This window comes from Streptomyces sp. NPDC107522 (genome assembly GCF_055657525.1).
The window spans coordinates 171766-284296 of record NZ_JBVKAU010000003.1 but is presented as its reverse complement, the minus strand read 5'-3'; the positions used below and the strand labels follow the sequence as shown (position 1 = coordinate 284296).

At 70.1% G+C, this 112531-nt stretch carries 103 protein-coding genes, 2 tRNA genes, 1 pseudogene and 1 riboswitch (1 of these 107 cut by a window edge); of the genes and pseudogenes, 62 read left to right on the top strand and 44 right to left on the bottom strand.

Annotated elements, in window-relative coordinates:
* The 4 genes from ACZ7L6_RS11315 to nudC all read left to right on the top strand — a co-directional run.
* Positions 1-2408: the 3' portion of an ATP-dependent helicase gene (locus ACZ7L6_RS11315; protein WP_471922308.1), read on the top strand. It extends 988 nt beyond the left edge of the window; only the last 2408 of its 3396 coding nucleotides appear in the window; its start codon lies off the left edge, out of view; it ends in the stop codon at positions 2406-2408.
* Positions 2409-2556: 148 nt separating this feature from the next.
* Positions 2557-6147 carry an ATP-dependent helicase gene (locus ACZ7L6_RS11310; RefSeq protein WP_471922306.1) on the top strand — a complete coding sequence of 1197 codons (3591 nt, stop codon included), beginning with the start codon at positions 2557-2559 and terminating at the stop codon, positions 6145-6147.
* A 10-nt stretch (positions 6148-6157) separates the two neighbouring features.
* Positions 6158-7570, top strand: coding sequence for a dipeptidase (locus tag ACZ7L6_RS11305; protein WP_471922305.1), 1413 nt, complete (start codon positions 6158-6160; stop codon positions 7568-7570).
* A 156-nt stretch (positions 7571-7726) separates the two neighbouring features.
* Positions 7727-8668: an NAD(+) diphosphatase gene (nudC, locus tag ACZ7L6_RS11300; RefSeq protein WP_471922303.1), complete on the top strand. Its 942-nt coding sequence runs from the start codon at positions 7727-7729 to the stop codon at positions 8666-8668.
* Positions 8669-8728: 60 nt separating this feature from the next.
* Here nudC and ACZ7L6_RS11295 read toward each other — a convergent pair whose 3' ends face one another.
* Positions 8729-8971, bottom strand: coding sequence for a mycoredoxin (locus ACZ7L6_RS11295; RefSeq protein WP_471922302.1), 243 nt, complete (start codon positions 8969-8971; stop codon positions 8729-8731).
* Positions 8972-9155: 184 nt separating this feature from the next.
* On the opposite strand from ACZ7L6_RS11295, the gene ACZ7L6_RS11290 reads away from it, so the two are divergent.
* From ACZ7L6_RS11290 to ACZ7L6_RS11270, 5 genes are all read left to right on the top strand, one after another.
* Positions 9156-11351: an ATP-dependent DNA helicase UvrD2 gene (locus tag ACZ7L6_RS11290; protein ID WP_471922300.1), complete on the top strand. Its 2196-nt coding sequence runs from the start codon at positions 9156-9158 to the stop codon at positions 11349-11351.
* Positions 11352-11516: 165 nt separating this feature from the next.
* Positions 11517-11843 carry a hypothetical protein gene (locus tag ACZ7L6_RS11285; protein ID WP_398814798.1) on the top strand — a complete coding sequence of 109 codons (327 nt, stop codon included), beginning with the start codon at positions 11517-11519 and terminating at the stop codon, positions 11841-11843.
* A 177-nt stretch (positions 11844-12020) separates the two neighbouring features.
* Positions 12021-12389, top strand: a complete 369-nt coding sequence (locus ACZ7L6_RS11280) for a WhiB family transcriptional regulator (RefSeq protein ID WP_194041041.1) — start codon at positions 12021-12023, stop codon at positions 12387-12389.
* Positions 12386-12709: a hypothetical protein gene (locus ACZ7L6_RS11275; protein WP_471922297.1), complete on the top strand. Its 324-nt coding sequence runs from the start codon at positions 12386-12388 to the stop codon at positions 12707-12709. Before ACZ7L6_RS11280 ends, ACZ7L6_RS11275 begins: the two co-directional genes overlap by 4 nt.
* A 137-nt stretch (positions 12710-12846) precedes the next feature.
* The gene (locus ACZ7L6_RS11270) at positions 12847-13056 is read left to right on the top strand and encodes a hypothetical protein (RefSeq protein WP_471922295.1); all 210 of its coding nucleotides are present in this window, start codon (positions 12847-12849) and stop codon (positions 13054-13056) included.
* Positions 13057-13062: 6 nt separating this feature from the next.
* Here the strand turns inward: ACZ7L6_RS11270 and ACZ7L6_RS11265 are convergent, their stop codons facing one another.
* Entirely contained in the window at positions 13063-14433 is a 1371-nt protein-coding gene (locus ACZ7L6_RS11265) for an ABC1 kinase family protein (protein WP_471922293.1), read from the bottom strand.
* Positions 14426-15580: a TOMM precursor leader peptide-binding protein gene (locus ACZ7L6_RS11260; protein WP_471922291.1), complete on the bottom strand. Its 1155-nt coding sequence runs from the start codon at positions 15578-15580 to the stop codon at positions 14426-14428. Before ACZ7L6_RS11260 ends, ACZ7L6_RS11265 begins: the two co-directional genes overlap by 8 nt.
* A 377-nt stretch (positions 15581-15957) precedes the next feature.
* Between ACZ7L6_RS11260 and ACZ7L6_RS11255 the strand changes: the two genes are divergently transcribed.
* The 4 genes from ACZ7L6_RS11255 to ACZ7L6_RS11240 all read left to right on the top strand — a co-directional run bounded on the left by ACZ7L6_RS11255 (position 15958) and on the right by ACZ7L6_RS11240 (position 19940).
* A complete protein-coding gene (locus ACZ7L6_RS11255) occupies positions 15958-16554 on the top strand; it encodes a M48 metallopeptidase family protein (RefSeq protein WP_471922289.1) in 597 nt (198 codons plus the stop codon).
* Positions 16555-16715: 161 nt separating this feature from the next.
* Complete coding sequence (locus tag ACZ7L6_RS11250; RefSeq protein WP_471922287.1) at positions 16716-18473, top strand: TerD family protein; 1758 nt, start codon at positions 16716-16718, stop codon at positions 18471-18473.
* A 13-nt stretch (positions 18474-18486) separates the two neighbouring features.
* Positions 18487-19167, top strand: coding sequence for an AIM24 family protein (locus ACZ7L6_RS11245; protein WP_471922285.1), 681 nt, complete (start codon positions 18487-18489; stop codon positions 19165-19167).
* Between the two features lie 17 nt (positions 19168-19184).
* Positions 19185-19940, top strand: coding sequence for an AIM24 family protein (locus ACZ7L6_RS11240; protein ID WP_471922283.1), 756 nt, complete (start codon positions 19185-19187; stop codon positions 19938-19940).
* Between the two features lie 213 nt (positions 19941-20153).
* Here the strand turns inward: ACZ7L6_RS11240 and ACZ7L6_RS11235 are convergent, their stop codons facing one another.
* Positions 20154-20681: an NUDIX hydrolase gene (locus ACZ7L6_RS11235; RefSeq protein ID WP_471922281.1), complete on the bottom strand. Its 528-nt coding sequence runs from the start codon at positions 20679-20681 to the stop codon at positions 20154-20156.
* The gene (locus tag ACZ7L6_RS11230) at positions 20678-22126 is read right to left on the bottom strand and encodes a zinc-dependent metalloprotease (RefSeq protein ID WP_471922279.1); all 1449 of its coding nucleotides are present in this window, start codon (positions 22124-22126) and stop codon (positions 20678-20680) included. The genes ACZ7L6_RS11235 and ACZ7L6_RS11230 overlap by 4 nt, the downstream gene beginning before the upstream one ends.
* Before the next feature lie 192 nt (positions 22127-22318).
* Here ACZ7L6_RS11230 and ACZ7L6_RS11225 point away from each other — a divergent pair, with 192 nt between their 5' ends.
* The 4 genes from ACZ7L6_RS11225 to ACZ7L6_RS11210 all read left to right on the top strand — a co-directional run bounded on the left by ACZ7L6_RS11225 (position 22319) and on the right by ACZ7L6_RS11210 (position 26022).
* Complete coding sequence (locus ACZ7L6_RS11225; protein WP_471922277.1) at positions 22319-23431, top strand: SDR family oxidoreductase; 1113 nt, start codon at positions 22319-22321, stop codon at positions 23429-23431.
* 498 nt (positions 23432-23929) lie between these two features.
* Complete coding sequence (locus ACZ7L6_RS11220; RefSeq protein WP_433047294.1) at positions 23930-24391, top strand: molybdenum cofactor biosynthesis protein MoaE; 462 nt, start codon at positions 23930-23932, stop codon at positions 24389-24391.
* A gap of 291 nt (positions 24392-24682) precedes the next feature.
* Complete coding sequence (locus ACZ7L6_RS11215) at positions 24683-24814, top strand: hypothetical protein (RefSeq protein ID WP_471923417.1); 132 nt, start codon at positions 24683-24685, stop codon at positions 24812-24814.
* 110 nt (positions 24815-24924) lie between these two features.
* The gene (locus ACZ7L6_RS11210) at positions 24925-26022 is read left to right on the top strand and encodes a YlbL family protein (protein ID WP_471922275.1); all 1098 of its coding nucleotides are present in this window, start codon (positions 24925-24927) and stop codon (positions 26020-26022) included.
* Between the two features lie 76 nt (positions 26023-26098).
* On the opposite strand, the gene ACZ7L6_RS11205 is transcribed toward ACZ7L6_RS11210, so the two are convergent.
* Positions 26099-26641: a PPA1309 family protein gene (locus ACZ7L6_RS11205; protein ID WP_471922273.1), complete on the bottom strand. Its 543-nt coding sequence runs from the start codon at positions 26639-26641 to the stop codon at positions 26099-26101.
* Positions 26642-26805: 164 nt separating this feature from the next.
* On the opposite strand from ACZ7L6_RS11205, the gene ACZ7L6_RS11200 reads away from it, so the two are divergent.
* The 4 genes from ACZ7L6_RS11200 (at position 26806) to ACZ7L6_RS11185 (ending at position 32510) form a co-directional block, all read left to right on the top strand.
* Positions 26806-29751 carry a UPF0182 family membrane protein gene (locus ACZ7L6_RS11200; protein ID WP_471923365.1) on the top strand — a complete coding sequence of 982 codons (2946 nt, stop codon included), beginning with the start codon at positions 26806-26808 and terminating at the stop codon, positions 29749-29751.
* Between the two features lie 57 nt (positions 29752-29808).
* Positions 29809-29882: transfer RNA gene (locus ACZ7L6_RS11195), tRNA-Met, on the top strand.
* 238 nt (positions 29883-30120) lie between these two features.
* Entirely contained in the window at positions 30121-32031 is a 1911-nt protein-coding gene (locus ACZ7L6_RS11190) for a tetratricopeptide repeat protein (protein WP_471922270.1), read from the top strand.
* A gap of 405 nt (positions 32032-32436) precedes the next feature.
* Positions 32437-32510: transfer RNA gene (locus ACZ7L6_RS11185), tRNA-Met, on the top strand.
* Between the two features lie 59 nt (positions 32511-32569).
* Here the strand turns inward: ACZ7L6_RS11185 and ACZ7L6_RS11180 are convergent.
* The 6 genes from ACZ7L6_RS11180 to ACZ7L6_RS11155 all read right to left on the bottom strand — a co-directional run bounded on the left by ACZ7L6_RS11180 (position 32570) and on the right by ACZ7L6_RS11155 (position 38588).
* Positions 32570-33718: an ABC transporter substrate-binding protein gene (locus ACZ7L6_RS11180; RefSeq protein WP_471922268.1), complete on the bottom strand. Its 1149-nt coding sequence runs from the start codon at positions 33716-33718 to the stop codon at positions 32570-32572.
* A gap of 13 nt (positions 33719-33731) precedes the next feature.
* The gene (locus tag ACZ7L6_RS11175) at positions 33732-34595 is read right to left on the bottom strand and encodes an ABC transporter permease (protein WP_471922266.1); all 864 of its coding nucleotides are present in this window, start codon (positions 34593-34595) and stop codon (positions 33732-33734) included.
* Positions 34592-35380, bottom strand: a complete 789-nt coding sequence (locus ACZ7L6_RS11170) for an ABC transporter ATP-binding protein (protein WP_471922264.1) — start codon at positions 35378-35380, stop codon at positions 34592-34594. Before ACZ7L6_RS11170 ends, ACZ7L6_RS11175 begins: the two co-directional genes overlap by 4 nt.
* Positions 35381-35566: 186 nt before the next feature.
* Positions 35567-35983: a Fur family transcriptional regulator gene (locus ACZ7L6_RS11165; protein ID WP_433047318.1), complete on the bottom strand. Its 417-nt coding sequence runs from the start codon at positions 35981-35983 to the stop codon at positions 35567-35569.
* 259 nt (positions 35984-36242) lie between these two features.
* Positions 36243-36635 (bottom strand): CBS domain-containing protein, encoded by a 393-nt coding sequence (locus ACZ7L6_RS11160; protein ID WP_433047321.1) that lies wholly within the window; start codon positions 36633-36635, stop codon positions 36243-36245.
* Between the two features lie 630 nt (positions 36636-37265).
* On the bottom strand, positions 37266-38588 hold the full coding sequence (locus tag ACZ7L6_RS11155; RefSeq protein ID WP_471922262.1) for a hypothetical protein: 1323 nt from the start codon (positions 38586-38588) through the stop codon (positions 37266-37268).
* Between the two features lie 493 nt (positions 38589-39081).
* On the opposite strand from ACZ7L6_RS11155, the gene ACZ7L6_RS11150 reads away from it, so the two are divergent.
* Positions 39082-39441: a tyrosine-type recombinase/integrase gene (locus tag ACZ7L6_RS11150; protein ID WP_471922260.1), complete on the top strand. Its 360-nt coding sequence runs from the start codon at positions 39082-39084 to the stop codon at positions 39439-39441.
* Here the strand turns inward: ACZ7L6_RS11150 and hisN are convergent.
* The gene (gene hisN / locus ACZ7L6_RS11145) at positions 39435-40235 is read right to left on the bottom strand and encodes a histidinol-phosphatase (protein ID WP_471922258.1); all 801 of its coding nucleotides are present in this window, start codon (positions 40233-40235) and stop codon (positions 39435-39437) included. The genes ACZ7L6_RS11150 and hisN overlap by 7 nt on opposite strands.
* Positions 40236-40768: 533 nt before the next feature.
* On the opposite strand from hisN, the gene ACZ7L6_RS11140 reads away from it, so the two are divergent.
* Complete coding sequence (locus ACZ7L6_RS11140) at positions 40769-41380, top strand: TetR/AcrR family transcriptional regulator (RefSeq protein WP_471922256.1); 612 nt, start codon at positions 40769-40771, stop codon at positions 41378-41380.
* 9 nt (positions 41381-41389) lie between these two features.
* Here the strand turns inward: ACZ7L6_RS11140 and ACZ7L6_RS11135 are convergent, their stop codons facing one another.
* The 4 genes from ACZ7L6_RS11135 to ACZ7L6_RS11120 form a co-directional block, all read right to left on the bottom strand.
* Entirely contained in the window at positions 41390-41713 is a 324-nt protein-coding gene (locus ACZ7L6_RS11135) for a DMT family transporter (RefSeq protein ID WP_471922254.1), read from the bottom strand.
* 211 nt (positions 41714-41924) lie between these two features.
* Positions 41925-42935 (bottom strand): ribosome small subunit-dependent GTPase A, encoded by a 1011-nt coding sequence (rsgA, locus tag ACZ7L6_RS11130; protein ID WP_471922252.1) that lies wholly within the window; start codon positions 42933-42935, stop codon positions 41925-41927.
* Positions 42936-42947: 12 nt separating this feature from the next.
* Positions 42948-44267 carry a 3-phosphoshikimate 1-carboxyvinyltransferase gene (aroA, locus tag ACZ7L6_RS11125; protein ID WP_471922250.1) on the bottom strand — a complete coding sequence of 440 codons (1320 nt, stop codon included), beginning with the start codon at positions 44265-44267 and terminating at the stop codon, positions 42948-42950.
* Positions 44268-44391: 124 nt separating this feature from the next.
* Positions 44392-45114, bottom strand: coding sequence for a M50 family metallopeptidase (locus tag ACZ7L6_RS11120; RefSeq protein ID WP_471922248.1), 723 nt, complete (start codon positions 45112-45114; stop codon positions 44392-44394).
* A gap of 104 nt (positions 45115-45218) precedes the next feature.
* Here ACZ7L6_RS11120 and ACZ7L6_RS11115 point away from each other — a divergent pair, with 104 nt between their 5' ends.
* The 10 genes from ACZ7L6_RS11115 to ACZ7L6_RS11070 all read left to right on the top strand — a co-directional run bounded on the left by ACZ7L6_RS11115 (position 45219) and on the right by ACZ7L6_RS11070 (position 55326).
* Positions 45219-46034, top strand: coding sequence for an SOS response-associated peptidase (locus tag ACZ7L6_RS11115; RefSeq protein ID WP_471922246.1), 816 nt, complete (start codon positions 45219-45221; stop codon positions 46032-46034).
* Between the two features lie 19 nt (positions 46035-46053).
* The gene (locus tag ACZ7L6_RS11110) at positions 46054-46683 is read left to right on the top strand and encodes an alpha/beta hydrolase family protein (protein ID WP_471923363.1); all 630 of its coding nucleotides are present in this window, start codon (positions 46054-46056) and stop codon (positions 46681-46683) included.
* A gap of 306 nt (positions 46684-46989) precedes the next feature.
* A complete protein-coding gene (gene sigR / locus ACZ7L6_RS11105) occupies positions 46990-47685 on the top strand; it encodes an RNA polymerase sigma factor SigR (RefSeq protein ID WP_128434547.1) in 696 nt (231 codons plus the stop codon).
* A complete protein-coding gene (gene rsrA / locus ACZ7L6_RS11100; protein WP_093906706.1) occupies positions 47682-47984 on the top strand; it encodes a mycothiol system anti-sigma-R factor in 303 nt (100 codons plus the stop codon). The genes sigR and rsrA overlap by 4 nt, the downstream gene beginning before the upstream one ends.
* A gap of 140 nt (positions 47985-48124) precedes the next feature.
* Positions 48125-49417: an HD-GYP domain-containing protein gene (locus tag ACZ7L6_RS11095; protein ID WP_471922241.1), complete on the top strand. Its 1293-nt coding sequence runs from the start codon at positions 48125-48127 to the stop codon at positions 49415-49417.
* On the top strand, positions 49414-50655 hold the full coding sequence (locus tag ACZ7L6_RS11090; protein ID WP_471922239.1) for an HD-GYP domain-containing protein: 1242 nt from the start codon (positions 49414-49416) through the stop codon (positions 50653-50655). Before ACZ7L6_RS11095 ends, ACZ7L6_RS11090 begins: the two co-directional genes overlap by 4 nt.
* A gap of 109 nt (positions 50656-50764) precedes the next feature.
* The gene (locus tag ACZ7L6_RS11085; protein ID WP_471922237.1) at positions 50765-51745 is read left to right on the top strand and encodes a tetratricopeptide repeat protein; all 981 of its coding nucleotides are present in this window, start codon (positions 50765-50767) and stop codon (positions 51743-51745) included.
* Between the two features lie 166 nt (positions 51746-51911).
* Positions 51912-52562 carry a peptide deformylase gene (def, locus tag ACZ7L6_RS11080; RefSeq protein ID WP_471922235.1) on the top strand — a complete coding sequence of 217 codons (651 nt, stop codon included), beginning with the start codon at positions 51912-51914 and terminating at the stop codon, positions 52560-52562.
* A 302-nt stretch (positions 52563-52864) separates the two neighbouring features.
* Positions 52865-53950, top strand: a complete 1086-nt coding sequence (gene cyc1, locus ACZ7L6_RS11075) for an epi-isozizaene synthase (protein ID WP_471922233.1) — start codon at positions 52865-52867, stop codon at positions 53948-53950.
* Positions 53947-55326 (top strand): bifunctional albaflavenone monooxygenase/terpene synthase, encoded by a 1380-nt coding sequence (locus ACZ7L6_RS11070; RefSeq protein WP_471922230.1) that lies wholly within the window; start codon positions 53947-53949, stop codon positions 55324-55326. The genes cyc1 and ACZ7L6_RS11070 overlap by 4 nt, the downstream gene beginning before the upstream one ends.
* Positions 55327-55341: 15 nt before the next feature.
* On the opposite strand, the gene ACZ7L6_RS11065 is transcribed toward ACZ7L6_RS11070, so the two are convergent.
* Positions 55342-56307: a helix-turn-helix domain-containing protein gene (locus ACZ7L6_RS11065; RefSeq protein WP_471922228.1), complete on the bottom strand. Its 966-nt coding sequence runs from the start codon at positions 56305-56307 to the stop codon at positions 55342-55344.
* 93 nt (positions 56308-56400) lie between these two features.
* Between ACZ7L6_RS11065 and ACZ7L6_RS11060 the strand changes: the two genes are divergently transcribed.
* Positions 56401-56574 (top strand): hypothetical protein, encoded by a 174-nt coding sequence (locus ACZ7L6_RS11060; RefSeq protein WP_471922226.1) that lies wholly within the window; start codon positions 56401-56403, stop codon positions 56572-56574.
* A gap of 27 nt (positions 56575-56601) precedes the next feature.
* Positions 56602-57378, top strand: coding sequence for a hypothetical protein (locus ACZ7L6_RS11055; protein ID WP_471922224.1), 777 nt, complete (start codon positions 56602-56604; stop codon positions 57376-57378).
* Positions 57379-57385: 7 nt separating this feature from the next.
* On the opposite strand, the gene ACZ7L6_RS11050 is transcribed toward ACZ7L6_RS11055, so the two are convergent.
* The 3 genes from ACZ7L6_RS11050 to ACZ7L6_RS11040 form a co-directional block, all read right to left on the bottom strand.
* A complete protein-coding gene (locus ACZ7L6_RS11050; RefSeq protein ID WP_471922222.1) occupies positions 57386-58393 on the bottom strand; it encodes a ribonucleotide-diphosphate reductase subunit beta in 1008 nt (335 codons plus the stop codon).
* The gene (locus ACZ7L6_RS11045) at positions 58393-60774 is read right to left on the bottom strand and encodes a ribonucleoside-diphosphate reductase subunit alpha (RefSeq protein WP_471922220.1); all 2382 of its coding nucleotides are present in this window, start codon (positions 60772-60774) and stop codon (positions 58393-58395) included. Before ACZ7L6_RS11045 ends, ACZ7L6_RS11050 begins: the two co-directional genes overlap by 1 nt.
* A 126-nt stretch (positions 60775-60900) precedes the next feature.
* A riboswitch (cobalamin riboswitch) is annotated at positions 60901-61075 on the bottom strand.
* Positions 61076-61092: 17 nt separating this feature from the next.
* Complete coding sequence (locus tag ACZ7L6_RS11040) at positions 61093-61599, bottom strand: GNAT family N-acetyltransferase (RefSeq protein WP_471922218.1); 507 nt, start codon at positions 61597-61599, stop codon at positions 61093-61095.
* Positions 61600-61742: 143 nt separating this feature from the next.
* Between ACZ7L6_RS11040 and ACZ7L6_RS11035 the strand changes: the two genes are divergently transcribed.
* The gene (locus ACZ7L6_RS11035) at positions 61743-65360 is read left to right on the top strand and encodes an NACHT domain-containing protein (RefSeq protein WP_471922216.1); all 3618 of its coding nucleotides are present in this window, start codon (positions 61743-61745) and stop codon (positions 65358-65360) included.
* Positions 65361-65433: 73 nt separating this feature from the next.
* Here the strand turns inward: ACZ7L6_RS11035 and mctP are convergent, their stop codons facing one another.
* The 5 genes from mctP to ACZ7L6_RS11010 form a co-directional block, all read right to left on the bottom strand.
* Entirely contained in the window at positions 65434-67044 is a 1611-nt protein-coding gene (gene mctP / locus ACZ7L6_RS11030) for a monocarboxylate uptake permease MctP (RefSeq protein WP_471922214.1), read from the bottom strand.
* Complete coding sequence (locus ACZ7L6_RS11025) at positions 67041-67304, bottom strand: DUF3311 domain-containing protein (RefSeq protein ID WP_471922212.1); 264 nt, start codon at positions 67302-67304, stop codon at positions 67041-67043. Before ACZ7L6_RS11025 ends, mctP begins: the two co-directional genes overlap by 4 nt.
* 138 nt (positions 67305-67442) lie before the next feature.
* Positions 67443-67640, bottom strand: a complete 198-nt coding sequence (locus ACZ7L6_RS11020) for a YbdD/YjiX family protein (RefSeq protein WP_398814924.1) — start codon at positions 67638-67640, stop codon at positions 67443-67445.
* Entirely contained in the window at positions 67615-69750 is a 2136-nt protein-coding gene (locus ACZ7L6_RS11015; RefSeq protein ID WP_471922210.1) for a carbon starvation CstA family protein, read from the bottom strand. The genes ACZ7L6_RS11020 and ACZ7L6_RS11015 overlap by 26 nt, the downstream gene beginning before the upstream one ends.
* An 88-nt stretch (positions 69751-69838) precedes the next feature.
* On the bottom strand, positions 69839-70603 hold the full coding sequence (locus ACZ7L6_RS11010) for a GntR family transcriptional regulator (protein ID WP_031479454.1): 765 nt from the start codon (positions 70601-70603) through the stop codon (positions 69839-69841).
* A gap of 358 nt (positions 70604-70961) precedes the next feature.
* Between ACZ7L6_RS11010 and ACZ7L6_RS11005 the strand changes: the two genes are divergently transcribed.
* The 4 genes from ACZ7L6_RS11005 (at position 70962) to ACZ7L6_RS10990 (ending at position 75668) form a co-directional block, all read left to right on the top strand.
* Positions 70962-72239, top strand: coding sequence for an extracellular solute-binding protein (locus ACZ7L6_RS11005; protein WP_471922207.1), 1278 nt, complete (start codon positions 70962-70964; stop codon positions 72237-72239).
* A gap of 115 nt (positions 72240-72354) precedes the next feature.
* A complete protein-coding gene (locus ACZ7L6_RS11000; RefSeq protein WP_471922205.1) occupies positions 72355-73347 on the top strand; it encodes a carbohydrate ABC transporter permease in 993 nt (330 codons plus the stop codon).
* On the top strand, positions 73344-74174 hold the full coding sequence (locus ACZ7L6_RS10995; protein ID WP_471922203.1) for a carbohydrate ABC transporter permease: 831 nt from the start codon (positions 73344-73346) through the stop codon (positions 74172-74174). Before ACZ7L6_RS11000 ends, ACZ7L6_RS10995 begins: the two co-directional genes overlap by 4 nt.
* A gap of 9 nt (positions 74175-74183) precedes the next feature.
* A complete protein-coding gene (locus tag ACZ7L6_RS10990; protein ID WP_471922202.1) occupies positions 74184-75668 on the top strand; it encodes a glycoside hydrolase family 3 protein in 1485 nt (494 codons plus the stop codon).
* A 140-nt stretch (positions 75669-75808) separates the two neighbouring features.
* On the opposite strand, the gene nagB is transcribed toward ACZ7L6_RS10990, so the two are convergent.
* A complete protein-coding gene (gene nagB, locus ACZ7L6_RS10985) occupies positions 75809-76594 on the bottom strand; it encodes a glucosamine-6-phosphate deaminase (protein ID WP_471922200.1) in 786 nt (261 codons plus the stop codon).
* A gap of 221 nt (positions 76595-76815) precedes the next feature.
* Between nagB and ACZ7L6_RS10980 the strand changes: the two genes are divergently transcribed.
* Complete coding sequence (locus tag ACZ7L6_RS10980) at positions 76816-77904, top strand: SIS domain-containing protein (protein ID WP_471922198.1); 1089 nt, start codon at positions 76816-76818, stop codon at positions 77902-77904.
* Between the two features lie 75 nt (positions 77905-77979).
* Here ACZ7L6_RS10980 and ACZ7L6_RS10975 read toward each other — a convergent pair whose 3' ends face one another.
* Entirely contained in the window at positions 77980-78732 is a 753-nt protein-coding gene (locus tag ACZ7L6_RS10975) for an SDR family oxidoreductase (RefSeq protein ID WP_471922196.1), read from the bottom strand.
* A gap of 97 nt (positions 78733-78829) precedes the next feature.
* Here ACZ7L6_RS10975 and ACZ7L6_RS10970 point away from each other — a divergent pair, with 97 nt between their 5' ends.
* Positions 78830-79534, top strand: a complete 705-nt coding sequence (locus ACZ7L6_RS10970) for a TetR/AcrR family transcriptional regulator (protein ID WP_471922194.1) — start codon at positions 78830-78832, stop codon at positions 79532-79534.
* Positions 79535-79979: 445 nt separating this feature from the next.
* Positions 79980-81446: a sensor histidine kinase gene (locus tag ACZ7L6_RS10965; protein WP_471923361.1), complete on the top strand. Its 1467-nt coding sequence runs from the start codon at positions 79980-79982 to the stop codon at positions 81444-81446.
* Positions 81447-81740: 294 nt separating this feature from the next.
* On the opposite strand, the gene ACZ7L6_RS10960 is transcribed toward ACZ7L6_RS10965, so the two are convergent.
* Together ACZ7L6_RS10960 and ACZ7L6_RS10955 are read right to left on the bottom strand one after the other, a co-directional pair.
* Positions 81741-81998 (bottom strand): WhiB family transcriptional regulator, encoded by a 258-nt coding sequence (locus ACZ7L6_RS10960; RefSeq protein WP_003992873.1) that lies wholly within the window; start codon positions 81996-81998, stop codon positions 81741-81743.
* 319 nt (positions 81999-82317) lie between these two features.
* The gene (locus tag ACZ7L6_RS10955) at positions 82318-83286 is read right to left on the bottom strand and encodes a diacylglycerol/lipid kinase family protein (protein WP_471922192.1); all 969 of its coding nucleotides are present in this window, start codon (positions 83284-83286) and stop codon (positions 82318-82320) included.
* A 730-nt stretch (positions 83287-84016) separates the two neighbouring features.
* Between ACZ7L6_RS10955 and ACZ7L6_RS10950 the strand changes: the two genes are divergently transcribed.
* Complete coding sequence (locus tag ACZ7L6_RS10950; protein WP_471922190.1) at positions 84017-84463, top strand: hypothetical protein; 447 nt, start codon at positions 84017-84019, stop codon at positions 84461-84463.
* Positions 84464-84484: 21 nt separating this feature from the next.
* On the opposite strand, the gene ACZ7L6_RS10945 is transcribed toward ACZ7L6_RS10950, so the two are convergent.
* The 3 genes from ACZ7L6_RS10945 to ACZ7L6_RS10935 form a co-directional block, all read right to left on the bottom strand.
* Positions 84485-85615, bottom strand: a complete 1131-nt coding sequence (locus tag ACZ7L6_RS10945; RefSeq protein ID WP_471922188.1) for an RNA polymerase sigma factor SigF — start codon at positions 85613-85615, stop codon at positions 84485-84487.
* A 17-nt stretch (positions 85616-85632) separates the two neighbouring features.
* Positions 85633-86046, bottom strand: coding sequence for an ATP-binding protein (locus ACZ7L6_RS10940; protein ID WP_004925829.1), 414 nt, complete (start codon positions 86044-86046; stop codon positions 85633-85635).
* Between the two features lie 270 nt (positions 86047-86316).
* The gene (locus tag ACZ7L6_RS10935) at positions 86317-86577 is read right to left on the bottom strand and encodes a UBP-type zinc finger domain-containing protein (RefSeq protein ID WP_433047438.1); all 261 of its coding nucleotides are present in this window, start codon (positions 86575-86577) and stop codon (positions 86317-86319) included.
* Between the two features lie 150 nt (positions 86578-86727).
* Here ACZ7L6_RS10935 and ACZ7L6_RS10930 point away from each other — a divergent pair, with 150 nt between their 5' ends.
* Positions 86728-88323: a Na+/H+ antiporter gene (locus ACZ7L6_RS10930; RefSeq protein WP_471922185.1), complete on the top strand. Its 1596-nt coding sequence runs from the start codon at positions 86728-86730 to the stop codon at positions 88321-88323.
* Positions 88324-88362: 39 nt separating this feature from the next.
* On the opposite strand, the gene ACZ7L6_RS10925 is transcribed toward ACZ7L6_RS10930, so the two are convergent.
* On the bottom strand, positions 88363-89280 hold the full coding sequence (locus ACZ7L6_RS10925) for a 1-aminocyclopropane-1-carboxylate deaminase/D-cysteine desulfhydrase (RefSeq protein WP_471922182.1): 918 nt from the start codon (positions 89278-89280) through the stop codon (positions 88363-88365).
* A 713-nt stretch (positions 89281-89993) separates the two neighbouring features.
* Positions 89994-90584: an N-acetylmuramoyl-L-alanine amidase gene (locus ACZ7L6_RS10920; RefSeq protein WP_471922179.1), complete on the bottom strand. Its 591-nt coding sequence runs from the start codon at positions 90582-90584 to the stop codon at positions 89994-89996.
* 225 nt (positions 90585-90809) lie between these two features.
* Here ACZ7L6_RS10920 and ACZ7L6_RS10915 point away from each other — a divergent pair, with 225 nt between their 5' ends.
* The 3 genes from ACZ7L6_RS10915 (at position 90810) to ACZ7L6_RS10905 (ending at position 94549) form a co-directional block, all read left to right on the top strand.
* On the top strand, positions 90810-92216 hold the full coding sequence (locus ACZ7L6_RS10915; protein WP_471922177.1) for a family 2B encapsulin nanocompartment shell protein: 1407 nt from the start codon (positions 90810-90812) through the stop codon (positions 92214-92216).
* Positions 92217-92329: 113 nt separating this feature from the next.
* Positions 92330-93415: a family 2 encapsulin nanocompartment cargo protein polyprenyl transferase gene (locus ACZ7L6_RS10910; protein WP_471922175.1), complete on the top strand. Its 1086-nt coding sequence runs from the start codon at positions 92330-92332 to the stop codon at positions 93413-93415.
* Positions 93416-93940: 525 nt separating this feature from the next.
* Positions 93941-94549, top strand: coding sequence for a GNAT family N-acetyltransferase (locus ACZ7L6_RS10905; protein ID WP_471922173.1), 609 nt, complete (start codon positions 93941-93943; stop codon positions 94547-94549).
* A gap of 112 nt (positions 94550-94661) precedes the next feature.
* Here the strand turns inward: ACZ7L6_RS10905 and ACZ7L6_RS10900 are convergent, their stop codons facing one another.
* On the bottom strand, positions 94662-95252 hold the full coding sequence (locus tag ACZ7L6_RS10900; protein WP_471922171.1) for a TetR/AcrR family transcriptional regulator: 591 nt from the start codon (positions 95250-95252) through the stop codon (positions 94662-94664).
* A 125-nt stretch (positions 95253-95377) separates the two neighbouring features.
* Here ACZ7L6_RS10900 and ACZ7L6_RS10895 point away from each other — a divergent pair, with 125 nt between their 5' ends.
* The 6 genes from ACZ7L6_RS10895 (at position 95378) to ACZ7L6_RS10870 (ending at position 98562) form a co-directional block, all read left to right on the top strand.
* On the top strand, positions 95378-95962 hold the full coding sequence (locus tag ACZ7L6_RS10895) for a dihydrofolate reductase family protein (RefSeq protein ID WP_471922170.1): 585 nt from the start codon (positions 95378-95380) through the stop codon (positions 95960-95962).
* Positions 95963-95988: 26 nt separating this feature from the next.
* Positions 95989-96192 (top strand): hypothetical protein, encoded by a 204-nt coding sequence (locus ACZ7L6_RS10890; protein ID WP_471922168.1) that lies wholly within the window; start codon positions 95989-95991, stop codon positions 96190-96192.
* Between the two features lie 109 nt (positions 96193-96301).
* Positions 96302-96715 carry a YciI family protein gene (locus ACZ7L6_RS10885; RefSeq protein ID WP_471922166.1) on the top strand — a complete coding sequence of 138 codons (414 nt, stop codon included), beginning with the start codon at positions 96302-96304 and terminating at the stop codon, positions 96713-96715.
* Positions 96716-96745: 30 nt separating this feature from the next.
* Positions 96746-97972, top strand: coding sequence for an RNA polymerase sigma factor (locus tag ACZ7L6_RS10880; RefSeq protein WP_471922165.1), 1227 nt, complete (start codon positions 96746-96748; stop codon positions 97970-97972).
* A 24-nt stretch (positions 97973-97996) separates the two neighbouring features.
* The gene (locus ACZ7L6_RS10875; protein ID WP_471922163.1) at positions 97997-98329 is read left to right on the top strand and encodes a DUF952 domain-containing protein; all 333 of its coding nucleotides are present in this window, start codon (positions 97997-97999) and stop codon (positions 98327-98329) included.
* Entirely contained in the window at positions 98320-98562 is a 243-nt protein-coding gene (locus ACZ7L6_RS10870; protein ID WP_471922161.1) for a hypothetical protein, read from the top strand. The genes ACZ7L6_RS10875 and ACZ7L6_RS10870 overlap by 10 nt, the downstream gene beginning before the upstream one ends.
* On the opposite strand, the gene ACZ7L6_RS10865 is transcribed toward ACZ7L6_RS10870, so the two are convergent.
* Positions 98546-99352, bottom strand: coding sequence for a VOC family protein (locus tag ACZ7L6_RS10865; protein WP_471922160.1), 807 nt, complete (start codon positions 99350-99352; stop codon positions 98546-98548). The genes ACZ7L6_RS10870 and ACZ7L6_RS10865 overlap by 17 nt on opposite strands.
* Positions 99353-99470: 118 nt before the next feature.
* Here ACZ7L6_RS10865 and ACZ7L6_RS10860 point away from each other — a divergent pair, with 118 nt between their 5' ends.
* Entirely contained in the window at positions 99471-100625 is a 1155-nt protein-coding gene (locus tag ACZ7L6_RS10860; protein WP_471922157.1) for an inorganic phosphate transporter, read from the top strand.
* 15 nt (positions 100626-100640) lie between these two features.
* Positions 100641-100874, top strand: coding sequence for a hypothetical protein (locus tag ACZ7L6_RS10855; RefSeq protein ID WP_471922154.1), 234 nt, complete (start codon positions 100641-100643; stop codon positions 100872-100874).
* A 54-nt stretch (positions 100875-100928) separates the two neighbouring features.
* Here the strand turns inward: ACZ7L6_RS10855 and ACZ7L6_RS10850 are convergent, their stop codons facing one another.
* The 3 genes and pseudogenes from ACZ7L6_RS10850 to sodN all read right to left on the bottom strand — a co-directional run bounded on the left by ACZ7L6_RS10850 (position 100929) and on the right by sodN (position 103638).
* The gene (locus tag ACZ7L6_RS10850; RefSeq protein ID WP_471922151.1) at positions 100929-102374 is read right to left on the bottom strand and encodes a glycosyltransferase family 39 protein; all 1446 of its coding nucleotides are present in this window, start codon (positions 102372-102374) and stop codon (positions 100929-100931) included.
* A 291-nt stretch (positions 102375-102665) separates the two neighbouring features.
* Positions 102666-102961 (bottom strand): annotated as a pseudogene (locus ACZ7L6_RS10845) (GNAT family N-acetyltransferase); the annotation flags it as partial.
* Positions 102962-103242: 281 nt separating this feature from the next.
* Positions 103243-103638 carry a superoxide dismutase, Ni gene (sodN, locus tag ACZ7L6_RS10840; protein ID WP_020123534.1) on the bottom strand — a complete coding sequence of 132 codons (396 nt, stop codon included), beginning with the start codon at positions 103636-103638 and terminating at the stop codon, positions 103243-103245.
* Positions 103639-103783: 145 nt separating this feature from the next.
* On the opposite strand from sodN, the gene sodX reads away from it, so the two are divergent.
* Entirely contained in the window at positions 103784-104218 is a 435-nt protein-coding gene (gene sodX / locus ACZ7L6_RS10835) for a nickel-type superoxide dismutase maturation protease (RefSeq protein WP_471923359.1), read from the top strand.
* On the opposite strand, the gene ACZ7L6_RS10830 is transcribed toward sodX, so the two are convergent.
* Positions 104122-104751 carry a CGNR zinc finger domain-containing protein gene (locus tag ACZ7L6_RS10830; protein ID WP_126395015.1) on the bottom strand — a complete coding sequence of 210 codons (630 nt, stop codon included), beginning with the start codon at positions 104749-104751 and terminating at the stop codon, positions 104122-104124. The two genes, sodX and ACZ7L6_RS10830, sit on opposite strands and share 97 nt — an antisense overlap.
* Before the next feature lie 100 nt (positions 104752-104851).
* Between ACZ7L6_RS10830 and ACZ7L6_RS10825 the strand changes: the two genes are divergently transcribed.
* On the top strand, positions 104852-105622 hold the full coding sequence (locus ACZ7L6_RS10825) for a class I SAM-dependent methyltransferase (protein WP_471922145.1): 771 nt from the start codon (positions 104852-104854) through the stop codon (positions 105620-105622).
* A gap of 83 nt (positions 105623-105705) precedes the next feature.
* Here the strand turns inward: ACZ7L6_RS10825 and ACZ7L6_RS10820 are convergent, their stop codons facing one another.
* Genes ACZ7L6_RS10820 through ACZ7L6_RS10810 form a run of 3 tightly spaced genes read right to left on the bottom strand, consistent with a single transcriptional unit; the run spans position 105706 to position 108404 of the window.
* Positions 105706-106467, bottom strand: a complete 762-nt coding sequence (locus tag ACZ7L6_RS10820; RefSeq protein ID WP_471922143.1) for an amino acid ABC transporter ATP-binding protein — start codon at positions 106465-106467, stop codon at positions 105706-105708.
* Positions 106464-107408: an amino acid ABC transporter permease gene (locus ACZ7L6_RS10815; RefSeq protein WP_471922140.1), complete on the bottom strand. Its 945-nt coding sequence runs from the start codon at positions 107406-107408 to the stop codon at positions 106464-106466. The genes ACZ7L6_RS10820 and ACZ7L6_RS10815 overlap by 4 nt, the downstream gene beginning before the upstream one ends.
* Positions 107409-107444: 36 nt before the next feature.
* Complete coding sequence (locus ACZ7L6_RS10810; protein WP_471922136.1) at positions 107445-108404, bottom strand: ABC transporter substrate-binding protein; 960 nt, start codon at positions 108402-108404, stop codon at positions 107445-107447.
* Positions 108405-109052: 648 nt separating this feature from the next.
* Here ACZ7L6_RS10810 and ACZ7L6_RS10805 point away from each other — a divergent pair.
* The 4 genes from ACZ7L6_RS10805 (at position 109053) to ACZ7L6_RS10790 (ending at position 112420) form a co-directional block, all read left to right on the top strand.
* Positions 109053-110276 carry an NAD(P)-dependent malic enzyme gene (locus ACZ7L6_RS10805; protein ID WP_471922132.1) on the top strand — a complete coding sequence of 408 codons (1224 nt, stop codon included), beginning with the start codon at positions 109053-109055 and terminating at the stop codon, positions 110274-110276.
* A gap of 291 nt (positions 110277-110567) precedes the next feature.
* Complete coding sequence (locus ACZ7L6_RS10800; RefSeq protein WP_471922128.1) at positions 110568-111530, top strand: zinc-binding dehydrogenase; 963 nt, start codon at positions 110568-110570, stop codon at positions 111528-111530.
* A gap of 108 nt (positions 111531-111638) precedes the next feature.
* The gene (locus tag ACZ7L6_RS10795; protein WP_030952466.1) at positions 111639-111848 is read left to right on the top strand and encodes a helix-turn-helix domain-containing protein; all 210 of its coding nucleotides are present in this window, start codon (positions 111639-111641) and stop codon (positions 111846-111848) included.
* The gene (locus ACZ7L6_RS10790; protein ID WP_471922124.1) at positions 111848-112420 is read left to right on the top strand and encodes a Clp protease N-terminal domain-containing protein; all 573 of its coding nucleotides are present in this window, start codon (positions 111848-111850) and stop codon (positions 112418-112420) included. Before ACZ7L6_RS10795 ends, ACZ7L6_RS10790 begins: the two co-directional genes overlap by 1 nt.
* Positions 112421-112531: the final 111 nt, after the last annotated feature.

The window sequence follows — 112531 nt, the reverse complement described above, 5'->3', positions numbered from 1 at the left end:
TCCTGCGCACCTCCCGCCGCTCCGGCGCCGCCCTCCTGGCCGCGACCCGGCTGCTGACGCAGCGCATGCCGCTGACCCGGCTCCCGGCGGAGAAGGTGCGCGCCCATCGAGAGCTCGCCCCGGCCCGCGAGGGCGGCCGCGTCGAGGTCTTCACGTACCCGACGCCCGGCACCGAGTTGGACAACATCGCCGACATCCTGCGCAGGGCACACCTGGAGGACGGCGTGCCCTGGGGTGACATGGCCGTCCTGGTGCGCGCCGGGTCGCGCACGATCCCGACGGTGCGCCGTGCGCTCACGGCCGCCGGGGTGCCCCTCGACATCGACGGCGACGATCTGCCGCTCAGGCACGAGCCCGCGGTGGCGCCCCTGCTGACGGCGCTGCGTGCGGTGGCTGCGGCGGAGGCGGCCGACGGGGGCCAACGGCGTGAGCGCGACGGTGACGTCGTACGCCCGCAGGAGGCCGACGTACAACCGCGGCAGGGCGACTCTGCCGACGACAACTTGACGGACGAACCCGCCACCTGCTGGCTCGACACCGAGACCGCCCTCACCCTGCTCACCTCCCCCCTCGCCGGCATGGATGCCGCCGACCTGCGGCGCCTCGGACGTGCCCTGCGCGACGAGGAGCGGGCGGCGGGCAACCCCTTGCCGCCGCCCTCGGACGAACTGCTCGCGCGGGCGCTGGCCGAGCCGGAGCGGCTGGCGGTGCACGACCCCACGTACGCGCGTGGCGCCCAGCGCCTGGGCGCGCTGCTCCGCAAGGCCCGTGAGCGCCTCGCCGGCGGCGGTACGGCCGAGGAGGCGCTGTGGGACCTGTGGGAGGGCACGCCGTGGCCCGCGCGCCTGGAGCGGACCGCCCGCCGCGGCGGCGCGGCCGGCCGCAACGCCGACCGCGACCTGGACGCCGTGTGCGCCCTCTTCGCGACCGCGGCCCGCGCGGAGGAGCGCACCGGCGGCCGGGGCGCCCTGAACTTCCTGGAGGAGATCGAGGCCGAGGACATCGCCGCCGACACCCTCACGCGGCGTGCCGTACGCCCCGACGCCGTACGCCTGATGACCGCGCACCGCTCCAAGGGCCTCGAATGGCGCCTGGTCGTCGTCGCGGGCGTCCAGGAGGGCCTGTGGCCGGACCTGCGCCGCCGCGGCTCGCTCCTGGAGGCCGACCGCATCGGCCGCGACGGACTCGCCGAACCGCTCACCCCGGGCGCGCTGCTGGCGGAGGAACGCCGCCTGTTCTACGTCGCCGCCACGCGCGCGCGTGAACGCCTCGTCGTCACGGCCGTGAAGGCCGCGGCCGACGACGGCGACCAGCCCTCCCGATTCCTGACCGAACTCGGCGTCGAACCGAAGGACGTCACGGGCCGACCGCGCCGCCCGCTGTCCGTCGCCGCACTCGTCGCCGAACTCCGGGCGACGACCGTCGACCCGCGAGCGTCGGACGCGCTCAGGGAGGCCGCCGCCCGCCGGCTGGCCCGCCTCGCCGCGCTCGCCGACGAGGACGGCCGCCCGCTGGTGCCGTCCGCTCACCCCTACCGCTGGTGGGGCATGTTCGAGCCGACCGAGTCCAAGGTGCCGCTGCGCAACCGCGACCAGCCCGTCGTGCTCTCCGGGAGCGCCCTCGACCAGCTCGCCAACACCTGTGCCCTGCAGTGGTTCCTGGGCCGCGAGGTGAAGGCCGACGCGCCTGCGACCGCCGCCCAGGGCTTCGGCAACGTGGTGCACGTCCTCGCCGACGAGGTCGCCTCCGGACACACCCCGGCCGACCTCGCCGTCCTCATGGAGCGCCTCGACTCCGTGTGGAACGCGCTCGCCTTCGACGCACCGTGGAAGTCCGCGCAGGAGAAGGACAACGCGCGCGTGGCGCTCGAACGCTTCCTGAAGTGGCACGTGATGGACCGTGCGGGGCGTACGCCGGTGGCGAGCGAGCACGACTTCGACGTGACCCTGGAGGCCGGCGACTTCGAGGTGCGCATTCGCGGCCAGATGGACCGCGTCGAGGCCGACGGCGAGGGCCGCGCCTACGTCGTCGACTTCAAGACGGGCAAGCAGGCACCCAGCGCGGCCGAGGTGGCACGCCACCCGCAGCTCGCCGTCTACCAGCTGGCCGTCCGCGAAGGCGCGGTCGACGAGGCCTTCGACGGCGTACGCCCCGAGCCGGGCGGCGCCGAACTCGTCCAGCTGCGCCAGGGCGCGGCCAAGCGGGACGGCGGCGAGACGCTGCCCAAGGTGCAGGGGCAGGAGCCCCTGGAAGGCGCCGAGGGGGAGTGGGTCGGCGACCTCCTCGCCACGGCGGCGGGCAAGGTCCTCGACGAGCGGTTCACGCCCACCGCGGGTCAGCACTGCACCCACTGCGCGTTCCGGGCGTCGTGCAGCGCGCGGCCCGAGGGGCGGCACGTGGTCGAGTAGGCCGGACGCCATGGGGCCTGCCAGGCCGGACAGCCGGTGGTCGAGCAACCGGAGTGATGGAACGCACCACGCGTGCTGACCTGCGCTTCTTCCAGCCCGAGAGGCGATCCGGCATCCGCTGTCAGTGCCCGCCGCTAGCCTCTCCGATGTGTCCGCCCGTATCACCGATCCCGAGCAGCTCAAGGAGCTCCTCGGCATCCCGTTCACTCCGGAGCAGACGGCCTGCATCACCGCGCCGCCCGCCCCGCAGGTGATCGTGGCCGGAGCCGGTTCGGGCAAGACGACGGTGATGGCGGCACGCGTGGTGTGGCTGGTCGGCACCGGCCAGGTCGCCCCGGAGCAGGTCCTCGGCCTCACCTTCACCAACAAGGCCGCCGGTGAACTCGCCGAACGCGTCCGCAAGGCGCTGATCAAGGCCGGCGTCACCGACCCCGACGTCATCGACCCGGACAACCCTCCGGGCGAGCCGGTGATCTCGACGTATCACGCCTTCGCGGGCCGTCTGCTGACCGACCACGGCCTGCGCATCGGCCTCGAACCGACCTCCCGCCTGCTCGCCGACGCCACCCGCTACCAGCTCGCCGCGCGCGTGCTGCGCGAGGCGCCGGGCCCGTACCCGGCCCTCACCCGTTCGTTCGCCGACCTGGTCAGCGACCTCCTCGCCCTCGACGCCGAACTCGCCGAGCACCTCGTGCGGCCCGAGGCCCTGCGCGCGTACGACGCCGAGCTGCTGCTCACCCTTCAGGGCGCCAAGCTCAGCAACGCCGATCTGCGCAAGGTCCCCGAGACGGCCGCGGCCCGCCGCGAGCTCGCCGAGCTGGTGGTCCGCTACCGGGCCGCCAAGCGCGAGCGCGACCTGCTCGACTTCGGCGACCAGATCGCCCTGTCGGCACAGCTCGCCGGGATCCCCGAAGTGGGCCGCATCCTGCGCGACGAGTTCCGAGTGGTCCTCCTGGACGAGTACCAGGACACGTCCGTCGCCCAACGCGTCCTCCTGGCGGGCCTGTTCGGCGGTGGCACCGGCCACCCCGTGACCGCCGTGGGCGACCCCTGCCAGGCGATCTACGGCTGGCGCGGCGCCTCCGTCGCCAACCTCGACGACTTCCCCGACCACTTCGCCCACGCCGACGGCCGCCCCGCCGGCCGCCAGGCGCTCAGCGAGAACCGCCGCAGCGGCGGCCGCCTCCTCGACCTCGCCAACGGCCTCGCGGAGCCCCTGCGCGCCATGCACGCGGGCGTGGAGGCCCTCCGCCCGGCCCCCGGAGCCGAACGTGACGGCACGGTCCGCTGTGCGCTGCTGCCCACCCACGCCGAGGAGATGGACTGGCTCGCCGACTCCATCGCCCACCTCGTGAACACAGGGAAGGCGCCCGGCGAGATCGCCGTCCTGTGCCGGACGGCGACCGACTTCGCCGAGATCCAGGGCGCGCTCGTCGCCCGGGACGTCCCCGTCGAGGTCGTCGGCCTGTCCGGGCTGCTCCACCTGCCCGAGGTCGCCGACCTGGTCGCCGTCTGCGAGGTCCTCCAGGACCCCGGCGCCAACGCCTCCCTGGTCCGCCTCCTCACCGGCCCGCGCTGGCGCATCGGCCCGCGCGACCTCGCCCTCCTGGGGCGCCGCGCACGGCTGCTGGTGTCCCACGCGCGCGTGGACGGCGACGACGACCCGGACCGTCGGCTCGCCGAGGCCGTCGAGGGGGTCGACCCCGCCGAGGTGATCTCGCTCGCGGACGCCCTCGACACGTTCCTGGAGACGCCGCTCGACGGTGACGGGGACGACGACGGCCTGCCCTTCTCGCCGGACGCGCGCGTGCGCTTCGCCCGCCTGGCCACCGAACTGCGCGACCTGCGCCGCTCCCTGTCCGACCCGCTGATGGACGTCCTGCACCGCGTCCTCGCCGTCACCGGCCTGGAAGTGGAGCTGTCGGCGTCCCCGCACGCCCTGGCCGCCCGCCGCCGTGAGACCCTGTCCAACTTCCTCGACATCGCCGCCTCCTTCGCGGCCGGCGACAACGAGGCGACCCTGCTCGCCTTCCTCGGCTTCCTGCGTACCGCCGCCCAGTATGAGAAGGGCCTCGACAACGCCCTCCCCGGCGGCGAGAACACCGTCAAGGTGCTCACCGCACACAAGTCCAAGGGCCTGGAGTGGGACGTCGTGGCCGTCCCCGGCCTGGTCACCGGCGCGTTCCCCAGCAGCAAGGGACGTGAGAAGTGGACCGCGCAGGGCAAGGTGCTGCCGCACGAGCTGCGCGGTGACGCCGACACACTCCCCGACGTCACCTCCTGGGACGCCCGAGGCCTGAAGGCCTTCCAGGAGGCCATGAAGGACCACCAGCACACCGAGGAGCTCCGCCTCGGCTACGTCACCTTCACGCGCCCCCGCTCCCTGCTCCTCGGCTCCGGCCACTGGTGGGGCCCCAGCCAGAAGAAGCCCCGTGGCCCCTCCGACTTCCTGCTGGCCCTGTACGACCACTGCGCGGCCGGACACGGCGAGATCGAGGCCTGGGCCGACGAACCCGCCGAGGACGAGGAGAACCCGGCCCTGCACCGGGCGAACGCCGACCAGGTGTGGCCCCTGCCCCTGGACGAGGCTGCCCTGGCCCGGCGCCGCGCGGCCGCCGAGACCGTCCTGGCCCACCTGGAGAGCCTCACCTCCCACGACGACGCCCACCCGGCCGCGGCACACGATCCGGACACCTACGACGACCCGGACTGGCCTCCGCCACCGGACGACGACGAAGCGCTCTACGACGAATACGGGGAGGAGGCCCCCTTCTCCGAAGAGGCCCCCTTCTCCGGAGAGGACCCGGTCTCCGGAGAGGACCCGGTCCCCGGAGAGGACCCGGCCGATTGGGACTCCTGGACCACGGACCGTCCCTCGGTCCCGCACCGGGCAACGGTCCCGCATCAGGCGACGTCCCCGGAATCCCCTGCCCAGCCGCCGAGCGCACGCCCCCACCCGACGGAACCGGAACACCTCACCTCCGCGGAGGCCCGCGTCACCCCCGAAGAGGCCCGCACCATCGCCTCCTGGGACCGCGACCTCGACGCACTCACCGGGGAGCTCCTGCGCTCCCGCGCCGGCGTCACGGACGTACCCTTGCCCGCCTCGCTGACCGCGTCCCAGCTGCTGCGGCTGGCCGCCGACCCGGACGGGTTCGCGCAGGAGCTCGCGCGCCCCATGCCGCGCCCGCCGCAACCCGCCGCACGTCGGGGCACCCGGTTCCACGCATGGGTCGAGGCCCGCTTCGAAGAGCTGACGCTGCCCATGCTGGAGCCCGAGGAGCTGCCCGGCAGCGAGGCCGAGATCGCCGACGAGCGCGACCTGGAAGCCCTCAAGGACGCCTTCGAGCGCACCGAGTACGCGCACCGCACGCCGTACCGCGTCGAGGCCCCCTTCCAGCTCACGATCGCCGGCCGCGTCGTACGGGGGCGTATCGACGCCGTCTACAAGGACGGCGAAGGCGAGGGGGCGACGTACGAGATCGTCGACTGGAAGACAAACCGCACCCGCACCGCCGACCCGCTCCAGCTGGCCCTGTACCGGCTCGCCTGGGCCGAGCAGCAGGGCGTCCCCCTGGAGTCGGTCGACGCCGCGTTCCTCTACGTCCGAAGTGGTGAGGTCGTTCGCCCGGACGGCCTGCCGGACCGGGCCGCACTGGAGCGGCTGCTGACCGGGGAGCCGGTCGCGGAGGCGGACTGTGAGGAACCGCCCACCGAGGATGTCGGTGCGGGCCGATAGGCTCGTGACCATGAGCCATCCCGTTGACAGTGACGTCAGCGCCGTCCGCACGTACATCGAGCAGCACCGTGCCGCCTTCCTCGACGACCTCGCCGAGTGGCTGCGCATCCCGTCCGTGTCGGCCCAGCCCGACCACGCGCCCGACGTACGCCGCAGCGCCGACTGGCTCGCCGCCAAGCTCAAGGAGACCGGCTTCCCGAGCGCCGAGGTCTGGCTGACCCCGGGTGCGCCCGCCGTCTTCGCCGAGTGGCCCTCGGAGGACCCCGAGGCGCCCACCGTCCTGGTCTACGGCCATCACGACGTGCAGCCGGCCGCCCGCGAGGACGGCTGGGACAGCGAGCCCTTCGAGCCCGCCGTCCGCGAAGGGCGCCTCTACGCGCGCGGGGCGGCCGACGACAAGGGGCAGGTGTTCTTCCACACACTCGGCGTCCGCGCCCACCTCGCCACCACTGGCCGCGTCGCCCCGGCCGTCAACCTGAAGCTGCTGATCGAGGGCGAGGAGGAGTCCGGCTCCCCGCACTTCCGCGCGCTCGTCGAGGAGCAGGCCGAGCGGCTCGCGGCAGACGCCGTGATCGTGTCCGACACCGGCATGTGGTCCGAGGACACCCCCACCGTGTGCACCGGCATGCGCGGTCTCGCCGAGTGCGAGATCCGGCTGTACGGCCCCGACCAGGACATCCACTCCGGCTCCTTCGGTGGGGCCGTCCCCAATCCGGCGGCCACTGCCGCCCGCCTCGTCGCCGCCCTGCACGACAAGCACGCGCGCGTGGCGATCCCCGGCTTCTACGACGGCATCGTCGAACTGACCGACCGCGAGCGCGAGCTCTTCGCCGAGCTGCCCTTCGACGAGCAGCAGTGGCTGCGCACCGCCAAGTCGTACGCCACCCACGGCGAGGCCGGGCACACCACCCTGGAGCGCATCTGGGCCCGCCCGACTGCCGAGGTCAACGGCATCGGCGGCGGCTACCAGGGCCCCGGCAGCAAGACGATCATCCCGTACTCGGCCATGGTGAAGCTCTCCTTCCGGCTGGTCGCGGGACAGGACCTCGACCACATCGAGAAGGTGGTCCGCGCCTGGGCCGGCGAGCAGATTCCCGCCGGTATCCGCTGGGAGATCACGTTCTCGGCGGGCACGCGCCCGTGCCTGACGCCGCTGGACCACCCGGCCTTGCAGTCTGTCGTACGCGCCATGGGCCGTGCCTTCGACAAGCCCGTCCGCTTCACACGTGAAGGCGGCTCGGGCCCCGCCGCCGACCTCCAGGACGTCCTCGGCGCGCCCGTGCTCTTCCTGGGCATCTCCGTCCCCTCCGACGGCTGGCACGCCCCGAACGAGAAGGTCGAGCTGGACCTGCTCCTCAAAGGCGTCGAAACCACCGCATACCTGTGGGGCGACCTCGCCGCGAACTGGCGCCATGCGCCCTGAGCCACCGGGGCCGTCCATGGCGGCGTCGCGCGCGGGGCACACTGAAAAGGCCGCCCCGCACCGCCGAGCCCTGCCGCCCCCGGTCGCCTCCCGTCCCACGTCCCGCCGATCCGCCCGCCGAAGCACACCGTTCCACTGGGGGAGTTGGAAGCACCCGTGACCACCTGGACCGACCACACCGCCGACCGCCCCATCTCGCTCACCGCCCCGAGCGGCATCGACCGCGCCGCCCACCACCGGCTCGACGAGGCCTGGCTCGCGGCGGCGTGGAGCCACCCCACGACCCGCTGCTTCGTGGTCTCCGGCGGTCAGGTCCTCATCGACGAGACGGCGGACGGCCGCACCGAACTCGTCATGACCCCCTCGTTCGAGGCCCCCCTCACCGAGGCGCACCGCTACTTCCTCGGCATCGACGAGGACGGCGTCAGCTACTTCGCCCTCCAGAAGGACGCCCTGCCCGGCCGTATCGACCAGTCCGCGCGCCCGGCGGGCCTGCGCGAGGCGGGCCTGCTGCTGTCGCCGCGTGACGCGGGCCTGATGGTGCACGCCGTCGGCCTGGAGAACTGGCAGCGCACCCACCGCTTCTGCTCCCGCTGCGGCGAGCGCACCGTGATCGCCGCGGCCGGCCACATCCGCCGCTGCCCCGCCTGCGGCGCCGAGCACTACCCGCGCACCGACCCTGCCGTGATCATGGCCGTCACCGACGAGGACGACCGCATCCTGCTCGGCCGCCAGGTCCACTGGCCCGAGGGCCGCTTCTCGACGCTCGCGGGCTTCGTCGAGCCCGGCGAGTCCATCGAGCAGGCGGTACGCCGCGAGGTCTTCGAGGAGGCCGGTGTCACCGTCGGCAACGTCGAGTACGTCGCCAGCCAGCCCTGGCCCTTCCCGTCCAGCCTCATGCTGGGCTTCATGGCCCGTGCCACCTCCACCGAGGTCGACGTCGACGGCGACGAGATCCACGAGGCCCGCTGGTTCTCCCGCGAGGAACTGTGCGCCGCCTTCGACTCCGGTGAGGTCATGCCGCCGTACGGCATCTCGATCGCAGCCCGCCTGATCGAGCTCTGGTACGGCAAGCCGCTGCCTACGCGCAGCGTCTGAGCACCAAACAAAAGGGTGGCCGCCCCTGATCGGGACGGCCACCCTCTCCGCGTGCGTCGATCACACGCCGATCTTCTGCTTCACCTGAGCCAGCGACGGGTTCGTCATGGTCGAACCGTCCGCGAAGAGCACGGTCGGGACCGTCTGATTTCCGCCATTCGCCTTCTCGACGAACGCCGCGGACTCGGGGTCCTGCTCGATGTTGATCTCGGTGTACGCGATGCCCTCGCGGTCCAGCTGCTTCTTCAGCCGCTGGCAGTAACCGCACCACGTCGTGCTGTACATCGTCACAGTGCCCTGCATGTCTCGCGCGCTCCTTAGGTGACTCCGGGAACAGATCGTCCAGAGAGGGAACGTACGCGAGCGGGGCGCCATTCCCACCCGGGGTATGCCCGGCGACGTGACGCCTGCCGCATTAGTACGACTATCGGTGCCTGCCTGTGGACAACCGGCACAGCCGTCTCCGGCGACCTGGCAGCATGGCCGTGTGACAGCAGCAACGCACTCCACCCTCTTCCCGCAGGCACCGGACTCTGCCGACGCGGTGCTCGAAGGGCTCGACCCCGAGCAGCGCGAGGTCGCCACCGCCCTGCACGGACCGGTGTGCGTGCTCGCGGGCGCCGGCACGGGCAAGACCCGGGCCATCACGCACCGGATCGCGTACGGGGTGCGTGCCGGGATCCTCCAGCCCTCCAGCGTGCTCGCCGTCACCTTCACCAACCGGGCCGCCGGAGAGATGCGCGGTCGGCTGCGCCAGCTGGGCGCGGCGGGAGTCCAGGCCCGTACGTTCCACTCGGCCGCCCTGCGCCAGCTCCAGTACTTCTGGCCGAAAGCGATCGGCGGCTCCATGCCCCGGCTCGTCGACCGCAAGATCCAGCTCGTCGCCGACGCGGCCGCCGCCTGCCGCATCCGCCTCGACCGGAACGAGCTGCGGGACGTCACCGCCGAGATCGAGTGGTCCAAGGTCACCCAGACCGTCCCCACCGACTACGCCCTCGCCGCCGTCAAGGCGGGCCGCGAAGCCCCTCGCGACCCGGCCGAGATCGCCCAGATCTACAACGTCTACGAGGAACTCAAGCGGGACCGCTCCGTCATCGACTTCGAGGACGTCCTGCTGCTCACCGTCGCGATCCTCCAGGACCGCCACGACATCGCCGACCAGGTCCGCTCCCAGTACCAGCACTTCGTCGTCGACGAGTACCAGGACGTCAGCCCGCTCCAGCAGCGCCTGCTGGAACTGTGGCTCGGCGACCGCGACAACCTGTGCGTGGTCGGCGACGCCAGCCAAACGATCTATTCGTTCACAGGAGCAACTCCCGACCATCTGCTCGACTTCCGCACCCGCCACCCCGGTGCCACCGTCGTCAAGCTGGTCCGCGACTACCGCTCCACCCCCCAGGTCGTCCACCTCGCCAACGGGCTGCTCGCCCAGGCCCGGGGCCGCGCCGCCGACCACCGCCTGGAACTGGTCTCCCAGCGCGACCCCGGCCCCGAGCCCGTCTACACCGAGTACACGGACGAGCCCGCCGAGGCCGAGGGCGCCGCCCGCCGCATCCGGGACCTCATGCAGGAGGGCGTCCCGGCGAGCGAGATCGCCATCCTGTTCCGTACGAACTCCCAGTCCGAGACCTACGAGCAGGCGCTCGCCGACGCGGGCGTCCCCTATCAGCTGCGGGGCGCCGAGCGGTTCTTCGACCGTCCCGAGGTGCGCAAGGCGGGCATCGCCCTGCGTGGCGCGGCCCGCTTCGGTGGCAACGACTCGCTCCTCGACGACGCCGTCGACCTGCCCTCGCAGGTGCGTGCCGTGCTGTCGGGAGAGGGCTGGACGACCGAGCCCCCGGCCGGGTCCGGCGCCGTCAGAGAGCGCTGGGAGTCGCTGGCCGCCCTGGTGAACCTCGCCCAGGACTTCGCCGCCGCCAAACCCGGTGCCACGCTCGCCGACCTCGTCGCCGAACTCGACGAGCGGGCGAACGCCCAGCACGCCCCGACCGTGCAGGGCGTCACCCTCGCCTCCCTGCACTCGGCCAAGGGCCTGGAGTGGGACGTCGTGTTCCTGGTCGGTGTCGCCGAGGGCATGATGCCGATCACCTACGCAAAGACCGACGAGCAGATCGAGGAGGAACGGCGCCTCCTTTACGTAGGCGTCACCCGGGCCCGGCAGCACCTCCATGTCTCCTGGGCGCTCACCCGCGCGCCCGGCGGCCGTCCCAACCGCCGCCCGAGCCGCTTCCTCGACGGCCTGCGCCCCGGCTCGACCACCACCGCCGGGCGCACCGCCGCCGGCGGATCGGGAGGCGTCGAGCGCGGCTTCACGAGCAGACCGGATGCCGCCCCGAGAAGGACCCAGCGCACCCCGGCCCGCTGCCGCGTCTGCGGGCGCACCCTCACCGACGCCGGTGAGATGAAGCTGATGCGCTGCGAGGACTGCCCCTCCGAGATGGACGAGGGCCTCTACGAACGTCTCCGCGAGTGGCGTGCGGTCCAGGCGCGGCTCAGCGGGCAGCCGGACTTCTGCATCTTCACGGACAGGACCCTGATGGCCATCGCCGAAACGGAGCCGAGCAATCCGGTCGAGCTGTCCCGCATCCCGGGTGTCCTCAAGCGCAAGCTCGAGCGCTACGGAGCCGATGTCCTGGCCATCTGCGCAGGCCAGGAGGTTGGGGACGGTGCAGACGGGGAATGACACGAACTCGTCGAAAAAATAGTTTGCGCATGCCCCAGCAATCCCCATAGGTTCTTAGCCACGGGAACGGAGGCCTTCTCGGAGGCCCCAATTCCGTGTTCTACTTGCATACCCGTCGGACTGGCTCACCCCAGTCCCCCGAGACGCCGAGAGGAGGCGAGTCCAGTGATCAGCATCAACACCAGCTCCATCAGCACCGTGAAAATGACCGATCGCTCGGTCGTCGCCTCCCTGTGCATGCTCGGCGCCTCGAACCAGGGCACCGGTCTGTCCGGCATTCGTGCCGCGCGTCCGGCGTCCTCCGTTGCTCCCGCGGGCCTTCCCGTCCGTGAGCGCAATGAGCGACCGACCAAGGCACTGGAAGCGGCAGTAGCGGCACAGGCGCAGGCCTATGCCTTTACGGCGACCGGTGCCGGATTCCGGAAGCAGACGACGCAGCACCACCTGATGTGGGCCTTCCGTGGGCCAGAACCCTGGAGTGATCCAGCCTGATCGCCGATCAGGCCGGCGCCTTCAGGGCCGCGGAACCCCATCCGGGATCCGCGGCCCTTCTGTTTGTCCCCCAACGGGGATGACGGAGCCGAAGGGGCCCCGGGACAAGAAAAGAACCCGGTACCAGCCGCCACCCGGTCCCACAGGACCGGAACGAACAGACGAGGAAGACGAACCGTGCAACTCGAAGCGCACGCCCCGTCCGTACCGCCTTCAGACGCGATCCCCAAGCCCGGCCCCACGGAGGACTCCACCTTGACCCCGCTCACTGCGCTCACCGCGCTCGACGACGCCATCGAGAACCTCGGCGTACCAGTCCCCTGCCGTTCCTACGACCCGGAGGTCTTCTTCGCCGAGTCGCCGGCGGACGTCGAGTACGCCAAGTCCCTCTGCCGCACCTGCCCGCTGATCGAGGCCTGCCTCGCCGGCGCCAAGGAGCGGCGTGAGCCCTGGGGCGTCTGGGGTGGCGAGCTGTTCGTCCAGGGTGTCGTCGTCGCCCGGAAGCGGCCGCGTGGCCGCCCGCGCAAGAACCCGGTCACGGCATGAACATCACAGGAACGATCGACCGTCCCCTCACGCACGACCCCCAGAAGCAGGCCCCGATGAAGCCGTCCACCCACGAACTCACAGGCTCCGCGCCTGAAGACTTCACCACGAGTGGCGCGAACGACTCGCGTCAGAACAGGAACCGAGAGATGCAACTCATCCAAGAAGCCCTGGCACGTGCGCATATGCACGAGCGACAGCATGAGGCCGAGCGGGAACGCCGGGCCGTGCAGCTGGCGACCGCTCGCCGCATGCAGCGCCGGGCCGAGCGCGCCTCGATGCGCGCCCGCCGTGCGCTCGCCAGGGCGGTCATGCAGTAACCGACCACACCGCCAGACGGTGGCCTCCCCGCCCGGGGAGGCGATGGCTCCCCGCGGGGGCCGGTCCGTGGGAACGGACCGGCCCCCGCGGTGCGTTGTGCCCGGCCATCGCTCAGTGGCGGAGATATCGTCGCCGAGTGACGAGTCTTCCCGGAGACAGCGACAACGGCGGCTCCGCCAAGGAGCCGCGGCCCCTCGTGTGCGCCCGCTGCGGCACCCGGGCGCAGGCACCGCAGCCCACCTGGACCTGCTCCGTGGAGAACGGCGTCCGCCACTACTTCTGCGACGCCTGTTCCCGGGAAAACCTCAGAGCGATCGAGGGGCGTCTGGACTCGGCCTGGTGGTAGCCCTGCTCACGCCTCCGCCGCCGACTCGTCGTCGTCGGTCTCCTCCTCCGGGGCGAACCCCGGCAGCCACTCCTCCAGTTCCTCGCGCAACCGCACCGTGGCGCCCAGCTGGCACAGCACGCCGATAGTGCTCAATGTCACGCGGTGGATCAGGAGGTACGCCGGGGGCAGGTTGAGCTGCTTGCCCAGCTGGTAGGCGGGGGAGCGGGGGTCGGCCACGCGGGCGGCCTGGCTGCGCATCCAGCCGCGGGTGAAGGTGAACTCCTCGACCTGGGCCGGTTCGATGATCGGCAGAAGGTAGTCGAGGACGGCGTCGGGATCCAGGTCTATTGATTCCTTGACGAAACCCTCGGCGCAGAGGAGCTCGTAGACGGTCTCCGCCTCGCCGTCCAGGGTCAGGCGCAGGGAGTCGCCGATGGGCGTCGGCAGCCCGCCGGGGAGGCGGTCGACCGTGCCGAAGTCCAGGACCCCGAGCCGCCAGTCGTCCTCGCCCTCCGGGCCGCCCGGCAGGAGGCGGAAGTTGCCGGGGTGCGGGTCGGCGTGCAGCAGGCCGGTACGGGCCGGACCTGAGAAGAGGAAGCGGGCGAGGAGCTGGCCGGCGCGATCACGCTGCTCCTGGGTGCCGTCCGAGATCACCTCCGAGAGCGGCACGCCGTCCATCCACTCCGTGATCAGGACCTGATCACAGTGATGGACCACCGCCGGTACGACGACGTCCGGGTCGTCGGCGAACTCCTCCGCGTGCACCTGCTGGGCCTGTGCCTCCAGGCCGTAGTCCAGTTCCTCGGAGACCCGGTCCTTGAGCTCCGCGATCAGCGGCTTGATGTCCATGCCGGGAATCAGCGGACCCAACAGCCGGGCGAAACGGCTCAGTTGGTTCAGGTCGGACAGCAGGGCCTCGCCGGCTCCCGGGTACTGCACCTTGACCGCCACCTCGCGGCCGTCGTGCCACACCCCCCGGTGCACCTGGCCGATCGAGGCCGCCGCGGCGGGCTTGTCCTCGAACTCCAGGAACAGCTCGTGCCAGTCCTCGCCGAGCCGCTCACCCAGCACCTTGTGCACGGTGCGCGTCGGCATCGGCGGCGCGGCCTCCTGCAGCTTCGTCAGCGCCGCGCGGTAGGGGCCGGCGATCTCCTCGGGCAGGGCCGACTCGAACACGGACAGGGCCTGGCCGAACTTCATCGCACCGCCCTTGAGCTCGCCGAGCACCTTGAACATCTGCTCGGCGGTGCGCTGCTGCAGCTCACGGCCGACGATCTCCGCCGACTCGCCGACGATCCGCTTGCCCAGCCCCCAGGTCGCCCGCCCGGCGAAGCCGAGCGGGAGCGCGGCGAGCTTGGCGGTTCGCGTGACCGCCTTGCGGGGAAGATCAGACATGCGCCCTCCAGGTCCCAGCCGGCCGCTCCGCGTCCGCCTTACGGCTCGACTCCTTCGACGGCCGATGCTCCTCCATTGTCGCGTGCGACTCCTCGTCCTCGGAGGGGTGTTCTCCCTCACCTTTCTCCGCGGCGCCGCACGGACATGCCGGGTGCGCCCAGACCGGCCGGGCGTGCCAGCTCAGACCGGGCAGCGACACCTCCCAGCGTGCACCCGCGCTCGACGGAACGTGGCCGTCCAGGAAGGTGAGGGCGTGGGCGGCCGCCAGCCCGGCGACCATGGTGGCCAGCGCGAGATCGCAGGGCGGTACCTGTCGCGTCCTTCCCGAGCCCGAGCGCCACTGCGCGATCAGGCGGGGCCAGGCCGGGTCCCGGTCGGTCCGCCCCTCGTTGAGACAGCCGGCGCAGCCGGTCTCGCCGGGAAGGACGAGAGGGCCGACGACGCCGGTGCCCTCCACGACACCGGCGTACAGATGGGGCGTACCGGACGTGATGAGGGGTTCGGCTGCGGACGGGGAGGGCGCGTGCACGGCGACGTCGTCCCGCGGGGCGATGATCACCAGGGAATGGCCGGCGCTGTCCTCGCCGAGCGACGACCGAGGGCCGCGGCGCGGTGGACGGTCCGGCGCCGAGCGGCGTGCGGCCCGTCGCGCGGCCTCGTCCCTGCGGTCGCCGACCGACTCGGCGGGCAGCCCGCCCGGCGCCACGTCCCAGGGCTCGACACGGCCGACGTCCCGTACGTCGACCTCGCCGACGCCCGCGCCCGCCAGCAGCGAGGCCAGCACCGCACCCACCCGGCCGGCGCCCCTCACCTGCACGCGCAGCGAGCGGCGGGCGGCCAGGCGACCGATCGCCCCGCCCGGCTCGGACGTGGTCAGGGACAGGTAGGCCAGATCGGGGCGCAGCCTGTCCAGGACCTCCTTCTTGCCGCGCAGGGCGTCGGCGGCCGGGCCCCCTCCCTTCGCGTCGTCGAGCAGTCCGGCCCGTGCCAGCCGCCGCAGCAGCTCGTCGACATGACCGTCCGGCAGATCCATGCGGCGGCCCTCCTCGCGCAGCAGCTCCGGACCGCGGGTGCCGTTGAGCAGGTCGAGGAAACTGCCCGTCGCCGTGTCCATCGGCCCCAGCGTCATCGCGTGCGCCGGAGTCATCCCGAACTGCACGGTGTTGAGGTCGCGCCACCCGCGCCTGAGGGCGGGCTTGACGAGTGGAGCCGCTGGAACCGGCGTATGCGATGAATCTGCTGAATGTGACGAATGCGCCGAGTCTGCGGAAACTGCCGTCATTGTCGAAACCGTCGCGTGCATGAACTGGCCCCCGTAGCCGTCGTGGAACGTCCCCGTGCACCGATGGAGCTCGGTCGCAGCTCCGCCGGTGACTGCCAGCATGCCCCGCCGCGGCGCCCGGCGTCGAAAGTTGTCCACAGGCGGTGGATATTCGTCGTACAAATCAAACGCATGGTGGGGGATCGGGATCGAACCGTCCCGGAGTCGGGACTTCCCCCATGTGCAACGGGTAACGTCGGGGCGTGTCCGCCGACCCACTGCACCGCGCCGGAACGCCACAGCGCAGTACGACGAGCCCGCCGACGAGCGGCCCGGGGGCGAGCGCGATCGAGGTCCGCAGGAGCGCCCGGCGCCGCCGGACGGTCTCGGCGTACCGCGAGGGCGATCGCACCGTCGTGCTCATCCCTGCCCGGATGTCCGAGGCCGAGGAGCAGCGCTGGGTGAACGTCATGCTCGACAAGCTGGCCGCCCAGGAGAGCAAGCAGGTCCTCGGCGACGCCGAACTGGCCGAGCGCGCCGAGCAGTTGTCGGCCCAGTACTTCGACGGCCGCGCCCGGCCCAGCTCGGTCCGCTGGGTCACCAATCAGAACACACGCTGGGGCTCGTGCACTCCGGCCGAGGGCAGCATCCGTCTTTCGCACCGTCTGCAGGGCATGCCCGAGTACGTCATCGACTACGTCCTGCTCCATGAACTCGCGCATCTTCTGGTGCCCGGTCACGGGCCCCGCTTCTGGCGGCTGCTGGAGGCCTATCCCCGCACCGAGCGGGCCAAGGGGTATCTCGAAGGAGTCGTCGCCGCCGAGCGACTGCCCCATGTGCCCGGCGCGCGCGGCGAGTGACCGCACACTGAAGGGCCCCTCGGGGCTTCCCGGAGGCGGTGCTTCCGGTCCGGCCGGGCAAGCGTTGTGTACCGGGTCTGTACCGGCTTCGTCCGATGTCCGAGTTTGCCGTTAGCCTGGCGCGACGCACTCACATTCGGGATGGGGGACGGTCGTTACGCATGGCCAGGGAATTCCAACGCGGCCACAAGGCCAGGATCAGTGACCTCACCGCGGGCACGGATCTGTACGTAGGGGTACAGATCTCCGCCCCAGGGCTGAGCTTCGACATCAGCTGCTTCGGTCTCGACGCCGACGAACGGCTCTCGGACGACCGCTACTTCGTCTTCTTCAACCAGCCGAAGACCCCCGAGGAGGCCATCCAGCTCCTCGGCGCCCAGGCCGGTGACACGGAGTCCTTCCGGGTCACGCTCGACAAGATCCCCCCGCAGATCCAGAAGCTGTCCTTCACGGCGACGATCGACGGCGCCGGACAGATGTCGCAGATCAACCCCGGGTACGTCCGTATCGTCGCCGGCGGCGAGGAGGTGGCCCGGTACGCCTTCAACGGCTCGGAGTTCTCCACCGAACGCGCCGTGATGCTGGGCGACTTCTACCTGAAGGACGTCTGGCGGTTCGCCGCGGTCGGACAGGGCTTCGACGGCGGCCTCGAGGCGCTGCTGAAGAACTTCGGCGGCGAGGTCGCCGAGGAGGAGGCGCCCGCCGCCCCGCAGCAGCCGCAGACCGGCGCCGCTCCCAGCTTCGCCCCGCCCGCGCAGGCCGCCGCGCCGCCCACGTTCGGCGCCCCGGCCGCCCCGGCACCGACTCCAGCGCCCGCACCTGCACCGGCGCCCGCCCCGGCCCCGCAGCCCGCGGCCCAGGGCTTCGCGCCCCCGCCGGGCTCCACCCCGCCGCCTCCGGCGCCGGCGCCCGCGCCGTCGGTTCATGCCCAGCCCACCATCGTCGCGCCCATGACGCCGCCCGGCGGCACCCCGCCGCCCCCGGCCCCGGCGCCCGCGCCCTACGGCCAGCCGGGTCAGCAGCAGCCGTACGGCCAGCCCGGTCAGCAGGTGCCGTACGGCCAGGCTCCCGCTCCGAGCGCCCCGCCGCCCCCCGGTTACGCCCAGCCTCAGGCCCCGCAGGCCCCGGCCCCGCCGCCCGGTTACGGGCAGCCGACCCCACCGCCGGGCTACGGCCAGCAGCCCCCGTACGGCCAGGCCCCGGGCCAGCAGGCCCCTTACGGAGCCCCTCAGGGCGCACCCCAGGGCGCGCCTCAGGGTCCCGGTGTCGCCGGGGCGCTCCAGCAGTTCAAGGAGACGCCCACGGGGCAGCGCTGGACGCAGCAGAACAAGAAGCTGATCCGCGTCGACCTCGGCATCGGCGGCCAGCCCGTGCTGGCCCGGCAGGGCAGCATGGTGCTCTACCAGGGCAAGGTCGACTTCAGCTACAAGGGCGCCGGCTTCGCCGGCCGGATCGCCGGCAACGCGACCGGCCAGGAGATGCAGCTGATGCGCTGCACCGGCCAGGGACAGGTGTTCCTCGCCGAGAACTCCACCATGCTGCACCCCATCGAGCTCCAGGGCGACGGCGTCTGCGTCTCTGCCGAGAACGTCCTCGCCTTCGACGAGAGCCTCCAGTACGAGATCCGCCGCATCGAGGGCCACGGCATCCCCGGCGGCGCGCTGTTCACGATGCAGTTCACCGGCACCGGCACCCTCGTCGTCAAGACGCACGGCACGCCCGTGGTGCTGCCGGTCACGCCCACGACGTTCGCCGACGCCAACGCCGTGGTCGCCTGGTCGTCCGCCGCCCAGGTGGTCGTCTCCAGCCAGGTGCGGATGCGCCGCAACGCCTACCCCGGCGCCACCGGGGAGAGCGTCAACCTCCAGTTCCGGGGCGCGCCAGGCAACTTCATCGTCGTCCAGCCGTACGAGATCTGAGGGAGAGCCCGTCATGAACCAGCCGCTCGCGGGCTACGCCCCCGCACCCGTCGCCGCCCGCATGGAGAACCACGGCAACCACATGGTGAAGGTCGCCATGCAGACCGGGAACGACCTCTTCGCGCGCGTGGGGTCGATGGTCGCCTACGAAGGCTTCGTCCAGTACGAGCCCAACCCGCCCGCCGTGCGCCAGATCGCCAAGGACTGGATGACCGGCGAGGGCGCGCCCCTGATGAAGTGCTCCGGCGATGGCCTGCTCTACCTCGCCGACTACGGCGCCAACGTCGTCGTCATCAACCTCAACGGCGACGGCATTTCCGTCAACGCCACCAACCTGCTCGCCTTCGACGCCCACCTCACGTGGGGTGTCGAGCGGGTGAAGGGCCTGGCGAAGTTCGCCGGACAGGGCCTGTGGAACACCAAGATCTCCGGGCAGGGCTGGGTCGCGCTCACCTCCCGGGGCAAGCCGATCGTCGTCGACTGCGGCGGCGGCGAGGACGAGACCTACGTCGACCCGGACGCGCTCGTCGCCTGGTCCCCGAACCTCAAGGTGAAGGGCAAGCGCAGCTTCAAGGCGCAGTCGCTCATCGGCCGGGGCAGCGGTGAGGCCTACCAGATGGCCTTCTCCGGCCAGGGCATCGTCGTCGTCCAGCCCAGCGAGGACAGCACCGACCGCCTCCGGATCCGGGGCTGAGGGGGAGCCAGAAAGCCATGCAGAGCCCGCTTTTCGCCTACAACGACCAGCAGAGCCAGGAGCGCTGGAGCCTGCAGAACAAGCAGATGCTCCGCGTCGTCCTGGAGGGTCACGACGACATCCTCGCCCGCAAGGGGACCATGGTCGCCTACCAGGGTCTGGTCGAGTTCGACGCCGAGTACCAGAGCAACCAGCAGGGACGCGCGCGTGCGCACACCGGCGAGGGCCTCGACCTCATGCGCTGCCACGGGCAGGGCACGGTCTACCTCGCCAACCTCAAGCAGCACGTCCACGTGGTGGACGTGGACCAGGACGGGCTGACCGTCGACAGCAGCTACGTGCTGGCCATGGACTCCTCGCTGCACCACGAGGTCATCGCCGTGGACAGCCTCTACGGCATCTCCGGCTCCGGGAAGTACCAGCTCAACATCACCGGCCGCGGCAAGGTCGCCCTCATGACCTCGGGCATGCCGCTGATGATGCAGGTGACGCCCGACAAGTACGTCAACTGCGACGCCGACGCGATCGTCGCCTGGTCGACCGCCCTGCGCGTTCAGATGCAGGCCCAGACGCACTCCTCCGGGGTGTGGCGGCGTCGCGGCAACACCGGTGAGGGCTGGGAGCTCAGCTTCATGGGCAGCGGCTTCGCGCTCGTCCAGCCCAGCGAGATGCTGCCGCCCCAGAACGCCCAGATCGGCTCGGGCCTCGCCGCGCAGTACGGCATGGGGCAGCAGGGGGCCCGGGGGCAGAACCAGGGCAACGTCTGGAGCTGATCGCTCCGCTGGTCTGGCCGAGGAACGTCGGGGGCTGCGGGCCGTCTCGTCGCTGCGGGACGTGTGTGGCTGGTCGCGCCCACGCGGCGGAGCCGCACATCGACACAGCCCCGCGTCCCTTACGGGGCGCGGCTCAGCCGTCCAGAAAACCGACGTAAGGGGCGACCGCCAGTGCGGTCGCCCCTTACGCGTGGTTCAGCACAGACACCCGGATCAGGTGGCGAGCCTCGCGCGAGCGGCTTCCAGCAGTCGTACGACCGACTCGTCCGCTACGTCCGCCACCTCGTCGTAGGCGAACCAGCGCACGTCCAGGGACTCGTCGCTGATGGCGTGCTCCGCGTCCGGCGGGGCCAGCACGGCGTACTGGACGTCGTAGTGCCAGTGACACGGAGATGGGATCGGGTGCCGGTCGAGGCGCACCGGGCCGCCCGGCAGCAGCGTCAGTCCCGCAACACCGGACTCCTCGGTGGCCTCGCGCAGTGCCGCCGCCTCCAGGGAGGTGTCCTCCGGCTCGCAGTGGCCGCCCATCTGCAGCCACATCTGCAGCTTCCGGTGGAGCGTGAGCAGCACCCGCCCGCGATCCGGGTCGATCACCAGGGCGCTCGCCGTGATGTGCCCGTCCCCGCAGGCCTTCCACATGCCGTCCGGGTGGGTCTCCAGATGCTCGAGGTAGGTCTGGCGCAGATCTGCCTGGTCCTCGTAGCCCTTCAGTACGAGGACCGCGTCGTCGTAGAGGCTCACTCGGTGCCGTCGCCCTTGTCGTCCTCGTCCTTCTTGAGGTTCGGCTTCTCCGTGGAGCCGCTCGCCGCCTCGCCGAGCATCTTGTCCAGCTCGGAGAAGTCGATCTGCTCGCGGTGCACGAAGCCGTCCGGGTCGTCGAGGTCGGTGGCCGTCGGCAGCATGTCCGGGTGGTGCCACAGGGCGTCACGGCCGTCGACCCCACGCGCGTCGGTGAGCGAGGCCCACAGGCGGGAGGCGTCGCGCAGGCGGCGCGGGCGCAGTTCCAGGCCGATCAGCGTCGCGAACGTCTGCTCCGCCGGGCCGCCCGAGGCGCGGCGGCGGCGCAGCGTCTCGCGCAGCGCGTCCGCGGACGACAGGCGGGGCTTCGCCGCCGCGTGCACCACCGCGTCCACCCAGCCCTCGACGAGCGCAAGAGCCGTCTCCAGACGAGCCAGGGCCGCCTTCTGCTCGGGCGTGTCCTCCGGCTGGAACATGCCCTGCTGCAGGGCGTCCTGCAGCTGCTCCGGGTTCTGCGGGTCGAACTGGCCGACCACGTCCTCCAGCTTGGCGGTGTCGACCTTGATCCCGCGCGCGTAGCCGTCGACCGCGCCGAACAGGTGCGAGCGCAGCCACGGCACGTGCGCGAAGAGGCGCTGGTGGGCGGCCTCGCGCAGGGCGAGATAGAGCCGCACCTCGTCCTTCGGCACGCCCAGGTCCTTGCCGAACGCCTCGACGTTCACCGGCAGCAGCGCCGCCTTGCCGGCCGGGCCGAGCGGCAGGCCGATGTCGGTCGAGCCGATGACCTCGCCCGCGAGCACGCCGACGGCCTGCCCGATCTGCGTGCCGAACATGGCGCCGCCCATCGAACGCATCATGCCGATCAGCGGGCCCGCCATGGCCTGCATCTCCTCCGGCAGGACGTCGCCCATCGCGGTGCCGACACGCTCGGCGACCGGGTCGACGAGTTCCTGCCACGCGGGCAGGGTCGCCTCGACCCACTCCGCGCGGCTCCACGCCACGGCGGAGCCCGCGCCGGACGGCAGGGACGTCGCGTCGTCCAGCCACAGATCGGCCAGACGGATGGCTTCCTCGACCGCTCTGCGCTCGGCGGGGCCGACGCTCGCGTCCTTCGTGCCGTCGGAGGTGCCCTGGGAGACCGTCTGGCGGGCGATCTGCTTGGCCATGTCCCAGTTCACCGGGCCGCCCTCGTACGAGAGCATCTGCCCCAGCTGCTGGAACGCGGCGCCCAGGTCGGTGGGGTTCAGCGAACCGAACATCGCTGCGAACGGATTGTCGGCACCAGGGCCGCCCGGGCCGCCGAAGCCCCCGGCTCCGGGCAGGCCGCCGAACCCGAACGGGTTGGCCGGTCCCTGACCACCGCCGCTCTGCTGGTCCTTCTTCTTGCCCTCGTCGCCGTCTTCCGGCTCCTCCGGCGGAAGGCCGAATCCGAATGGGGTGTCACTCACGGGATTCCTCGGCTGGTAAGGCCACCGGCTGGCACCGGCGGCGCGGCTGCCCGATAACACCACCCAGCGTAGACACCGCGAGCCGTTCGGGCCTCGGTGCTTCGCCGACTCTTGGCCTGCGGCAGGATGGATGCCACCTGGTACGGACGCGTCACTCGCGTTCGTACTGAAGACAACCGCTGGAGACGCCCGGTGAGTTCCCCTGATCCGCAGGTTCGCGCAGCGCGAAACCGGTCAACCCCTCCCGCCGCCCGCGGGCCCGTCGTCGCGGTGACCGGTGCCGCGTCCGGTGTCGGCGCGCTGCTCACCGAGCGGCTCGCCGTGTCCGACGAGGTCAAGCAGGTCATCGCCATCGACGAGCGGCGCGGTGAGTGTGCGGCGGCGCAGTGGCACATCCTGGATGTGCGGGATCCGGCCATCGCGGACAAGCTGCGGGGCGCCGACGTGGTCGTGCACCTGGCGCTCGATCTGGATCTGGAGACGGATGCAGCCGCGCGGACGGCGTACAACGTTCGGGGGACGCAGACCGTGCTGACGGCCGCGGCGGCGGCCGGGATCCACCGGGTCGTGCTCTGCACCTCCGCGATGGTGTACGGGGCGCTGCCGGACAACGAGCTGCCGCTGTCCGAGGACGCGGAGCTGCGGGCGACGGCGGAGGCCACCGGCGTCGGGGACCTGCTGGAGATCGAGCGCCTCGCGCGCAGGGCGCCGCGGGCTCACCCGGGACTCAATGTCACCGTTGTTCGGCCTGCCGTGCTGGTGGGCGGCACGGACACCGCGCTGACCAGGTACTTCGAGTCGCCACGGCTGCTTGTCGTTGCCGGGTCGCGACCTGCCTGGCAGTTCTGCCATGTCGAGGATCTGTGCAGCGCCCTGGAGTACGCCGTCCTGGAGAAGGTCGACGGGGAGCTCGCCGTCGGATGCGACGGATGGCTGGAGCAGGAGGAGGTCGAGGAGCTCAGCGGGATCCGGCGGATGGAGCTGCCGTCGGCGGTCGCGCTGGGCGCGGCGGCCCGGCTGCACCGGATCGGGTTGACGCCCTCCCCGGCCGGGGATCTGGCGTACACGATGTACCCCTGGGTGGTGAGCGGGAGCCGGCTCCATGACGCGGGGTGGCGGCCGCAGTGGACCAACGAGGAAGTGCTCGCGGAGCTGCTGGAGGAGGTCTCCGGGAGGCATACGGTCGCGGGGCGCCGACTGGGGCGGAAGGACGCGACTGCGGCGGGTGCTGCGGGGGCCACGGTGGCGCTGTTGGGCGCGGCTGCTGTGGTGCGGAGGGCTCGGAAGGCTCGGCGGCGGATCTGAGGGTGCCGGGTGCCCGGGCGGGCGGTGGGGTTTTTCGCCCCCGCCGCCCCTACCCGTCCCACCCTCCAGGGGCTCTGCCCCTTCGACCCCGTTCCTGGGGGCTGCCGCCCCCAGACCCCCGCTTCGGCCCTGAAGGGGCCTTGTCCTCAAACGCCGGACGGGCTGAGTGATGTGGGCCGGCGCGGAGAGGTGGCTGCCCCTGTGGGTGGGTGGGGGTTCGGGACGGCTGCGGTCTTGTTCTCGAGCGGCGGACGGGCTGGTAGATGCCGACCGGCGCTGGAAAGTGACTGCCGGTGTTGTGTGGCGAAGCGCACTGTGGGTGGGTGGGGGCTCGGGACGGCTGCGGCCTCGTTCTCTCGCGCCGGACGGGCTGACAGCGGAGGCGGGCAGTTGCACCAGCCGATGGGTCGGCCCTGTAGGAGGCTCCAAAGCGCCACGCACGCGTGCCGGGCGATAGCGCTATTCCCCCTGGTTCCGCGCGTGAGGCACGATGGGCGCATGGCTACCACGAACGACCACCCCGGTGAGCAGGCCGCGCAGGACCCCATCAAGCTGATCGGCATCCGCGAGACGCCGCTCTCCGTGGACGAGGTCTTCCGGGCCGTCGGGGACGATGCCGCCGGCGGTATCGCGCTCTTCGTGGGGACCGTGCGGAACCACGACGGTGGTGCCGACGTCGACGAGCTCGGCTATTCGTGCCATCCCAGCGCCGAGGCGGAGATGCGGCGCATCGCGGAGAAGGTCGTCGCGGAGTATCCGGTGCGGGCACTTGCGGCCGTCCATCGCGTCGGAGAGCTGAAGGTCGGGGATCTCGCCGTGGTCGTCGCGGTCTCGTGTCCCCATCGCGGCGAGGCCTTCGAGGCCTGCCGGAAGCTGATCGACGACCTCAAGCACGAGGTGCCCATCTGGAAGCACCAGAAGTTCTCGGACGGCACCGAGGAGTGGGTCGGCGCCTGCTGAGCACCGGCCTCGGGAATCGACTGACCTGCTGAGCACCGGCCTCGGGAATCCACCGACCTGCTGAGCACCGGCCTCCGGAACCCACCCCCTGCTGAGCAGGCCCGCCCGAACCCGTCCGCCTGCCGAACAGGGCCGTCCGAACCCTTTCCACCCCACTCCGGTTGCGTAACCGCACCCCTGGCGTGAGCGTTGTCAGTGCCAGTGGTTAATCTGCTGATCAGTCAGTTTGCGGTCGCTCATTGGGGATGGGAGGACGGCATGGCGGCGCTCGCCTGGTTGCTGATTCCGCTTGTGGCTGCGATCGGCGCCGGTCTGTGGGGCAGTTGGGCCAACCGGACCCGGAAGGCTCGGGGCGACGGCCCGGAGCTGGACGGCTATGCCCGCTTCCGGGAGGCCATGGAGAGGCCCTCCTCCCGCACGTGATGCCGGACGGGTGGCGCGACGTGATCGCGGGGCAGGTGGCGCAGCGCTGACAGGTCACGGTCAGATAGCCCTGACGGGGCGCTGACAGGAGTGTCACGTACTGTCTTGGCATGCCACGCCGCACCGCGACGATGCTCGCCTCCACCCTGATGCTGATCGCGCTCCTGTGCGCGGGAGTCTTCATCCCCGTGCCGTATTCGGAGATGTCCCCGGGGCCGACGGTGAACACCCTCGGCGAGCACGACGGCGAGCCGGTGCTGCAGATCTCCGGGCGCAAGACCTACCCGACGACCGGGCATCTCAACATGACCACCGTCCGGGTCACCAGCGCCGACTACAAGATGAACCTCGTCGAGGCCGTCTACGGCTGGCTCGCGCATGACAACAAGGTCGTGCCGCACGACACCCTCTACCCGGACGGCAAGACCGAGGAGCAGTCCACCCAGGAGAACGCCGAGGAGTTCAGCCAGTCCCAGGAGAGCGCCAAGGTCGCCGCCCTGAAGGAGCTGGACATCCCGGTGCAGAGCTGGGTCATCGTCTCGACCGTGGTGAAGGGGACACCGGCGGAGGGCAAGCTGCACGCCGGTGATGTGATCAAGGCCGTCGACGGTACGGCGGTGAAGGAACCCGGCGACGTCGCAGAGCTGGTGACCAAGCACAAGCCCGGCCAAGATGTCGTCTTCACGATCGTGCCGGCCAAGGAGCAGGCAGCCGCCGAGAAGGAGCGCAGGACGCCGACGAAGACCGAGAAGGTCACGATCAGGACCGCCCAGTCCGACGACAGCGGCGAGAAGCGCGCCATCGTCGGGATCTCCGCCGGGACCGACCACACCTTCCCGTTCTCCATCGACATCAAGCTCGCCGATGTCGGTGGCCCCAGCGCGGGCCTCATGTTCTCGCTCGGGCTCTACGACAAGCTCACCCCGGGCAGCCTCACCGGCGGCAAGTTCGTCGCCGGAACCGGCACCATCGACGACGACGGCAAGGTCGGGCCCATCGGCGGCATCGAGATGAAGACCATCGCCGCCCGCGACAAGGGCGCCGAGTACTTCCTCACCCCTTCCGACAACTGCTCGACCGCCGCCAGGGACGTCCCCGAGGGGCTCACCCTCGTCAAGGTCGGCACCATCTCCGACGCCCTCGGCGCCCTGAAGGACATCCGCTCCGGCGACTCCGCCGACCTCCCGAAGTGCACGACCACGGACTGAGCGGCAGACACCTGAGTACGGCAGTGGGGGTGCCCCTTCACCTCGAGGGGCGCCCCCACTGCCGTACGGGAAGACCTCAGTCCTCGAACGTCGCCGCCAGTGCCTCCGCCAGGCCCGGGACCAGGTCCGGGCCGGTGAGGACCTCCGTCGGGGAGTCCTTCTCGCGCAGGCGCAGGGCCGACTCGCGGGCGCCGTCGCGCAGGACCGCGACCGTCATGCGGACCTCCTGGCGCTCGGGATGGTCCGCCACCCACTTCGCGAGCTTGGCCTCGCTCAGGCCCTGGGGCACCTGGGCCTCGGCGGACGGGGGCAGCATCAGGCGCTCGACGGTGAGCGCGCAGCCGGCCACCGCCTCGGGCCAGGCGATCGTGCCGAGGAACTCGTCGAGCGCCTTGCCCGTTGGAAGTTCGTCCTGCTCGATCGGGGTCAGGCCGGAGGACTCCTGCTCGTCCCCCAGGCCGAGCTGGGCGGCGAGGTCGGGTTCCTGGTCCCGCAGCCGTGCGGTGTCTACGAGGGCGAAGAGGCGGGCGGGCTGGTCCCAGCCGAGGCCGGAGGCGTACTCGTCGATCTCGAGAACGGCCCGGGTCAGCGGGCTCGCCGCCATGGGAGTGTTGGACATGGTCACAATCCTGCCTCGTTCCTGGGCGGAATCGGGAACCGAGTAAACGGTGAGTAAGTTGCATAGGTGTGGGCCCACGATCACGGGGGGCCACGGAGGGTCCACGAAGACGCGGGCCTGACGGATCAACAGCGAACTTCGGGGTGCGAACCTTGGCTTTCCAGATGCCGGACCGCGGCGGAGGCCCGACCGGGCCACGGATCAGAGTGGGCCGCCCGTCCCGGCGTGTCCGGACCCTGCTCATGACACTGGGCGTCCTCGCCGTCCTCGGCATGGCCTTCACCATGTTCGCGGGGTTCTGGACGGACTGGCTCTGGTACCGGTCGGTGAACTACTCGTCGGTCTTCACGACGACGCTGTGGACGAAGATCGGGCTGTTCTTCGTCTTCGGTCTGCTGATGGCCCTCGCGGTCGGCTTCAACATCTGGCTGGCCCACCGGCTGCGCCCGCCGCTGAGCGCGATGTCGATGGAGCAGCAGAGCCTCGACCGCTACCGCATGGGCATCGCGCCGTACAAGAAGTGGCTGCTGTTCGCGATCACCGCGCTAGTCGGTCTGATCGCGGGCGCCTCCGCCTCCAGTCAGTGGCGCACCTGGCTGATGTGGGTCAACGGCGTGTCCTTCGGCCAGAAGGACCCGCAGTTCAAGCTCGACGTCTCCTTCTACGCCTTCGACCTGCCCTGGTACCGGTTCCTGCTCGGCTTCGGCTTCGCCGCCGCGATCCTCTCCGTGATCGCCGCCGCGCTCACCCACTACCTGTACGGCGGGCTGCGCATCACCAGCCCGGGCGCGCGTGCCACGGCCGCGGCCACCGGCCACCTGTCGGTCCTCCTCGGCATCTTCGTCGCCCTGAAGGCGGTCGCGTACTGGCTCGACCGGTACGGACTCGCGGTGAAGTCCAGTGACTTCAAGGCGACCGACAACTGGACCGGCCTCCGGTACGTCGACGCCAACGCCTATCTGCCGGCCAAGACGATCCTGTTCTGCATCGCCGTCATCTGCGCGTTGCTGTTCTTCGCCACCCTGTGGCGGCGCACCTGGCAGCTGCCCGTCATCGGCTTCGGCCTGATGGTGCTCTCGGCGATCCTCATCGGCGGTCTGTACCCCGCGATCGTCCAGAAGTTCCAGGTCCAGCCCAACGAGCAGGCCAAGGAAGCGCCGTACGTCGAGAAGAACCTCAAGGCGACGCGCGAGGCGTACGGCATCGACGGCGCCAAGGTCACCGAGTACCCGGGCACGAGCAAGACCGAGGACAAGACCCAGCTGCGGGACGACGTGGACTCCGCGGCGAGCATCCGGATCCTGGACCCCAACATCGTCTCGCCGACGTTCCAGCAGCTCCAGCAGATCAGGAACTACTACGCGTTCCCGACCAACCTGGACGTCGACCGGTACGCCAAGGACGGCAAGGACCAGGACACGGTCATCGGTCTGCGTGAGATCAACCTCAACGGCATTCCGAAGCGGAACTGGATCAACGACCACTTCCGCTACACCCACGGCTACGGCGTGGTCGCCGCCGAGGGCACCACCGCCGACTCGCAGGGCCGCCCGGAGTTCACCGAGTCCGACCTGCCGTCCAAGGGCGACCTCGGGACGTACGAGCAGCGGGTCTACTACGGCGAGAAGACCACCATGTACTCCATCGTCGGCGGTCCCCAGAAGGAGATCGACTACTCCGACGACAGTGGTGAGAAGACCTACAGCTACGAGGCCGACAGCGGCGTCAGCCTCTCCAACCCGGTCAACCGGGCCGCGTACGCTGTGGCGTTCGGCGAGCCGCAGATCCTGTACTCCGGTGCGATCGGCGACGGTTCGCGCATCCTGTACAACCGCACTCCCAAGGAGCGCGTCGAAGCGGTCGCCCCGTGGCTGACCATCGACGGCGACGCCTACCCGGCGGTGGTCAACCACCGCATCCAGTGGATCGTCGACGCGTACACGACGACCAACGGATACCCGTACTCCTCGCGGACGACCCTCGGTGACACGACGGCCGACTCGCTGACCGCCAGCAACAACCAGCGGGCGGTCGTGGCGCAGCAGAACCAGGTCAACTACATCCGCAACTCGGTGAAGGCGACCGTCGACGCCTACACCGGTGAGGTCAAGCTCTACCAGTGGGACACCCAGGACCCGGTCCTGAAGACCTGGATGAAGGCCTTCCCGGACACGGTGGAACCCAAGAGCAAGATCTCGAGCGATCTGATGGCCCATCTTCGCTACCCGCAGGACCTGTTCAAGGTCCAGCGCGAGCTGCTCACCCGCTACCACGTGAAGGACGCGACGACGTTCCTCAGCGGCAGCGAGGTCTGGCAGGTGCCGGACGACCCGACGAACAAGTCGGGCAACGCGGTGCCGCCGTACTACCTGAGCATGAAGATGCCCGACCAGGCGTCGCAGGCGTTCTCGTTGACGACGACGTTCACGCCGAACGGCCGGGACAACCTCAGCGCGTTCATGGCCGTCGACGCCGAGGCGGGCACCAGCGACTACGGCAAGATCAGAATCCTGAAACTGCCGACCAACACCACCGTCAACGGTCCCAGTCAGGTCCAGAGCCAGTTCAACTCCGAGCAGAACATCGCCGAGACGATCAGGCTGCTGAGAGGCGGTGACTCGGAAGTCGAGTACGGCAACCTGCTGGCGGTCCCGCTGGACGGCGGACTGCTCTACGTGGAGCCGGTCTACGTACGCGGTGGTGGACTGAAGTACCCGCTGCTGCGGAAGGTGTTGGTGTCCTACGGCGGCACCACCGCCTTCGAGGACACGCTCGGCGAGGCCCTCAACAAGGTCTTCGGAGCGGAGGGCCCGACCACCGAACCGCCGGACGAGGGCGAGGAGGAAGGCGGCACGACGCCTCCGCCGACCTCGAACAACCCGACGGTCCAAGAAGCGCTCGACGACGCCCAGAAGGCCTTCGAGGCCGGCCAGGAAGCCCTGAAGAAGGGTGACTGGGAGGCGTACGGCAGGGCGCAGGAGGATCTCGAGGACGCGCTGAAGCGGGCCGAGGACGCCCAGGCGCAGGCCGACAAGGGCGGCAGCGGCGGTGGCAGCAGCGCGAAGCCGAGTTCGAGTCCGAGCCCGTCCAGCAGTCCCACCGGCAGTTAGGGACGGCGGCTGATCAGAAAGCTCTCCCCGCGCCGTGATACGGTTGCAGCACAACGGCGCGGGGTGGAGCAGCTCGGTAGCTCGCTGGGCTCATAACCCAGAGGTCGCAGGTTCAAATCCTGTCCCCGCTACTGAAGTCGACGACCAAGTCGTACGACAGCGAAGGCCCGGATCCTGACAAGGGATCCGGGCCTTTGTGGTGTGCGAACGCATGTGCCGCAGGGCGGGACGGCCACGCCGCCGTGGGGAGTTGGGAGAACTGTGTTTGACTTGTCTCTCTGTGGGCATGTCGACAAAACGCTGAAGTGACCTCACTGGCTGCGGTATACCAGGTGTACCCAGGTTGCAGGTGGTGCGACGATGGACGTTATGGGGGACAAGGCAACTCTGTTGGAGACAGGGCGGTTTGTGCAGCCTGCCGACTTTGTGCAGCCGACGGGCGATGTCGCGCAGCCGACAGACGGTGCCTCGCAGCCGGTGATTGATCTTGCGCAGCCGGAGGGCGACTTCGCCCTCGACCGGCCCGTGGACCGGGACGAGGCGGGGGAGGCGGTCGAGGAGGCGCGGCAGCGGCTCGCCGCCGAGGCCGGGGACGTCGAGGCGATGAGTGTCCTCGGGGCCATGCTGCTGCGCCGCGGTGACCTCGACGGAGCCGAGCCCCATCTGCGTGCCGCCACCGCCGCCGGGGACCGGGCCGCAGCCAACAACCTGGGGGTCCTGCTTCACCAGCGGGGATACGCCGACGAGGCCGCCGGATGGTGGCGGATCGCCGCCGTCGCGGGATCGGCCGCCGCCGCGCACGCGCTGGGGCGCCATCACCGCGAGCGGGGTGACGAACCCGCCGCCGAGTACTGGCTGCGGCAGTCCGCCGAGCAGGGACACACGCTGGGCGCGTACGCGCTCGCCGACCTGCTGGAGCACCGCAGCGACGGCGCGGCCGAGCAGTGGATGCGGGCCGCGGCGGAGCGCGGGCACCGGGAGGCGGCGTACCGGCTGGCGCGTGCGCTGGACCGGCAGGCGGTGCGCGCGGGCGAGGACGGACCCGACAACGGTGTCGGGCCGAGCGAGTCGCTGCTCGACGAGGCCGAGCAGTGGTACCGGCAGGCCGCCGCGCGCGGCCACCGCCGGGCCGCGCTGCACCTCGGGGCGATCCTGGAGAAGCGCGGGGAGCTCAAGGAGGCCGGGCGCTGGTATCTGACGTCCGCCAAGGACGGCGAGGCGCGGGCCGCCTGCGCGCTCGGGTTCCTGCTGCGGGACGCGGGGGACACCGAGAGTGCTGCCACGTGGTGGCTGCGGGCCGCGCAGGACGGCGACGGCAACGCGGCGAACGCGCTGGGTGCGCTGCACGCCGAGCGCGGGGAGACGCAGACCGCCGAGCGGTGGTACCGGGCCGCGATGGACGCCGGAGACGTGAACGGGGCGTACAACCTCGGGCTGCTCTGCGCCGAGCAGGAGCGCACTGCGCAGGCCGAGCAGTGGTACCGGCGGGCGGCGTACGCCGGGCACCGGGAGGCCGCGAACGCGCTGGCGATCCTGCTGCTGCAGGGTGGGGACACGACCGGTGCCGAGCCGTGGTTCTCCAAGGCGGCGGAGGCGGGGAGCGTCGACGCGGCCTTCAACCTCGGGATCCTGTACGCCGGGCGGGGCGAGGAGCGGGCCGCGCTGCGGTGGTACGAGCGTGCCGCTGCCGCCGGGCACACGGAGGCGGCGTTGCAGGTGGGGATCGCTCGGCTGCGGGACGGGGACGAGGCCGCGGCCGAGCGGCATCTGCGGTGTGCGGCCGGGGGCGGCAGTGCGGAGGGGGCGTATCGGCTGGCGACGCTGCTGGACGCACGGCGGCCGCCGGAGCCTGCGCATGAGCTCGGGGAGGCGGTGCACGAGAAGACCGAGTGCGAGGAGTGGTACGAGCGGGCGGCATCCCAGGGGCATCGGCGGGCGCAGGTGCGGGTGGGGATGCTGGCCGCGGCTCGGGGGGACGTGGTGGAGGCGGCTCGGTGGTACCGGGAGGCTGCCGAGGCCGGGTCGCGGAACGGGGCGTTCAATCTCGGACTGCTGCTTGCCCGGGAGGGGAGTGAGCCGGAGGCCGCGGTGTGGTGGACGCGGGCGGCTGATGCCGGGCATGGGCGGTCGGCGTTGCGGCTTGCTCTGGTCTACGCGCGTCGCGGTGAGCTGGCCGAGGGGCAGCGGTGGGCTGATCGGGCGGTGACGTTGGGGCCGGCGGAGGTGGCCGAGCGGGCGGCTCGGTTGCGGGATGCGTTGCGGGAGGAATTGTCGGCGTGACGCTGCGCTGAGCTTGGGCCGGGTGCCTGGGGTGGGGTGGGCTGTCTGGTGCGCGGCGTTGTGGCTGACGTCGGGTTTTCTCGCCCCCGCCGCCCCTACCCGTCCCATCCTGAAGGGGCTCCGCCCCTTCCACCCCGCCAGGGGGGCGGAGCCCCCTGGACCCCCGTCGGCCCCGAAAGGGCCTCGTCCTCAAACGCCGGACGGGCTGGAGTGCCTGGACCGGCGTAAGAGAGTGGCCGGGGTTGGGGATGGGTGTGGCCTTGTTCTCGAATGCCGGGTGGGCTGGGATGCCTGGAGTGGCGTCAGGAAGTGAACGCTGGATGAGGTGGGGGATGTGGGGGCGGGGCTGGGCACGTAAGCGATTTGCTTCCTTCCGCGTGGTTGACGTAATGTTGCGTTCACCGACGCGGGGTGGAGCAGCTCGGTAGCTCGCTGGGCTCATAACCCAGAGGTCGCAGGTTCAAATCCTGTCCCCGCTACTGAAGGCCTAGGGCCGGGATCCGTGAGGGTCCCGGCCCTAGGTGTGTTCAAAGGGTGTTCACGGGGTGTGGCCCACCGCCTCCTCGTACAGGGTGCGGTTCACCGTTCGGGATTCGGGGAGGGGGTCTCCCTCTGCCACGCCTTGGGCCTCGTAGGCCGACTGGAGGCGCGTTGTCGTGCCGGCGCGGATTTCCCAGTCCATGCGGAGGGACGGGGTGGACTTGAGGATCGGCTCCTCCGCCTTGAGGAGTTTGGCCAAGTATGTGACGAACGTCGCATTCTGCTTGTATTCGGACGCGAAATATGTGTTCACCGTGCGGATGTAGGCCCTGACGAGGGCCACACCGGCCTCCACGTCGTCCTGCAGCAGCGCGCGGCCGTAGAGCATGCCGCCCAGGGGTTCGCCCGGTGGCTGGCCGCCGAGGAAGGCGTAGCCCTGCTTGCCGTCCACCTTGCGCCAGACCGGGTCCAGGAGCCACGCCGAGTCGACGCCGCCGTTCTGCAGGGCCGTGAGGACGTCGGCCGAGCCCAGTTGCCGGTACTGGATGTCGGCCAGGCCGCCACCGTGCTTCTCCAGGGCCTTCTCCATGGGGTACGCGATGACCGAGCCCTTGCCGATCATCGTGCCCAGTGTGCGGCCGGCCATGGTGACGCGGCTCGCGGTGTCGCCCTCCTTCAGGCGCACCCACAGGCCGCTCTTCGAGTCCGGGGCGGGCGAGAAGTTGCCCGCGACCCACTTGATGTCGAAGCCGCCCTTGATGCCGTTCATGACCGCGGCCTCCGGAGCCGCCCACAGGGCGTCGATGTCTCCCTTGGCCAGGAGGGGCAGTGCGTCCGGGGTCGGGAGGACCTTCAGCTCGACGTCCAGCCCCTCCTTCTTGAACTCCCCCTTGTCGAGAGCCACTTGCAGCGGTGCCACGTACTCGGCGCTCAGCGTTCCCGTCGCGATCGTCAGCTCGCGGCGCTCGGTCAGCGGCTGCGGGGGAGGGGATCCGGGGAGGCAGCGGGCCGGTGTGCGGGTCGGGGAGAGGTCCTTCGGGTCCGTCCAGGACTTCGCGCCGCAGCCTTCCACCGGGCGGATCGTGCGGTTGCCCGCGGCCGCCTTCGACGAGGAGTCCGAGTCCTGCGGCGATGAGCACGCCGCCGATGCCAGCAGCGCCGCCGCGGTGAGGACGGCCCCGTATGCGCGCCTCTTCTTCCTTCTCATCACCGGCCCCTCCTCATGACTGGCCCCTTCCTCGGTCTCTCGGTGCCCAGGGGGTGAGCAAGCGGCCCGCGAAGCGGATCAGTTCGGAGAAGAGCACCCCCAGGACCGCCACGCAGACGATGCCGACGAACATCACGTCGTTCTGGAACAGCGCGCGGGAGTCGAAGATCAGATGGCCGAGGCCGTTCGTCGCGGCGATCTGCTCCGAGGCGACGATGACCAGGACCGCCACTCCCGCCGCGATCCGCGCGCCCACCAAAACCGACGGCAGTGACGCGGGGAGGAGCACATGGCGGAACATCTGCCATCGCGAGGCGCCGAAGACCTGGCCCGCGTCCCGGTGGCCGGAGGGGATGGACATGACCGCGGACATCGTCGAGATCCAGACGAAGAAGAACACCGTCGCCGCCACCAACGCCACCTGCGGGCCCTCGCCGAGGCCGAACATGTTCAGGAAGATGGGCAGGAGGGCCAGTTTCGGTACGACGTACAGCGCGTCCAGCAGCGGTTCCAGGGCCGCTCGGACCAAGGAGAGGGAGCCCATCAGGAGGCCGAGGGCGTAGCCTGCCGCCGTGCCGGCCGCGTATCCCGCCAGGACGCGCTGCAGCGTGGCCCACACGTCCGGCCAGAGGTCGCCGGCCGCGGCCCGGTCCCAGCCGTCGGCGAGGATCGTGGACGGGGCCGGGTAGACGCGGTCGTCGATCCAGGCCTGGGCGGCGGCCAGTTGCCACAGAAGGATCAGGGCAAGGGGTACGGCGAGCGCCAGCGACAGCTCCAGCGCGCGCCTGCGGCGGTAGGTGCGGGTCGGGTGGAGCTCCCGCGGGCCGGGGCGGCGGACCAGGACCGAGTCGGCGGGCGGCTTCGTGAGGGTCGTCATGCCGGTACGGCCTCCTTCCGCAGCAGGTCCCACAGCTCGCTTCTCAGGGCGGTGAACTCGGGTGTGGCGCGGATGTCGCCGGTGCGCGGGCGGGGGAAGGGCGGGCGGTGCTCGGCGATGATCCGGCCCGGGCGGGCTGACATCACGAGTACGCGGTCGCCGAGGACGATCGCCTCCTCCAGGCTGTGGGTGATGAAGAGCGTGGTCGTCCGCAGCGACTGGGTGAGGTCCAGGAGTTCGTCCTGGAGGATCGTGCGGAGCTGGGCGTCGAGCGCCGCGAAGGGCTCGTCCATCAACAGGAGTTCGGGCTCCACGGCCAGCGCCCGGGCGATCGCCACGCGCTGGCGCATGCCGCCGGAGAGGGTGGCGGGGTAGGCGTGGGCGAAGTCCGACAGGCCCATGCGGGCCAGCCAGTCGTCGGCGCGGGCGTTCGCCTCACGGCGGGGGACGCGACGGATGTCCAGGCCGAAACGGACGTTCGCGCGGACGGTCTTCCAGTCGTAGATGCCGTAGTCCTGGAAGATCATGGCCGCCGGGCGCGGGCTCGTCGTGCGGATCTCCAGCGTGCCCGTGCTCGGTCGGAGCAGGCCCGCGGCGATGCGCAGCAGCGTGGACTTGCCGCAGCCGGAGGGGCCGACGACACAGACGAACTCGCCGGGGGCGACGGTCAGGTCGAGTGGACCGAGGGCAGCGACGGTGTGGGGGGTTCGGCCGAAGGTGCGGGTCAGGTCAGTGGCTTTGAGTTTCGGATCACTCGCTTCGCGGTCTTGATACGGCTCTCCCACGGGGTCTCCTCGCGGAGTGCGGTACGGATTGGTGGGTGCCGTCGACGATATGACGGACCGTCAGATACGGGAAGGTCGCCTGCAGGGGTCGTATGTGAAGGGCGTGGGGAGCGGCCGTATACGAAGGCGTACGCAGCGCGAAGCCCCGGCGCCTTGTCGGTGCCGGGGCTTGAAGGATCCGCGGGACTACGCCTTGGCGCAGTTCGGGCAGAGGCCGCGGTATGTGACCTCGACGTCGGAGACCGTGAAGCCGAAGCGCTCGGAGTCGGGGAGGTCGGCCATCGGGTTGCCCGTCGGGTGGACGTCCCGGATCGCGCCGCACTGGGCACAGACCAGGTGGTGGTGGGGCCGGTGGGCGTTCGGGTCGTACCGCTTCGCCCGCTTGTCGGTGGAGACCTCGAGCACCTCGCCGAGGGAGACCAGCTCGCCCAGCGTGTTGTAGACGGTCGCCCGGGAGATCTCGGGCAGCTTGGCGACGGCTCGTGCGTGCACCTCGTCGGCCGTCAGGTGGACGTGATCGCCGGCGAGGACCTCGGCCACGACGCGCCGCTGCGCGGTCATCCGCCATCCGCGTCCGCGCAGCCGTTCCAGAAGGTCACTCATGGAGACCACCTTAACAGCAGCGGGACCAGGTTCCGAATGGGTGTGACTTTGGAGTATAGCTTGACTTAGACAAAGTCCAACATGGGGGAGGCAAGGGGGATCGCCGGAGGGTGAGATCGTCAGAACGGCGAGACCACGGGCATCGGCGGCCGGGCCCTCGTCGGGCCAGCTCCTGCTGGAGAAGCTGGCCCACTTCATCCCGGACCGGGTTTCGTCGGGAGCCCGGCGCGTTTCGCGGGCCGGGCTTCCTGGCCGTCTACTACGCCGGCACGTGCTGTCGTACGGGTGCCCAGCAGCGGATGATGTCACGGACCGAGACGATGCCGACGGGCTCGTCGTGGTCCAGGACGATCAGATGGCGGAAGCCGCCGTGCGCCATGGCGCGGGCCGCCTCCTCCAGGGTCCATGACGGCGCGGCGAACACGACGTCGTTGGTGGTGTGGTCGTGGGTGCGTTCGGTGTCCGGGTTCTGGCCGACGCCGACGGAGTTGAGGATGTCGCGTTCGGTGAGGATGCCGATGCCGCCGGCGTCGGGGTCGTGGACCACGGCCGCGCCGACCCGGCGGGCGGACATCAGTGCGGCGGCCTGGCGAAGGGTGTGGGTGGGGCCGATGGTGAGGACCACGGTGCTCATGGCGTCACGTACGAGCATGGATGGAGCCACCTCCTGGAGTGCCCCCACACCGTTTGTTCACTGATTCACAAATTCACAAGTGGGGGGACTTTCAGAGTGGCAGGCAAAGAGCGGGTCAACAAGGGGGCGCGTGCGGACCGCCGCGGGCGTGCGCTGTGGCCTCGTGCTTCTCAGTAGCGCTGGTATTGATCCGCCCGTCCGTCGGGGTGCGGCTTTGGCCTGCATCCCGCCCTAGACCAGCGCGGGTGCCGTTGACGTTGGTCGTTGTTGGTCTTCGTTGGCCACCCTCAGACGCCCTCAGACGGCCCGGGAAGGCAAGTACGTTCGTGCTTACACTCCCTGCGTCGCCTCCGGACGGCGCAGGTCGCATTGAGGGGCGCAGTGGTGATGCCGGGGGGCACCGTGAACGTGGTCCATGAGGGGATTGCTGGCCCGTTCCCGGCATGTGCGGAGAGGGTGACGACGCCGACGTAACACGCAGCGGCAGTCGTCAAGCACCCCGCACAGGATGAAACCGACGATCTCCAGTCGGCGCTGGAGTCGGTCGAGTTCCTTGAGGCGGGAGGTGGCCTCCGCCAAGTGGTCTCCGGCGACGTCAGCCTGGTCAGTGGGCCTTGCCGCAGGATGGATACGGGTTGCTATTCTCATTCATTCCTCGGAAAGACGCAAATACTCCGACGCAGGAATCACGGCATTTGTGTAGAGGGATCCTAGGCCATAACTGACCTCCTCTCTTGCTGCCTCTGCTTCGTCAATGCCCTCCCTGTACACATTGAGAGTCTTTTTCTTGAAGTCGAACGACGAAACGAAGGCGTCGAATCCATCTATTGGGCCCCAAAAAGCGGTCAAATGTCGAGGCCTGCGTGTCACGTTGACCATGTTATTGTTGTGGCGCACTCGGCCGTGATATATGACATACTCTCCGCAAGCGTCCGGAGAGCAATAGTATTGCTCATCGTCTTTATCCCAAGAGTACCCCGAGGGGAATCCAAATTCCTCCCGATCGAGCCTACCTCGATCCTTTCTCATGTATTGGACTTGCAGCGTCGCTTCCAGCTCGCCATACCGATCATCCCTGGGTAGTCTAATTAGCTCTTCTGAGCGGATTTCCTGTCCTGCATCAAGGGAGGCGCCGGGTTCATAAAACTGGCCCGAGCCTACTACGTCTGTCTTATCTTCGCGGGCATATCGTTTAGCTTCTGCGGCCTCGCCGAGGTCTTGCGTATCGGTTGCCCACCGCCTCAACTGGTCCTCGGTAAAATGCTTGATCGGCGTCCCCCAGATGGTGTAGTCGTTGTTGACGATATAGACAGGAATCCCTCCGTCGTTTTTGAGGTAGATCTTGAGTGGAATGGTGACGTACTGGAGATCGGGGCTCTCCTGTGGTGGGCCAAATTCCGCCTTAAGGGTAAAGCGGATCGGCGCAGCGGTGGGTTTGTACATGGTCGAATAAGCAATACTGACGGCGGTCAGGAGTGCAGTGAAAGCAACCCCGGTCGCAAACTTCTTTGGGTGGGGCATTCCTTGCCAAGCCTTTTCGCGGATGAGCAAGTAAAGTGCCCACAAGGACCAAAGCCCAAGCGGGATGAATACCAGGAGATAGGGCGTATATTCCCTCTCCTCAAACCACATGAATACAAGAACTGCGTTAGTTGAAAGTGTGATGACTGCCCCAAGTAGGACGATTTCCCCGGACGGCCCCCACTGTCTCTTGCCCCAATAGTCGAGGACTATAAATGTTGCCAAACCTCCCAGCAAACCCGCCAGGATGAAAATGGTACCGATAACTCTCTGTGCGAAGGTAAGCGCGTGCAGGGTATCCGGCCAGCCGATAACTATGTGCCAGACAGTGGACCCGAGCATTCCCGCGAACATAAGCGCTAGGGTTGCCCGCCTTCTCCATGGGTGGTCAGGCCAGGTCTTGCTGTCCCCTCCGCGCCAATATATGGATCGCGGGTCTTCCATGTCCATATTTTTTGGGTAACCGAGATGTCCGAGAATTCTTCGTAGTTCGCGAGATGACCAGGCACTGCCGACGACCTTACCTTCGATGGTGATATTGCGAAGACCTCGGCTGTCAGGTGGCTCAACGACCACCCATGGCTGAATACTCATAGAAAAAGGATCAAACCTAAATCGGGGTTGCTCAAGAGAAGCTACTCCCTTCGGGGGGCAGCCCAAAGCGTGCCGTGCAAGTACAAGCGTTTATCCGGCGGGACATCGCTGGCAGCACCCGTGCCCCGCGTAGCGGAACCCGGTGCGGCACCGTCCGGCAGACTAAAGCTCATCAAGGGGCGGCAGGTGTTCGCGCTGTCCGAGGGCGGCAAGACGCGCACGGTTCCTCTGCCGGAGAGCGTCGCTCACAGCCTTGAGGCGCACATCGCGAAGTACCCGCCTGCTGCTGTGACACTGCCCTGGCGATCGGTCGACGGCGCGCCAGCTACGGCTCATCTGTTCGTCAGTAATGCCGAGGGGCGCCGTGATCCGTACCGTCTTCAGCACCAAGGGGTGGCGGCCCGCCCTCGACACTGGGGGTGTGCCGCGTGGTCGGGAGAACGGCATGCACGCACTGAGGCACTTCTACGCGTCCGTGCTCCTGGACGCAGGGGAGAGCATCAAGGCGCTGTCGGAGTACCTGGGGCACCATGATCCCGGCTTCACCCTGCGGACGTACACGCATCTGATGCCCAGCAGCGAGAAGCGGACGCGGGAGGCGGTGAACCGCGCGTTCGAGGACGGCCCGCAGACTGATGACGGCCCGCCACGGCCCAGGTTGCGTAGGCAAGGGGAAACGTGCAGTTCAGACGGTAGGTGCCGTCAGTAGCGCTGGTTGAGATACCCCAGCAACTCGTCGTGCAGCAGGCCGTTCGAGGCGGCCGCGTTGCCGCTGTGCGGGCCCGGGCGGCCGTCGAGGCCGGTGAAGGTGCCGCCGGCCTCCGTGACGATGATCGCGTTGGCGGCCATGTCCCAGAGGGAGAGCTCGGGCTCGGCGCAGAGGTCGACCGAGCCCTCGGCGACCATCATGTACGGCCAGAAGTCGCCGTACGCGCGCGTGCGCCACACCTCGCGCGTGAGGTCCAGGAAGCCGTTGAGCCGCCCCTGCTCCTCCCAGCCGCTGAGCGAGGAGTACGCGAACGAGGCGTCCGCCAGCTTCGAGACGCCGGAGACCCGCAGACGGGTCGCGGAGGAGAGGCTGCGGCCGGTGAAGGCGCCGTGGCCCTGGGCGGCCCACCAGCGGCGTCCGAGGGCGGGGGCGGAGACGACGCCCACGACCGGCTGGAAGCCGGTCTCGCCCGCCTCCATCAGGGCGATCAGTGTGGCCCAGACCGGGACGCCGCGTACGTAGTTCTTGGTGCCGTCGATCGGGTCGATCACCCAGCGGCGGGGGCCGGTGCCCTCGATGCCGTACTCCTCGCCGAGGATCGCGTCTCTCGGGCGGGCGCGCTGCAGCTGCCCGCGGATCAGCTCCTCGGCGGCCTTGTCGGCCTCGCTCACCGGGGTCATGTCCGGCTTGGTCTCGACCTTGAGGTCGAGGGCCTTGAAGCGGTCCATGGTGGCGGCGTCGGCGGCGTCCGCGAGGACGTGGGCGAGGCGGAGATCGTCGAGGTAGTCCGGCATGGGACGAACGGTATCTGTCGTGGTTGGGGTGGGGCTACTGGGTGTTGGGGATCAAGTGTCTGTGCGATGGGGGGCCGCCAGGGTGTCTCGCCCCCGCCGCCCCTACACGTCCCATTCCCAGGGGCGCTGCCCCTTCACCCCGGCTCCTGGGGGCTGCCGCCCCCAGACCCCCGCTTCGGCCCTGAAGGGGCCTCGTCCTCAAACGCCGGACGGGCTGAATTACCTGGCCCTGTGTCGAGAGTCGACCGTCCGCTGCGGGTGGGAGGGGGACCGGGGCGGCGGCGGCCTCGTCCTCAAACGTCGGACGGGCTGGAAGGTGGCTGTGCTCGTCCTCAAGCGGGCGGGCCGGCTGAGGTGCGAGGCGGTGAGATGTGCGGCGGCCCGTGGGTGGCCCAGCCGTCGGTAGGTCCGGGTCGGGTGCCGCAGGCCCGCGCGTCGCGGTCGGCGGGCGCCCCCGTATGCCCTCGCGAACCCTTGACAGTGCTCCTGTGCGCGTCAAATCTGGGCGCAGAGCCGCTCGCCCCAGGGAGGCGATGATGCCTGCAGCGCGGGAATCCCTGCTGGACGCCGCTTACACGGCGCTGGCGCGCCGGCCGTGGTCCGCCGTGCGGATGGTGGACGTCGCCGCGGCGGCCGGAGTGTCCCGGCAGACGCTGTACAACGAGTTCGGGAGCAAGGAGGGGCTCGCCCGCGCGCTCGTGCGCAGAGAGGCCGACGGCTATCTCGCCGGTGTCGACCGCGCCCTCGCCACCCACAGCGACGCCCGTGACCGGCTCACCGCAGCCGCGGAGTGGACCGCCGCACTCGCCCGTGACAACGCGCTCGTCCGCGCCATGCTCACCGGCTGCTGGAGCGAGCGCCTGCCGTCACCGACGCTGTCCGCCGTGCCGTCCTCCTCGGCCGTACCGGCACAGCGACGGGCCGACGGCCCGCTCCCGTCACCCGGTGACTTCGTGGCCATCGTCCGCGACCGCGCCGTGGCGGTCCTCACCGGCCCCGGCGTCAACAAGTCCGACACCGCCGACCTCGCCCGCTCCTGCGAACTGGTCGTCAGGCTGGCCCTGTCCTGCGTCGCCGCCCCACCCGGTGAGGGCGGCGTCTCCGATCTGGTACGCAGTGCACTCCACCGGCAGTTAACAGGCTGACCCCGGCCCCTAGTGCGCCGATCCCGACAGCTGCAGTCCGATGATGCCCACGATCACCAGACTGATCGACACGATCTTCAATGTGGACACGATGTCCCCGAGGAAGATCATCCCGTAGATCGCGGTACCCGCCGCCCCGATCCCCGTCCACACCGCATACGCCGGACCCACGTCCAGCTTCCTCAGGGACAGCGTCAGCAACCCGAAACTGCCGAGCGCGAAGATGCAGAAGGCGACGGTCGGCCAGAGCCGGGTGAAGCCGTGCGACAGCTTCAGGCAGACGGCGAAGCCGGTTTCGAGCAGCCCCGCCACGATGACCAGCAGCCACGCCATGTGCTGTCCTCCCGTATCCCCACGTTCTGTGACCGCTTCATCGGGTTCAATCGGTTCATCCGGTTCGTCTGGCTTTGGTCGGGCTTGGATCCGGCTCGGTGCGATTATGCCCTTACCGGACTCACGGGAAGACAAACAACGCGGAGGTCAACCGGCTTCCCCGGCCGCCGTCCTCAGCGCTCTCAAGCCCTCTCAGGTCCTCCCAGGTCCCTCAGTCGCCTTCCGTGCGCTCCCTTGTCGCCAGCAGGCGCCGCAGCGAGTACAGCCGGGCAGGGTCGGCGTGACCCTCCGTCACCCAGTCGTCCAGCGCGCAGTCCGGTTCGTCATGACTGCACGCACGCGGGCAGCCCTCGGTTCCCGGTTCCAGGTCGGGGAACGCGTGGATCACCCGGGACGGATCGATGTGCGCCAGCCCGAACGAGCGGACTCCCGGGGTGTCGATCACCCAGCCGTCCACGTCCGTCAGCGGCAGCGCGAGCGCCGACGTCGTCGTGTGCCGCCCGCGCCCCGTCACCGCGTTCACATGCCCTGTCGAACGCCGACGCTCCTGCGGCACCAGCGCGTTCACCAGCGTCGTCTTGCCCACGCCCGAGTGACCGACGAAAGCCGTGACACGGCCGTCCAGATGCTCCCGCACCCGGTCCGCCGCGCCGCCGTCCTGCAGCTCCTCACGGCTGGTGACGACGTACGGGATGTCCAACGCCCCGTACAGCTCCAGGAGTTTGTCCGGCGGCGCCAGGTCCGACTTCGTCATCACCAGCAGCGGCTCCAGGCCCCCGTCGAACGCCGCCACCAGACAGCGGTCGATCAGCCGGGGCCGCGGCTCGGGGTCGGCGAGGGCGGTGACGATGGCGAGTTGGTCGGCGTTCGCCACCACCACGCGCTCGAACGGATCGTCGTCGTCGGCGGTACGGCGCAACACCGACGTCCGCTCCTCGATCCGCACGATCCGCGCCAGCGTGTCCTTCTTGCCCGACAGATCGCCGACCAGCGCCACCCGATCCCCGACCACCGCCGCCTTGCGGCCGAGCTCACGGGCCTTCATCGCCATCACGACCCGGTCCTCGACCAGGCAGGTCAGACGTCCTCGGTCGACGGTGAGGACCATGCCTTCGGCGGCGTCCTCGTGCTTGGGCCGGATGTTCGTACGCGGCCGGGTGTTCCGACGTCCGGGGCGGGTGCGGATGTCGTCCTCGTCGGTGTGCTTGCCGTAGCGGCGCATGGCGGTACGTCCCTACGCCCCGAGCATCCCGGTCCAGAGTTCGGGGAAGTCCGGCAGGGTCTTCGCCGTCGTCGCCACGTTCTCGATCCGTACGCCCTCGACCGCGAGGCCGATGATCGCGCCGGCCGTCGCCATGCGGTGGTCCTCGTAGGTGTGGAAGACGCCGCCGTGCAGCCGGCGCGGGCGGATGTGCAGGCCGTCGGCGGTCTCGGTGACGTCGCCGCCGAGTTCGTTGATCTCCTTGGTGAGCGCCGCCAGGCGGTCCGTCTCGTGCAGGCGCAGATGTGCGACGCCGCGGAGCGTGGACGGGGAGTCCGCGAGGGCGGCCACCGCCGCGATGCCCGGAGTGAGTTCTCCGACCTCGCTCAGGTCCACGTCGATGCCGTGGATCGCACCCGAACCGGTGAACACGAGCCCGTACTCGGTCAGTTCGCAGGAACCGCCCATCTCGGTGAAGATCTCACGCAGCCGGTCACCGGGCTGGGTGGTGCGGGCCGGCCAGTCCGGGATGAGGACCTTGCCGCCGGTCACCAGCGCCGCCGCCAGGAACGGCTGGGCGTTGGACAGGTCCGGCTCGACGGTCAGGTCACGGCCGAGCAGGGCGCCCGGCGTGACCCGCCAGACGTTCGGCTCGCCGCCCGACTCCGGGGTGTCCACCTGGGCGCCGACCGAGCGCAGCATGTCGACGGTCATGCGGATGTGCGGCATGGAGGGAAGCGAGGAGCCGATGTGCCGGACCTCGACGCCCTGGTTGAAGCGCGGGCCGGACAGCAGCAGCGCCGACACGAACTGGGACGACGAGGAAGCGTCGATCTCCACCGGGCCGCCCTCCAGCGCGCCCCCGCCGTGGACCGTCAGCGGCAGCGCACCGCGGCCGTCGTCGTCGATGCGGGCACCGAGGACGCGCAGGGCGTCGATCACGCCGTGCAGGGGACGCTCGTACGACCTCGGGTCGCCGTCGAAACGGATGGGGCCGTCGGCGAGCGCGGCGACCGGCGGCAGGAAGCGCATCACCGTGCCGGCGTTGCCGACGTCGACCGTGGCCGGGCCACGCAGGCCCGCGGGGAGCACGCGCCACGCCTCGCCGGTGCCCTCGGGGCCCACGCCCTCCTCGATACCGACCCCCATCGCGCGCAGGGCGCCGGCCATCAGCAGGGTGTCGCGGGAGCGGAGGGGGCGGCGCAGCCAACCGGGTTCCGAGGCGAGGGCCGCCAGGACGAGGGCGCGGTTGGTGACCGACTTGGACCCCGGCACGTGGACCGTCGCGTCGACGGCTCCGCTCGCGTGCGGGGCGGGCCAGAGGGCGGTGTGTGCGGCGGGGTTTTGGGCCATGGGTTCACTTTATAAGGAGGCCGTCGTTCGGGTGCGGCGCCGTTGTGGCAGGTCGCGCCCACGCGGCGGAGACGCAGATCGGCACAGCCCCGCGCCCCTGTGTGCCTCGCCCCTTCGGGGCTTGTCACACATCCAGGAGCCAGCGTCCCCCACCTATCAGCGAGCACAACGACACCGCGTGGAACAGGAAGAGCCACAACCCTGCCGGTACGTGCGTGAGTCGCGACAGCTGATCCGCGTCCGAGTCCCCCGCCCCACCCCGCGCCCTCTTCGCCTGCAGCTCGAACGCCGGTCGCACCCCACCCAGCAACAGGAACCACACGACCGCATAAGCGAACGCCGCCTGCACCTGCGGACCCGTCAGCCAGCTCACCAGGACGAACGTGCCGCCCGTCACGAACACCGTCAGTGCCCCGTACGCGTTCCGGATCATGACCAGCATCGCGACCAGCAGTGCGGTGGACACCCACAGCAGGAGCGTGATCCGCCCGGAAGCGAGCAGGGCGGCGCCTGCCAGCCCCAGCAGCGGCGGTGCCGTGTAGCCCGCGGCCGCCGTGAGGATCATGCCGAGGCCGTGCGGCTTGCCGCGGCTGACGGTGAGGCCGCTGGTGTCGGAGTGCAGGCGTATGCCGGTCAGGGTGCGGCCGGTCAGCAGCGCGACCAGGCCGTGGCCGCCCTCGTGGGCGATGGTGATCGCGTTGCGCGAGATGCGCCACAGGCCGTGCGGGACGACCACGGCGAGCGCCGCGACCAGGGTGGCGAGCACCACCCACACATCGGGATCGGGCTGCGTGCCGGCGACCTCGTCCCAGAGGGAGGCGAGCGAGGCGGATGCGGTGCTGTCCATGTGTGGTGATGGCTCCCTGTGGTCGAGTCAATAGGGGCCGGCGCGTAGCGCCGTTGTTGAGGGGTGGTGGTCGGGCGACGGGTGGGCCTGGCAGTGTGGCACGTATGTGCGGACGGTATGCAGCGAGTCGTGGACCCGAGGATCTCGCAGGAATCTTTGAGATCGAGAAGTGGGAGCCGGAGGAGACCCTGGAGCCGGACTACAACGTGGCGCCGACCAAAGAGGTCCACGTCGTCCTGGACCGTCCTGTGAAAGACGCCCCCGACCCCCGCCCGGTTCGGCAGCTGCGCAAGCTGAAGTGGGGCCTGGTGCCCAGCTGGTCCAAGACCCCCGAGACCGCCTTCAAGATGATCAACGCGCGGGCCGAGACGGTGCACGAGAAGCCGTCCTACCGGAGGGCCTTCTCCTCCCGGCGCTGCATCATCCCCGCCGACGGCTACTACGAGTGGGTCACCGGCAAGCAGGAGCTGGACCTGGAGCAGGAGGGCAGGCGGAAACGGCCGCGCAAGCAGCCGTACTTCGTGCTGCCCGCCGACGGGTCGGTGTTCGCGATGGCGGGGCTGTACGAGTTCTGGCGGGACCGGACGCTGCCCGACGAGCACCCGCAGGCCTGGTGGGTGACCTGCTCCGTCATCACCACGGAGGCGGAGACCACTCCGCTGGCGGTGGCGCCCGAGGAAGGCCCGCACTCGCTGGCCGACATCCACCCCCGCATGCCGCTGATGCTGACCCCGGACCGCTGGGACGCCTGGCTCGACCCGTCCCGCACCGACCCCGACGAACTGCGGACGCTGCTGGACCCGCCGCCGGCCGGACTGATGCGCGCCTATCCCGTCTCCACGCTGGTCAGCAACGTCCGCAACAACGGCCCGGAGCTGCTGAAGGAGCTGGACGGGCCCGAAGAGGGCACACTCTTCTGACGTGACGACCGAGTCTGCTGTGACCACCGAGCTCATTGGTACGGATGCGGGGGACGCCCGCATCACCTGGCACCCGGCGAAGAAGCCCCGGCTCGTGCTGGCGGTGAGCCACGGCGCCGGCGGTGGCATCGAGGCGCGGGACCTGCGGGCGCTGGCCGAGGTGCTGCCCGGGCACGGAGTGACCGTCGCCCTCGTCGAGCAGCCCTGGCGGGTGGCCGGGAAGAAGGTGGCGCCCGCACCGAAGACCCTCGACGTCGGCTGGCGTGGTGTCTGGCCCGCGCTCGCCGAGCCCGGGCTGCCGGTGATCTCCGGCGGCCGGAGCGCGGGGGCCCGCGTCGCCTGCCGTACGGCCGTCGAGCTGGGCGCCCGTGCCGTCCTCGCCCTCAGCTTCCCCCTCCACCCGCCGGGCAAGCCGGAGAAGTCCCGCGCCGAGGAACTGCTCGGGGCCGGGGTGCCGACCCTCGTCGTACAGGGCGGGAACGATCCGTTCGGGAGGCCGGAGGAGTTTCCGGACGGGGACTACGAGCTGGTCGAGGTGCCGTACGGCGATCACGGGTTCGCCGTGCCCAAGCGGGCGCCGCTCGACCAGGGCGAGGCCGTGGCGGTCATCACGGACGCGGTGGTCAAGTGGGTCGGGTCGCTCCGGTAGGGAGTGGGCCGGGTCACGCGGGCGGCGAGTGGAGCGGGTCACTCGGTAAAGGTTCGGGAATGTTGTGGACCGGACCTCTGTTGTGGCGGACAGCGGTGCTGAACCAGCAGCGCAGACGTCGTAGGAGAGGAAGTCCGCCGCATGGGTTCGACCTTCTGCCCGGCCCGCAGCAGCCGCAGCGACCTGGAGTGGACGGTGCTGCACGCGGCCAGGACCGCTCCTATTCGAGGGGCGGCAGGTACGGCAGGTCGTCTATCCTCCGATTCAGGTGGGACCGGCTTCGGTCCTGCCCGGAATCTTGAGGAGGTGGGTCCGGTTCCCGGTACCGACGCAGGGACCGACAACGGCCAGGCGGAGCAGCCCGAGGGCCTGGGCACGAGCGTGGGCACGTCCACGGAGTCGACCGCCGAGCGCAGCGCGCGCTTCGAGCGGGACGCGCTCGAATTCCTCGACCAGATGTACTCGGCCGCGCTGCGCATGACGCGCAACCCGGCCGACGCGGAGGACCTGGTGCAGGAGACGTACGCCAAGGCGTACGCGTCCTTCCACCAGTTCCGCGAGGGCACCAACCTGAAGGCGTGGCTGTACCGGATCCTGACCAACACCTTCATCAACTCGTACCGCAAGAAGCAGCGCGAACCCCAGCGCTCAGCGGCCGAGGAGATCGAGGACTGGCAACTCGCCCGCGCCGAGTCGCACATGTCGACGGGCTTGCGCTCCGCGGAGTCGCAGGCGCTCGACCACCTGCCCGACTCGGACGTGAAGGAAGCCCTCCAGGCGATCCCCGAGGAATTCCGCATCGCCGTGTACCTGGCCGATGTCGAGGGCTTTGCGTACAAGGAGATCGCGGACATCATGGGGACACCCATCGGTACGGTGATGTCCCGGCTGCACCGGGGCCGCCGTCAACTGCGCGGCATGCTCGAGGACTACGCCCGTGAGCGCGGGCTCGTCCCGGCCGGCGCCGGAGAGTCGAACGAAGTGAAAGGTTCGGGCTCATGAGCTGCGGAGAGCCGCACGAGACGGACTGCAGTGAGGTACTCGATCATCTCTACGAGTTCCTCGATCGTGAAATGCCTGACGCCGACTGCACCAAGTTCGAGCAGCACTTCGAGGAGTGCTCGCCGTGCCTGGAGAAGTACGGGCTGGAGCAGGCCGTGAAGAAGCTGGTCAAGCGGTGCTGCGGACATGACGACGTGCCGACCGACCTGCGCGCCAAGGTGCTGGGGCGGCTCGATCTGATCCGCTCCGGCCAGGCGGTGCCCGAGCACGACGTGACCGCGACACCGCAGGAGTCCTGACCCCCCGGGTCCTCGGAACTCCCCTCCCTGGAACGGGCTGTCGTCACTCGAACGTGCTAATCCGCCGGTCTTGAGACCGCATACCTCCCCCTGGCCGCCCTAGGCTCCCGTGCCTGAAGCGTGTGGCCGGGGAGGGGCATATGGAGGCGATACCGGCACGGACCCGTGTCTACGTCGTCTGTGTCGTCCTCGGTGCCCTGTACTGCCTGCACGGGCCGACGTGGGTGCACACGCCCTGGTGGGCGGTGGCCCTTCTCGTCTGCCTCTATGCCGGTGGCGAGCGGTTCTTCGGCTCCTTCTATCCCGTGCTCCTCGCCGGAGCCTTCCTGCTCTCACCCTCGGCCGCCGCGCTGGTCGCGGTTCCGGGGGCGCTGATCGCCCCGGTCGGCGGGCGGCAGCGCGGTCTGCGGCGGGTGTGGCGGGCGGGCCGGCTCGCGGTCGCGGTGTGGGCGGCCGCCCGGGTGCACGAGGCGCTCGGCGGGCGGGACGCCGTCGTGGCATCCGATTTTCCGTACGCGCTCGCGCCCGCCGGCGCCGCTGTGCTGACGTTCTGTCTGGCCCTGACCGCATTGGACGGTGGGATCCAGGCGATCGCCGACCACGTCCCGGTGCGGCAGGCCTGGCGGGGCCTCTTCCTGCGCTCGCTGGCACCCATCGCCGTGCATGGTCTGGCCGGGCTGATGATGGCCGTGCTGTGGCGCAGCCCGTACGGCCCGGTCGCCGCGCTGCTCGTGCTGCTGCCCATGTGCGTGTCGTGGTGGGTGTTCGCCCAGTACCACCGGGAACGGGCGGCGCACCAGGCGACGATCCGGGCGCTCGTCCAGGCCGTCGACATCAAGGACGGCTACACCCGCGGGCACAGCGAGCGGGTCGGGCATGCCTCGATGATGATCGCGCGTGAACTGGGCATGGACGACGACCGCGTAGAGGTGGTGCGGTTCGCCGGGATCCTGCACGACGTGGGCAAACTGGGCGTGCCCACGCGGCTGCTGCGCAAGGACGGCCCGCTCACACCCGAGGAGCGGCGGGTGATCGAGCTGCACCCCGAGTACGGGCACGAGATGGTCCGCGGGATCTCCTTCCTCGGCGAGGCCCGGGCCGCCGTCCTGCATCACCATGAGCGGCTGGACGGGAGCGGCTACCCCTACGGGCTGAGAGGGAGCCAGATCCCGGAGCCCGCGCGAGTGGTGGCCGTCGCGGACGCGTTCGACGCGATGACCTCGACCCGGTCCTACTCGCGGGCCCGGCCCGTGTCCGTCGCCCTGCGCGAGCTGGAGAGGTGCGCGGGCTCCCAGTTCGACCCCCGGATGGTCACGGCCCTCGTCCGAGCCGTGGACCAGTACGGCTGGCATCCCGCCGTGACCGCCGACGAAGCCCGTACGCCCGCTCCCCGCCCGCCGGTCGCCGGGGTCCCGGGGGGAGCGCACCGATGAGCGCGTCGAGACGGCCCCTCCTGCTCACCCTCGTGCACGCCTGTGCCGCCCTCCTCGCCACCGTCGGCCTGATCGACACCCTGGGCAGCGGCCTGTACGAACGCGGCACGGCCGTCGCCTTCGGGGCCCTGGTCACCCTGGGTGAGCTCACCCGGTGGACCGGAGCCGAGGGCCGGGAGGCCGCACCGCTCGGCGCCGCCGCCGCGCTGTCGTACGCCCTGCTGGGGGAGAGCGGCGGACAGCCCACCCATCACGGCGTCAGCCAGGTCGTCGGCGTCGTCCTCGCCGCCTCGCTCCTCGGCAGCGTGCCGCACATCGCGCGCGGGCGCCCCGTGTCCGACCACCTCGCCCGGCGCGTGCTCACCACCGGCTTCGCCGCCGTCTGCTTCCAACCCCTGTACAACGAGGGCACGTTCCACGGCTGGGGCACCGCCTACGCCCTCCTCCTGGTCGCCATCCTCGCCCTCACCGCGCTGTGCGACGCCCTGCTCGCCGCAGCGCTGGCGCACTCCCGCACGCGGTGGCCGTTCGGGCCACTGCTGCGGGACGAGCTGCGGGCGACGCTCGGGATCAGCTCGGCCGTCTGCGCGACCGGCGCGGTGATGGCGCTCGCGGTCGCCGTGGCCGGGCTTTGGGCGCTGCCCGTCTTTTCGCTCCCCCTGCTGCTCACCCAGATGTCCTTCCGCCGGTACGCCGGGGTGCGCGCCACCTACCGGCAGACCATCGCCTCCCTCGCCCGGGCCACCGAGATCGCCGGGTACACGCCGACCGGACACGCCCGGCGGGTGGCCGCGCTCAGCCGCGAGGTCGGGCGGGACCTGGGCCTCACCGAGGCCGAGCTCACCGTGCTGGAGTACGCGGCCCTCATGCACGACATCGGCCAGCTCAGCCTGGTGGACCCGGTGCCGGCCGGGGCCACCTCCGGGCTGCCCGTCGAGGAGCAGCGGCGGATCGCGCTTCTCGGCGGGGCCGTCGTACGGCAGACCGGGGTGAACCCGCAGGTGGCGACGGTCGTGGAGCGGCTGGCCGATCCCTGTCAGGAGCAGCCGGTCGCCGCGCGCATCGTGCGGGCCGTGAACGCCTACGAGGAGAAGGCGCGCGATGCCGGACCCGGCGGGCCGCTGAAGGCACTGGAGGAGCTGCGGCTGGGGACCGCCGGGGACTATGCGCCGGAAGTGGTGGGATCGCTCGCACGGGTGCTGTCCAGAGACTGTCTGACACCCCCTGTGGCTGGGTAACCCATGGGTAATGAGCGCCCTTCCAGCCGTACGTGGTTGGATGCGAATGAGAGGGTGTCCGGGGGCGAGCACTAGCCAGCCCACTCCACGGAACTGGCAGGCGGGAATCGTGAGGATCTTCGGCAAGGGACGGCACCGGCCCTCCGCCTCCTGGCGGCAGGCCACCGACCGGGCGTTCACGCTCATCGGCGACGGCCGGTACGAGGACGCGGGCGCGCTGCTGACGCGGGCCGCCGATCTGGAGCCCTGGCTTTCGGAGTCCTGGTTCAACCTCGCCCTGCTGCACAAGTTCCGGCACGACTGGGAGCAGGCCCGCGCGGCCGGACTGCGTGCCGTGGCGCTGCTCGACCGGGAGACCGGGGCGCCCGACTGGTGGAACGTCGGCATCGCGGCCACCGCCCTGCAGGACTGGCCGCTGGCCCGGCGGGCCTGGCAGGCGTACGGGCTGCGGGTGCCCGGCGGGGCGACCGCGTCCGGTGAGCCGGCCGGGATGGACCTGGGCAGCGCGGCCGTACGGCTGTCCCCCGAGGGGGAGGCCGAGGTCGTGTGGGGGCGGCGGCTCGACCCCGCCCGTATCGAGGTGCTGTCGATTCCGCTGCCGTCCTCCGGGCGGCGCTGGGGCGAGGTCGTGCTGCACGACGGGGTGCCCCACGGGGAGCGGACCACGTCGTCCGGGCACGCCTACCCGGTCTTCGACGAGATCGAGCTGTGGGCGCCCTCGCCGGTGCCGACCTGGGTGGTCCTCCTGGAGGCCGCCACCGAGGCCGACCGGGACGCCCTCGAGCAGCTCGCCGCGGACGCCGGGTTCGCCGCGGAGGACTGGTCGTCGTCCGTGCGGCTGCTGTGCCGGATGTGCTCGGAGTCGCGGATGCCGTCGGATGAGGGTGACGGGGAGCATCTCGACCCGCACGATCACAGTGAGCCGGGTCATCCCGGGCCGCTGGGGCATCGGACGGATGGGCAGCTTTGGGTGCCTGAGCGGGAGTGCGGGGTGGCTGCGCCGGCTTCGCTGGTGCGGGGGTTGCTGGACGGGTGGGTCGCGGACAGCCCCGATTCCCGGGATTGGCGGGACCTGGAAGAGGTCTGCTAGTCGCCGTAGGGGCGAGGACGTCTGCAGGCCGCGGCCCGTCGTGGTTGATCGCGCCCACGCGGCGGAGCCGCATATCGACACAGCCCCGCGCCCCCATGGGGCGCGTTCCCCGTACCCTGTATCAGCACCACACCCCCTGTTTTTCTGAGGAAGGCATACGTCGGTCATGGCCCAGCAGGACACCGAGCAGCAGCACGTGGGCGTGCTCCCCGTGGACGACGAGGGATTCGTCGTCGACACCGAGGACACGGAGGAGCGCGAGAACGCCTGGCGTGAGCGCGGCACCTCGCGGCCGATCACCGTCGTGGGGAACCCGGTGCTCCACAAGGAGTGCAAGGACGTCACCGAGTTCGGCGCGGAGCTGGACCAGCTGGTGGCGGACATGTTCGCCTCGCAGCGCACCGCCGAGGGCGTCGGTCTCGCCGCCAACCAGATCGGGGTCGATCTGAAGGTCTTCGTCTACGACTGCATGGACGACGAGGGCAAGCGGCATGTCGGTGTCGTGTGCAACCCCAAGCTCGTCGACCTGCCCGCCGACAAGCGCCGCCTGGACGACAGCAACGAGGGCTGCCTGTCCGTGCCGACGGCGTACGCGCCGCTGGCCCGCCCCGACTACGCCGAGGTGACCGGGCAGGACGAGAAGGGCAATCCGATCAAGGTGCGCGGCACCGGGTACTTCGCTCGGTGTTTGCAGCACGAGACGGACCACCTGTACGGCTACCTCTACATCGACCGTCTCTCCAAGCGGGAGCGCAAGGACGCGCTCCGGCAGATGGCCGAGAACGAGCCCCGGTACCCCGTGGTCGCGAACGGCTGAGGCCCACTCGACGGCCCCACGAGCCCCTCACGCACGGCGTCTGGTCAGGATCCCCGTCCCGACCAGGCGCCGTTCGTATGTCCGTCGCACGTTCGATCCCATACGTGCAGGTAGTGATCCAAATTCAGTCACATAGGGGGAGAATCTCGGCACGGTGGGGTAGTGAATGAAGCAAATCCGTTCCCGGATCGGTCAGTTGTGGTGCTGAATGGAAGCGCGGGGATATGCGACGGCGCACACCCGGCACTACGGCAGGGAGGGTGCGCGCAACTGCACAACTGGCGGCTGAGAGGGGTTTGTTCGTGCATGCTTTCTCACGCAGCACCGCATCGACACCGACGGCGGTCCCGGTACCACCATCGCTCTCTCTCCCGGTGATCGAAGCAGAGTTTCCGAGGCAACTCCATCCGTATTGGCCCCGACTCCAGGAGAAGACCCGCACCTGGCTGCTGGAAAAGCGGCTGATGCCGGCCGACAAGGTCGAAGAATATGCCGACGGTCTGTGCTACACGGACCTGATGGCGGGGTATTACCTCGGCGCCCCCGACGACGTGCTCCAGGCGATCGGGGACTTCAGCGCGTGGTTCTTCGTCTGGGACGACCGGCACGACCGCGACATCGTCCACCACCGTCCGGCCGCCTGGCGGCGGCTGAGGTTCCGCCTGCACGCGGCCGTCGACTCCCCCGTGGAGCATCTGCGCCACGGGGACCCGCTGGTCGCGGGATTCGCGGACGGTGTGGTGCGGCTGTACTCGTTCCTGCCCCGCACCTGGAACGCCCGCTTCGCCCGCCACTTCCACGCGGTGATCGAGGCGTACGACCGGGAATTCCGCAACCGCGTCGAGGGGCACATTCCGAGTGTCGAGGAATACCTCGCACTGCGCCGGCTCACCTTCGCGCACCGGATCTGGACCGATCTGCTGGAACCGAGCGCGGAACTGGAACTCCCGGGCAGCGTGCGGAGACACCCCGCCTATCGGCGGGCGGCGTTACTGAGCCAGGAATTCGCAGCCTGGTACAACGACCTCTGCTCGCTCCCCAAGGAAATCGCCGGTGACGAGGTCCACAATCTCGGACTCAGTCTCATCACGCATGAGGGGCTGACTCTGGAGGAGGCGGTGACGGAAGTCAGGAGGCGTGTCGAGACCTGCATTTCCGATTTCCTCGTGGCCGAGCGGGCCGCTCTGGAATTCGCCGACTCCCTGGCCGACGGCACGCTGCGCGGAAAGGAACTCGGCGCCGCTGTGCAGGCCTGTGTCGGCAATATGCGCAACTGGTTCAGCTCGGTCTACTGGTTCCACCACGAGTCCGGCCGGTACATGGTCGACAGCTGGGACGACCGGTCCACGCCCCCGTACGTCCACAACGAAGCGGCAGGTGAGAAATGACCGTCGAGTCTGTGAAGCCCGAGGCCCGACCCGGTGCGGCCGCGGAGCTGCGTGAACCGCCCCTCGCGGGCGGGGGAGTTCCGCTTCTCGGTCACGGCTGGAAGCTGGTCCGTGATCCGCTGGCCTTCATGGCCGCGCTGCGGGAGCACGGCGACGTCGTACGGATCAAGCTCGGGCCGAAGACGGTGTACGCCGTGACCACGCCGGACCTCACCGGCGCGCTGGCGCTGAGTACCGACTTCGAGATAGCCGGACCGTTGTGGGAAGCCCTGGAGAGCCTGCTCGGCAAGGAGGGCGTGGCCACCGCGAACGGCCCCCGGCACCGGCGTCAGCGGCGCACCATCCAGCCCGCCTTCCGGCTCGACGCGATCCCCGGGTACGGGCCGATCATGGAGGAGGAGGCGCACGCGTTGACCGAGCGCTGGCAGTCCGGGGAGACCGTCGAGTGCACCTCCGAGTCCTTCCGGATCGCCGTGCGCATGACCGCCCGCTGTCTGCTGCGGGGCGCGTACATGGACAAGCGGGCCGAGCGGCTGTGTGCCGCGCTCGAAACCCTGTTCCGCCGCATGTACCGGCGGATGGTGCTCCCGCTCGGGCCGCTTTACAAGCTGCCGCTGCCGGCCAACCGCACATTCAACCGCGCTCTGGCCGATTTCCATCGCCTGGTCGACGAGGTCATCGCCGAGCGCCGGGCATCTGGTCAAAGGCCGGACGATTTGCTGACCGTATTGCTGGAGGCGCGGGACGAGAATGGCGAGCCCATCGGGGAACAGGAGATCCACGATCAGGTCGTCGCGATATTCACCGCGGGCATCGAAACCGTGGCTTCCACGATCTTGTGGCTGCTCCAGGTGCTCGCGGAACATCCGGAACACGCCGACAAGGTGGGCGCGGAGGTCGAATCCGTCACCGGCGGCAGGCCCGTGGCATTCGAGGACGTCCGCAGCCTCCGGCACACCAACAATGTCGTAGTGGAGGCGATGCGTTTGCGCCCGGCGATCTGGATTCTGACGCGCCGGGCGGTGGCCGACACGTCACTCGGTGGCTATTGCATTCCGGCCGGGTCCGACATCGTCTACAGCCCCTACGCAATCCAGCGCGACCCGAAGTCGTACGCACACAACCTTGACTTCGACCCCGACCGCTGGCTTCCGGAACGCGCCAAGGACGTACCGAAATACGCCATGAGCCCGTTCGGCGTCGGCAACCGCAAGTGTCCGAGCGACCACTTCTCCATGGCGATGCTGACGCTGATCACGGCGGCGCTGGCCACGAGGTACCGCTTCGAGCAGGTGCCCGGCTCGAACGACGCGACCCGGGTGGGCATCACACTCCACCCGCACAAGCTGCTGCTGAGGCCGGTGCCGAGGGACTAGCGCCGGCCGTCACGGTCACGCGGCGGTCGGTCCCTGGAACGTCCTGCGGTAGGCGTTCGGGGTCGTCCCCAGCGCCCGTACGAACTGGTGGCGCAGCGCGGCCGCCGTGCCGAACCCTGTCCGGCCGGCGATCGCGTCCACCGTCTCGTCCGTCGCCTCCAGCAACTGCTGGGCCAGCAGCACCCGTTGGCGCAGGATCCAGCGGTAGGGAGTCGTGCCGGTCTCCTGCTGGAAGCGGCGGGCGAAGGTGCGCGGCGACATGTGCGCACGCTCGGCGAGCTGCTCGACGGTGACCTCCTCGTCCAGGTGCCGCTCCATCCACGCCAGCACCTCGCCGACGGTGTCGCACTGGGCGCGGGGCAGCGGGCGCTCGATGTACTGGGCCTGTCCGCCGTCCCGGTGCGGCGGCACCACCATGCGCCGGGCGATCCTGTTGGCGACCTCGGGGCCCTGCTCCTTGCGCACGATGTGGAGACAGGCGTCGATGCCGGCCGCCGTGCCGGCGGAGGTGATCACCGGGTCGGCGTCGACGTACAGCACGTCCGGCTCGACGACCGCCCGCGGAAAACGCCGGGCGAGCAGCTCGGCGTGCCGCCAGTGGGCGGCACAGCGCCGCCCGTCGAGCAGCCCGGCCGCGCCCAGCACGAAGACACCGGAGCAGACGCTGAGCACCCGGGCGCCTCGGTCGACGGCCCGGCGCAGCGCGTCGAGCAGGTCGGGCGGATAGTCGCGGGTGACGTTCGCGTCCGAGGCCGGTACGGCGATCAGGTCGGCCTCCTCCAGGCGCTCGAGCCCGTACGACGTGGAGACGGTGAGCCCGCCGACATGCGTACCGAGCGACGGCCCCTCCGCCGAGACGACGGCGAAGTCGTACGTGGGCAGGCCCTCGTCGCTCCGGTCGAGGCCGAACACCTCGCAGACGACGCCCAGTTCGAAGGGATGCACACCATCGACGAGGACGGCGGCGACGTTCTTCAGCATGCTGCCAAGTGTGCCTCATCGGTGGCAGTAAATCGAGGTTCTACGGCAGTCCTGCCACTGTTCGTAAGGAGTGTCAGGCGCGACAGTGGTGTCATGACTACGGAACAGACAGAAGGACTGATCTCCATGCTCACCGTTCTCGGCATGTTCGTCCTCCTGGTCCTCCCGTCAGTGATCGGGATCATGCGCGACCGGCGCATCGACCGCCAGATCAGGGAGGCCCAGGAGCGTCACACCCGCCGACAGCGCTTCGCGCGGGCGGCGTAACCTCTCCTGCACCAACAGGGGAGGATCATGAGACACAGACTGTGGGCCGTGGCAGGCGGGGCGGCAGCCCTGGCCCTGCTCACGGCCACTGGCGCCCATGCCGAGGGCGAGGGCGACATCCGGGTCACCAAGACCGTCGTCAACAACGGCAAGAACGTCATCGTCGGCACGACGAAGACCGTGAAGTACCCGATCGCGATCACCATCACGGACGATTCGGGCGTCAAGAAGATCACGGATCTGAGCACGTTCAACACGTCCAACGCGTACGGCTTCGCGACCTGGGACGGTGACTCGTCCTGTGTGAAGAAGAGCGCGACCACGTCCGTCTGCACGGGCACGATGACCATCGACCCCGCCTGGATCCCTCACAGCGACGACATCGACTCCAACAGGGTCGCCGGCGAGTGGCAGGTCAACGCGACCGTCAAGGCGAACGACGGCGACTACTGGATCTCCGACCGTATCGCCCTCTACAAGGTCAAGCGTGCCTCGAAGCTCACCACCGACGCGACCCCCGAGCCCGTCGCCAAGGGTGCCTCGCTCACCGTCAACGGCAAGCTGACGCGGGCCAATTGGGAGAACCTGGAGTACCACGGGTACACCGGGCAGCCGGTCAAGCTGCAGTTCCGGCCCGCCGGGGGCGCCCACTACAGCACGGTGAAGACCGTGACGACGGGCACCCACGGCAAGCTCAGCACCAAGGTCACCGTCACCTCGGCGGGCAGCTGGCGCTGGTACTTCCCCGGCACGACGACGACCGCGCGGGTCGTGTCGGCCGGGGACGCGGTGGCGTTGAAGTAGCCGCGGGCTAGAAGTCCTCGTCCAGGTCGACCGTGCCCTCCACGGCGACCTGGTACGCCGACGGGCGCCGCTCGAAGAAGTTGGTGAGTTCCTGAACGCCCTGCAGCTCCATGAAGGAGAAGGGGTTCTCGGAGCCGTACACCGGAGCGAAGCCGAGGCGCGTCAGGCGCTGGTCGGCGACACACTCCAGGTACTGCCGCATCGAGTCGGTGTTCATGCCCGGGAGGCCGTCACCGCACAGGTCGCGCGCGAACTGCAGCTCGGCCTCGACGGCCTCCCTCAGCATGTCGGTGACCTGCTGCTGGAGTTGGTCGTCGAAGAGCTCCGGCTCCTCCTTGCGGACGGTGTCGACCACCTCGAACGCGAAGGACATGTGCATCGTCTCGTCGCGGAACACCCAGTTGGTGCCGGTGGCCAGACCGTGCAGCAGGCCCCGGCTGCGGAACCAGTAGACGTACGCGAAGGCGCCGTAGAAGAACAGGCCCTCGATGCACGCGGCGAAGCAGATCAGGTTGAGCAGGAAGCGGCGGCGGTCCGCCTTGGACTCCAGCCGGTCGAGCTTCTCCACCGAGTCCATCCACTTGAAGCAGAACTCGGCCTTCTCGCGGATGGAGGGGATGTTCTCCACGGCCGCGAAGGCCGCCGCGCGGTCCTCCGGGTCGGGGAGGTAGGTGTCGAGGAGGGTCAAGTAGAACTGGACGTGCACGGCCTCCTCGAAGAGCTGGCGCGACAAGTACAGGCGCGCTTCCGGGGAGTTGATGTGCTTGTACAGCGTCAGCACCAGGTTGTTCGCCACGATCGAGTCGCCCGTCGCGAAGAAGGCGACCAGGCGGCCGATGAGGTGCTGCTCGGCGGGGCTGAGCTTGGCGAGGTCGGCGACGTCCGAGTGGAGGTCGACCTCCTCGACGGTCCAGGTGTTCTTGATGGCGTCCCGGTAGCGCTCGTAGAAGTCGGGGTAGCGCATCGGGCGGAGAGTCAGCTCGAAGCCGGGGTCGAGCAGGTTCTGGTTGGACATTACTGGCAGGCCTCGCAGGACTCGGGGTTTTCCAGGGAGCAGGCGACGGCGTCGGGCTCGGCGACCTGCTGGACGGGGATGGTCTTCTCGGGCTGAGCTTGGGCTTGTGCCGCGCGGGCGATGCGGGTCGCCGGGCGCGAGCGCAGGTAGTACGTCGTCTTCAGGCCCTGCTTCCAGGCGTACGCGTACATCGAGGAGAGCTTGCCGATGGTCGGCGTCTCCATGAAGAGGTTCAGGGACTGGGACTGGTCGAGGAACGGGGTCCTCGCCGCCGCCATGTCGATCAGGCCGCGCTGCGGGATCTCCCACGCCGTGCGGTACAGGGCCCGCACGTCCGCCGGGATCCAGGCGAAGTCCTGCACCGAGCCGTTGGAGTCGCGCAGGGCCTCACGGGTGCGGGCGTCCCACACGCCCAGCTCCTTCAGGTCCTTCACCAGGTAGGAGTTGACCTGGAGGAACTCGCCGGAGAGCGTCTCGCGCTTGAACAGGTTGGAGACCTGCGGCTCGATGCACTCGTAGACGCCGGCGATGGAGGCGATGGTGGCGGTCGGCGCGATGGCGAGGAGGAGGCTGTTGCGCATGCCGACTGTCGCGATCCGCTTGCGCAGGGCCGCCCAGCGCTCCGGCCAGCTCAGCTCGGCGTCGTAGTGGTCGGGGTGCAGGACACCCTTGGCCGTACGCGTCTTCTCCCAGGCCGGCAGCGGGCCGCTGCGCTCGGCCAGGTCGGCGGACGCCTCGTACGCGGCGAGCATGATGCGCTCGGCGATGCGGGTGGAGAGCGCCTTGGCCTCGGGGGAGTCGAAGGGCAGACGCAGCTTGAAGAAGACGTCCTGCAGGCCCATCGCGCCGAGGCCCACCGGGCGCCACTTGGCGTTGGACCGGCCCGCCTGCTCGGTCGGGTAGAAGTTGATGTCGACGACACGGTCGAGGAAGGTGACGGCGGTGCGGACGGTGGCGTCCAGCCGCTCCCAGTCGATGTCGTTCCCGTCCACGAAGGCGCCGAGGTTGACCGACCCCAGGTTGCAGACCGCCGTCTCCCCGTCGTCGGTGACCTCCAGGATCTCGGTGCAGAGGTTCGAGGAGTGGACGACATGGCCGGGCAGGGCCGTCTGGTTGGCGGTGCGGTTGGCGGCGTCCTTGAAGGTCATCCAGCCGTTGCCGGTCTGCGCGAGGGTGCGCATCATGCGGCCGTACAGGTCACGGGCGGGGATGGTCTTCTTCGCGAGCCCCGCCGCCTCCGCCTTCCGGTACGCCGCGTCGAACTCCTCGCCCCACAGGTCGACCAGCTCGGGCACATCGGCCGGTGAGAAGAGGCTCCACTGCTCGTCGGCGTTGACCCGGCGCATGAACTCGTCCGGGATCCAGTGCGCGAGGTTCAGGTTGTGCGTACGGCGGGCGTCCTCACCGGTGTTGTCCCGCAGCTCCAGGAACTCCTCGATGTCGGAGTGCCAGGTCTCGAGGTAGACGGCGGCGGCACCCTTGCGCCGGCCGCCCTGGTTCACGGCGGCGACGGAGGCGTCGAGCGTCTTCAGGAACGGGACGATGCCGTTGGAGTGCCCGTTGGTGCCGCGGATCAGCGAACCCCGGCTGCGGATGCGGGAGTACGACAGCCCGATGCCGCCGGCGTGCTTCGAGAGGCGGGCGACCTGGTGGTAGCGGTCGTAGATGGAATCCAGCTCGTCCAGCGGGGAGTCGAGGAGGTAGCAGGACGACATCTGGGGGTGCCGGGTGCCGGAGTTGAAGAGCGTGGGGGAGGAGGGCAGGTAGTCGAGGCGGCTCATGAGCCCGTAGAGCGCGGCGACTTCGTCCAGGGCGCGGACGGTGTCGTCCTCGGCGAGGCCTGCGGCGACACGCAGCATGAAGTGCTGGGGCGTCTCGATGACCTTGCGGGTGAGGGGGTGCCGGAGCAGGTAGCGGCTGTGCAGGGTGCGCAGGCCGAAGTAGCCGAAGCGGTCGTCGGCGGCCGGGTCGACGAGGGCGTCCAGGCGGGCGGCGTGCAGGCGCACGAACTCGGCGGTCCGGTCGGCGATGAGGCCCTCCCGGTGCCCGACCGCGACGGACTCGGTGAAGGACGTCACGCCCTGCGAGGCGGCCTCGGCGGCGATGGAGATGGTCAGCAGCCGGGCGGCCAGCCGGGAGTAAGCGGGGTCCTCGGAGATGAGACCGGCGGCCGCCTCCGTGGCCAGCTCGCGCAACTCGGCCTCGTCGGCCCGGGCGGACCGGCCGCGCAGCGCGGCGGCGGCGACCCGGCCGGGGTCGGCGTCGGGGAGGTCGGCGGTCAGCTCGGTCAGGATCCGCAGCAGCGCGGCACCGGGACCGTCGGTCGCCGCCATTGCCGCGGACGGCACTGCTGAGGCCGGGTCTGCTGGCGCGATGGTCACGTGGGGGCTCTCCCTCGCTCGGCACGGGGGCCTCGCACGAGGGCAGGGGGCAGCACACGAGCGCACACGGCGTCGCGTCCACCGGCCCATTCCACGAGGCCCGGACGTCAGGGCACGCCGACCGGATGGCCGGGTGCACTGTCGGCAGGTCCTCGGACTGACTCCTGCGCACGACGATTCCGGGAAAAGACATGCACAAGTACACCGTTGCGGGACAGTTCCGGATTCGCACCGGATTCCCCTGCGGCGACAGCGAGCATGAGCATACATCTTGTGCTCACCCGCCACGCCACCCCCAGATGTTGTGTCGCGGTGGTTTCAGAGCGTCAACTCATAGGTGAGGAGAGTGATGTCGTCGAGGTGCGGGATCGGGTTCCAGTCCCGGTCGGGTGTGCGAGCGAAGCCCAGACGTTCGTAGATGCGGTGGGCGCCGTGCATGGTGCGCTGGGTCGACAGGACGATCCGTAGGCAGCCGTCCGTGGCCCGTGCGCGGTCGATACAGGCCCGCACGAGGGCCTCGCCGACGCCCCGGCCGCGTGCCTCCCGTGAGACCGCCAGCATGCGGATCTCCGCCTCGCCGGGGCCGGCTATGTCGGCCATGGGGCCGCCGGACGGCACGAAGGTGACGCCGCCGACGACGCGGCCGTTCTCCACGGCGACCAGCACCTCGGCGGCGGCCGTCCGCTTGGCCACGTCCCTCAGTTCGCCGAGGTACTCGTCGCTGTGCCCGAAGTCGAGCAGCCCGTCCTGGAGGTAGGCCTGCGCGGTGATCTCACCGAGGGCCTCGTACTCTCCGGGTTCCACCTGCCGGATCACGATGTCCATGGGCCCGAGTCTGCCGGACGGGGACGGCCGCGGGCCCGGGGTTTTTCGACCGGGTTGCAGGGCGGGCTGGGAGTGCTTCCATGGAGGTAGGCGTCGGCGCCCGCGGTCCCTCCGTTTCGAGAGCCCTTCTCGGAAGGAGACGCATGATGACGAGAGTCGTCCGCCGCCCGCCCGGCAAGGAGCGGCCGCGCAACGCGCCGATGGCGACGCTGGCTCCGAGGAGGGCGGGCAGCTGGGCCAGGCGCGGGTTCGTGGGCCACTGGCACTCGCTGACGATCCGTCTGGAGGCCCGCCGCGGCACGACGCGTCCCAAGAAATGGCGCAGGTGGATCTCGTACACCAACGTGGCCAGGGCGGGGTGGGTACTCGGCGCGCTCGTGGTGCTCGGTTGGGTCGGGGCGGGTGTGCACATGCTGATCGCCGACGGTCCGACGACCATCGAAAAACTGCAGGACGAACCGGGGGTCGACGCCCTCGTGCGGTTCATCGGGCCGGTACTCACCGCTTCGGTCGCCGCCGCGCTCTTCCTGTTCTGGTGGTACCGGTGGACCAAGCGGCGCTACCTCGCCAAGGCCCGGGTCGATCCCCGTCGGCTGGTGCCCACCGCCGGACCGGACACCGCCGAGATCGTCGGCCGCGAGGAGGTCGCCCAGGTCATCGCCGAACGGCTGCGGGAGCGTGACAACCGCCGGCCCTATCTGCTGGTCGGCGGCGTCGGCGTCGGCAAGACAGCCGTCCTGGTACGGCTCACCGAGCTGCTGGCCCGGCAGAACGCCGTGCCCGTGCCGATCCGGCTGCGGGACGCGACCGACGGAACCGACCTGGACTTCGAACGCATGGCCAGACAGCGCTTCGCCGACGAGGCACCGCGCGGCATCCTCGCGCGCGGCAAGACCGAGCGGGTCTGGCAGCAACTGCTCGCCGACGACAAGCCGGTCGTCATCGCCGACGGACTGGAGGAGGCCCTCCTCGGCGACGGCCTCCAGCAGAACCGGGACAACATCATCCGGCAGGCCATCGAGCGGGCCCACGAGGAGAAGCTGCCCCTCGTCATCGCCTCGCGGCCGCACAGCCCGCTGGAGAGCACCTCCGCGGCGATCGTGGAGCTGGAACCGCTCAGCGAGGAGGAGGCCCTGCGCTTCGTCCAGGCGCACGTCCCGGAGACGGACGAGCGCCGCGTGGACTGGATCGTCGAGACGGCGGAGGTGACCGAGTCACCCGTCTATCTGCAGATCGCCCGGGAACTGCACCGCCACGGAGCCCTGGAGCACGACCGGCCGGACAACGACCCGCAGCACATGAACACCCGCAGCCGGGACCGCGGCACGCTGCGGCTGTGGCTGCTTGAGACGTGGGACGAGGCGCTGTGCCAGGGCCGGCTGCGCCAGGACGTCACACTGACCCCGCAGGAGCGCCGTGACACCCTCGAAGCTGTCTCGGCCCTGGCCTGCGTGGGGCTGATCCAGGACAAGCTGGAAGTCGGCTTCGGGGAGCTGCTGAACACGGACGTCCACCCGGGTCCGGCGCGGCGCGCGCAGGCCAGGGCCGAGCACATGTGGACCAGCCGGCGCGGCTTCGACCGGTACGGCAGGCGCGGGAACGTCCTCTCCGAGTGGCACCGGCAACAGATCTGGGACGTGCTCTGCGAGCGGCTCGGCGAGGAGGAGAGAAGGCGGCTGCGCGAGGGCAACATGGACCAGTGCCGTGCCGTCCTCGCCCGCTTCGCGAGCAACGCGGACAAGCTCGCTCTGGTGGAGGGGTTCGAGCGCAAGGTCCGCTTCCCGCACAGCATCATCCAGGCCTACTTCGGCTACCGCATCCTGAACCAGCTGGGCGAGCGGGGCGCCGGAGACCTCGTCGAGCAGGCGCTGCAGCCGCCCGGCCCCAGTCGCGAACTGCTCATCGCCCTGGTGCTGTTGTCCCGCAGGCGGGCGGCGAAACTCAAGGCCCGACGGGGCGGTGTCCGCGTCGAGATGAAGAGGGAGATCGAGGAGCTGGTCCGCCAGTCACCCGTGCGGGGACACACCTTGGCCCACCGGCTCTGCAGGGCCGCGGACCGCCGCACGGACGACCCGAAGGCTCTGGATCTGTACGCGGCCGCCATGGAGATCGAGAGCGTGGAGGACGATCCGAGACTGCTCAGCGGCATCGTGGAGAGGGCGCGCGAGAGCTGGGCCGGGTTCAAGGGAGACCAGCGCACCCTCGACGACGCGAAACTGAGGCTGCTCAAGCAACTCGGAGCCGCACTGCGGAGCGTCTCCGACCGGATCGACACCACCCCGCTCTACGAGCAGCTCTTCGAGATCGGCGTACAGGAGCCCTCCTACTCCATACGCCTGGCCGCCGCCCAGGAGTTCGGCACGGGCGGCAACCCGGCGTTCGCCCTGATCCGTGCGCGGGTCGGGCTCAACTCCGACCCCGTGCAGGAGTACAACGACCGGCTCGGCGAGTTGAAGGCCTGGAAGCGGCAGGAGTACGAGCAATGGGCCGAGCGCATGGGCGTGGCACGGGCCGCCGCCCCCTCCCGGGCCAGGTCCGAGCGCATCGCCCGGTTGCAGCGAAAGCGGCGGGAACTCAACCGGGACTACCGGCAGAAACGGGTCGATCTGTTCCGGGAGTTCGTGATGCGTGCCTGGCTGATCCCCATGCTGCTGGGCTCGGTCGACGAGGCCCACCGTGACGAGGCCCGGGAACGCCTCACCAAGTGGCTGCGCCACCTCGACCCGAACGCCGCCGGCGGCGTCCCCGACCTGCCGCTCGCCCTCGAAGCCGCACTGGCCCAGGGCTTCAAGTACGCGGCCAACCGGCGCAAACGGCACCCGCACGCCTACCCGGGCGGGCGCGCCGACCTGATCCGCCAGGCCGAGACGGTGCTGCAGCAGTCCCGGTGCTGGTATTCGCAGATCATCCTGCTCCAGGCGCTGTGCCTGTGGGAGCTCCCGGACAGCGTGAGCAGCCATGAGCGGAGCGCGGAGTCGACGGCGGGCAAGGACGGTGACCGCGACGGCGGGGGCGAGCCCGGCCAGGCGATGGGCGGGGCGACCGCCGTACAGACCGTGGAGCGCTGGCTTGCGATGGCCGGCACGGCGAACAGAGCGCACGGCCATCCCGGTGCGAACGGCGACTCGCCCCGACGGCTGCTGCATCCGTTCGTCGCGGAGGCGGGCGACCTGGTGGCGCTCGCGCTGGAGACCGGGCAGCCCGAGCGCTTCCTGTGGATCGACGAGAAGGGCGTCGCCGACAACATCGGCGCGCGCACCGGCAACCCCGAGGGATACCGCAAGCACAGCCTGTGGATCCCGCCCTCGGTCGGCTGGAGCACCCTTGACGCACGCGCCCAGCGTCTCGTCGCCGACATGCTGGTGATGCTGAACCTCATCGACCGGGACGGGCACCCGGACGAGGTCGAGGAGCGGATGGCCCGCGTCGAGCAGCCGGGGATGCCGCTTCCGCCGTGCATCCGCAGCGACCGCGGGCCGCTCCGGCCCGACCTGCGGGCCGGCATCTCGGACCCGCCCGCGCCGGGCAGCACCTGTCTGCCGGACTGCAAGTTCCAGCTCTGCCCGTACCCGCCCCGGGGCTGTGTACCGCGGGGGGAGATCCGGGAGCCGTTCTGCCGCCAGCAGCAGGCGCTGTTGCCGGGACGCGTGCGGCGGTGGCTGCCCAGGGGGGTGCGCAGGAAGACGCCGAACTGGGTGAGTATGCGCGTCCGCGAACTGGACGATTTCTGGGACGCGATGGCCAGACGGACCAGGGACTAGGGCCTGCCCTGGCGTCCGCCGGGTACGACAACGGGCCGCCGGATTCCTCCGGCGGCCCGTCGATGTCAGGCACTCAGTGGGACGAGCCCGCAGTCGCCGGCGGCAGTTCCACCTGGACGCCGGGGTCTCCCGCGTCCGCCGTGTAGTCCTCCGGCCGCGTCTCGTCGACGCCCTCCGGAGCCTTCGCCGCCTTCAGGACGAAGGTCAGGACCACGGTCACCGCCACGTTCAGCACGAACGCGGTGAGACCGATGTAGCCGATCTCCCCGATGCCGGGGATCTCCTTCGCCGAGCCGCCGAAGTGCTTCTGCGTCGGGGAGGCGACACCGTACGCGGCGACGGTGCCGTAGACCATGCCGACCGCCCAGCCCGCGAGCAGCGCCCAGCGGTGGAACCAGCGGGTGAACAGGCCGCCGACCAGGGCCGGGAAGGTCTGCAGGATCCAGATGCCGCCGAGAAGCTGGAAGTTGATGGCGACCGTCTTGTCCATGGTGAGGACGAAGATCAGGGCGCCGACCTTCACCAGCAGCGAGACCAGCTTGGAGACCTTGGTCTCCTGCGCGGGCGTCGCGTCCGGCTTGATGAAGTCCTTGTAGATGTTGCGGGTGAAGAGGTTCGCCGCCGCGATGGACATGATCGCCGCCGGGACGAGCGCTCCGATGCCGATCGCCGCGAAGGCCACGCCCGCGAACCAGCTCGGGAACATGTCCTCGAAGAGCTGCGGGATCGCCAACTGCGGGTTGGTGACGGTGACTCCGGCCGCGATCGCCATGAAGCCCAGCAGGGCCAGCAGGCCGAGCATGAGGGAGTACAGCGGCAGGATCGTGGTGTTGCGGCGGATCACCTCACGGCTCCTGGAGGAGAGCGTCGCGGTGATCGAGTGCGGGTACATGAACAGCGCGAGCGCGGAGCCCAACGCCAGGGTGGCGTACGTCCACTGGCCCGCCTCCGGCGGGACCAGGCCGCCCGCACCGGCCTTCGTGTACTTCTCGCTCGCCGCGGTGAAGATCTCGTCGAACCCGCCCAGCTTGATCGGGATGTAGATGATCGCCACCGCGATGACCACGTAGATCAGCGTGTCCTTGACGAACGCGATCAGCGCGGGAGCCCGCAGACCCGAGGAGTAGGTGTACGCCGCCAGCACACCGAAGGCGATGAGGAGCGGGAGGTCCTTGATGAACCAGTTGGTGTTCTCGCCGCCGCCCACGCCCATCACGTCCAGCACCGCCTGGATACCGACCAGCTGGAGCGCGATGTACGGCATGGTCGCCAGGAGTCCGGTGACGGCCACGGCCAGCGACAGGCCCTTCGAGCCGAAGCGGCCGCGCACGAAGTCCGAGGTCGTCACATAGCCGTGCTTGTGGGAGACCGACCACAGGCGGGGCAGGAAGGTGAAGATCAGCGGGTACACGAGGATCGTGTACGGCACCGCGAAGAAGCCCGCCGCGCCCGCCGCGTAGATCGCCGCCGGGACCGCCACGAAGGTGTACGCCGTGTACAGGTCGCCGCCGAGCAGGAACCAGGTGATCCAGGTGCCGAACGACCGGCCGCCCAGGCCCCATTCGTCGAGGCTGTGCTCGTTCTCGGCCTTGCGCCAGCGCGCGGCCAGGAAGCCCATGACCGTGACGGCCAGGAAGAAGAAGATGAAGACGGCGAGTGCCACGCCGTTCACGCCGTCCTTCACTCCGACGCACCGCCCTTCTGAGAGGCACGGGCGCGCTGGTCACGCTGCCACAGCTTGTACGCGACCATCGTCAGCAGCGTGGAGAGCAGGACCCACAGCATCTGGTACCAGTAGAAGAACGGGATGCCGGCGAACTCCGGATCCGTCTTGGCGTACGAACCGACCCACAGCATCGCCACGAAGGGCGCGACGAGGCAGAGCGCGATGACGACCCGGACGGGTGTCACCACCCCTCTGTTCACCTCTGGGGCATCTGACATCTGACGGCTCCGTCCCCTCACTGATCACCTGTAGAAACGCGCAGGCAATGTAGGTGACGGTGCAACGACAGCGGAAGACCCCGTCCGCATATCGGATGTGGAGGGTTGGTGTGTACGACAGCAGGGACAGCGGGCCGCTCAGCAGCAGCGGAACCCCTGGCGCGGGTCCGCCTCCTGGCGGTCGGTCCGCATCCGCTCGAAGTCGCGCCGGGAGGGCACCCTCGCGTCCGGGTGCTCGCGCCGCACATGCGCGACATAGCGGTCGTACGCCGACTCGTCTGTCAGCTCCCGCACATACCAGCGCACTCCGCTAAGCACCCGTCGAAGCGACCGCACTGCGCTCCTCCTCCTTCTCCTCCTTCGTCGGGAACAGCCCGGCCGGAGCGGTGATCCTGGACTCGACGTACGGCGCCTCGCTGAGCGTGGACAGCGCCGGGCGGCGGACGTGGCGGACGCAGACGCGGGCCGCGTCGACGATCACGACGACGATCAGCAGGGCGAGGACCGCCGAGAGGACGCCGTCCACCGTGGAGTTGGTGACCACGGTGTGCATGTCGTCCATGGTCTTGGCGGGCGGCAGGACCTCGCCGCGGTCGATGGCGTCCTGGAACACCTGACGCTGCTTGAAGAAGCCGACCTTCGGGTCGCTGGAGAACACCTTCTGCCAGCTGGCGGTGAGTGTCACCGTGGCGTCCCAGGCGAGCGGAATCCCGGTGATCCAGGCCCACTTGAGGCGTCCGGACTTCACCAGCAGGGTCGTGCAGACGGCGAGGGCGACCGCGGCCAGCAACTGGTTGGAGATGCCGAAGATCGGGAACAGCTGGTTGATGCCGCCGAGGGGCTCGTGGACGCCGACCCACAGGAAGTACCCCCACAGGGCGCACACCACCGCGCTGGTGATGACCAGGCCGGGCTTCCAGCTGACGTTCTTGAACGGCCGGTGGACGTTGCCCAGCATGTCCTGGAGCATGAACCGCCCCACGCGCGTGCCGGCGTCCAGCGCGGTCAGGATGAACAGCGCCTCGAACATGATCGCGAAGTGGTACCAGAAGGCGCGCAGGCCGCCCCCGGTGACCTGGGAGAAGATCTCCGAGACCCCGATGGCGAGGGTGGGTGCGCCGCCGGTACGGGAGAGCAGGGACGCTTCCTCGACGTTCTCCGCCGCCCGGGCGAGGGCCTCGGGGGAGATCTGGTAGCCCCAACTCCCGACGACCTGCGAGGCGTTCTGCACGGTGTCCCCGATGACCCCGGCGGGCGCGTTCATCGCGAAGTACAGGCCCGGGTCGATGATGCTCGCCGCGACCAGCGCCATCACGGCGACCGACGACTCCATCAGCATGGAGCCGTAGCCGATCATCCGGACCTGCGTCTCCTTCTGGATCATCTTCGGCGTCGTACCGGACGAGATCAGCGAGTGGAAGCCGGACAGGGCGCCGCAGGCGATGGTGATGAAGACGAAGGGGAAGAGCGAGCCCGCGAAGACCGGGCCGTCGCCGCGTGCGGCGAAGTCCGTCACCGCGTCCATCTTCAGCGTCGGCAGGGCGATGACGACACCGAGGGCGAGCAGCACGATCGTGCCGATCTTCATGAAGGTCGACAGGTAGTCGCGCGGCGCCAGCAGCATCCACACCGGCAGGATCGAGGCGATGAAGCCGTACGCCACCAGCCAGACGACCAGCGTCGAGGGCGCGAGCGTGAAGGTGTCGGCCCACGACGACTCGGCGACCCAGCGGCCCGCGACCAGGGCGAACAGCAGCAGCGCGACGCCGATGACGGAGACCTCGCTGACCCGGCCGGGGCGCAGCACCCGCAGGTAGAAGCCCATCAGCAGGGCGATCGGGATCGTCATCGCGATGGAGAAGGTGCCCCACGGTGACTGCGCGAGGGCGTTGACGATCACCAGCGCCAGCACGCCGAGCAGGATGATCATGATGGCGAAGGTGGCAATCAGCGCCGCCGCGCCGCCGAACGGGCCGATCTCCTCACGAGCCATCTGCCCGAGCGACCGTCCGTCCCGGCGGGTGGAGAAGAACAGCACCACCATGTCCTGGACCGCGCCCGCGAAGATGACGCCCGCGATGATCCAGATCGTGCCGGGGAGGTAGCCCATCTGCGCGGCCAGCACCGGGCCGACGAGCGGTCCGGCGCCGGCGATCGCCGCGAAGTGGTGGCCGAGCAGGACGCGGCGGTCGGTGGGGTGGAAGTCGATGCCGTTGTTGAGGCGTTCGGCCGGGGTGGCCCTGGTCTTGTCGACTTTGAGGACCTTGTACGCGATGAACTTGGCGTAGAAGCGGTAGGCGATCGCGTACGAGCCGAGGGCGGCCGCGACCATCCAGGCGGCGGAGACCTCCTCGCCCCGGGACAGCGCGAGTACGGTCCACCCCGCGGCGCCGACCAGCGCGACAAGGCTCCAGATGACGACGGTTCGGGGGTTCGCGGTACGCACCGGGTGGTCCTCCCGTCCATGCGGCGACGGGAGGAACGTAGAACAGGAAAGGGGGATGCGCTACACCGCGTGCATCAGTGCAACTCGGCTAGTCCTGCGGCCGCTTCAGCCGCGCCACGAACTTGTAGCGGTCCCCGCGGTACACGGACCGCACCCACTCCACCGGCTGCCCCTCCCGGTCCAGCGAGTGCCGGGACAGCATCAGCATCGGCAGGCCCACGTCGGTGCCGAGCAGGCCCGCCTCGCGCGGCGTGGCCAGGGAGGTCTCGATGGTCTCCTCGGCCTCGGCGAGATGGACGTCGTAGACCTCGGCGAGCGCGGTGTAGAGGGAGGTGTACTTCACGAGGCTGCGCCTGAGCGCCGGGAAGCGCTTCGCGCTCAGATGGGTCGTCTCGATGGCCATCGGCTCGCCGTTCGCCATGCGCAGCCGCTCGATGCGCAGCACCCGGCCGCCGGCCGTGATGTCGAGCAGGTCGGCGAGGCGGTCGTCGGCGGTGATGTAGCCGATGTCCAGCAGCTGGGAGGTCGGCTCCAGGCCCTGGGCGCGCATGTCCTCGGTGTACGAGGTGAGTTGCAGTGCCTGCGAGACCTTCGGCTTGGCGACGAACGTGCCCTTGCCCTGGATGCGCTCCAGGCGCCCCTCGACGACCAGTTCCTGCAGCGCCTGGCGCACCGTCGTGCGGGAGGTGTCGAACTCGGCGGCCAGGGTGCGCTCGGGCGGGACCGGGGTGCCGGGGGCCTGGGTCTCCGTCATGTCGAGGAGGTGCTTCTTCAGGCGGTAGTACTTGGGCACGCGGGCGGTACGGACGGTGGCCCCGTTCTCGTTCTCCGCACTGCTGACGTCGGTGCTCATGCTCCGCCTTCCCGGCTCCGGCTGCGGTTCACATCGTGGCACGGCAGCGTACGGCCTGTCCGCGCACGCTCCGTGATCTCTTCTGTATACCGTCGCCGTCTCGTTTGGTCTAGTCCACAAGGTCAAGTGGTCTACCGGGAGTGTGCCTTCCCCGGGTCAGGTTTTCGAGGGTTTCTTACTTAAAGGTTCCTGCATATGTAGGTCGCATAACGGCTGGTCGGAGGCTATTCGAGCACCCTTGACACGCTTTCTGGTCTGGTCCAAGCTCCCCGTACTGGTCTACACCATTGGTCCAGGTCCCGGCCCAACGCTCGTGCGGGGAGGCAGGGGGGTTTGTGGCATCCCTGAGGAGGGTGGCGTGAAGCGCAAGCTGATATCCGCGATCGGTGTCGCGGGCATGATGATCTCCCTGGCGGCGTGCGGGGGAGACAACGGCGACGGCGGGGACAAGGCCGGGGCGGACGGCTACGCGGGCCAGACGCTCACGGTGTGGGTGATGGACGGCTCGTCGCCCGACCAGTGGCAGAAGGACGTCGCCGCGGCCTTCGAGAAGCAGACCAAGGCCAAGGTCAAGTTCGAGATCCAGCAGTGGAACGGCATCCAGCAGAAGCTGACCACCGCCCTGTCGGAGGAGAACCCGCCGGACGTCTTCGAGATCGGCAACACCCAGACCCCGGCCTACGCCAAGACCGGCGGCCTCGCCGACCTGGGCGAGCTCAAGAACGAGATCGGCGGCGAGTGGACCGCGTCCCTCAACGAGTCCTCGATCTTCGAGGGCAAGCAGTACGCGGCGCCGTGGTACTTCGCCAACCGCGTCGTCCTCTACAACAAGAAGATCTGGGCCGAGGCTGGCATCAAGGACACCCCCAAGACCCGCGACGAGTTCTACGCCGACCTCAAGCAGATCGGTGAGAAGACCGACGCCGAGCCCATCTACCTGCCGGGCCAGAACTGGTACCACTTCGTGGGCCTCACCATCGGTGAGGGCGTCCAGCTGGTGAAGCAACAGAACGGCAAGTACGTTTCCAACCTCGACGACCCGAAGGTCGCCGCCGCCATGGAGACGTACAAGAAGTTCCAGGCCCTGTCCAAGGCGCCCAAGGACAAGGACGAGGCCACCCCGCAGCAGGGCGAGGTCTTCGGCAAGGGCAACGTCGGTGCCTTCATCGGCATGGGCTGGGAGGCCGGCATCGCCATCAAGGCCAACCCGAAGATCGAGAAGGAGATCGGCTACTTCACCATCCCCGGTGCCACGGCCGACAAGCCCGAGGGTGTCTTCCTCGGCGGCTCCAACCTCGCGGTCGCCGCGGGCAGCAAGAAGCAGGCGCTGGCCAAGGAGTTCCTGAAGATCGCCCTGTCCGACAAGTACGAGGGCGAGCTCGCCAAGCTCAACGGCGTCATCCCGAACAAGGAGTCGCTGCAGACCAACCTCAAGGGCAACGCCGTCGCCGAGGCCGCCGCGCCGGCCGCCGCGGGCGGTGGCACCACGCCGCTGATCCCGGAGTGGGCGGCCGTGGAGAACGCGCCCAACCCGATCAAGACGTACATGACCGCCGTGCTGAACGGTAAGTCCCCGGCCGAGGCCGCCAAGCAGGTCGAGGGCGAGTTCAACAAGCGCCTGGCGCAGCAGCAGTAGGCAGCAGCAGTAAGGCGCCGGTGTTCGCGCCGGGGCGGGGGTTGCGTGTGACGCCCCCCGCCCCGGCGACCGCGCGCGGGTCGACGTACGTAGGTCGAGAAGAGAGATCGCGAGCATGACCGTGCAGACCGAACGGCCGCCCTCCGGCCCGGTGGACGTAGTCAAAAGGGACGAGAGCGGGTCCGCCGGGCAGGGACCCCGGGCCGCGTCGCGCCTCGGCGCGCTCACCCCGTACCTGTTGCTGCTGCCGGCCTGCGCGGCCACCGTGCTGCTGCTCGGCTGGCCGCTGCTGAAGGACGTCCTGCTGTCGTTCCAGAACCTCAACATGGCGCAGCTGATCCAGCACGTCACCGAGTGGAACGGCATCGACAACTACAAGGAGGTCCTCACCGGCGAGGACTTCTGGCGCGTCACCCTGCGCTCGATCCTGTTCACGGCGGTCAACGTCGCCCTGATCATGGTCCTCGGCGCCCTGGTCGGCCTGCTGCTCGCCCACCTCGGCAAGCGGATGCGGGTCACGCTGATGATCGGGCTGGTGCTGGCCTGGGCGATGCCCGTGGTCGCCGCGACCACCGTCTACCAGTGGCTGTTCGCACAGCGCTTCGGCGTCGTCAACTGGGTGCTCGACAAGCTGGGTTGGCACTCGATGGCCGACTACAGCTGGACCAGCAGCCAGATGTCGACGTTCTTCGTGGTCACTGTTCTGATCGTCTGGCAGTCGATCCCGTTCGTCGCGATCAACCTCTACGCGGCGACGACCACGATCCCCGACGAGCTGTACGAGGCCGCGGCGCTGGACGGCGCGGGCGCGTGGACGAGCTTCACCACGGTCACGCTCCCCTTCCTGCGCCCGTTCCTGTACGCCACGACCTTCCTGGAGATCATCTGGGTCTTCAAGGCGTTCGTGCAGGTCTTCACCATCAACGGCGGCGGCCCCGACCGGCTCACCGAGATCCTGCCCGTCTACGCCTACATCGAGGGCGTCGGCAACCAGCACTACGGCATGGGCGCCGCGATCGCCGTCCTGACCATCCTGATCCTGCTCGGCCTGACCGCCTACTACCTCAGGATCGTGCTCAAGCGAGAGGAAGAGGAGGCCGGGCTGTGAAGCGCTCGCTCTTCGGCCGCCTGTGGCCCAACGTCACGGCCGTCGTCCTGTTCATCGGCTTCGTCTTCCCCGTGTACTGGATGTTCGCCACAGCCTTCAAACCGACCGGCGACATCATCTCGGAGGACCCGGTCTGGTTCCCGACCGACGTCACCTTCGAGCACTTCAAGAGGGCGACCGGCGTCGACCACTTCTGGACGTACGTCACCAACTCGCTGATCGTCACGCTCTGCGCGGTCGCTCTGGCCCTGGTCGTCGCGCTCGCGGGTTCCTTCGCCCTGGCCCGGATGCGGTTCAGGGGGCGGCGCGGCTTCGTCATCGGCTTCATGCTGGCCCAGATGGCACCCTGGGAGGTGATGATCATCGCGATGTACATGATCGTGCGGGACGCGTCGATGCTGAACAGCCTCGTCCCGCTGACGGTCTTCTACATGATGATGATCCTGCCGTTCACCATCCTGACCCTGCGCGGCTTCGTCGCCGCGGTGCCGAGGGAGCTGGAGGAGGCGGCGATGGTCGACGGCTGCACCCGCGCCCAGGCCTTCCGCAAGGTCATCCTGCCGCTGCTGGCACCGGGCCTGATGTCCACCTCGCTCTTCGGCTTCATCACCGCATGGAATGAATTCCCCCTGGTCCTGGTGCTGAACAAGGAGACCGAGGCGCAGACACTGCCACTGTGGCTGTCCAGCTTCCAGACCGCCTTCGGCAACGACTGGGGCGCGACGATGGCGGCGTCCTCCCTCTTCGCCGTCCCGATCCTGATCCTCTTCGTCTTCCTGCAGCGCAGGGCTGTCAACGGCCTGACGGCCGGCGCCGTGAAGGGATAACGCCACCCGATGACGACAATCGCCAGCGGCACCGACACTCTGACGCGCGATGCCCTGACCGTCCTGCAGCCCGGCTTCACCGGCACCACTGCCCCCGACTGGCTGCTGCGCCGCCTCGGCGAGGGCCTCGCCTCCGTCGGCCTGTTCGGTCGCAACATCGCCTCACCGGAACAACTGGCCGCGCTGACGGCCCAGTTGCGGGCCGAGCGGGACGACGTGCTGGTCGCCATCGACGAGGAGGGGGGTGATGTGACGCGGCTGGAGGTGCGGACCGGCTCCAGCTTCCCCGGCAACCACGCCCTGGGCGCGGTCGACGACGTGGAGCTGACGCGGGAGGTGGCTCACGAACTGGGTCGCCGTCTGGCCGCCTGCGGGGTGAACCTCAACTGGGCCCCGTCGGCGGACGTGAACTCCAACCCTTCCAACCCGGTGATCGGCGTACGCTCCTTCGGCGCCGACACCGCCCTGGTCGCCCGCCACACCGCGGCCTACGTGACCGGCCTGCAGTCGGCGGGCGTGGCGGCCTGCACGAAGCACTTCCCGGGCCACGGCGACACGGCGGTCGACTCCCACCACGCCCTCCCACGCATCGACGCGGCCGCGGAAGTGCTGTCCGACCGCGAACTGTCCCCGTTCCGCGCGGCGATCGCCGCCGGGACACGGGCAGTGATGAGCGCGCACATCCTCATCCCCGCCCTGGACCCCGACCACCCGGCGACCCTCTCCCGCCCGATCCTGACGGACCTCCTGCGCGGCGACCTCGGCTACACCGGCCTGATCGTCACCGACGGCATGGAGATGCAGGCCATCGCGGCCACCTACGGCATCGAACGCGGCAGCGTCCTCGCCATCGCGGCCGGCGCGGACGCGATCTGCGTCGGCGGCGGCCTGGCGGACGACGAGACGGTACGCCGCCTGCGGGACGCCCTCATCGCGGCGGTCCGCTCCGGCGAACTCCCCGAGGAACGCCTGGCGGAAGCCGCGGAACGCGTCCGCGAACTGGCCCGCTGGACGGCGACCGCGACACCGGCGACCGAGGGCGCGGTGCGCACGGACGTGGGCCTGATCGCCGCCCGCCGCGCCCTGAAGGTGACCGGCGCCGCGGACTTCACCCCGCTCACCGAGGCGCCCTACGTCGCCGCCTTCACCCCGGTCGCGAACATCGCGGTCGGCGACGAGACCCCGTGGGGTGTGGCGGCGGAACTGTCCCGACTGCTCCCGGGCACCGAGACGGCCGGCTTCACGGGTCGGGAGGCGGGCCGGGAAGCACTGGACGCGGCGGGGGACCGGCGGATCGTGGCGGTGCTCCGCGACGAACACCGGCATCCCTGGATGGCAACGGCCCTCGACACCCTGCTGAAGACCCGCCCCGACACGATCGTGGTCGAAATGGGCGTCCCCCAGGCCCCACCCCGCGGCACCCTGCACATCGCCACCCACGGCGCGGCCCGCGTGTGCGGCCGGGCGGCGGCGGAGGTCATCACGGGGGAGTAGCCGATACGACGAGAAAGGCGCCGGTCCCCTTTCAGAGGACCGGCGCCTTCAGCGCCCTTAGGGGCGCGGGGAACTGCGCGATCAACCACCAACTGCCCGCAGCCCGCAGAAAACCGAACCCGGCAGACGAATCCCGATCCTCAAATCCCCTGCCAGTCCGGCTTGTTGGCATACGTATGCCGGAAGTAGTCGGCCAACTTCAACTTGGACGCCGCCCCCTCGTCCACCACAACCGTCGCATGCGGATGCAACTGCAACGCCGAGGCCGGACACACCGCAGCCACCGGCCCCTCCACAGTCGCCGCAACCGCATCCGCCTTGCCCTCACCCGTGGCCAGCAACACCAGATGCCGCGCCTCAAGAATCGTGCCGATCCCCTGCGTGATCACGTGATGCGGCACCTGCTCGATGTCCCCGTCGAAGAACCGCGCGTTGTCGACCCGCGTCTGCTCCGTCAGCGTCTTGATCCGCGTCCGCGAGGCCAGCGACGAACACGGCTCATTGAACCCGATGTGCCCGTCCGTCCCGATCCCGAGCAACTGCAGATCGACGCCCCCGGCCTCCGCCAGCGCCGCGTCATACGCCTCGCACGCCCCCTGCACGTCCTCGGCCGTCCCGTCGGGCCCCATGAACGCGTCCATCCCGATCCCGAGCGGCTCCAGTACCTCGCGGCGCAGCACCGACCGGTACGACTCCGGATGCTCGGCCGGCAGCCCCACGTACTCGTCGAGCTGCGCGATCCGCGCACGCGAGGCGTCCACGGCACCGGAACGCACCTTCGCCGCGAGCGCCGCGTAGATGGGCAGCGGCGTCGACCCGGTGGCCACGCCGAGCAGGGCGTCGGGCTTGCGCCTGAGCAGCTGGGCCATGGCCTCGGCTATCAGCTCGCCACCCGCCTTGGCGTCCGGAACGATGACAACTTCCACGCTGGGCCTGCCGATCTGAAGAGGGACTCGAAGGGCACCCTGAAGGGGCATGTGGTTTAGACCAATCTAGCACCTCGCACGCGCGGAGAGCAGGGCTCCGGGACCCATGTAACGCAAGCCCCGCGGACATGTCGGCAGACCGTCGGACGGGCGTCATTCCCCGTGGGGAAGTGGAATGGAGACTGTCCCGGCACGACGAGCGCGAGAGCAGGAAGGGCCCCATGACCACCACGACTCCGTACCCTCCTGACCCGCACGCCCCTCACAACGACCTCCCCGGCCGCATCATGGCCCGCGAGATGGCCGAGCAGCCGGCCGTGCTGCGCCGGATCCTGTCCGAGGCCACCCCCGCCATCCGCGGGGTCGCCCAGGAGATCGCCGCCCGCGGCCCCCGCTTCGTCCTGCTCACCGCCCGCGGCACCTCCGACAACGCCGCCCTCTACGCCAAGTACCTCCTGGAGATCCGCCTCGGCCTGCCCTGCGGCCTGACCTCGATGTCGACCACCACCGCCTACGGCGCCCGCCCCGACCTCACCGACGTCCTCGTCATCACCGTCAGCCAGTCCGGCGGCTCCCCGGACCTGGTCGCCTCGACCCGCGCCGCCCGCGAGGCCGGGGCGATCACGCTCGCGGTGACCAACAACCCCGACTCACCGCTGGCCGGCGTCTCCCAGTACCACCTCGACATCATGGCCGGACCGGAACGGGCCCTCCCCGCGACCAAGACCTATACGGCCTCCCTTCTCGCCCTCTACCTCTTCGTCGAAGGTCTGCGCGGCGGCGACGGCACCCCCGCCAAGGTGCTCCCGGACCTCGCCGCGCACCTGCTCGCCCGGCAGGACGAGGTCCGCGCCCTCGCCGCCCGCTACCGCTTCGCCGAGCGCATGGTGATCACCTCCCGGGGCTACGGCTATCCCACGGCCAAGGAAGCCGCCCTGAAGCTGATGGAGACCAGCTACATCCCGGCGCTCGCCTACTCCGGCGCCGACCTCCTGCACGGCCCGCTCGCCATGGTCGACAACGTCTCCCCGGTGATCGCGGTCGTCACCGACGGCAAGGGCGGCGAGGCCCTCCAGCCCGTCCTCGACCGACTCCGCGGCCGTGGCGCCGACCTGGTCGTCATCGGCCCCCGCCACCAGGTGGAACAGGCATCGGCCGGCTTCGTCCTGCCCACCGAGGGCGTGGCCGAGGAAGTCCAGCCGATCCTGGAGATCCTCCCCCTCCAGCTCCTGGCCTACGAGGTCACCATCGCCCGAGGCCAGGACCCGGACGCCCCGCGCGCGTTGGCAAAGGTGACGGAGACACGCTGACCCCCTGGGTGCCCCACGCGCGTTGGCAAAGGTGACGGAGACCCGCTGACCCCCTGGGTGCCCCACGCGCGGGTACTACGTCAGCGAGCCTCCCGTCGCGTCCACCCAGCTCCCTGTCACCCACCGGCCTCCGTCGGAGGCCAGGAACGCCACCACGTCGGCGACGTCGGCCGTCTCGCCCACCCGGCCGAGCGCCGATATCGCGGCGGCCTGCGCCCACCCGCCCTCGGTCCCGTGCAGCAACTCGGCCGTGTTGTCCGTGTCGATGATCCCGGGTGCCACCGAGTTCACCGTGATCCCCCGGGGGCCCAGCACCTTCGACAGGTCCCGGGAGAAGACGTCCAACGCCCCCTTCGTCATCGCGTACGCCATGTTGTTCGGCATCGCCGCGGTCCGGGCGAGCCCCGACGAGATGTTGATGACCCGGCCGCCGTCACGCAGCCGTGCCGTGCCGTGTTTGACGACGAAGAACGGCGCCTTCACGTTCACCGCGAAGACGGCGTCGTACTCCTGCTCACCGAGCTCCTCGATCGGTCGCGAGGAGCCGATACCGGCGTTGTTGACCAGGATGTCGAGCCCGTCCGCATGCCGGTCGAACTCCTCCCACAGCGCCTCGGCATCGCCCGGGAGCCCCAGCTCCACGCCGATCGTGAACGCCGAACCGCCCGCCGCCTCGATCGCGGCGACCGTCTCCTTCGCCGCCGCCTCGTTCCGGCCGTAGTGCACGCCGACCCGTGCGCCGTCGCGCCCCAGCCGCTCGGCGATCCCCCGCCCGATACCCCTGCTCGCCCCCGTGACCAGAGCCGTCCTGCCCGCAAGCACGCCCATGCCGGCGCCCCCTTCGCATTTCCCTAGCGGTCGCTACAAAAATGACCGTAGATCACGCCGCCGACATTTGTCTAGCGCCCGCTATAAAATGCACTCCATGGTGAGCAGCCAGGAGAGCAAGGCGAGCAAGGAGAGCAGGGTGAGCGGGGAGAAGAAGGAGAGCGGGGAGAAGAAGGAGGGCGGGCAGGCCGGGGCGAAGGGTCGTCCGCCGGCCAAGCCCCGCGGGCGCCCCCGCTCCTTCGACCGCGAGACCGCCCTGGAGAAGGCGATCCTCGCCTTCTGGGAGCACGGCTACGAGGCGACCTCCGTCTCCGATCTCACGCGTGTCATGGACATCGGCGCGCCGAGCCTGTACGCCGCCTTCGGCGACAAGCAGTCGCTGTTCGAGGAGGTCGTCCGCGAGTACGGCGTGCGGTACGGCTCGTTCGCCGATCGTGCCCTCGCCGAGGAGCCCACCGCCCGCGCCGCCGTGGCGCGGATGCTGCGCGAGGCGGCCGCGGAGTACACGGATCCGGCCCATCCGCACGGCTGTCTCGTCGTCCACGCGGCGACCAACTGCTCGACGCCGGAGGTCGAGGCGTCGCTGCGTGGGCGGCGCAACGCCAACATCGCCGCCATCCGAAGCCGTATCGAAGCGGACGCCGCCATGGGCGCCCTCCCCGCCGACGTCGACGCCGGCGCGCTCGCCCGTCACACCGGCGCGATGATCCAGGGCATGTCACAACAGGCACGCGACGGGGCGAGCCGGGAGGAACTGGAGGCGCTCGCGGAAATTGCCATGGCCATCTGGCCCCGCACATGAACCCACACGGGTTAGGCTGCGTGGTGGATACCAGGGCGTCCCACTAGTCCTCCGACAGTCCGTCGACTGGTCGGAACCCGCGAAGAAGCGTCAACAGCAAACAGGCTCCAACGCATGGACACACCTGAGTGGTCTAGTCCACAATGCGAAGGAGTGCGTAGGACAAGAACGCACCGACTTCCGTCTTCCCCGCACAGGAAGGCGGACCGAGGAACCGGAGCTCTCTGCCCTGACTGCCCCGGCTCCTCATCCTCGGCCGACCGGGACCGCACACCCCACGGCCGATATTGCTCCGGGCTGCGGTGCCGGGAGGGTTGAGGGTCCCTCTCAGGCGCCGCGGCCCGCGGGTGTTCTCAGGGCCGTTCCAAGAGGGCCGTATCCCCTCCCCAGTGGCTGATTTCGAATGATGTCCGTACCGCCAGGTACGCTCGGCCACGTGCCCTCCATGAACGAACTCGTACGCCAGCACACGGCCCTCGACGACTCCGACCTCGAGTGGCTCCACCTGCTGGTCTCGGAGTGGCAGCTGCTCTCCGACCTCTCCTTCGCCGACCTCGTCCTGTGGGTCCCCACCAGCGACGGCACCCGGTATGTGTCGGTGGCGCAGATGCGGCCCAACACCGGGCCCACCTCCTACCAGGACGACATGGTCGGCCACCTCGTCCCACGCGGCCGCCGTCCGATGCTGGACGCCGCGCTCGACGAGGGCCGGATCGTGCGGGAGGGCGACCCCGAGTGGCGCGAGGAGGTGCCGGTCCGCGTCGAGTCGATTCCCGTACGACGGGAGGGGCGCGTCCTGGGTGTCATCGCGCGCAACACCAACCTGCTGACCGTCCGCACTCCGAGCCGTCTGGAGCTGACGTACCTCCAAAGTGCCTCGGACCTCGCGCAGATGATTGCGGCCGGCGCGTTCCCGTTCGCCAACCAGCAGGTCGACATGGACGCCTCGCCGCGCGTCGGCGACGGCCTGATCCGCCTGGACGCCGACGGCATCGTCCAGTACGCCTCCCCGAACGCGCTGTCGGCCTACCACCGCCTCGGCCTCGCCGCAGACCTCGTCGGCCACCACCTCGGCAAGACCACCGCCGAACTCGCGCCGACCCACGGGCCGGTGGACGAGGCGCTCGCCAAGGTCGCCAGCGGCTGGGCACCCCGTGAGTTCGAGATCGAGTCCAGCGACGGAGTCATCCAGTTCCGGGCGATCCCGCTCAAGCCCAAGGGCACCCGCATCGGTTCGCTCGTCCTGCTTCGGGACGTCACCGAACTGCGCCGCCGCGAGCGCGAGTTGATCACCAAGGACGCGACCATCCGGGAGATCCATCACCGGGTGAAGAACAACCTCCAGACGGTGGCCGCTCTGCTCCGCCTCCAGGCCCGGCGCATCGAGTCCGACCGCGGCCGCGAAGCCCTGGAGGAGGCGGTCCGCCGGGTCGGTTCGATCGCGATCGTGCACGAGACGCTCTCCCAGAACCTCGACGAGCGGGTGGAGTTCGACGAGATCGCCGACCGGGTGGTGGCGATGGTCGCCGAGATCTCGCCCGGCAAGGTCACCGGCCGGCGCACCGGCCGCTTCGGCATCCTCGACGCCGAGGTCGCCACGCCACTGTCGATGGTCCTGACCGAGGTTCTCCAGAACGCCTTGGAGCACGGCTTCCGCGAGGGCGACACCGGCACGGTCGAGGTCTCGGCGGTCCGCGGCGGTACGACGAAGCAGGCCCGCCTCCTGGTCACGGTCCAGGACGACGGCGTGGGCCTTCCCGAAGGCTTCGACCCGCACACGGCGGGCAACCTCGGCCTGCAGATCGTACGGACCCTGGTGGAGGGGGAGTTGGGCGGCACGTTCGACATGGTGCCGGCGCCGGAGCGGGGAACCCGGGTGATCCTCGACATCCCGGTGCGGGCACACAAGTAAGCACGCGGACGGCTGTGTGCGGTGTGCCACGGCGGCAGGGTGCTGCACTGCACAGGCCCCGCGTCCGGCTGGTCGCTGTTCCCTCAGCAGTGAAGAGCCCCAACGGCAAAGAACCTCAACAGCAAAGAACCTCAACAGCAAAGAGCCCCAGCCCGTTCAGGGGGCTGGGGCTCAACATGCTCGTTGCCAGCATTTGCTGCGCATCGGGGGTACTGCGCGCTGCGGCTCGGGGGCGGGAGATGCGTACTCGCTGTACGCGCCGCCAAGCTCAGGCTGTTTGCGGGGCGGGTGTTGTCAGGCGGAGGCCTGACGGGCCCGGTTGCGGGCGGCGCGGCGCTTCATGGCGCGGCGCTCGTCCTCGCTGAGACCACCCCAGACGCCGGAGTCCTGACCGGACTCGAGCGCCCACTGCAGGCACTGCTCGATAACCGGGCAGCGACGGCAGACGGCCTTGGCTTCCTCGATCTGCAGCAGCGCAGGACCGGTGTTGCCGATGGGGAAGAAGAGCTCGGGGTCTTCCTCGCGGCAAACGGCGTTGTGACGCCAGTCCATGGCTGCTACCTCTCCTTGTATTACTGCTGGGTTGCTTGTGAATGTGAACGCTTTCACGAATCCCTCAACAAGTGAAGGGCCTACCGCCAGGTTCCCTGGCGTGGGTCCTGTGAGTTGAAGAGGGGTTCCGGTGATCAGTGGAGGCCGGTGTTGCGGGCCGTCCCGATCGCCACGTAGAGACTCGCAAACCTCAGCGGCGGATACAACCCCTTCCGGAAAGTTTTTTTTGATTCCTCGGTGTCGACTAGGTCACAGCCGTACTTCCATGGGGTGGATCCTGGCCTAAACGTTCGAGTGAAAGGACTTTAGCCCTTTCCGCTCACACAATCACACGCAGTGCACGGCGTACGCCTGTGAACGTCACGCTGGTACGCAGCCCGAGGTGGTCGCCGTCCATCTGAAGGGGGAGGGGGACCTTCGAATGCAAGGTGAACTGGTCCAGGTCGTGCAGTGAGGTGGCGTGCTTGCCATGCGGTCCCCGCTCGGGGGACGAAGTGAGCAACTGGGTGCCATACCGGGCAACCGCGGCCGTCGTCATACGGCTGAGACCGAGTACGTCGAGGCCTTTATCGAACGAGGCCTTAGGTGACGCGTACATCGGGTGATTGCCCAGGAAGGTCCACGGAGAGGTGTTCGAGACTATGGACAGCACCAGATCGGTCACCGGCTCCGCGTCCGGACGCTCCAGCGTGATCGTCCCGTGGCGCCGGTGTGCCTCGCCGAAGAACTGGCGCAGCGCCTGGCGCACATAGAGGGCGTGCGTCGACCTTCTGCCGCGCTCGCGCTGCTGCTCGACCCTGCCGACCACGCCGGCGTCGAAGCCGAGGCCCGCGTTGAAGGTGAACCAGCGTGCGGGGACCGCCTCGTCCTCCGTGCCGGGCGTGCCGGAGGTCAGGCCGAGGCCGACGGTACGTTCGCTGCCCTCGCGCAGGGCGTCCAGCAGGGCGCCGGTCGCCTCCACGGCGTCGTTCGGCAGGCCGAGGGCGCGGGCGAAGACGTTGGTGGAGCCGCCGGGGACCACGGCGAGGCCGGGGAGGTGCTCCGGGTCGGGGCCGTTGTGCAACAGTCCGTTGACGACCTCGTTGACCGTGCCGTCGCCGCCGAGGGCGACCACCAGGTCGACGTCGTCGCTGTCCGCCGCCTGCCGGCCCAGGTCGCGTGCGTGGCCGCGGTACTCGGTGGTGACCGCCTCGAGTTTCATCTCGCTGGCGAGCGCATGGATCAGGACATCGCGCGTACGTGCGCTTGTGGTGGTTGCTGCCGGATTGACCACGAGAAGTGCACGCATGACTGGCAGCGTACCTACTGGGGGGTACCGGGCACAGGTCGAGGTGGGGATCCGGTAAGAGATCGGGCGTGAGTCTCGACACGGGGTGACTCCGTCGGTTGGGCCGCGCTTATGAATGCCGTCCGCCGCGAGGTGACCTGGCATTGCCGCGGGCTCTGCTGGGGGCTGCCGCCCCCAGACCCCCGCTTCGGCCCTGAAGGGGCCTCGTCCTCAAACGCCGGACGGGCTGGATATTGCCGGGCGGCGCCGGGAGGCGAGACCCGTTGCGGCTGGTCTGCTGGGCCTGCTGGGTCTGGTGAGTCCGATGAGGCGTCCCCTGGCACTCACACCTACCAATGGCGCGCCTCCGTCACCGGCTCCGCGAGTGGCGCGCACCCCCGCCGGCGCCATGCATCGCATTCGCCACCACCGCACCCCGCGGCCCAGCGCCATGCACTGCACCCCGCCGCCGTCTCGCCCGCCCGTCTGCCGGCAACGCGCATTCGCGACCCTCGGCCCCGGCGGCCCAGCGCCATGCACTGCACCCCGCCGCCGTCTCGCCCGCCCGTCTGCCGGCAACGCGCATTCGCGACCCTCGGCCCCGGCGCCCCAGCCGCACGCCCCGCTCCCCGCCACCGTCGCACCCGCCCGCCCTGCCACCCAGCCACGCAGCCGCACCCCCCAACGCGCAAGGTGCCGCCGGGCAGCCTCGGCTGAGGGGGTCGGTGTCGTGGAGGGCTACCCTTCAGGGGTGACCAAGGAGCAGACCCCCACCACCCCCGAAATCGCCGGTCCGCGCCCCCGGCGGCTGACGTATGCGGCGGCGCTCACCGCGTTGGAAGGGGTGGCGCTCGCTGTCGGGGGGCTCTGGGTGCTTGTGCTGGGGCTTGCCGGGGAGCCGGACGACCGGCAGCAGGCCGTCACGCTCGGCGTGACGCTGGTCGCCCTCGCCCTGCTGCCCTTGCTCGCCGCGCGGGGGCTGTTCGCTCTGCGCAGCTGGAGCCGGGGGCCGTCCGTCATCACGCAGATCATGGCGCTGCCGGTGGCCTACAGCCTGTTGCAGGCCGACAGCATGGCTATTCCGGCGGGGATCGCGATCGCCGTGGTCGCGATCGCCACGCTCGTGCTTCTGATCAACCCGGAGACGACCCAGGCCCTCGGGATCCGGGGGCCCGGCAGCGCGCAGGACCAGAAGTAGTCGCCGGCTCTCGAGCCGCCGTCACTCCTCGACCAGCAGCTTCTCCCGCAACTGCGCCAGCGTGCGCGCCAGCAGTCGGGAGACGTGCATCTGGGAGATGCCGACCTCCTGCGCGATCTGCGACTGGGTCATGTTGCCGAAGAACCGCAGCAGCAGGATCCGCTTCTCGCGCGGCGGGAGGTCTTCCAGCAGCGGCTTGAGCGATTCCCGGTACTCGACGCCCTCCAGCGCCTCGTCCTCCGCGCCGAGGGTGTCCGCGACCGCCGGGGACTCGTCGTCCGTGTCGGGGACGTCCAGGGACAGCGTGGAGTATGCGTTGGCGGACTCCAGGCCCTCCAGGACCTCCTCCTCGGAGATGGCCAGCTTCTCGGCGAGCTCGTGGACCGTGGGGGAGCGGCCGTGCTGCTGGGACAGCTCGGCCGTGGCCGTCGTCAGAGCCAGGCGCAGCTCCTGGAGCCTGCGCGGGACGCGGACCGCCCAGCCCTTGTCGCGGAAGTGCCGCTTGATCTCGCCGACGACCGTCGGGGTCGCGTACGTCGAGAACTCGACGCCGCGGTCCGGGTCGAAGCGGTCGACCGACTTGATCAGGCCGATGGTGGCGACCTGGGTGAGGTCGTCGAGCGGCTCGCCGCGGTTGCGGAAGCGGCGCGCGAGGTGTTCGACGAGCGGCAGGTGCATGCGGACCAGCTTGTTGCGCAGCTCCGCGTACTCGGCGCTGCCCTCCTTCAGCGTGCGCAGCTCGACGAACATGGCGCGCGCCCCGCTGCGGTCCTGAGGTTCGTGCTGCGTGGCCTGCGCGCTGTGCGCGCCCGTCGCCTCGTCCTCGGCGTTTCGCTCGTGCTCGCTCATCGTCCCGCCCGTCGCCCTCTCCCGAGCCCTCGCCCCCACGCGGACAGGGGAGACCCCGATCCGCCCACCCGGAAGCGCGCCCTGCACGGCACCTTCGTCCTCCCGGCCCTCGCCCAGGAAGCCGGCCTCCGTCGAGGCGTCCTCCGGGTGCGGCCGGGCCTGCTCGGGAATGCCGTCGATGCCGTCTGCCATGCGTCGGGATCCGCTCGGACCGCTCGGGCCCGCCCCCAGGCTCTCGGCTCCGCCCGAGCAGGGGGGAGTGCTCTCCGGCAGCTCCCGTGTGCCGCGCTCTTCGTCCCGCACCGGCCCGTCCCCGTTCCTCACGCCGGCCCGGGTCCCGCGCCGCGCTGTTTGTAGAGGCTGATCGAAACGGTTTTGTCCTCGTCCACGGCCGAGGAGACCTTGCCCGCGAGGGCGGACAGGACGGTCCAGGCGAAGGTGTCCCTGGAGGGGGCGTGGCCGTCCGTGGTCGGGGCCGAGACGGTGACCTCGAGCGAGTCGTCGACGAGCCGGAAGACACAGCTGAGCACCGAGCCGGGCACGGCCTGCTGGAGCAGGATCGCGCAGGCCTCGTCGACCGCGATGCGAAGGTCCTCGATCTCGTCGAGGGTGAAGTCCAAACGGGCGGCGAGGCCGGCAGTCGCCGTACGCAGCACCGACAGGTAGGCACCCGCAGCCGGCAGCCGGACTTCCACGAAGTCCTGGGTCGCGGGCTCGCCTGCGATCTGGGACACCCTCACCTCCAAGGTGGTACAAGCTTCTCGGGGCCGAGGGTCGCCCCCCGGGGTAACGCGATGTGTGGTTCAGCGGTGACGCTATCGCGCTCTGAACTTTCCTGTCCCCAGGACCCCAACCCCTTGCTGTCACTCATAGTAAACACACGGATACGCTCCGTGGCTAGGGGGTCTGCGGGCCCAATTGGGAAGAGCGCGCGCCGGTTTGACGTACCCAGGCGTCAGACGGTCGAACCGTCCGGATCCCCAGTCGTCCAGCGTACGTCCGCGTCACACCAGTACGTGGTCCACGAAGCACCAGCGCCAGCGCTCGCCGGGCTCGAACGTCCGCATGATCGGATGCCCGGACTGTTTGTGGTGCTCCGTGGCGTGCCGTCCCGGCGAGGAGTCGCAGCAGCCGACATGACCGCAGGTGAGGCACAACCGCAGCTGCACCGGATGCGCTCCGTCCGCCAGGCACTCCGGACACGTGTCGCTGAGCGGACCGGGTTCCGGGTGCGGCAGCGCGTCGGCGTGCGTGCACTGTTTCATGATTGCCAGGTTACGACGGCCGCGCGCAGGGCCGCGCGGAAAATCGAGGGCGGGCCACGACGACGATGATCGACGACGGGCGAAGACCATGAACGGGTCGCCGGCCGGGCGGCGCGGACTCGGGCGAGTGGGGATGGGTGGGCGAGACGTATGGACGTGATGCCGCTTCTGTTGCTGGTGGCGGGGAGTGCCGCCGTGGCCGCGGCAGCGCGGCGGACGCCGGTGCCGGCGCCGCTGCTGCTCGTCGCGGCCGGGCTCGCGGTGTCGTACGTACCGGGTGTGCCCGAGTACACGCTCGACCCGCACATCGTCCTGCCGCTGGTGCTGCCTCCGCTGCTGCACAGCGCGGCGACGGAGAGCTCGTATCTCGATCTGCGGGCTCAGCTGCGCCCCGTGATGCTGCTGTCCGTCGGCTACGTCCTCTTCGCGACCTTCGCCGTCGGCTGGGTCGCGTACATGGTCGTCCCGGGCCTGCCGCTGACCGCCGCGCTGGTGCTGGGGGCGGTGGTGGCGCCGCCGGACGCGGTCGCGGCCACCGCGGTCGCGCGCCGGGTCGGGCTGCCGTCCCGGATCACCACGATCCTGCAGGGCGAGTCCCTGGTGAACGACGCCACCGCGATCACCGCCTACCGGGTCGCCCTCGCGGCCTCCGTCGGTGAGGGCGCCACCTGGGCGGGCGGCATCGGCGAGTTCCTGCTCGCCGCGGTCGGCGGCATCGGCGTGGGGCTGGTCCTGATGGTGCCGATCCACTGGCTGCGCACGCACCTCAAGGAGGCGCTGCTGCAGAACACGCTCTCCCTGCTGATCCCGTTCGTCGCCTACGCCGCCGCAGAGCAGGTGCACGCCTCCGGAGTGCTGGCCGTCGTGGTCGTCGCGTTGTTCCTGGGACACCGCGCGTGGGAGGTCGACTTCGCCACCCGGCTCCAGGAGGAGGCGGTGTGGAAGATGGTCACGTTCGTGCTGGAGTCGGCGGTCTTCGCGCTGATCGGACTGCAACTGCCCGTCGTACTCAAAGGCCTTGGCGAGTACGAGGGTGGCCGCGCCGCCTGGTACGCGCTCGCCGTCTTCGTCGTGGTCGTCGTGTCGCGGTTCGTGTGGGTGTATCCGGCGACGTTCCTGCCGCGGATGATGTCGGCGCGGATCCGGGAACGCGAGGACAACCCGACCTGGAAGGGGCCCTTCATCATCTCCTGGGCCGGGATGAGAGGAGTCGTCTCGCTGGCGATCGCCTTCTCGATCCCGCTCACGGTGCACGGCGGCGAGGCGTTCCCCGAGCGCAACCTCATCCTCTTCCTGACCTTCACGACGGTCATCGGCACGCTCGTCGTCCAGGGCGTGACGCTGCCGCCGCTGATCCGCCTGCTGCAGCTCCCCGGCCGGGACCCGCAGGCCGAGACACTGGCGGAGGCGAACGCCCAGGCACAGGCCTCCCGGGTCGCCGAACAACGCCTGGATGACCTCCTCTCCGACGAACGCAACGCCCTCCCCGAGCCCCTGGCCGACCGCCTGCGAGCGGTCCTGGAACGCCGCCGCAACTCCGTCTGGGAACGCCTGGGCCAGGCCAACCCCGTCACCGGCGAATCCGTCGACGACACCTACCGGCGCCTGTCCCGCGAGGTGATCGGCGCCGAGCGCGCGGTGTTCGTGAAGCTGCGGGACGGTCGCTACATCGACGACGAGATGCTGCGGACGCTGCTGCGACGGCTGGACCTGGAGGAGGCGGCGGCATACAGGGAGGCCGGGTGAGGTCGCCGTACAACGGGCCGTCGACCACCCGCCGCGCGCTCACTCGTCGCCGAAAGGAGCCCCGGTCACGACGGCTGCCACCGTGCCCCCGCGCGGAAGGACGCCCTCCTCGGCCAGGGCGACAAGCCCATACAGCAACTTGGCGACATAGAGACGCTCGACGGGCACCCCGTGCCGCCCCTCGAAGTCATCGGCGAACGCATGAAGTTCAGGAGTCGTACGGCCGTACCCCCCGAAGTGGAACCGCTCGTCCAACCGCCAGTCACCCCGCGGCCCACCGAAGGCGTCCACCTGGAGTGCCCGTACGTCGTCGGCCAGGAAGCCACCCTTGAGGACAGGTATGCCCAGGGCCTGCTGACCGGGACCGATCCCGGCGGCGAGCCCCGCCAAAGTCCCGCCCGTCCCACAAGCGACCGCAACGACCTCGGCCAGCCCCCGCAACTCCTCGCCGAGCGCACGGCATCCCCGTACGGCGAGGACGTTGCTGCCGCCTTCCGGGACGACATACGCCCCCTCCGCACCCGCCGCACGCAAGATGCCCGCCAGTGTTTCCGGCTCTGCCTTGCTCCGGTACGTCGACCTGTCGACGAAGTGCAGCCGCATACCGTCGGCCACGCACCGCGCCAGCGACGGATTGAGGGGCCGCTCGGCCAGCTCCTGGCCGCGTACCACGCCGACCGTGGGCAGACCGAGGAGGCGGCCCGCGGCGGCGGTGGCGCGCAGGTGGTTGGAGTAGGCGCCGCCGAAGGTGACGACCGTACGGCCGGCCGCGGCCGCGAGGTTCGGGGCGAGCTTGCGCCACTTGTTGCCGATCAGTTCCGGGTGGATCAGGTCGTCGCGCTTGAGCAGCAGCCGCACACCACGCCGCTCGAACCGCTCGTCCGCGAGCTCCTGCAGCGGGGAGGGGAGCCGGGGGCGGAGATCGGTGAGATCGGGCACGGCGTCGGGGCTGGTCACGTGGGCATTGTCGCCCGAGGCGGGGTGGCTGCGTCGGCTGGACGGTGCCACCAGGTGGCCGCCTGCTGGCGGCTTGCCCGGCGTGGGGGCTGGGCGGGGGCGGGTGCGCTCGCCCGCGCTGGCGGGGTGCCGCCTCTGTGGGTCGGGAGCCGCCCCAGCGGCACGACTGCCCGCAGCTACGTCGGCATGGCGGCCGTAGCTGCGCGGGCTGTGGCTGCCGCGGCGGGGTAGGCGTGGCGGCCGTAGCTGCGCAGGTTGTGGCTGCCCGCGGCTGGGTAGACGCGGCGGCCCGCAGCTACGCAGGCTGTGGCGGCCCACGGCTGCTCAGGCTGTTGCGGCCTACGGTTGCGCAGGCTGTGGTGGCCCGCGGCTGGGTCGGGCTGACGACTCCGCGGCTACGCAGGCGGCTGCAGCCGCGCAGGGATGGCGCGTACCCCCGCGGGCCTGCAGTCGCGTACGGCGGGAAGGGGACGTGTCGGGGGTGTCCGCCCGCAGTGGCCGGCGTCAACACGCAGTACCTCCTGGCATAAGGGCAACCGCCGGTCCGAGGACGGACACCCCCCGGCACGGCCCCGACCCACCCACCGACCCGTAGGCGCTACGCGCACCCCCACCCCACCCGCACAGGCCGCCGCAGGCATCCCCGCCGAACCGCCGGAGGCCGCCGCAGGCATCCCCGCCGAACCCCCGGAGGCCGCCGCACGGCATCCGCCCTACTGCAACCGCTCCCGTATCCGCCCCCGCATCCACGCCATCGTGAACCCCCGCGGATCCACCTTCCCCGGCTGCCACTCCAGGTGCCCGATCACCGACCGCTCCGTCCAGCCGTGATGGCGGCAGATCGCCGCGGAGACCCGTTCGATCGCCTCCAGTTGGGGCTCCGGCCACGGATCCCGGCCGTCACCGAGGTTCTCGCACTCGAAGCCGTAGAAGTGGCGGTTGCCGTCGGTGTTGGCCTCGTTGTCGGGTGGCAGGGGGTCCTCCGCGATGACGGCGCGCAGGACGTCGTCGTCGCCCAGGCCGGCATGGTTGGCGCGGCCGTAGCCGACGAGATGGACCCTGCCGTCCTTCGTGATGACGCCGTGGCACAGCGGACCCGGCAGCCCGGCGTAGCCGTTGCGGCAGAGTTCGACCGTGTGCTCGCTGCCCTCGGTCACGGTGTGATGGATCATCACGCCATGGACGGGGCCCCACGGCCCCACGTGGTTGCGGTTGTGGTGCTCCCAGTCGCCGACTTCGACGACCGTGGCGCCCTCCGTACGCAGTCTCTCCAGAAACCTGCTCGCGGACATGGGTGTGGCCATGCCGCCTCCTTCGTCGGACAGGTCGGACAGGACACGTGCGAACAAGGCGGTGCGACAGAACCGTGCGAGTGGACAAGGGACCTCTGATTGCCCAGCAGTCCGTGATCCATTCCCGCTCTTTCGGGTAATAGCACAGACACACACCGTGATGGAAGGCTCTGTCATGCAGATCGCGATGCGCGGTGCCAGATGGGCGCCGGGGCATGACCGGGAGGGCAATTCCTTATGTCGGTAGGCGAAGAGGTCCGCACGGAGCAGGTCAAGCCGCAGCAGAGCCTCGGCACTGCGGCCGCGCGGAACCTGGCCACCACGACCAAGTCCGTACCCCAGATGCAGGAGATCAGCTCCCGCTGGCTGCTGCGCATGCTGCCATGGGTGGACATCCAGGGCGGCACCTACCGGGTGAACCGACGGCTGACGTACGCCGTCGGCGACGGCCGTGTGACATTCGTGAAGACCGGCGACAGTGTCGAGGTCGTCCCCGCCGAACTGGCCGAACTGCCGGCGCTGCGCTCGTACGACAACGAAGAGGTGCTCTCGGAACTCGCCCGGCGCTGTGAGCAGCGAGAGGTGGCCGCCGGTGAGGTGATCGCCTCGTTCGGCAGCCCGGCCGACAAGGTCTACCTGCTCGCACACGGCAAGGTCGAGAAGATCGGCACGGGCCCGTACGGCGACGACGCGGTCCTCGGAGTCCTCGCCGACGGTGCCTACTTCGGCGATCACGCGCTGCTCGACGGCGAGCCCATCTGGGAGTACACCGCCCGCGCGCTCACCGCCTGCACGGTGCTCGTCCTCTCCCGTCAGGACCTCGACCAGGTCGCCGAACGCTCCGACGGCCTGCGCGAGCACCTCGAGCAGCGTCGCTCGATCCCCGAACAGCGCACCAACAAGTACGGCGAGAAGGAGATCGACCTCGCCGCCGGCCACACCGGCGAGCCGGACATCCCGCACACCTTCGTCGACTACGAGGCCAGGCCCCGTGAGTACGAACTGAGCGTCGCCCAGACCGTCCTGCGCATCCACACGCGCGTGGCCGACCTCTACAACCAGCCGATGAACCAGACCGAGCAGCAGCTCAGGCTGACGGTCGAGGCGCTGAAGGAGCGCCAGGAGCACGAGCTCATCAACAACCGCGACTTCGGTCTGCTCCACAACTGCGAGTACGACCAGCGGATCCAGCCGCACAACGGCGTGCCGAGCCCGGACGACATGGACGAACTGCTCTGCCGGCGCCGCGGCACCAAGCTCTTCCTGGCCCACCCGCGCGCGATCGCCGCCTTCGGCCGTGAGCTCAACCAGCGCGGACTGGTCCCCGAGACCATCGACTTCGGCGGCAACCGCATCCCCACCTGGCGCGGTGTGCCGATCTTCCCGTGCAACAAGATCCCGGTCACCGAGGCGCGTACGTCCTCGATCATCGCCATGCGTACCGGCGAGGAGGACCAGGGCGTCATCGGCCTGCGGGCCACCGGCATCCCGGACGAGATCGAGGCCGGCCTGTCCTGCCGGTTCATGGGCATCAACGAACAGGCCATCATCAAGTACCTGGTGACGGCCTACTACTCGGCCGCGGTCCTGGTGCCGGACGCCCTCGGTGTGCTGGAGAACGTCGAAATCGGGCGCTGGGGGTGACGTTTCCGCACCTGGGCGCCGTGTCTCCGGCCGTCGGGGCGGGTACATCCCGGTCGTATGCGCCCAGCCGCAGCGGAAGCGCCACCGTCCGCGGACCCTCCGAGGGGGATGCCATGGCCGAGTTGACGACGGGGACGACGCGGCCCTCCACCGTGACCGGCGCGCTCGACGGCCCCGAAGCGATGGTGATCCTGGAGCGTGCCCGGGCTTCGGTCGACCCCGAACTGCGCGCCGCCGTCGACTCGTTGCCGGGCTCCATGCGCCGGATCGTGCGCTACCACTTCGGCTGGGAGCACGCGGACGGCACCCCGGCGGCGGGCAACTCGGGCAAGGCGATCCGTCCGGCCCTCGTCCTCACCGCGGCCGCCGCGCTCGGCGGGCCGGGGGCGCGGGCGGCGGCCGTACCGGCGGCCGTGGCGGTGGAACTGGTGCACAACTTCACGCTGTTGCACGACGACGTGATGGACCGGGACACCACGCGCCGGCACCGGCCCACCGCCTGGACCGTGTTCGGCGACGCCGACGCGATCCTCGCCGGGGACGCCCTCCAGGCGCTGGCCCTGCAGTTGCTCGCCGAGGACACGCACCCGGCGTCCGCGGCGGCCGCCGCCCGGCTCGCGGCGTGTGTCGTCGAGCTGTGCGCCGGGCAGCATGCCGACACGGCGATGGAGAAGCGGGGCCCCGGCGACGTCGGCCTCGACGAGGTGCTCGCCATGGCCGAGGCCAAGACGGGGGCGCTGCTGGGGTGCGCCTGCGCCCTCGGCGCGCTGTACGCGGGCGCGGCCGACGAGGACGTGACGGCGCTGGACGCGTTCGGCCGGGAGGCCGGGCTCGCCTTCCAGCTCATCGACGACGTGATCGGCATATGGGGCGACCCGAGCCACACCGGCAAACCGGCCGGCGCGGACCTCGCCGCCCGCAAGAAGTCCCTTCCGGTCGTCGCCGCGCTGGCCTCCGGCGGTCCGGCGGCGGCGGAACTGGCCGCGCTGTACGAAGTGCCGTACGACAAGGAGGACGAGGAGAGCGTGGCGCGCACCGCGCTCGCCGTCGAGCGGGCAGGAGGACGCGACTGGGCGCAGGCTCAGGCCGCCGACCGGATGGCCCGCGCCATGCAGGAACTGGCCCGCGCGGTCCCCGACCCGGAGGAGGCAGGCGGACTCCTGGCCCTGGCGGAGTTCGTGACGCGACGCACCAACTGAGGACCACGACAGTGACGGCGACACCGCGCAAGGCCGCGGCAGCCGGTGGCAGCCCGACCCAACGCCACGGCAGCCGACGGCAGCACGGCCCAAGCTCACGGCGGCCGACGGTTCGATACTTGAGGCCGCCGCAGCCGACGGCCGTACAACTCAAGGAGTGCAGCCGACGGCAGCACGGCCCAAGCTTGCGGCGGCCGACGGTTCGATGGTTTGGGGCCGTCGGAGCCGACGGCCGTACAACTCAAGGCCACGACAGCCGGTGGCCGCACGGCCGAGGTCCCCGCGGCCGGCGGGTGTCCAGACCCCGGAGCCACGGGGCCGTACGGTTCCTGACCCCGTACGGCCGGTGAGGGCTCCGGACCGGCGGGTCCCGCACATCCCCACGGTGTGCGGGGCCCGTCCCTGTGTACCGGCCCGCGCACCGGTCGGATCTCGACAAACTGGTTCCGTGGGAGGCGCGCACGCCCCACGCACGCCCCAATCCCCCTACGATCAAGGCCGGTTGACACGAAGGGGCGGAGACACATGGGTGTGGCGATCCGGACGGCGGGCGAGGGCGACCGGGATCTGGTGATCGGGCTGCTGGACGCGGCGTTCCAGGACGACCCGGTCAGCGGCTGGGTGTTCCCCGGTGAGGAGCACCGCCGTACCACGCATCCCCGGCTCATGGCCGCCTTCACCGACATCGTGCTCGCCGACGGCCGCATCGACGTCACCGAGGCCGGCACGGCCTGCGCCCTGTGGCTGTCCATCCCCGCCCAGGACCACGGGCTCGACCCCGAACACGCCGACGACGAAGGCCCCGCCCGGCTGCGCGCCGAGATCGATCCGGACAACGAGCGCGTGGAGCAGATCGCTCGGCTGACGGCCGCCATCCACCCCACCGGCCGCGCTCACGAGTACCTGTGGATGATCGGCGTCGCCCCCCAGCACCAGGGCCAGGGCCTCGGCGCCGCGCTCATCACCTCGGTCCTCGACCGCTGCGACCAGGACGGCCTGCCCGCCTATCTGGAGGCCAGCAACGCCCGCAGCCGGAAGCTGTACGAGCGCCTCGGATTCGAGCTCAAGGGCCGCCCCCTCGACCTCCCGGACGGCCCCCGGATGTGGCCGATGTGGCGCGAGCCGCGCGGCTGAGCCGCACCCGGCCACCCCGGTCTGCTCCTCAGCCGCAATCGCCGGCCTGCTCCTCAGGTGCAATCGCCGACCTACCGCTCAGGCGCACTCGTGCTCCGGCGCAACCGCCGACCTACTCCTCCGGCACGATCGTGCCCGCGATCCGCTCGACCAGCCCGTCCGGCACGCCGACCCCTGGCAGCACCCCGTCCAGCACCTCCGGCAGCGTCAGGTGCTCCAGGAGCAGCCCCAGCATGGCGAGATAGAGCACGACGACGACCTCGTCGCCGCCGGGCAGCCCGGCGTTCCGGTGGAACTCCATGGCCTCCTCCAGGTCGCCGCGCACCGACTTGGTGAAGGAGGAGCGCAGTTCGGGGCGCCGGCCGGCCTCCAGGCGCATCTCCAGCAGGGCCAGATAACCCGTTCGGTCACGGGTCGCGCGGGCCATCAGGTCGTGCATGAAGGCGGTGACCACGGAGCGGTTCTTCGGCCGCGCCAGCAACCCGGCCATCACCTCCGGATCGGGTGCGAGCCGCACGTGCAGCCGGGCGTCGATCTGCCGGAACAGGTCGTCGCGCCCGGTGAAGTAGTTGGAGGCCGTGCCGACCGGCACCCCGGCCTCGGCGTCCACCGCGCGGAACGTCAGCCCGCGCGCCCCCTCGCGGGCGAGCACCTCGACGCCCGCGTCGACGAGCGCGGCCCTGCGCTCCGGATTGCCCGCCATGCGGAATCCCCTCTCTCACTTTCATCCGTCTCCGGAAATACCCTTGCGACCACTACAAGCGAAGTACTACAACTGAAGCACTACAGCCGAAGTGGTTGTTCGTCACCTTACGAAAAGAGACCGGTTTGCGAAAGCTCACGTACTACATCGCCTGTTCGATCGACGGGTTCATCGGAGACCCGGGCGGCGACGGATCGAACATGGTTCGCTTCGCCGACGAGGAGTTCGTCGAGTTCGTGACGAGCGAGTATCCGGAGACCCTGCCGACCCACGTCCGCCAGGCCCTGGGCATCGACGATCTGGGCAACAAGCGGTTCGACACGATCATCCAGGGCCGGGGCAGCTACAACGAGGCCCTGAAGGACGGCATCACCAGGCCGTACGCCCATCTGCGCGAGTACGTCGCCTCACGCACCCTGAAGGAGTCGCCCGACCCGAAGGTCGAGATCATCGGCGACGACCTGGTGGCCAAGGTGCGCGAACTCAAGGCGGAGGACAGCGGCTTCGGCATCTACCTGTGCGGAGGCTCGCAGATCGCGGGGCAATTGCTCGACGAGATCGACGAACTCGTCATCAAGACGTACCCGACCGTGTACGGCACGGGCATGCCGATGTTCGGCTCCGGCTTCGCCGTCACCGACTTCACCCTGGAGTCGGTGCACAGCTTCGGCAACGGCGCCGTCGTTCGTACGTACAGCAGGAAGCGCTGACGCCCCACCCGCCCTACCCTGAGGACATGGCCAGCGAAGAGCACGCCTGTCCCGAGTGCGGACAGCCCGTGGAGACGGTCGTCAAGCGTCACAAGACGCTCGGCGCGTGGGTCCCGGTGTGGGTGGCCGGCCCCTGTCGCAACCCGAAGTGCGAGGCGTACGCCGAGGAAGGCGCCGAGCACGAAGAGAAGCGCGAGGAGCCCGACGTACCGACCACCAAAAATCCCTGAACCCGTGTCGAGAATCCCGGCCCGGCTCCGACGTCCCCTGTGAGAGCCGCCCACCGACCGAAAAGAGCGGCGGGTGGCCCGAGCCGACGGAAACCGAAGGAGCGGACTGATGAAGTACCTGGTCATGGTGCAGGGCACGCAGGCGGACTACGAGGCGATGCGCGGCAAGGCGTCCGAGCACTCCGCGGCGTGGAGCCAGGAGGACATCCAGGCGATGTACTCCTACATGCAGTCCATCAACGACGATCTCGCCGAGACCGGCGAGATGATCGACGGGCAGGGCCTGGCCGAGCCCGCGAAGGTCCGGCACGTCACGCTGGGCGAGGACGGCAAGGCGGTGATCACCGACGGGCCGTACGGCGAGACGAAGGAGCTGCTGGCCGGCTACTGGGTGCTGGACTGCGCGAGCCTGGAGCGGGTCACCGAGATCGCCGAGCGCGTCGCCCGCTGCCCCCAGCCCCCCGGGACGCCCGTGTACCCGGTGGTGATCCGGCCCATCCTGGACGGCGCCGGTGACATCTGAGCCGTACCCCGGCGGACAGCCGAGCCGGCCATGAGCGCCACACCCGACACCGAGGACCTGCTGCGCCGCCACGCGCCGCAGGTCCTCGGCGCGCTGGTCAGACGGTACGGCCAATTCGACACCGCCGAGGACGCCGTACAGGAGGCGCTGCTCGCCGGGGCCGAGCAGTGGCCGCGGACCGGCGTCCCGGACAACCCGCGCGGCTGGCTGATCAAGGTCGCCGCACGCCGGCTCACCGACGCCCTGCGCGCGGAGGAGGCGCGGCGGGCCCGGGAGGACAAGGTCGCGGCGCTGACGCCACGGGACGCCTTCACGGCCCCGCCACCAGGAGCGGACCGCGCTCCCCGCGAGAACGACACCCTCACGCTCCTCTTCCTGTGCTGCCACCCGAACCTGACCCCGCCTGCCCAGATCGCCCTCACCCTGCGCGCCGTCGGCGGACTGACCACGGCGGAGATCGCCCGCGCCTGTCTGGTCCCCGAGGCGACGATGGCCCAGCGCATCAGCCGGGCCAAGCAGAAGGTCCGCGGTGTGCGCTTCGGGCGCCCCGACCACTGGGAGGACCGTCTGCCCGCGGTCCTGCAGACCCTGTACCTGATCTTCAACGAGGGCTACACGGCGACCTCGGGCGCGAACCTGCAGCGGCGGGACCTCGCAGGGGAGGCGATCCGGCTGACCCGCGAGGTCCACCGCCTCCTCCCCGACTCCGGTGAGGTGGCCGGCCTCCTCGCCCTGATGCTGCTCACCGACGCCCGCCGCGACGCGCGCACCGGCCCGCACGGGGACCTCGTGCCCCTCGACGAACAGGACCGCGACCGCTGGGACAAGGCCGCGATCGAGGAGGGCGTCGCCCTGGTCACCCGGGCGCTCGCGAAAGGACCTGCCGGCCCGTACCAGCTGCGCGCCGCCATCGCCGCCGTCCACGACGAGGCGCCCTCCGCGCAGGCGACCGACTGGCAGGAGATCCTCGGCCTCTACGACGTCCTCGTCCGCCTCGTCCCCGGCCCCGTCGAGCGCCTCAACCGCGCGGTCGCCGTCGCCATGGTCCGGGGCCCGCGTGCGGGGCTGGCCGAACTGGCCGCGCTGGAGGACGAGTTGGGGGCCGGGCACCGCCTGGACGCGGTCCGCGGCCACCTCCTGGAGCGGGCGGGCGCGCGGGAGGAGGCCCGCGCCGCCTACGAGTCCGCGGCCGCCAAGACCCTGAGCCTGCCGGAACAGCGCTATCTGCACGCGCGGGCGGCACGCCTGAGGCCGTAGCCCGGGCTGCCGTAGCGTTGGCCCATGCCCGAACACACGTACATCCTCCACATCACCGAGCGCTCCCTGTGGGAGGCGGCCCGCGAGCGCGGTGCGTACGAGATGTCGACGCGCGGCCGCACCCTCCAGGAGGAGGGCTTCATCCACTGCTCGACCCGCGCCCAGCTCCCGTCCGTCGCTGCCTTCCTGTACGGCTCCTACGAGGGCCCGGACGAGCTGGTGGTGCTGGTCGTGGATCCCGCGCGGCTCGGCGTACCGCTGAAGTACGAGGCGCCGAAGCCCGGGGGCGAGGAATTCCCGCATGTGTACGGGCCCATTCCGGTGGACGCGGTGGTCGAGGTGGAGCCGTGGGCGTGACCGGGCGGCGCCGGTTATGGCGGTGGGTCGTGGCGGTGTGGGTGATCGTCGTGGGCGTCGCGGGCGGGGTGACGCTGTGGCTGCAGGACTCGACGGAGCCGCGGCGGTACGGCTGGGAGGAGGCCGGTCCGACGCCCTCGTCGTCGGCCTCGGTCTCGTGGCAGACGCTGTGCCCGAGCGCCACGCCCGCGGAGGACGGCTCCGTTCTCTGCTTCGTCAGGAACCGGCCTTAGGCAGGCCGGCCGTCTCCGGATCCCGCCCCGTCAGGCAGTACACGCCGCCCGCCGGGTCGCGCATCACCGTCCAGTGGGAGCCCTGGGCGACGAAGGCCGCCCCCAGCTCCTCGTGCCGGGCGCGAGTCGCCTCGATGTCCGCGCAGGCGAGGTCCAGGTGGGCGGAGGCGTGCCCCTCCCCGCCGGGCCGCTCCTCGCCGGGCCGCTCCCCGCCGGGCCGCTCCTCGCCGGGCCGCTCCTCGCCGAGGCGCTGGAGCAGGATGCGGATCGGCAGCCCGGCCGGCGGCCTGAGTACGTGGAACTCGGGGCGGGAGCCGGGCGCCGACTGCCAGCCGTCCAACAGGGCGCTCCAGAAGGCGACTTCGACGTCGTACAGCGAGGGCGGTACGTCGACGCAGACCTGGTCGAGCCGGCTGCCGCGCACCACGGGCGGCCGTACCGCCTCCCCGTGCCACGGCACGGCACAGAACAACTGCCCGGCGGGCGACCGCAGTACGGCCCACCCGTCGTGCTCGGCGGCGATGCCCGCGCCCAGCCGAAGCGCCGACTTCACGAGGTCCGGTACGTCGTCCACGGCGAAGTCGAGGTGCGCGCCACCGGTACCCGAGTCGACCCCCTGGGCCTTGACGCAGGCGTCGGCGCTGCCGCTCGGCAGCAGCGTGACGAACTCGCCCCGCTCACCGCGGACTTCGGACAGCCGGGTGTCCGTGACGGCCGTCCAGAACTCGCAGGCCCGGCCGAGGAGGTCGGCGGGCCGGTCGACGAAGGCGTAGGTCCAGCGGATGCTCATGGTGTGATCGTAGGTCCACGCCGGCTCCGCATGCCCCTTACCAATCGCGCGCCTCCTCCTGGGACACGCTTTGCCGTCAGTTCCCCGGATATTGGCCTGTCCTTGTTTGCATTGGGGAATGGATCACATCACGTTCCTGGTGGCGGTCGTCGTCATCACGGCCCTCGCCTTCGACTTCACCAACGGATTCCACGACACGGCGAACGCGATGGCCACCTCCATCGCCACCGGGGCGCTGAAACCGAGAACGGCCGTCGTCGTCAGCGGCGTCCTGAACGTCATCGGCGCCTTCCTGTCCACCGAGGTCGCCAAGACGATCTCCGGCGGCATCGTGGACGACGCCCTCGTCACTCCGGGCATGATTTTCGCGGGCCTGGTCGGGGCGATCCTGTGGAATCTCCTCACCTGGCTGGTCGGGCTGCCGTCCAGTTCGTCGCACGCGCTGTTCGGCGGGCTGATCGGGGCCGTCTGGGTCGGTGCGGGGTCCCACGGCGTGCACTTCGACAAGGTTGCCGAGAAGGTACTGGTCCCGGCGGTGGCCTCGCCGGTCGTGGCGGGAGTCGCCGCGCTGCTGGCCACGTACCTGGCGTACAAGCTCACTTCTCGCGCTCGCAAACAGTCCGTCACCAAGGGCTTCCGCCTCGGCCAGATCGCCTCCGCCTCGCTCGTCTCGCTGGCCCACGGCACGAACGACGCGCAGAAGACGATGGGCGTCATCACGCTGACCCTGATCTCGGCGGGCGCGCTGGGCCACGACGCGGGCCCGCCCTTCTGGGTGATCGCCTCGGCAGGCCTTGCCATCGGTCTCGGCACCTACCTCGGCGGCTGGCGGATCATCCGCACGATGGGCAAGGGCCTGACGGAGATCCAGTCCCCGCAGGGCTTCGCCGCCGAGACGGCGTCCACGACGGTGATCCTCACCTCGGCCCACCTGGGCTTCGCCCTGTCCACCACCCAGGTCGCCTCCGGCAGCATCCTCGGCGCGGGTCTGGGCCGCCGGCTGGCGGAGGTCCGGTGGGGCGTGGCCGGCCGCATGGTCGTGGCCTGGCTGGTCACCCTGCCCGCCGCGGCGCTGGTGGGCGGCGTGTCGGCGAGCGTGGTCAAGCACGGCGGCAACGTCGGTACGGCCGTGGTCGCCCTGGTGGGCGCCGCCGTGGCCGCCGGCATCGTGTTCGTCTCCCGCCGCAATCCGGTGTCCGCGCACAACGTCAACGACACCCACGAGGTCACGATCCGCGACGCGGAGCCGACCCGGGTCGGCACGGCCGCCTGAGAAAGGGGAGTTCGCATGCATCTCGACTGGACCGCACTCGGCCAGGTCGCCGCGGTGAGCCTGGCCGTCACGGTGGCCGTGGTCACCGTCTTCGCCCTCGGCGTGCTGGGCCTGGCCCGCCACGAAGGGGCACGCGAAGAGGGCGGCGGCACGTCCACCCTCGGCGTCGCCCAGGCCGGGCTGTGCTTCCTCGCCTGTGCGGCGGTGGTGGCGTACGGGATCCATCTGATCGTGCCGCAGTTCCACTGACGGCTGAAGCGGCCCGGCCCGCCGAGTGTCGAGCCCGGCTCCTTCACGTACCGCTCAGAGCCGTTCGTACACCGTCACCCGCCGCCCGCGGACCTGCTCGTCGGCCACGACCGTGAAGTACTCCTTCAGCACCGCGGTCTTCACCTTGTCCCGTTCGTTCGACAGCGGACGGGCCACGTCGGGCGCGTCGGTGACCAGCAGTATCCGGTGCTGTGCCAGCATCGCGGACCGTATCCGGGCCGGAGCCGCCTCCTCGCCCTTCAACGTCCCCGACGCCACCGGGCTCCTGGCCAGCGCGACGTCCCGCAGGCCGGCGAAGCGACCGGGGGAGACCAGCGCGGTGTCGCGCCGGGCCGCCGGCAGGAAGACCACTGCGTCGCCGGTCTGCTTCAGCCGCCGCACGTCCGCCGACACGGCCAGGACGTCGTCCACCCGGCTGGCCGGAGACCGCTTGGCCAGCGACTGCGGCAACAGCGCGAGCACCGCCACGGCGACCGTCACCGGGACGAGCCAGGGCGCCGCTCTCGGGAACCGCGGCCCGGCCGCCCGTACGGCCGTGTTCAGCGCCGTGCCGATCAGCAGGGCCAGACCGAGCATGCTGAACAGGACGTACCGGTCCAGGAACAGCGGCCGGACCAGGCAGAGGCCGAGGAGGCCGATCTGCGGCACCGCCAGCAGCGGCAGCCCGACGGCCGCGACCGACAGCCGTCCCGTGCGCGGCCGGTCCAGCAGGGCCCCGAGGCCGCCGATCGCCAGCAGGATCGCCGGGCCGATCAGCATGTGCCAGGTCAGCGGCGGGATCCAGGAGACCTGGTCGGACTGGCTCCGGCTGAACAGGATCAACGGCAGCACGGCGGCGACGGCGCCCGTCGCGGCCACCGCCCAGCGCGTCCAGGTCCCGCGCCCGGCCCGCGTCCAGAGGAGGGTCGCCAGATGTGCGGGCAGGATGAGCAGCGACAGCCAGTTCAGCAGCCCGCACACCGCGACCGTGCCCCCGTACGCGGCCCAGTGCACCGCCCGGCCGCGGCCCTGAAGGACCGTCACCAGCAACAGCGTGGACACCCCGGCCCCGGCCGCGACCAGCGCGTACGGGCGCCCCTCCTGCAGATGGAACTGCACGGCCGGCAGCAGCCCGAACGCCAGCCCTCCCGCCAGGCCCGCCCATCCTCCGGCCAGTCGCCGGCCGATGACCGTGACACAGGCCGCCGCCACGGCCATGGCCAGCACGGAGGGCAGTCGCAGGGTGGTGGTACTGGCCCCGAACCACTCGAACAGCCCGTGCATCAGCAGGTAGTAGAGCCCGTGCACGGCATCGACGTGCCCCAGCATGCGCCAGATGTCGGCGACGGACCGCCGGGCCACCTGCCAGGTCGCGGCCTCGTCCCGCCACACGCTGTCCTGCCGGGACAGCCCCCACAGGCCGAGGGCCAGGGTCCACAGCATCGGGATCGGCCACAGGGGCAGGCGGCGGTGCAGGGGATTCTCCCGGGGAATCGACATCCAGTACGGCGGGGGAGATGCCGCCGGGTGATGTGGTCCCCTTAGTGGTCCGCCACTGACCCGCTGCCGCGGAGCACGCCGAAGCACGCCCCGGCCCGAGCGGCCGAGACGGGATCCGAACGGTGCTCGACTTCCCCCGTGAGGCACCCACCTCGCAGGTCACGCGAGGGGGTGGACATGCCAGAACCTACGGGAACGGGGCGATGTACAGCCACCTTTCGCCGCGTGAACACAATCACCGGGGATGCAGGGAACCTCGAGACAGCCGAGCCGTCCGGTAGGTCGCGTTCGTTACTTCTGCCGTATGTGCAGATGGCCGTCGAAGGGACAGTCGGGCGGTGCCGTCGGCAGGAGCCCGGACAGTACGCTTCCAGCGCTCGGGGTGCGACTCCCCGGCCGCGCGCGTGGGCGGCGGTCCAGTAGCCGACCTCGGCGGACGTGGAGCCCGGTGTGACGTTTTTGAGGACTGCTTGACCTGCCAACCGCCCGGGGCCGTCAGGAAGTTGAGGTTCCACCACGGCGAATGCGAAGCGGTCTCCCGCTTCCCGGCCTCGCCGCTGATCCTCGATCCACCGTGCCGCGTCGGCTCGTCGCCCGCGGCGACGAGCCCCGACGACGCCACGGGACTCGCAGGGCCGTGACGGCCCAGCCGATCGCCGGTGCCAGGGGTTCCAGGGCCGGCCTGCCGTTGATCAGGGCGAGCAGGTGGAAATAGCGGTCCAGGCAGCGTGCTCCGCGGCGACCTGGACGGGCGAAGAAAACCGCACCCGGACCGTCGGGACGCCGTGTACGGCGGCCTGCGGGCCGGGTGCGGTAGAGGGGACCAGGGCGATCCAAGGAAGCGCTGGTCGAGCGGCGTGATCGAGGATCAGGCCTTCTTGGTCTCCCAGAAGATCTTGTCGATCTGGGCGATGTAGTCCAGAGCCTTCTGACCGGTGGCCGGGTCGGTGGACGCCTTGGCGGCCGAGAGGGCCTTCAGGGCGTCGTTGACCAGCTGGTGCAGCTCGGGGTACTTCTCGAAGTGCGGGGGCTTGAAGTAGTCGCTCCAGAGCACCGAGACGTGGTGCTTGGCGAGCTCGGCACGCTGCTCCTTGATGACGGTGGCACGCGCCTGGAAGTGCGGGTCGTCGTTGGCGGCCATCTTCTCCTGGACGGCCTTCACCGACTCCGCCTCGATGCGGGCCTGGGCCGGGTCGTACACACCGCAGGGCAGGTCGCAGTGTGCGCTGACCTTGACCTTGGGGGCAAACAGGCGGGAAAGCATGGAGCATTCCTTCCTCGTGATCGTCTTCTCAGGTGGGACATTACTCCCTGCAAGACGGGTTTTCGCGAGTGCCCCCATGGGCTTAGGACAAAAGTCCAGGGTCAGACTGAGACTGGTGGAGGACCGTACCGGGGAGGTGCCGGGGATGCCGGAGTTGTCGCAGGAGACCGAGCGGGGGCGGGCGGACCGGCCCTTCGGGTGGGCCGAGGTGACCGGTCCGTCGATGGTGCCCACGCTGTACCACGGCGATCTGCTCGTGGTGGCGCACCGGGGCCGGATCAGGCCCGGGGACGTGGTCGTGCTGCGGCATCCGTTCCAGCAGGACCTGCTCGTCGTCAAACGCGCCGCCGAGCGGCGTGAAGGCGGCTGGTGGGTGCTCGGGGACAACGCGTACGCCGGCGGCGACAGCACCGACTACGGAGTCGTGCCCGACGAGCTGATCCTGGGCAAGGTCCGGCTGCGCTACCGGCCGCGCAAGCCGGATCAGCGCTCGCCGTTCGCGCTGGCGCGCTGGGCGCTGTCGGCGGTGCGGCCCGTCTTCGCCGACCGGTCGGCCTCCAGGCGTTTGCGGGCGCGGTAGGCGGCCACGTTGGCGCGGGTGGCGCAGCGGTCCGAGCAGTAGCGCCGGGAGCGGTTGGTGGACGTGTCCAGATAGGCGTTGCGGCACGGGGCCGCCTCGCACAGGCCCAGACGGTCGACGCCGTACTCCGTCAGGTGGAACGCCAGGCCCATCGCCGCGATCGCCGCGTAGCCCGCGGTCGCGTTCGACGGGTGGTCCGCCAGGTGCATGTGCCACAGGGGGCGCCCGTCGTCGTCCCGGAAGTCGTGGCCGGAGATCTGCGGGCTCACCGGGAACTCCAGGAGGAGTGAGTTCAGCAGGTTCACCGCCAGCGTCTCGTCGCCCTTGTCCGCCGCCTCGAAGACCGCCCTCAGCCGCGCACGGACCGAGCGGAAGCGGGTCACGTCGGCATCGGTGGCGCGGCGACCTGCCTCCTGACTGACGCCGAACAGGTCGCGAACGGCCTCGACCGAGGTCAGCGAGTCCTTGCCCCGGGCCGGGTCCTCGCTGTTGACGAGTCGTACGGCGTAATCCGAGTAATAGGCCAGTTCCACTTGTAGTCCTTACGGAGGCGTTCTATCGTCGTCGTGCGGGTCGGGTAACAGCTGATCGTGCTTCCAGGGTATTACGTGACGTACGCGATGGAGGGGCTCGATGACGGACACGGACATCACCACGACGACCGCCGACTGGCCTGCCTGGCAGGAGAGCTGGGACCGGCAGCAGGAGTGGTACATGCCCGACCGCGAGGAACGCTTCCGGATCATGCTCGACATGGTGGAGGCCCTCGTCGGCCCCGCCCCGCGCGTGCTCGATCTCGCGTGCGGCACGGGAAGTATCACGGCCCGGCTGCTGGCGCGGTTCCCCGAGGCCACCAGCACCGGCGTCGACCTCGACCCCGCGCTCCTCGCCATCGCCGAGGGCTCCTTCGCGGGCGACGAGCGGGTCACCTTCGTCACCGCCGACCTCAAGGACCCGGACTGGCCGGCGAAGCTGCCGTACGACTCGTACGACGCCGTCCTGACCGCCACGGCCCTGCACTGGCTGCACCGTGAACCCCTCGCGGCCCTCTACGGTCAGGTCGCGGAGCTCGTCCGCGACGGCGGTGTCTTCATGAACGCGGACCACATGATCGACGAGTCGACGCCCCGGATCAACGCGGCCGAGCGCGCCCAGCGCCACGCCCGCATGGATCAGGCCAAGACGGACGGCGCCCTCGACTGGTCGGAGTGGTGGCAGCTCGCCGCCAAGGACCCGGTCCTCGCCGGGCCGACGGCCCGCCGCTTCGAGATCTACGGCGAGCACGCCGACGGCGACACGCCGTCCGCCGAGTGGCACGCGCGCGTACTGCGCGAGAAGGGGTTCGGGGAGGCACGGCCGGTGTGGTGCTCGCCGTCGGACACGCTGCTGCTGGCGCTGAAGTAGCCGCCGGGAGCGTGAAGGGGCGGTACGGGAATCCCGTACCGCCCCTTCACGTGCCGTCAGAGCGCCTTCGAACGTACCTGCCGTCAGAGCACCTTGGACAGGAAGGCCTGCGTCCGCTCGTGCTGCGGGTTGGTCAGGACGTCGCGCGGATTGCCCGACTCGACCACCACGCCGCCGTCCATGAAGACGAGGCTGTCGCCGACCTCGCGGGCGAAGCCCATCTCGTGGGTGACGACGACCATCGTCATGCCGGACTCGGCGAGGTCGCGCATGACGTCGAGGACGTCGCCGACCAGCTCCGGGTCGAGGGCCGAGGTCGGCTCGTCGAAGAGCATCAGCTTCGGGTCCATCGCCAGCGCCCGGGCGATGGCCACGCGCTGCTGCTGGCCGCCGGAGAGCTGAGAGGGGTAGTTGCCCGCCTTGTCGGCGAGGCCCACCCGCTCCAGGAGCTGAGCGGCGCGCTCCCTGGCCTGGGCCTTGCTCGTGCCCTTGACCTGGATGGGCGCCTCCATGACGTTCTCCAGCGCCGTCATGTGCGGGAACAGGTTGAACCGCTGGAACACCATGCCGATGTCCCGGCGCTTCAGCGCGACCTCGCTGTCCTTGAGCTCGTACAGCTTGTCGCCCTTCTGGCGGTAGCCGACCAGCTCGCCGTCGACGTACAGCCGACCGGCGTTGATCTTCTCCAGGTGGTTGATGCACCGCAGGAACGTCGACTTGCCGGAGCCGGAGGGGCCGATGAGGCAGAAGACCTCGCCGGTCTGCACTTCCAGGTCGATGCCTTTGAGGACCTCTACGAGCCCGAAGGACTTGTGGACGCCTTCGGCCTTCACCATGGCGGTCATGCGGTACCTCCCGCCGACGGACGGTTCGACAGGGACAGCAGGTTCGCCCTGATCTTCTGGAACGGAGTCGCCGGCAGGCTGCGGGTGGAGCCCCGGGCGTAGTACCTCTCGAGGTAGTACTGGCCGACGCTGAAGACCGACGTCAGCAGCAGATACCAGGCGGCGGCCAGGAACAGCATCTCGGCCGGGGCCCCGGAGGTCTGGCCGATGTCCTGGGCGACGCGCAGCAGCTCGGAGTACTGGACGACGGACACCAGCGAGGTCGTCTTCAGCATGTTGATGACCTCGTTGCCCGTCGGCGGCACGATCACGCGCATCGCCTGCGGGATGACGATCCGGCGCAGCGTCTTGGCGTGGCTCATGCCGAGCGCGTGCGCCGCCTCGGTCTGGCCCTCGTCGACCGCGAGCAGACCGGCGCGGCAGATCTCCGCCATGTACGCGGCCTCGTTGAGACCCAGGCCGAGCAGCGCCGTCAGGAACGGGGTCATGAACTGCGACCACTCGTCCTTGTAGATCGGCCCGAGGTTGATGTACTCGAAGACCAGGCCCAGGTTGAACCACACGATGAGCTGGACCAGGACCGGGGTGCCGCGGAAGAACCAGATGTAGAACCACGCGATGGACGAGGTCACCGGGTTCTTCGACAGGCGCATCACCGCCAGCAGGATGCCGCCGACGACGCCGATCAGCATGGACAGAACGGTCAGCAGGAGCGTCTTGCCCACACCGCTGAGGACGCGGTCGTTGAAGAAGTAGTCCGGGATCGCACCCCAGTTGATCCTGCCCTGGGAGAACGCGTACACGATGCCGCCCAGCAGGGCGAGCGCGACGACGGCGGAGACGTACCGCCCGTAGTGGCGGACCGGGATGGCCTTGATCGCCTCCGGGCCGGCCGGCGGAGTGTCCGCCGGTCCGTCCGTCTTGTCGATGTCAACAGTCACGGGTGTTGCCTTTCAGTGCCCGCTGTTTCGGCGCGGTCACTTGCCGCCGTTGATGGTGGCTTCCTTCACGGCGCCGTCCTCGACGCCCCACTTCTTGATGACCTTGTCGTACTCGCCGTTCTCGATGATCGCGTCCAGGGCCGCCTTCAGGGCGTCCCGGAGCTGGGTGTTGTCCTTGGCGACCGCGATGCCGTACGGCGCGGCCTCGACCTGCTCGCCGACCAGCTGGAAGTCGTTGCCGCCACCGGAGGTCTTCACGGCGTACGCGGCGACCGGGAAGTCGGAGGAGCCGGCGTCCGCGCCGCCCGCGCGCAGGCGGGTCTGGGCCTGCTGGTCGTTGTCGAAGGCCTCGATGGAGATCGTCTTACCGCCGGTGCACTTCTTGGCCTCGGACTTCGCCAGGTCCTCGGAGACCGTGCCGCGCTGCACCACGATCTTCTTGCCGCACAGGTCCGACCAGGTCTTGATGTCGGTGTTCTTGCCCTTCTGGGTGTAGATCGAGACACCGGCGGTGAAGTAGTCGACGAAGTCGACGCCTTCACCGACCTTCTTGCCCGTGTCCGAGTCGATGCCCTCCTGGCGGTCCTTCGTGTCGGTCATCGCGGACATGGCGATGTCGTAGCGCTTGGAGCGCAGACCCGTGATCAGGCTGTCGAAGGTGCCGTTCTCGAACTCGAACTTCACGCCCAGCTGCTTGCCCATGGCGTCGGCGAGGTCGGGGTCGATGCCGACCGTCTTGCCGGAGCTGTCCTTGAACTCGACCGGCGCGTACGCGATGTCCGAGCCGACCTTGATGACGCCCTTGTCACGGATCGCCTTGGGCAGCTTGTCGGCGAGCGGAGCGGCCGCCGTGGCGGTGCCGGTGCTGTCCGAGCCGCTGTCCTTGGTCTGGTCACCGCAGCCGGTGAGAATCAGTGCGCCTGCGACCGCGATCGAGCCGACCGCTGCCAGCCGGGAGCGTGCGGCGGTCGTACGACGGGTGGAGCGTGCGGTCATGGTGGGTTCCTCCGGCGGATGGGTGGAGTTGCCGATGGGGACGGCGCTTGTCGATGAGGTTCGGCAGGCGCCTTTGTTTCCTAGGTCGACGAGAGCACACGCCTTCGAGTGTCGCGACCTCGTGTGATTACGGCATCTTGCCATTCGGACTGAGCCATTCAGGGCGCCCGCCATGTCAAAATCGGATAACGGGTGACCCCCGAACCGCCTCAGGTCGGTACATCCTGACCGCACCTTCTACGGGAATCAGCCCTTCCGGCCGGAAGATCTTCGGTGCATCTCAGGATGTGGATCAGTCCGACGTGCGCTTTGCGCTTATTCATGACTTCTCTGTTCTTCGGTGTCGATTGTCCGCTTATTTGGCCACGAATCGCACCGCTGTCGTCGCCGGGTCGTGTCCGATTCGTGTTGTCCGTATGCGTGTTTCCCTTCTCGTCATGTGATCTTGCAGATATTGGACTCGTCGTCGGTACCGTCCGTCCGGTAAGAAGGTTCTTTACACCCCTCATCCGGGGCTCAGGGCGCGTGTGCGGCGCGCCCATCGCGTATGACCCGTACGCATCAACAGATCGGGGCATGCGCGGTCCCGCCCACCCCTCACCAGGAGTGGCCACCCTCAACCAATGAAGATTTAAGGGGTAAAACAAAGTGGCAGCGGAGATCGTCAATCCTCGCAGCGACAGCAGTACGGATCAGGACGGCGGGGCCGAGCCCCTGGATTCCTTCGATCCGGCGTTCGCGCTGCACCGCGGCGGCAAGATGGCCGTGCAGGCCACCGTGCCGGTCCGTGACAAGGACGACCTGTCCCTCGCATACACGCCCGGCGTCGCGCGGGTGTGCACCGCGATCGCCGAGCAGCCGGCACTCGTCCACGACTACACGTGGAAGTCGTCCGTCGTGGCCGTGGTCACCGACGGCACGGCCGTGCTCGGGCTCGGGGACATCGGCCCGGAGGCCTCCCTTCCCGTGATGGAAGGCAAGGCGATTCTGTTCAAGCAGTTCGGCGGCGTGGACGCGGTCCCGATCGCGCTCGACTGCACGGACGTCGACGAGATCGTCGAGACGGTGGCGCGCCTCGCCCCGTCCTTCGGCGGTGTCAACCTGGAGGACATCTCGGCGCCGCGGTGCTTCGAGATCGAGCGGAAGCTCCAGGAGCGGGTCGACATCCCGGTCTTCCATGACGACCAGCACGGTACGGCGGTCGTGACGCTGGCGGCCCTGCGGAACGCCGCGCGGCTGAGCGGGCGGGCCATCGGGGACCTGCGGGCCGTCATCTCCGGCGCGGGCGCCGCCGGTGTCGCCATCGCCAAGATGCTGGTCGAGGCCGGCATCGGTGACGTGGCCGTCGCGGACCGCAAGGGCGTCGTCTCGGCCGACCGGGACGACCTGACGCCGGTCAAGCGGGAGCTCGCCGGGTTCACCAACAAGGCCGGCATCACCGGGTCGCTGGAGGCGGCTCTGGAGGGTGCGGACGTGTTCATCGGCGTCTCCGGCGGTACGGTCGCGGAGTCGGCGGTGGCCTCCATGGCCAAGGGCGCGTTCGTCTTCGCCATGGCCAACCCGAACCCCGAGGTGCACCCCGACGTCGCGCACAAGTACGCGGCGGTCGTGGCGACCGGGCGGTCCGACTTCCCGAACCAGATCAACAACGTCCTCGCGTTCCCCGGCATCTTCGCCGGTGCGCTGCAGGTGCGGGCCTCCCGGATCACCGAGGGTATGAAGATCGCGGCGGCGGAGGCGCTGGCCGGTGTGGTCGGGGACGACCTCGCCGCGGACTACGTCATCCCGTCGCCCTTCGACGAGCGGGTGGCTCCGGCGGTCACGGCGGCGGTTGCGGCTGCGGCCCGGGCTGAGGGCGTTGCCCGACGCTGAGGCGAGTTTCGGTTGAGTGGCCCCGTCCGGTGGTTGGGCGGGGTCATTTTTTTGCCCGCGGGTTGGGCTGTCGGGGTGGTTCCAGCGGGTGCCTCCGGCGGTGGGGGCGCGCCGGTGATGCCTGCGGCGCCTGTGCCCACGGTCGCAGCTGCGGGCGGTCGTGCCCACCCCGTCGCGCCGGGCTGTGCACCCACTTGCGCCCAGCCCCCACGCCGGGCGCCTTGGCAAGAGGGCGTGTCTCACAGGGGGCTGTGGTTCCGTCGGCCGGTGGGGAAGCCTATCGTCAAGGTCATGTTCGCTGTCTATGCCGCCCGAATCGACCGCGACCAGCCGCTTTCCGGACTGGAGTCGGGGGAGCGGCCGGCCCCTGAGGTCCGTCCCGGCTGGAGCGCCGTCAAGGTCAAGGCCGCCTCCCTCAACCATCACGACCTGTGGTCACTGCGGGGCGTGGGCCTCGCAGAGGACAAGTTGCCGATGATCCTCGGATGCGACGCCGCCGGCGTCGACGAGGACGGCAACGAGGTCGTCCTGCATTCCGTGATCGGACAGAGTGGGCACGGGGTCGGGCCGAAAGAACCTCGTTCCATCCTCACCGAGCGGTATCAGGGCACGTTCGCGGAGCAGGTCGCCGTACCGACCTGGAACATCCTGCCCAAGCCCAAGGAGCTCTCCTTCGAGGAGGCCGCCTGTCTGCCGACCGCGTGGCTGACTGCCTATCGGATGCTGTTCACGAACGCGGGGGTGCGGCCCGGCGACTCCGTGCTCGTGCAGGGCGCCGGGGGTGGCGTGGCCACCGCTGCCATCGTGCTCGGGAAGGCCGCGGGGCTGCGTGTCTTCGCCACCAGCCGGGACGAGGCCAAGCGCAAGCGTGCCCTGGAGTTGGGGGCGGTGGAGGCCCTGGAGTCGGGGGCTCGGCTGCCGCAGCGGGTCGATGCCGTGATCGAGACCGTCGGTGCCGCCACCTGGTCGCACTCCGTCAAGTCGCTCAAGCCGGGCGGCACGCTGGTCATTTCCGGTGCCACCAGTGGTGACCGGCCCTCGAACGCCGAGCTCACACGGATCTTCTTCCTGGAGCTGAAGGTGGTCGGTTCCACGATGGGCACCAAGGACGAGCTCGAGGACCTGCTCTCCTTCTGTGCCGCCACCGGGGTGCGGCCTGTGATCGACGAGGTGCTTCCCATGGACCGGGCCCGGGAGGGCTTCGAGCGGATGGAGTCGGGGGAGCAGTTCGGGAAGATCGTGCTCACCAACTGAGCTTTCTGCTGTCGGTACGTACGGCGGGTTCGGGGCTTTGCCTCGGACCCGCCGTTCGTTTGTCAACTGGGGTTGACGCGAGTCGGCGTGTCAACTTACGTTGACATCATGACCGAAGCAACAGATCTCGCCGAGCGGGCGGGAGACCGCGATCCGCGGATCGGACTGCGGGCGGTTGCGGCGCTGCGCCGGCTGCTGGAGCAGTTGGAAGCGGTGCAGGTGCGCAGCGCGCGCAATCAGGGGTGGTCCTGGCAGGAGATCGCCGCTGAACTCGGGGTGAGCAGGCAGGCCGTGCACAAGAAGTACGGGAGGCGTTGATGTTCGAGCGGTTCACGAAGGATGCCCGTGCCGTGGTGACGGGAGCCGTCGAGCTGGCCGAGAGGGGTGGGGCGCAGACCGTCGATGCCGAGCACATGCTGCTCGCGTTGCTCGATCGGGAGGGGAGTCGGGCCTCGTTCGCGCTCGCCGCGCTCGGGGGCGGGGAGTGGTTGGAGTCGGTGCGGGGGGCGCTGGACGAGGCTCGGCGGCGGGGCGGGTTGTCGCAGGCCGAGGCGGAGGCACTGGCCGGGCTGGGGATCGATGTGGGGGAGATCGTCGCCCGGGTGGAGGAAGTGCACGGGGCCGGGGCGTTGTCCGGCGACGTCAAGGACAAGGGGTGGTGGTCGGGGCGACGGTCGTTCGGCCGGGGTGCCAAGGACGTGCTGGAGCGCTCACTGCGTATCGCCGTCGCCCGACGGGACCGGCACATCGGTGATGAGCACATCCTCCTCGCCCTGACCAGCCGCCCCGGCGTACCCGCCGAGGTTCTCGCCGATCACGGCGTGACCTACGAGTCCGTCACCCGGGTGCTGTACGGCGGCGGAGAAGCCGGCCAGGCCAAGGCCGGCTGACGGGTCGGGGTGTGCCGGCGGGGGTCGGTCGGGTCCTGGTCGGTGGGTGCGTTGCCGGGGCGCCGACGAGGGCCCAGGGCCGCCGACGAGGTCCCTGGGCCGTCGGCTGAG

Bases quoted from the DNA above. Each gene is read 5' to 3' on its own strand.
- ACZ7L6_RS10880 (WP_471922165.1), top strand. From the start codon at position 96,746: ATGAGCGCCACACCCGACACCGAGGACCTGCTGCGCCGCCACGCGCCG.
- rsgA (WP_471922252.1), bottom strand. From the start codon at position 42,935: ATGCGCCGCTACGGCAAGCACACCGACGAGGACGACATCCGCACCCGC.
- ACZ7L6_RS10825 (WP_471922145.1), top strand. From the start codon at position 104,852: ATGACGGACACGGACATCACCACGACGACCGCCGACTGGCCTGCCTGG.
- ACZ7L6_RS11175 (WP_471922266.1), bottom strand. From the start codon at position 34,595: ATGACGACCCTCACGAAGCCGCCCGCCGACTCGGTCCTGGTCCGCCGC.
- ACZ7L6_RS10820 (WP_471922143.1), bottom strand. From the start codon at position 106,467: ATGACCGCCATGGTGAAGGCCGAAGGCGTCCACAAGTCCTTCGGGCTC.
- ACZ7L6_RS11035 (WP_471922216.1), top strand. From the start codon at position 61,743: ATGATGACGAGAGTCGTCCGCCGCCCGCCCGGCAAGGAGCGGCCGCGC.
- ACZ7L6_RS11090 (WP_471922239.1), top strand. From the start codon at position 49,414: ATGAGCGCGTCGAGACGGCCCCTCCTGCTCACCCTCGTGCACGCCTGT.
- ACZ7L6_RS10930 (WP_471922185.1), top strand. From the start codon at position 86,728: ATGGACGTGATGCCGCTTCTGTTGCTGGTGGCGGGGAGTGCCGCCGTG.
- ACZ7L6_RS10890 (WP_471922168.1), top strand. From the start codon at position 95,989: ATGGCCAGCGAAGAGCACGCCTGTCCCGAGTGCGGACAGCCCGTGGAG.
- ACZ7L6_RS10935 (WP_433047438.1), bottom strand. From the start codon at position 86,577: ATGAAACAGTGCACGCACGCCGACGCGCTGCCGCACCCGGAACCCGGT.
- ACZ7L6_RS11060 (WP_471922226.1), top strand. From the start codon at position 56,401: ATGACTACGGAACAGACAGAAGGACTGATCTCCATGCTCACCGTTCTC.
- ACZ7L6_RS11180 (WP_471922268.1), bottom strand. From the start codon at position 33,718: ATGAGAAGGAAGAAGAGGCGCGCATACGGGGCCGTCCTCACCGCGGCG.
- ACZ7L6_RS11245 (WP_471922285.1), top strand. From the start codon at position 18,487: ATGAACCAGCCGCTCGCGGGCTACGCCCCCGCACCCGTCGCCGCCCGC.
- ACZ7L6_RS11210 (WP_471922275.1), top strand. From the start codon at position 24,925: ATGCCACGCCGCACCGCGACGATGCTCGCCTCCACCCTGATGCTGATC.
- ACZ7L6_RS11070 (WP_471922230.1), top strand. From the start codon at position 53,947: ATGACCGTCGAGTCTGTGAAGCCCGAGGCCCGACCCGGTGCGGCCGCG.
- ACZ7L6_RS11055 (WP_471922224.1), top strand. From the start codon at position 56,602: ATGAGACACAGACTGTGGGCCGTGGCAGGCGGGGCGGCAGCCCTGGCC.
- ACZ7L6_RS11220 (WP_433047294.1), top strand. From the start codon at position 23,930: ATGGCTACCACGAACGACCACCCCGGTGAGCAGGCCGCGCAGGACCCC.
- ACZ7L6_RS10970 (WP_471922194.1), top strand. From the start codon at position 78,830: ATGGTGAGCAGCCAGGAGAGCAAGGCGAGCAAGGAGAGCAGGGTGAGC.
- ACZ7L6_RS10955 (WP_471922192.1), bottom strand. From the start codon at position 83,286: ATGCGTGCACTTCTCGTGGTCAATCCGGCAGCAACCACCACAAGCGCA.
- ACZ7L6_RS11010 (WP_031479454.1), bottom strand. From the start codon at position 70,603: ATGAGCACCGACGTCAGCAGTGCGGAGAACGAGAACGGGGCCACCGTC.
- sodN (WP_020123534.1), bottom strand. From the start codon at position 103,638: ATGCTTTCCCGCCTGTTTGCCCCCAAGGTCAAGGTCAGCGCACACTGC.
- ACZ7L6_RS11265 (WP_471922293.1), bottom strand. From the start codon at position 14,433: ATGTCTGATCTTCCCCGCAAGGCGGTCACGCGAACCGCCAAGCTCGCC.
- ACZ7L6_RS10965 (WP_471923361.1), top strand. From the start codon at position 79,980: ATGAACGAACTCGTACGCCAGCACACGGCCCTCGACGACTCCGACCTC.
- ACZ7L6_RS11200 (WP_471923365.1), top strand. From the start codon at position 26,806: ATGCCGGACCGCGGCGGAGGCCCGACCGGGCCACGGATCAGAGTGGGC.
- ACZ7L6_RS10905 (WP_471922173.1), top strand. From the start codon at position 93,941: ATGGGTGTGGCGATCCGGACGGCGGGCGAGGGCGACCGGGATCTGGTG.
- ACZ7L6_RS10990 (WP_471922202.1), top strand. From the start codon at position 74,184: ATGACGACAATCGCCAGCGGCACCGACACTCTGACGCGCGATGCCCTG.
- ACZ7L6_RS10850 (WP_471922151.1), bottom strand. From the start codon at position 102,374: ATGTCGATTCCCCGGGAGAATCCCCTGCACCGCCGCCTGCCCCTGTGG.
- ACZ7L6_RS11250 (WP_471922287.1), top strand. From the start codon at position 16,716: ATGGCCAGGGAATTCCAACGCGGCCACAAGGCCAGGATCAGTGACCTC.
- ACZ7L6_RS11155 (WP_471922262.1), bottom strand. From the start codon at position 38,588: ATGGACATGGAAGACCCGCGATCCATATATTGGCGCGGAGGGGACAGC.
- ACZ7L6_RS10865 (WP_471922160.1), bottom strand. From the start codon at position 99,352: ATGAGCATCCGCTGGACCTACGCCTTCGTCGACCGGCCCGCCGACCTC.
- ACZ7L6_RS11040 (WP_471922218.1), bottom strand. From the start codon at position 61,599: ATGGACATCGTGATCCGGCAGGTGGAACCCGGAGAGTACGAGGCCCTC.
- ACZ7L6_RS10960 (WP_003992873.1), bottom strand. From the start codon at position 81,998: ATGGACTGGCGTCACAACGCCGTTTGCCGCGAGGAAGACCCCGAGCTC.
- ACZ7L6_RS11135 (WP_471922254.1), bottom strand. From the start codon at position 41,713: ATGGCGTGGCTGCTGGTCATCGTGGCGGGGCTGCTCGAAACCGGCTTC.
- ACZ7L6_RS10885 (WP_471922166.1), top strand. From the start codon at position 96,302: ATGAAGTACCTGGTCATGGTGCAGGGCACGCAGGCGGACTACGAGGCG.
- ACZ7L6_RS11260 (WP_471922291.1), bottom strand. From the start codon at position 15,580: ATGACTCCGGCGCACGCGATGACGCTGGGGCCGATGGACACGGCGACG.
- ACZ7L6_RS10855 (WP_471922154.1), top strand. From the start codon at position 100,641: ATGCATCTCGACTGGACCGCACTCGGCCAGGTCGCCGCGGTGAGCCTG.
- ACZ7L6_RS10810 (WP_471922136.1), bottom strand. From the start codon at position 108,404: ATGACCGCACGCTCCACCCGTCGTACGACCGCCGCACGCTCCCGGCTG.
- ACZ7L6_RS11190 (WP_471922270.1), top strand. From the start codon at position 30,121: ATGGGGGACAAGGCAACTCTGTTGGAGACAGGGCGGTTTGTGCAGCCT.
- ACZ7L6_RS10910 (WP_471922175.1), top strand. From the start codon at position 92,330: ATGGCCGAGTTGACGACGGGGACGACGCGGCCCTCCACCGTGACCGGC.
- ACZ7L6_RS10790 (WP_471922124.1), top strand. From the start codon at position 111,848: ATGTTCGAGCGGTTCACGAAGGATGCCCGTGCCGTGGTGACGGGAGCC.
- ACZ7L6_RS10795 (WP_030952466.1), top strand. From the start codon at position 111,639: ATGACCGAAGCAACAGATCTCGCCGAGCGGGCGGGAGACCGCGATCCG.
- ACZ7L6_RS10900 (WP_471922171.1), bottom strand. From the start codon at position 95,252: ATGGCGGGCAATCCGGAGCGCAGGGCCGCGCTCGTCGACGCGGGCGTC.
- ACZ7L6_RS11095 (WP_471922241.1), top strand. From the start codon at position 48,125: ATGGAGGCGATACCGGCACGGACCCGTGTCTACGTCGTCTGTGTCGTC.
- ACZ7L6_RS11050 (WP_471922222.1), bottom strand. From the start codon at position 58,393: ATGTCCAACCAGAACCTGCTCGACCCCGGCTTCGAGCTGACTCTCCGC.
- ACZ7L6_RS11000 (WP_471922205.1), top strand. From the start codon at position 72,355: ATGACCGTGCAGACCGAACGGCCGCCCTCCGGCCCGGTGGACGTAGTC.
- ACZ7L6_RS10915 (WP_471922177.1), top strand. From the start codon at position 90,810: ATGTCGGTAGGCGAAGAGGTCCGCACGGAGCAGGTCAAGCCGCAGCAG.
- ACZ7L6_RS11120 (WP_471922248.1), bottom strand. From the start codon at position 45,114: ATGGACAGCACCGCATCCGCCTCGCTCGCCTCCCTCTGGGACGAGGTC.
- ACZ7L6_RS11150 (WP_471922260.1), top strand. From the start codon at position 39,082: ATGCCGAGGGGCGCCGTGATCCGTACCGTCTTCAGCACCAAGGGGTGG.
- ACZ7L6_RS11205 (WP_471922273.1), bottom strand. From the start codon at position 26,641: ATGTCCAACACTCCCATGGCGGCGAGCCCGCTGACCCGGGCCGTTCTC.
- ACZ7L6_RS10800 (WP_471922128.1), top strand. From the start codon at position 110,568: ATGTTCGCTGTCTATGCCGCCCGAATCGACCGCGACCAGCCGCTTTCC.
- aroA (WP_471922250.1), bottom strand. From the start codon at position 44,267: ATGGCCCAAAACCCCGCCGCACACACCGCCCTCTGGCCCGCCCCGCAC.
- ACZ7L6_RS11305 (WP_471922305.1), top strand. From the start codon at position 6,158: ATGAGCCATCCCGTTGACAGTGACGTCAGCGCCGTCCGCACGTACATC.
- ACZ7L6_RS11025 (WP_471922212.1), bottom strand. From the start codon at position 67,304: ATGTCAGATGCCCCAGAGGTGAACAGAGGGGTGGTGACACCCGTCCGG.
- ACZ7L6_RS11160 (WP_433047321.1), bottom strand. From the start codon at position 36,635: ATGCTCGTACGTGACGCCATGAGCACCGTGGTCCTCACCATCGGCCCC.
- ACZ7L6_RS11140 (WP_471922256.1), top strand. From the start codon at position 40,769: ATGATGCCTGCAGCGCGGGAATCCCTGCTGGACGCCGCTTACACGGCG.
- hisN (WP_471922258.1), bottom strand. From the start codon at position 40,235: ATGCCGGACTACCTCGACGATCTCCGCCTCGCCCACGTCCTCGCGGAC.
- ACZ7L6_RS11295 (WP_471922302.1), bottom strand. From the start codon at position 8,971: ATGCAGGGCACTGTGACGATGTACAGCACGACGTGGTGCGGTTACTGC.
- sodX (WP_471923359.1), top strand. From the start codon at position 103,784: ATGCCGGAGTTGTCGCAGGAGACCGAGCGGGGGCGGGCGGACCGGCCC.
- ACZ7L6_RS10975 (WP_471922196.1), bottom strand. From the start codon at position 78,732: ATGGGCGTGCTTGCGGGCAGGACGGCTCTGGTCACGGGGGCGAGCAGG.
- ACZ7L6_RS11115 (WP_471922246.1), top strand. From the start codon at position 45,219: ATGTGCGGACGGTATGCAGCGAGTCGTGGACCCGAGGATCTCGCAGGA.
- ACZ7L6_RS11275 (WP_471922297.1), top strand. From the start codon at position 12,386: ATGAACATCACAGGAACGATCGACCGTCCCCTCACGCACGACCCCCAG.
- def (WP_471922235.1), top strand. From the start codon at position 51,912: ATGGCCCAGCAGGACACCGAGCAGCAGCACGTGGGCGTGCTCCCCGTG.
- ACZ7L6_RS10875 (WP_471922163.1), top strand. From the start codon at position 97,997: ATGCCCGAACACACGTACATCCTCCACATCACCGAGCGCTCCCTGTGG.
- ACZ7L6_RS10920 (WP_471922179.1), bottom strand. From the start codon at position 90,584: ATGGCCACACCCATGTCCGCGAGCAGGTTTCTGGAGAGACTGCGTACG.
- ACZ7L6_RS10860 (WP_471922157.1), top strand. From the start codon at position 99,471: ATGGATCACATCACGTTCCTGGTGGCGGTCGTCGTCATCACGGCCCTC.
- ACZ7L6_RS11240 (WP_471922283.1), top strand. From the start codon at position 19,185: ATGCAGAGCCCGCTTTTCGCCTACAACGACCAGCAGAGCCAGGAGCGC.
- rsrA (WP_093906706.1), top strand. From the start codon at position 47,682: ATGAGCTGCGGAGAGCCGCACGAGACGGACTGCAGTGAGGTACTCGAT.
- ACZ7L6_RS11165 (WP_433047318.1), bottom strand. From the start codon at position 35,983: ATGAGTGACCTTCTGGAACGGCTGCGCGGACGCGGATGGCGGATGACC.
- ACZ7L6_RS10980 (WP_471922198.1), top strand. From the start codon at position 76,816: ATGACCACCACGACTCCGTACCCTCCTGACCCGCACGCCCCTCACAAC.
- ACZ7L6_RS11065 (WP_471922228.1), bottom strand. From the start codon at position 56,307: ATGCTGAAGAACGTCGCCGCCGTCCTCGTCGATGGTGTGCATCCCTTC.